A 115343-nucleotide genomic window follows, 5' to 3' on the forward strand; every position below is an offset into this window, starting at 1 on the left:
ACCATGACGAGGGAACACGGCTCCTCATCTTTTGCCGCCCTTCGATACGCTCGAACAAGTTCTCGCTACTCAGTATGACAAAAGGAGTTGGAGTTTTAAAAGATATCCGTAACATGTCATGGTGAGTAGTCCCAAAGGGCGTATCGAACCATGACACCTCATTTGAATTATCGCCCTTCGATACGATTTTGCCAAAGCGCAAAATCACTCAGGACGACAAACGCTCCTGTCATGGTGAGTGTTCCCAAAGGGCGTATCGAACCATGACGCTTTGTTAAAAACCATGAATCAATACTACACCTACATTCTCAAATGTTCTGACGGTTCCTATTACACAGGTATTACAAACAATATTGACCGAAGGCTGCAAGAGCATGAAGAAGGGTTAAATGAAACTTGTTACACCTATAAAAGAAGACCGGTAAAATTAGTTAGCTGCGAGATGTTTATTGATGTAAATCAAGCTATTGCAAGAGAAAAGCAAATCAAGAAATGGTCAAGAGCAAAGAAGGAAGCATTGATAAACAGCGAATGGAATGATTTGATAAAGTTAAGTAAAAAGAAGTTTGAATAGAAAATTTATCATGCTTCGATACAATCTCACTTTGTTCGGTTACTCAGCATGACAAATTTCCCCTAAAACCATGTCTCTAAAAATCCTCTACCTTTTCACCTCTCCCTCTCTAAAAGGCTCTTCTGTACAGACCAAAGTGCTGAACCAAATAAAATATCTGAACAAAGCAGGTGCAGAATGTAGAGGAGCATTTTTTAGCACAGAGGTAATGGAAATAACTCCACTTAACGAACAGGTGGATTTGATACCTGTGGAGAAATGTGAATGGAAATATTTTAGAAAGATAGGTCAGCGCAGAAATGTAGATAAGCGATTAGAAGAATTTATTAGCAGCAGATTTTCAGAAACAGATGTCTTTTACATTCGATACGCAGGGGCAAGCAAAAAATTATATCAAATAAGCAGGCAATACGGTAGCAAAATAGTTTCTGAACATCAGTCAAAAGAGATTGATGAAATAAGAAGCTTTGAAAATCAACATCCTTTCGGAGTGCGCCCATCCAAATTGTTAAGTCGTTATCTCTATTATTGGAAACCAATATATGATGAAAGAAAATGGGGAATATTATTTGCAAAGAAAATAAAAGCAATAGTTACCGTAACTAATGAAATTGCCCTATATCAACAAACGAAAGGTTCTAAAAATGTCTTAGTATGTTCCAACGGAATAGGCGTAAATGACTATAAGCTACGCAAAATAGCTCTGTTTTCAGAACCGTTGAAGATTTTGTTTCTAAAGGGAACTTCCTCTATATCGGAATGGAATGGTTTTGAGAGATTAATATCCTCAATAGACAGAAACCCCTCAAACAAGATAAAACTTATTGTTTGCGGACATTTAATTGAGGGAGAGATACCCGAAAGAGACTATATTGAGCACAAAGGGTATCTAAACAAGGGACAACTGGATGCATTGTTTAATGAGGTTCATATTGGTGTTTCAACACTTGCACTTTACAATAAGGACTTGCAGGAAGCAGCAGTACTAAAAACAAGGGAATACATTGCAAGAGGGCTTCCCTTTATCTACGCTTATACTGACCCTGACCTAAACGAAGAAACAAACTCTTTTGCCTTGCAGTTTCCCAATGACGATAGCCTTATTGATATGCAGCAAGTAGTGGATTTTGCCAAAAAAGTTCTCTCCGACCCCGAACATCCGCAAAAGATGAGAAAATATGCAGAGAAGTATTTGGATTATGAGGTGAAGATGAAGCGATTGTTGGAAGGGATAAAGAGAATGGCAAAGTAAAGAAAGAATATAGCCTTAATCTCAATCTGATTTATGTAGCTTTGTGCCTCTGCAATAAATATGTCAAAAAAAATACCCATTCAAAAACCCTTGTCGGACGATGAATTAAAAATCATCTTAAAGCGGGTGGTGTGGGATTATAACATATCCCCCGATGACCTGTTGGCTATCTTTAAAGGAGAAATGGAAGGCAGAGGGATTGACACAGCACAGCTTCAGGCTAAATTGCTCAACGGCTATCAGTGGCATAATCTCATAAAGTGGTTTGGATATGAAACTGTGCGAACTTTTTTAAGAGATGAAGTTATCAAAGCGATATTTCCTGCATCGTACAGGCAAAAACTTTTAAATGCAAAGACAATACTACGAACATAATCTTTATCCTTTGCAGGATAAAATGCTTGCTCTGGTTGCAGATTGCAATACCCCGTTTTACCTGACGGGCGGAACTGCATTGAGCAGGTTTTATCTGCACCACCGCTATTCCGATGATTTGGATTTTTTTGTAAACTGCGATGAAAAATTCACAGAATATGTAAATAACATTGTTGAAAGGGCAAAGAAAATATTTGCGACACGAATATCCATTTCTGATACGGACTTTGCACGGATTTATATTTCCGAAGGCAAAACAGAATTAAAAGTTGAATTTATAAACGATGTTAGTTTTCATTTTGGAGATTTCGTGTACCATGGAAAATATAAAACAGATAACCCTTGAATATTCTGTCCAACAAACTGACAGCGTTATCGCGTAACGCACCAAAGGATTTTTCAAATATACTTTTTTTGTCCTTTCATTATCCCTTTAACTGGATTGAGTTATTTGATGCAGCAAAAGAGAAAGATACATGGATTAATGAAGTTTCAGCGGCAGATATACTAAATCAGTTTGACGCAGTTCGGCTTGAAAGTGTTAATTGGATTGAAGAATTTAATACAAAGCTATATAAAAACAGTTTCAAAACTATTGCAAAAGACATTCTTATGGGCGCAGACAACAGCCTCTGTGGAACAGAAAGATGAGAAAGCATGCGGAGGAATATCTGGATTGTGGGGTGAAGATGAAGCAATTGTTAGCAGAGGTAGAAAGCTTTAGAATTCAATGAGTAGTTTCTTTTACTTTGTTGACGAAGTCCGTACTCCCTTTGTCATAAACGACATTCGTAGGGTTGCGGAGAAATACGAAACAGTATATTTGTTCTCCATTGACAGATTACAGGGCAAAGAAGCCTTGCCTGAAAACGTGGTGGTTTTTGAAAATTTTATTGACTGGACACAGTTTAAGCCTTTCAGAATACTGTTCAGTAATTTCTTTTCAATTCTCACTATTTACCTAAGTGAATGTATTGCACTACAGAGATTTCTGCCATTCAAAAAATCCGTTGCGGTTTTGGCTTCCAACATATTTAAGGCAGAGCAAATAGTTCAGATACTTAGCAAACACCCCCCAACTTTCAACTTTCAACTTTCAACTTTTTACAGTTTCTGGTTCTACGACTGCATCTACCTTGCTTGGCTAAAGAAAAAAGGGAAAATCAAAACTGCCATAACAAGAGCACATGGTGGGGATTTGTATGAAGAAAGGAGTTCATTAAGTGGCAACATACTTTTTAGACATTTTCAAATGGGGTATCTTGATGGAGTTTATTCTGTATCTGGTGCCGGAACATTCTATTTGCAGAAAAAATATTCGCGTTATAAAAGAAAAATTAAGACTATTTTCTTAGGAAGTTCTTTTCATGAAAGTCTTTCACGAGCAAAGATGGAGGGAGAATTTGTGATGGTTACTTGCGCAAGAATACGCAATATTAAACGTATTCATAAAGTTGCTGAAATGTTACAGCATATAGATTTTCCTTTGATATGGTATCATATTGGAGACGAGAATTTAGAAGCGAAAAATGACACCACCATTCCTAAATATATCAAAGCTAAAGAAGAACTTAAAACGAAGGGGAATATTACCTATATCCCTTTGGGGCAAATGGAAAATGAGAGAATTTTTGAGTTTTATTCCGTAACTCCTATAAACTTGTTTGTTAGTTTGTCTCAAAATGAAGGACTTCCCATCAGCATGATGGAAGCTGCAAGCTTTGGAATTCCGGTTCTTTCTACGGATGTGGGAGGATGTAAAGAAATAGTGAATGAACAAACAGGCATACTTATTCCTTTGGAAACAGAAATGAAAGAGGTTGCAAGAATTATTACCAATTTTAAAGATTCAGCAAAGAATACAGAGGAATACAGAAAGGGAGTGAGAAAATTCTGGGAAGAGAATTTTGATGCGGAGAAGAATTATGAAAAGTTGTTTGAAGAGTTGGAATTTTAAAAGTTTTCCGTAACATGTCATGGTGAGTAGTCCCAAAGGGCGTATCGAACCATGACACCTAATTTGAATTGTCGCCCTTCGATACAATTTTGCCAAAGCGCAAAATCACTCAGGACGACAAACGCTCCTGTCATAGTGAGTGTTCTGCCATAAGCGGAACGTATCGAACCATGACGAGGGAACACGGCTCCTCATCTTTTGCCGCCCTTCGATACGCTCGAACAAGTTCTCGCTACTCAGTATGACAAAAGGAGTTGGAGTTTTAAAAGATATCCGTAACATGTCATGGTGAGTGTTCCGAAGGGCGTATCGAACCATGACACCTTGTTTGAATTATCGCCCTTCGATACAATTTTGCCAAAGCGCAAAATCACTCAGGACGACAAACGCTCCTGTCATAGTGAGTGTTCTGCCATAAGCGGAACATATCGAACCATGACGCGGGAACACGCCCTTCACCTTTTGTCGCCCTTCGATACGCTCGAACAAGTTCTCGCTACTCTGGGTGACAAAAGGAGTTGGAATTTTAAAAGTTTTCCGCAACGTGTCATGGAGAGTAGTCCCAAAGGGCGTATCGAACCATGACACCTCATTTGAATTATCGCCCTTCGATACAATTTTGCCAAAGCGCAAAATCACTCAGGACGACAAACGCTCCTGTCATGGTGAGTAGTCCCAAAGGGCGTATCGAACCATGACACCTTGTTTGAATTGTCGCCCTTCGATACAATTTTGCCAAAGCGCAAAATCACTCAGGACGACAAACGCTCCTGTCATGGTGAGTGTCATAAATTTATTTATGACTTATCGAACCATGACATTAGATAATTGACTGTATTTTAATTTAAAGTTTGAAAGAGACTATTCATTTTTTTGTTTGCCGTAATGGTTTTGGACATCAAAAAAGAGTGATGTCAATAGTTGAGAAGATTAGCACTTTTAATAAAGAAATTAAAAGTATAATTCATTGTAATCGAAGGAATTTTGAGAGAACTAAAAATTGGGATACTACTCAACATTTACTTAATAAAGAAAATGTTGCATTTGAGTTTGAGTTGATGGATGAATCTCCTGAGTATCTAGTAGGTTTGGACGAACAAAAGATTAAAATTTGGTTGGAGAAAGTGAGAAAGGTGAAAGATTTAATTAAAGGTTTGATTGTGTTGGATAATGACGTATTGCTATTGAACATTTTTGAAAATGCAATGATTATGGGGTCTTTTTTTTGGTCTAATGTGATAGATGATTCTGACAAATATTCATTCAGAACTATTGAAAAACAATTGTTGTCAAAATATAATCCGATAGTCATGGGAGTAGAATCAATTGCAATGGAGGAAACAAAGAAAAGTCCAAGATTTATGGGGTTGCCTTGGTTTGGCGATGTTAGCCAGGAAAGGCAGAATCCAATAAAGAGTAGAGAATTAATTTTGATTACAGTTGGTGGAACTGAACAAGATATTTCCAAGTATTATGAATTAGCAATGAAACTAAAAAGTAAAGGAGAGAGAGTGGTAGTGGATAATGGGATTTATAAGTACTCAAAAGGAGAAATGAGTAAATTCTCTTATTTACATGAAGATTTTATTAAAATAAAAGCAGTGTTTTGCCGCCCGGGCATAGGTATATTAGATGATTGTGTAAAATACGGAATCCCTGTGTTTACTTTGTTTGATGGAAACAATAAGGAGTTGGTTCACAATGCTAAAACAGTAGAAGGATTAGGGTGGGGTAAAGCAATTAAAAATACCTTACTTGTGGATGATATAATAAAAAAGTTTGAGAGTTCAGACTTAGAGATAATGCAGAGTCTTATTCTTAAAGAAAAATCAGGAGGAGCAGAGATTGTAGCTCAGTATATATTAAAGAAGCTTAAAGAGAAAAATGAATAATAGACATAAAATATCAACATTGTTTTGCAATAAGGATGCAACACTGTTTCAGATGTATGAGATATTTGAACAAGCGAGTAAAGACGGATTGCCTGCCGGAATTGCATTGGTTGTGTCCGAAGATAATGTATTAGTAGGAACAGTTACAGAAGGAGATATAAGAAGAGGGTTGCTAAAGTATAATGATATGAAGACTCCTATTAAACATATCATGCAAAACGACCCTATCTGTTTTCGCGATTATCTTTCTATTTCTGAAATCTTAGAAAAAATTCCTGCTGAATTAGAGAAGAGAAATCGCCAAAGCAAACGTTACTTAGGAAAAATTGTATTGGTAGATGAAGAGAAAAGACCCACTCGTGTACTAGATTATCATCAACTTTGGGAACAGAAAGTTGCCAGCCATCGCCATTTAGTGGTTGTAGGATTAGGTTATGTAGGGTTGACAATGGCATTAGTTATGGCAGATGCGGGATTTATGGTTACGGGAGTTGAGTTAGATAAAGATAAAGTTAAGCAGTTAAATAGTGGCAGTTCCTATATACATGAGCTTGGATTAGAAGATTTGCTCAAGGAAAATATTGGCAAAAATTTCAGACCTGTTTCAGAATTGCCTGAAAATGGAGATGTTTTTATTATTTCAGTAGGAACCCCCGTTATAGAATCTGAAGGTAAAGGAAAAACTTTAGAAATGCGCTATCTAGAAGATGCATGTGAGAAGATAGGGCAAAAACTGAGAACGGGTAATTTGGTGATATTACGCTCCACCGTTCCAATTGGCACTTGTAGGAATTTTGTTCTACCCAAATTAGAGGAAATAAGCGGTCTCAAATGTGGAATTGATTTTCACTTGGCTTTTGCACCCGAGCGCACAGCTGAAGGCAAGGCTCTAAAAGAATTGCGAAGTCTTCCGCAAATAATTGGGGGCTACAATTTGGATTCACAAGAAGCGACTGCCGCTATCTTCAGAGATTTAACCCCTTCTCTAGTGAGAGTGGATTCATTAGAAGTTGCAGAAATGGCAAAATTGATTAATAACTCTTTTAGGGATTATGTTTTTGCTTATTCAAATCAAATGGCAAAAATTGCTCATAAGTTCAATATCAATGTGGTGGATGTTATTAATGCCGCTAATAAAGATTATACAAGGAATCCTGTTCCCCTCCCAAGCCCTGGAGTTGGTGGACCTTGTTTAACAAAAGATCCTTTTATTTTTGCATCAGTTGCTCAAAAGTTTGATTTTGATGAATCTTTATTTGTCAATGGACGTCTAATCAATGAGTCTATGCACGAACATGTGGCAAATCAGGTTTTAAAAGAATTGAATTTAATAGGAAAAAATCCCGAAAATTCAGTTGTGTTTATTTGTGGATTGGCATTTAAGGGAAATCCAGAAACAGGGGATATTAGAAGTTCTTCTTCTATTGAAATAGCCGAAATGTTAAAAGGGAAAGTAAAGGAAATAAGAGGGTTTGACCCGGTGGCATTGGTTTCCGAAATAGAGTCCTATGGTATTATTTCAAGGACATTCGAGGAGGGATTAGAAGGGGCGGATGTCGTTATGTTTTTAAACAATCATAAGGCTTTTGAAAGTATTAATACTTTTGAAATGACAAGAAAGTTAAATGAAAATCCAATTGTGTATGACGGGTGGAATATCATTAGAAAAGCAGAAGTGTTGTCAACCCGACCTGCAACGTATATAGGGTTGAGTTATAGAGAAAGCAGTATCAGAAAATGAAAATATTGGGAGTTATACCAGCAAGAGGAGGGTCAAAAGGCGTTCCTCTGAAAAACATCAAATTATTGGATGGCAAGCCTTTGATTGAATATACAATAATGGCAGCCTTGCAATCGAATTTAGACAGAGTAATTGTAAGTACAGACAGTAAGGAAATAGCTGAAGTAGCAAAAAATGCAGGAGCAGAAGTGCCATTTCTAAGACCAGATAGTCTTGCTTCTGATTCTGCTTCGTCTATGCCTGTTGCAATCCACGCTTTGAATGAAATAGAGAAAATAACAGGGGATGTTTTTGATGCCCTAATGTTATTACAACCAACTACACCATTTAGAACAAAAACAGATATTAATGATGCTATTGAATTATTAAAGAAGAATAATACAGATAGTGTAATAAGTGTTGTTGATGTAGAAGGAACTCATCCTGCAAGGATGAAGTATTTGAAAAATGGTTTATTGATAGACCCTCCATTTTGCGAACAAAAGGAAAACCAAAATAGACAGGAATTAGAACCTATGTATATCAGAAATGGAGCAATTTATTTGACAAAAAAAGATGTATTGCTAAGTGGGACATACAAAGGCAATTCTTGTTCCGCATTGATAATGCCTCGTAATAGGTCTGTAAACATCGATACCGCTTTTGATTTTGAATATGCAGAATTGTTGAAAGTTAGTAATAAAATATGAAGCAAATTTTACATCTTGAAGCATATAATTATCCGAGTTCTGCTCTCCAAAAATTGCAAGTTTTGGGTAATTTAGTAAGTGTAAATATTTCCAGCCAAACGGAACTTGATACATTGCTTTCTGAAAAATCTTTTGATTATATTTTTACGACTATAGGCTATTATCTGGGCAAAGAGAACTTACAATCTCAGTTGGCATTAAAAGCAATAATAACACCCACTACTGGACTTAATCATCTGGATCTGGATTATCTAAATTACAGAAATATAAAGATAATCAGTTTGAAGGGAGAAGTAGATATTCTCCGCAGTGTGCAAAGCACGGCAGAGCACACATGGGCATTGTTGTTGAGTTTAATAAGAAATATATCTAAAGCGACTCTGAGTGTTAAGCAAGGAAGCTGGGACAGGGCTGTACTGTTATGTGATGAGTTAAATACAAAGACTTTAGGAATAATAGGTTTTGGACGTTTGGAGAATATCATTAGCGAGTATGCTAAAGCATTTTCTATGAAAACAATGATAACTGATATTTCTGAAGAGTCTCTAAATAATGCAATTGCCAAGGGAGTTGAAGTCGTAGATTTGTCTGCTTTATTAGCAAAATCAGATTATATCTTGCTTATGGCTTCTTATAGTAAGGAGAATGAAAATTTAATCAATGAGGAGTCTTTTTCTATCATGAAACAAACTGCATATTTTATAAATACTTCCCGAGGTGAGATGGTGGATGAAGAAGCGTTATTGAAAGCATTAAAAACAAAGAAGATAAAAGGTGCGGCATTGGATGTGTTAAGAGATGATTCATCGTGGAAATTACATGTTCCTAAAAATCATCCTTTAATTGAATATGCGAGTCTTGAAGATAACCTCCTGATAACTCCGCACATTGGAGGGTATGGGAAAGTATCCATAGAAAAAACAAGAGAATTTATAACCCGAAAATTTATTGAAAAAATAGAAAAATGAAACCTATACTTATAGCAGAATGTTGTCAAAATCATAATGGCGACAAAGAGATTTTAAAAGAGCAGATTCATACAGCTGCGGAAAATGGAGCGGACTATGTGAAAATTCAGGCAATACGGTCTAAGGAATTAACACATCGCTTGCGATTTGACGAGGGAGAGGTTGATGCCGATGGGGCTGTTAAAGTAATAAAGCGACCTTATAAACCTGAGTTGGAACGATTGCAGAAATTGGATTTAAGTCTTGATGATGAAGCTTGGTTTGTAGAAGAATGTTGGAGAGCAGGTATTGCCCCAATGACAACAGCTTTTACTAGAACTGGAGCACGAGAAATAAAAGACTTAGGGTATGAAGCCATAAAGATTGCTTCTTATGATTGTGCTTCTTATCCATTGTTAAATGAAGTAAAACAATATTGGAAAAAGGTGTTTGTTTCAACAGGAGCGACTTATGATAGTGAAATTGAAAAAGCAGCAGAAGTATTAAAAGGAGTAGATTTACATTTGTTACATTGTATAACTATTTATCCTACTCCAATGGAAGAGCTTAATCTTAGGAGAATGAATTTCCTAAGAAGATTCTCAGTGTCAGTTGGATATTCGGATCATTCGCATGTTGAGACAACAGGTCTTTGGGCAAGTAAAATAGCATTAGCTTTGGGAGCTAACAGTATAGAAAGACATTATACCGTATTAGAGAAAGATGAAACTCGTGATGGTCCGGTTTCCATAAAGCCCCATCAGTTAAAAGAATTAAGAGAATTTGCCGATAAATCCCGAATCGAACAAATGGAAATAATCAGAAGAGAATATCCTGATTGGGAGAAAACGTTAGGTAGTATAAGTCGTGATTTGTCGCACGCTGAGAAGCTAAATAGAGATTACTATAGAGGGCGTTTTGCTTCTTTAGTTGAAGGAAGACATATTTATAATTGGGAAGACGAATTATTTTAGAAGTGCTTTTTGCTACACGCTTATTAACGAAATTAGAATATGAGAAACTCATAAAAAGAAAAGTAACAACCTTTCTTTTTAATGAAATAGATTTTCCAATAGAGAGAGAGACGTCCGTATCATCATTTAATTGCACCACACAAAGAGTTCCAAGCACATGGTATTCTTGGGAGCAAAACGACAAACTGCTACAATCTTTCAAAGAGAAGTTTCCGCAGTTCTTTCAATGGAGACAATACGACTTAATCTTAGCTTTTCAAAAAGCAATGTATTGGGCAAATTTTAGAACCGGATACTTACACTATACAAAGCAACAGTTTTATGATAAAGAGGAAGTTCTGTACATAGAGCCACTGCACCCTTATAACAGACTAAAAGTTTTTGTTAAATACATAAAACAAGTCTGTGCTAAAGGAGAGAAACAATCTTCCAACCCAAACAAAGGCAAATTTATAGGGTGTCATGGTATCTTTATCAAACATGCATTTCAGCTTACTTTGTATCAGCATATAGTTGAGAAAGTGAAAGATGATAAGAGGTTTGTAATGTATGCTTTAGATGCTTCTATTAAAGAAAGATTGATGAGCATGGGAGTTGAAGAATCAAATTGTGTATTGTTATCAGGCGGAAGCAAAATATCGCAATTGCCGATAATTTCTCTTTTTGCATTAAAAGACAAAGACTGGTATGTATTAAATCAAATAATCATCCATTGGAGAGAAGTGCAAAAATGGGTGAGCATAGCCGAGCAGATAGCCGAAACAGGGATTAAAACTTTTTTAATGAATGAGGGGGAGAACGGTATTATGGGGGCGGTATTGGGCGAGGTTATGAGCAAACACGGAGTTACATCTTTTAATACAATGAATGGTACCAAGTCAGGCGAGGTGCAAGATGCTCATATTAATTTTGATAAATGGTTTGTATGGGATGAGAAGATGAAGAGACTACTTGTTGAAAGAAATAAACTACCTGCTAACAAGCTTATTGTATCTGGACATTTAATGGAAGATACTGTGGCTACCCATTCTTATCAAGATAGCTTAGGCTTGGACAAAGAATATCTGAAAGATAAGAAGGTTATATCTGTTTTTTCGGTCAGAGGAAAGAGAGAGGAGAAAATAGATACATTTAGGATGCTCTACGAGGTGGCAAAACAAGACCCTGCTATTTTTCTTCTTGTTCGTCCACATCCTTCCGAAATATCAGATGACAGTTTTTTGCCACCTAAGCACCTTGAAAATGTAAAGTGGGTATCTTATAATCAAGAAAATTCAAAGGCTACTTTATATGATCAATTGAGTATAAGTGATGTGAGTATTTGTTTTGGTTCTACCGTAGCATTAGAAAGCAAATGGTTTGGTGTTCCTTGTATTACGGTTGAAAAAAGAGACGAGAGTTTGATTTATGCGGTGGATGGGGAAGAGATTGTGCATCTGAAAGATACGAATTATTTAGAAGATACTATAACTAAGATTTTGAATGTCAAATTGCAAGACAGACCACATCATATAGCATCCGTAGCGAAAACGATTGTAGAGTGGGTAAGTGAAGGAATTTAAAGAAGAGTGACTAAAAAAGTTCTCATAATCTGTTTTACTTTTCCTCCTTATCCTGGTATTGGTGGCAGGCGTTGGGCTAAGTTTGCAAAGTATCTTGCAGAATCGGGGGTAGATGTCAGCGTTATTGCGGCAAAGAAGAAACAAGGGAGTGTTTCCTCATGGGCTTCAGATATTGAATCTTATAGAGAGAAAATAGAGTATATAAAAACGAATTATCCTCTTGTATTAACTCGAGTTCCCAAAACATTCATAGAGAAGGTTTGCTACAAGTTAGCATTGCTATATGTCAAGTTATTTACCAAGGGGAATTATTATGACCATTCTGTGTTTTGGCGTAAAAACCTACTAAAAGCAACTGAGGGAAAAATAAAACAAGGCTATAATAATATTATTGTTTCTTGTGCTCCTTTTGCTACGGCTTATTATGTGGCAGAACTGAAGGAGAAATATCCGAATATTAATTTGATAGTTGATTTTAGAGATCCCTGGACTAATAATAAAACTTCGTTTGGATTTACTACGATTAGTTCAAAAAGACTAGAAGTTGAAAAAGTAAGAGAAAGAGTCGTGGCAAATAAATCAGATTATATTTTGACAGTTTCTGATGCGATGACTGATTATTATAAATCTTTTGGTACTGAGAAAAAATGTTTAACGGTAAAGAATGGTTTTGACTATTCAGATTTTGAGTCTTTAGAAGGATGTAAAAGTCAGAATGAGAAATTAAGATTTGTTTTTGCAGGTACGTTTTATCATAAATCGCTTCATGTGTTTGAAAATTTTTGTGAATCATTGAGAGAGATTAGAGAAGAAAATGAAGATGTGTTTAATAAGTTGGAGTTTCATTTCTTTGGAGATATGCCAATGCAATTTAAAGAGATTGCAGGCGAGATTGTGTCTATTGTTTTTCATAATCGGGTTTCTCTTGAAAGTGCTTATATGGAGATTGCAAAAGGTAACTTAGCTATGCTCTTCTTAACAGATGATTTGAACCATTCATTTAGCACCAAATTCTACGAATACATTGCACTACAAAAACTAATTGCAGTCTTTTCCTCAAGAGGTGAAACGGCTTGCTATGTTGAAGAGAATAGATTGGGTTATGCTTGTGATTTAGGAAATATCAAAAACTCTCTCCTCAAAATTCACTCAGATTGGAAAAAAGGAGCATTGGTGTTTAACCAAGAGTACAACCTCTCACAACATGATGTTAAAAATATTTGCCAAGACCAGATTATTCCTTTGTTGAAGTAACTACGCACCCGGCAAACCTTTTCGCTGTTTATAGCTTTGTGTGCTCTCTTTTTCTTCGATGACTTCAATCATGTTTTGCTTATTTAGAATTATTCTAAATTTGTGCCTTTAAATAAAAACACTATGCAACACTTATTAGAAAAATACGAATACATCAGCCGTTTGCTACAGTTGGAGAAAGAAAATATTGACCGTAGAGAATTTCATAAAAAAGTAGCTCCTCTGTTATTGGAAATGGGAGCAAATAAGGAATTCTTAAAAGATGTGATTAAGAGAAACTTCTTGGATGAAGGATATCTTAACATGGAGTGGACGGGTTATAATATTCCGTTCTTCTATGTGTATGAGACAGAGCACTTTGTTCTGAAACTTCATTTGTTTCCACCGGATAAGGAGAAGAGAAATAATATTGCGGCTCATTGTATTCACCACCACAATAACTACATCATTACCACCAATGCGTTTTTTGGTTCTGGGTATGAGAGCTTCTTATTTGAAAAAAATCCACAAGTAGATTCTAAAACGCTGGATGTAGATTTGAAAATCACCAAGCATTTTCATCAAAGAGATTGGAATCCAAGTATGGTGGATAGTTGGGAGCCTCATGTGGTATTTATCCCCCAAGAGCTTTCCTCTACACTTATTATTTGGTCTCCGGACAAACGCAGGGCTACGGATAACCTCAGACAGAACCCGCTGTTTAAGTTAATTAAAAAACCCTTGAGGTGGTTTATTCATAAAACCGGAATGACTCAAACTTTTGGTATTGCAGAAGAAAAAACCTATCAATTTTATCCTAATCCTAATGGCAAAGGATTCAAAGGAATAGAGGAGAATGAATATTTTGCACCTACAAAATCAGAAAAGGGAGAGGCGGTGAATGATTATTCCGCTCAAATGATTTTTGCATTTATCCAAAGAGCAGGCTTGTTTGATGCAGAGTTTTTTGCAGAAAATAAGAACAGAATACCTGCCTATTATCACAAGTTTATAGACATGGTAGCTGTAGGAGAACCAATACAGGATGTGTATCATCGCACGGTGATCAATGTGCCTCAAAAAACATATTATAGAGAAGATGTGTTGAAGGCATCTTTGTAACTTTTATTTCACGCAAAGAACGCGGAGGTTTCACGCAAAGGACGCGGAGGTTTCACGCAAAGAATGCGGAGATTTCACGCAAAGAACGCGGAGGTTTCACGCAAAGAACGTGGAGGTTTCACGCAAAGAACGTGGAGATTTCACGCAAAGAACGCGGAGGTTTCACGCAAAGAATGCGGAGATTTCACGCAAAGAACGCGGAGATTTCACGCAAAGAACGCGGAGGTTTTACGCAAAGAATGCGGAGGTTTCACGCAAAGAACGCGGAGATACAAAAAAATGACTGAGAACGAAATTTCAAATAAGATTATTGGGATTGCAATTGATTTGCATAAATCCACAGGAGCGGGTCTGCTGGAATCTGCTTATGAAAATGCTTTGGCTTATGACCTTAGGGAGTCGGGGTTAATTGTTTCGCAACAGGTTGCACTGCCTTTTGTTTACAAAGAAGTTCAATTAGAAGTTGGATATAGAATAGATTTGTTGGTAGAAAACAAAGTCTTGGTTGAAATCAAATCAGTAGAAACCTTAGCACCGGTTCATTTTTCGCAAACTTTGACTTATCTTAAATTGTCGGGAATCAAACTCGGGTTGCTCATTAATTTCAATTCAAAATATCTGAAAGACGGAATTCACCGACTGGTAAACAATCTGTAATGTGTTTCTTTTTTACTTGCAGAAAACAGCAAGTTAAAAACTTTCCACGCTCTTTGCGAGAACATCTTTTACAATAACATACCTTAGCGCCCTTAGCGTGTCCCCCAAATTACTTTTGCGTTCTTAGGGAGAAACTTATTGCTCACAGTGAGAAAATTTATTACAAATAGCAGCCTTAGCGCCCTTAGCCTGTCCCCTAATTACTTTTGCGTTCTTAGTGAGAAAACCGTTGTCACATGAAAATCCTCTTCTATTCTCCCCACCCGACACACGACATTGTATCCGAAGTAGGATATGCCACACACCAACGCGAAACTATTATAGCGTTACAGGGTTTAGGTGTAGAAGTCATACCCGTGATATTGGGTGGAGTCACCTTGAGTGAAATGCCTTTTAAAGACGGCAAAGCATTGGAGCCAAAAGGAATCAAGGGAGTAATTAAAAAAATCATCCCACGATTTGTTTGGTTAAGCCTTAAAAACTTTGATTTGTTTGCTAAACATGACTTTAAAGCAAGAATGCGTTTAGAACAAGCCGTGATAGAACATAGCCCGGATTTGCTGTACGAAAGGTCTGAATACTTGCAGGATAGCGGGACGAAAGTTGCTCAAAAGTATGGCATCAAACATTTTATAGAAGTCAATGCTCCCTTTGTTGAAGAAATGCGTGCTATGGAGGGATGGCATGTTTGGCAGTGGTTGGCACATTTCAAAGAAAAGAAAAAATACCGTGCTGCCGATAGGGTGTTTGTAGTATCAACTGTATTAAAAGATTTTTTGGTAAAAAGGTATAAAGTCAATCCTGCCAAGATTTTGGTTTCGCCTAATCGAATAAATGAAAAATCATTTTTGCTTAAAGCTCAAAGCCCTACAAAGATTCAAGTTTCTTTTCGCGATGCAGCACCCTTGGTGGGTTTTGTAGGTTCTATCCTTCCGCATCACCATTTGGATATAATGATAGATGTTTTTGCAAAACTGAATAAAGAAAATGTAGATGTCAATTTGTTGATAGTGGGTGGAGGAAGTTTGCTTGACGAATTGAAAAGACAAGCGGAAGAAAAAGGATTGAGAGATAGAATACATTTCACAGATAGAGTGCCACATCAAGACATTCCGGCTTTGATTCAAACGATGGATATTTGTGTTATGCCTGCTTCAAATTGGTATGGTTCTCCGGTTAAGATTTTTGAATATGGAATCATGGGTAAGGCGGTTGTGGCACCTGACAATGGTCCTGTAAGCGATGTAATGGTGGACAATGAGGACGGGCTTTTGGTGCAAAATAATGTAGATGAAATAGCTACAGCAATTACAAAGTTGGTGAAAGACATAGACTTGCGTCATCGGTTGGGCGAGCATTTTCGGCAGAAGATAATACAGGGATTTACATGGAGACACGCAGCGGAAATGATTCTAAAAGAGGCAAACAAATAATTCGGTTTGCCTCTTTTTTTTGTAGCGAGTAAGTCGAATTATGCTAACAGGTGTTAGTTTATTTTTCATACTTTTGCCAACTCAAAGGGATTGAGGTTGGTTCAACACAATCTCTAAACAATGAGCAAGCATGAGAGCACTTTCAGCATATAAAAAATACGCTTACTATTTTTACAAATACGGGAGTTTAAACAAGTTAAACAATTATCTATTGAATCAACGTGAGTACAAATCTCATGTAATCAACATGAGAAGCTTGCCTTATAAGATAACAGTAGATCCCGGCAATGTATGTAATCTAAGATGTCCCGGATGCCATACCGGCATTTTACACAAAGAAAGAATAAAGCCTCAGTTTTTAACCTTAGAGAATTATAAAATTATTCTCAAAAACTTTGAGCAACATGCATTAAGCATCGCGCTTTACAATTGGGGTGAGCCGTTTATGAACAAAGAGATGTTTTCTATTATCGATTATACACGCTCAAAAAAAATTGGTAGTACGATTCACTCAAATTTCAACGTATTTGATAAAACAATGGCGGAAGAGTCGGTAAAATCAGGTTTGACCCATATCTACCTGTCTATAGATGGAAGCACCCAAGAGGCATATAGTCAATATAGGGTAAAGGGAAATATAGACAATGTGATTGACAATATTAAAATCATGGTGGAAACGCGCAAAAGGTTGAAAAGTCATTTCCCTATTCTGACATGGAAATTTCTTGTTTTTGAACATAACAAACACGAAGTTGAAGATGCCCGGAGGATGGCAAAGTCGCTGGGTTTGGATTCATTTGAGGTGTTTAATGCCGTACCTAAACTAACAGACATCTATGACCTTGCCGAACAAAATCGGAATGACCTGAATTTTATTCCCGGTCAATATGATTGTCGGAGCCTTTGGTCAAGTATTTATGTAAATCCTAATGGTGCTGTTTTGCCTTGTTCTTTAGCTTTTAGACCGGAGGAGAGTTTTGGCAATTTGTTGGAGAATTCGTTAGAAGAGGTATGGAATAATAAGAATTACACATCTGCCAGAAAGATGTTTGTTGACCCTACTTATGAAGATGTCCCATTGCCGTGCAAGGGTTGCACCTATTCTATCGGGAAAAGTTGCCATAAGATTATCAATAACAAGTTGCCGATTAAGTCTCAAGTCTGATTTGTAGAAAAATATTAATTGAACAACTTATTGATAAGGACCGCCCGGAATGGGCGGTTTTTTTTGTCTTTCATTTTGAGGTATTGATACTATTCATATTCCATTTGATTGTATAAAATTACTTTTGCACCTGCAATGAGTGAAACTGAGGAAGGTAAGAGGATTTCAAAAAAAATTGCACAAACCACAGCTTACGGAATTATTTTCAGTGTGAGTTTTTCTCATCTGTTGAATGATGCCATTCAATCTTTAATTCCTTCCATTTATCCCTTGTTGAAAGATTCCTTTCAACTCAGTTTTGCCCAAATCGGGCTTATTACCTTCACCTTTCAGTTTACAGCGAGTATGTTGCAACCCTTAGTTGGAGCCTATACAGACAAACATCCTCAGCCTTATTCACTTGCATTGGGTATGTGTGTCTCATTATTGGGATTGATTTTGATTTCTTATGCGAATAGTTTTGGACTGATATTATTATCTGTTGCGCTTATTGGTACAGGTTCATCCATTTTCCATCCGGAATCATCCAAGATAGCATATATGGCATCCGGAGGCAGGCGGGGTATGGCACAGTCGATTTTTCAGGTTGGCGGAAATACCGGCTCCGCAATCGGCCCCTTGCTTGCAGCGTTAATTGTTGTTGAATATGGCAGAAGTCATGCAATATATTTTGGTATTCTTGCATTGATTGCAATTTTTGTTTTGCTGCATGTCGGCAAATGGGCTGCTCAGCAATATGAAGACAGGATACGTGTCAACAAAAGAGTGGATGCGGGAGAACACCACCCTCATTTGACAAAACGCAAGGTATATCAGAGCATTGCTATTCTTCTGGTTCTTATTTTTTCAAAGTATATTTATTCAGCAAGTATCAGCAGTTATTATACTTTCTTTTTAATTGAAAAATTCCATGTGAGTATTCAACAATCACAGCTATTTCTCTTTGCCTATTTGCTTGCATCAGCTGTTGGAACATATCTCGGAGGTCCTTTGGGAGATAGGTATGGACGCAAGTATGTGATTTGGTTTTCTATCCTCGGAGCAGCACCATTTGCATTGTTGTTGCCCTATGTAAATCTGTTTTGGACATGTACCCTGAGTGTAGTCATAGGCTTGGTGCTGTCATCTGCATTTCCGGCTATTATTGTATATGCACAAGAACTGTTGCCCGGTAAAATCGGCATGGTATCAGGCTTGTTTTATGGATTTGCATTTGGGGTAGGAGGGATTGCGTCTGCACTTCTGGGCTTGCTGGCGGATTACAAAGACATCTACTTTGTATATTATCTCTGTTCCTTTATGCTGTTAATGGGTCTGGTAACTTGGTGGTTGCCGGATTTGAAGAAGAAATAAAAAAGCCCCAAGATTGGAGCTTTTTTGATTGTTAGTAGCGGGGACAGGACTCGAACCTGCGACCTTTGGGTTATGAGCCCAACGAGCTACCACTGCTCCACCCCGCGATTTGAGGGCACAAAGATATTGATTTTTCGCTTACTTACAAAACTTTCTTGTGTTTTGATATTAATTGTAATTTCGCTTCCTGCTAATGAATCAAAACACTATGAAAAAGATTTTTACCAATACAGGACTTTACTTAATCCCTGTGTTTTATTTTACTGCATGCAATACGCCTATGAATACAAAAGAGAATACCGATAACAATAGTTTATTGGGTTATGACAAGAATCTGATGGATACTACCGTAAGTCCTTGCGAGGATTTTTATCAATATGCTGCCGGAGGATGGATGGCAGCCAATCCTTTGCCTGCTACCGAAAGCAGATGGGGTACTTTCAATGTGTTGGATAAACAAAACAATGAAAAAATCAGAAAATTGCTCGAAGAATCCGGTAAAACAGAAGCTGCCAAAGGAAGTCCTGAACAATTGACAAGAGATTTTTTTCAATCTGCAATGGACACTGCAACCCGAGAAAAGTTAGGTGTTGCTCCTCTACAACAGTATATTGCGGCTATTGATGCGCTTACTTCTAAAGATGAAATAGCAACATTACTAGGCACATTTAACCAAAGCGGCTTACTTGGGCTTTTTAGTTTTTATGTTTACACAGATGCAAAGAATAGTGAATACAATGCAGTTTATGTAGGTCAAGGTGGCTTGGGATTACCGGACAGAGATTATTATCTAAATGAGGATGCAAATTCAAAGGAGATTAGAAATGCTTACATTGCCTATATAGCCAAGATATTAGGGTTGATTGGGGAAAAGGAAGGAACGAAAGCTGCTCAACAGGTAATGGCATTAGAAACACAGTTAGCGATGATTTCGATGTCTAAAACTGAGATGAGAGACCCTGAAAAAACATATAATAAGAAATCATATTCAGCATTTACTCAGGAGTATGCTTATTTCTCATGGGAGAAGTATTTTGCAAATGTTGGGGCGAAGGGTATCAATGAGTTGATTGTTTCTCAACCTGATTTTTTCAAACAATTAAAAAATGTTTTTGCAAAATTTTCACTTAATGACTGGAAAACTTACCTTAAATGGCAGTTAGCCAATGGATTATCCGGTTATCTCAATGCAGAAATGGTTCAAGCCGGTTTTGACTTTTATCAAACCACTTTGAGAGGAACCAAAGAAATGAAGCCACTTTGGGAAAGAGCGGTCAATATGGTAAATTCAAACTTGGGTGAACCTTTAGGACAAATGTTTGTAAAACAATATTTTAGTCCTGAGTCTAAAAAGCGAGTGAGTGAAATGGTGGAAGAACTCAGAACTGCGTTCGGTCAAAGAATCCAAAAATTGGACTGGATGAGTGCTGAAACAAAGGTAAAGGCAATGGATAAGTTGAAAGCGTTTAGTTATAAGATTGGCTATCCTGACAAGTGGAAAGATTATAGCATGGTTGAAATTTCAAAGACAAGCTTGGTTGAAAATCTTATCCATATCAACCAGCGCGAGAATGAAATAATGCTTGCAAAGATTGGTCAACCAATAGACAAAACTGAATGGGGAATGTCACCTCAGACGGTGAATGCTTATTATAACCCCACTCGCAATGAGATTGTCTTCCCTGCCGGTATTCTTCAGCCGCCTTTCTATAACCCCAATGCAGACGATGCACTGAACTATGGCGGTATCGGAGCCGTAATAGGTCATGAATTTTCACATGGATTTGATGACAAAGGCAGTAAATATGACGGTAACGGTAATTTATCGAATTGGTGGACTGAAAATGACAATGAATTGTTTAGACAGCGCACTCAAATGATTGTAAATCAGTTTAACAGTTTTGAGGTTTTGGATAGTGTTTTCATTAACGGGGAATTAACCCAGGGAGAAAACATTGCTGATTTTGCCGGCTTGACGATTGCCTATTATGCACTTAAAAACCATATAGATAAAGTAGGTAAACAAATTGCTTCTCCTGATGGATTTACATGGCAACAACGCTTCTTTATGGGTTGGGCATTGGTTTGGGCTCAAAATATTTCAGAAAAAGAGTTGAGACAGCGCATTATTACAGATCCCCATTCACCCGGTAAATACAGAGTGTTAGGACCTTTGAGCAATATGCCTGAATTTCAAGAAGCATTTGGATGTACAAAAGGAAGTAAAATGCAAGCGGATGAGACTAAAAGGGTGATTATTTGGTAGATTTGCACCATATACAATTCTTATGCTGGAAATCATTCCAAAAGAAAAGATTCTGAAAAGTGTCCGCAAGGGGTTGGTTGTACCATCCGAAAAACCTTTTGCAGATTTAGACTTAGATATACCTATCTATAATAAGTCCTTGGTCAAAAAGGAGGAATCTATCATTAAAGTCTTTTTGCAAAATGAGAATGCTTTTTTTCAGTCTTGTAGCAACAAATATGAGTTCATGAGCACACTCCACAAGTTGATTGATGCCAGAGGATGGAAAGACCCGGTATGTCAAGAAACTTTGTTGAGTGAATTGCTTAACACCAATGGTATCAATACTCATGTAAATAGCCCCACGAAAAAAAGCCCTTTTATCACAACCTGTGCAAAGGCATTGAGCAAACCCTCTGTTTTGATTTTTGATTACAGGTTTCAGTTTATTAAGAAAATCATGGCTGCACCTATTCTCATTATTGTAATGACAGAACAACAACTCAGCGTTTATTCCGAAGATAAAAGTTTTTTGCAATTAAATGCTGTGGAAAATTATACAAGATGTGCGATTCATCCGCGGGTATTGCAGGATAAGGAAGTGTATTTTTTCTTTATCAATGATAGTCTTTAAACCATGTTGTCTGCGGTAATACTTACTTTTAATGAAGAAAAACGAATTGCGGATTGTATTCGTTCAGTAAAAGATGTTGCGGATGAAGTTTGGGTTATTGACAGCCGGAGCACAGACAATACAGTTACTATTGCAGAAAATGAGGGTGCTAAAGTATGTAGTATTGAATGGAAAGGTTGGGTGCATGCACGGAATTCAGCGGTTGAATTGGTTTCCTTTGATTTTATTCTTTTTGTAGATGCAGACGAAAGACTTTCAAATGAGCTTGTCAATAGCATCAAGTTAGAGAAATCATTGCACTTTCCCCACCAAGTATATTTACTCAATCGACTCAATCATATCGGGACTCAGGCTATTGTCCATGGTGCATGGTTTCCTGACTATAAATTAAGAATGTATCATAAATCACGTGTTTCATGGCGTGGTGGTAAAGTACATGAATGGGCGGATGCGGGGACAGTAAAGCCATTTTTATTAAATGGATATCTATTGCATTATGGTTATCAATCTATAGAAGAAGTTAAGCTGAAAACAAAGAAATATGCTTCGTTAGCTTCACAATCGTTGCATCACAAACCGAAATTTATATTAACACTTAAAATGTTGTTTTCTCCTCCGGTAAGATTTGTCAGAGATTATATTATAAAGTCAGGATTTAGAGATGGGAGAGTGGGGTTTAATATAGCATTAGAGTCGGGGAGAGAAGTGTTTTTGAAATATTCAAAAGCGCTTTTTGTTAAAACTGCTTAATTTGAGAAAAGACGAGCGTAACTTGATATAGCCGGAGAAACTATAAATTCAGTTCTCAATTCTGCAACATTTTTGCAAAGCAAGTTTACTACTTTATCTTCCTGAAATAGAGTAAATTCAGAAGCCCTGTTAAAAGGAATGGTGATAATTTCATTCCCTCTCAAAATATAAATGAGGTTTCTATTGTTTAAGTGTATTTGGGTTTCATTTTCTACTTTGGTTACAAAACGACTCAGAACATCAAGAGAACAACCACCGGGAATGGTATCATTATTAATTACCAAAATAAGGAATTGATTGTTTAAAAAAAACACATCAGTTTGCAACGGTGTCCCATGATAATTCCATGTATGTAAGAAATCTTGAAAATTTTCAATGACAACGTTTTGTGTTTCTTTATCAATTACAGTAGCTGATGGATAGATTTGGACTTTAGCACTGTCGGGTAGGGTAGTGGTAAACATACACGCAAAATTAAATATTAGAACGAATCAGATTGGCAACTTCTTCAAATTCTTCTTTGGTGAACTGAGGTCTTGGATTTGAAAAATTCATATCAGAAACTGCATTCATTGGAATGAGATGAATGTGAACATGGGGTACCTCCAAACCCACAATTGAGAGTCCTACTTTCTTACAGGGAATAACTTTCTTTACTGCTAAGGCAATTTTTTTAGCAAAAGCATGTAAGCTGTTCATTTGTGATTCTGAAAGGTCAAAGTAATAATCAATTGGCTCTTTTGGAATAACTAACACATGTCCTTTCGTAACAGGCATAATATCAAGAAACGCCAGATGCTTATCATCTTCTGCAATTTTATAGCATGGAATTTCACCTTTAATAATCTTTGAAAAAATTGTTTCAGTGTGTGCCATTGTTATCTTGAGATATCAATTATTTCAAATTTAACTATTCCGGCCGGTACTGTAATTTCTGCAATATCCCCTTTGGATTTTCCAATGAGTCCGGCTCCTATCGCTGACTTTGAAGAGATTTTACCTTCTTTCAGATTTGCTTCAGACTCCGAAACAATCGTATAAACCATTTCTTTGTTTATCTTTAGATTTTTCACAGTTACCTTACTTAGTAAAGAGACCTTAGAATTGTCAAATTTGGATTCATCAATAATTCTGCTGTATGCAATCAGGTTTTCTAATTTGGCAATTTTAGCTTCTAAGAGTCCTTGTGCATCTTTTGCTGCATCATATTCTGCGTTTTCAGACAAATCACCTTTGTCGCGTGCTTCTGCAATTTGTTTACTAATATTGGGTCGTTCTACTTTCTTGAGTTGCTCCAATTCTTTTCGAAGGTTATCCATACCTTCCTTTGTTACATAATTTAATTCTGTTGCCATGTATTTTGTTTTTTTGCTACTTGTTAAAAAAAAACGTTGCACTTGCTCAGGCAAGTGCAACATTGAAATCGTAGTTGTATATTAGTTCTTATTTACTACCTTTTGAATCAATATTAATTCTTAACCCAAAAGAATGAATGCCATTGAATGGGTTAGTGGAACGATATGAATAATCAATTGCAATTGTTGATTTGTTTTCTGTATTTCCTTTTGCTGCCAAAGGTATTTCAACACTGGCACCGGCACTAAACCCTGTCAATGCATCATTTCTAGTATCATAATTAAAACCACCTTGTTGGAAGTTATACCCTGTTCTAACCATGAAGATTTCTTTGTAAGCATATTCTAATCCAATTGATGTTAAATTGGGAGAGAAGTTATTATAATTATAATTAGCTCCAATTGTCAAGCGATTGAAATATACATCTTCATCACGGTCTAACTTAATATCATAACTACCGCCAATGTGAATTAATGCAGGAAATTGTACTGCATCAGCACGAGAGAACATTGAACTCTCATATCCTGCACCTTGAATCGTTGATTTTCTTGTAAGTCCATCACCGGAAGGAGTCATGCTGGGACCGATATTTCTAAGTGAAATTCCAAATTTAATGTCGTCCTTTTTCAACTTGCTGTTCGGATTAGATGAAGTTGCATATTGAACACCGGCATCAAAACATACACCCACCATTTTCACGTCAGGAATCTGTTCTTGAATGAGTCTGGTTACAATACCGCCAGAAATAGCATCAGTAAATTTCTTTCCATAGCCAAATCCTAAATTCATGAAAGAAGGCCTGTAAGTACCCAGTCCTCCGTCAGGTTGTTGCACGGTTGTAATTTGAATATTGCCTATTTCATAAGACATTAAACTTATACCAATAACATCAGAACCACTTTTACCAATGTTTTGGGTGAAAGCTACATTGTTGATATTGATACCGGTTCCTAATAGCCAAGCAGTACGAGCAAATACAAGCTCTGTTTGTCTTGTCTTGGCAAGACCTGCCGGATTGAAATAGAATGATTCAGCTCCTCTTACTCCACTCACATTTGCATTTCCCCATCCGGAGCTTCTTGCCCATCCATTGATAGTCAATTGAGGCGCACCGGCAGTTCCAAACCTTGCAGGGTCAGATGCATTGCTTGAAGAGATTATGAATAATCCTGTACTCAATACGAGGATATTTCTAATCCTATTCTTTATTTCTAATTTTATCATTGCAAAAATCTTTTAGCTTAATAATTATAAATTAATATGAATCCAAATCCACCGTACGCATTACACCATACCATTTGAGTATTTTTTCTCCTAAATCCTTACCATCAACGTGTATAATATACAGCCCTGTAGTAATAGGTACATTTTGATTGTTCTTCAAATCCCAATCAAACCAAGTGATATCATCATCCTTTTTCACTCTTCTTACCAATGTGCCGCTTAAAGTATAAATAGAAATTGTACATGTTTTTGGAAGGTTTGTAATTTTCACTCTACTATCAATCGGACTTGTTTCATATTCTGAATAAGCATAGTATGGGTTTGGTACTATGTTAATTAAATCCATTGAGTTAATTTTAGCACCAACCTGAGTTTCAGGAGCGATATCTTTTGTATTAAATGTATAGATAGGAGGTACATTGTTTAAGTTCGTAGTGTATGGTTTCCTCATACGAATTTTGATGGTTACCTCAGAAGGTGGAACTCCATTCTTGAATTCAAATCCAGGAGCAACCATGGTAGGCACAACCCACATTATTTGTGATAATACACCTCTCTTGTTTGCTTCAATCGGAATTGTACCTTCGGTAGGGACCTCCATAATATTTTTATAGAAATTACCTTCGTCATAAATAGGTCCTTTGAAACTTCTATTAGCTTTACCTGAGTAGCTTCCCATTATATATACATAGTGTTTACCTCCAAATACCGGATCGAGACCATTATTAGCCTGATCAAAGAAATTGGCTGTAGGATTCCAAATCATGTCATTACCATTTTGGCCAACCAAATAAGAGTCTTCACCAAATGCTAAATTAAGTCTTTCACCTGTTTCAACATTGATTGCATAGCCGGGGAAATAGCTTGTACCTCTTTCTCCGGGAATTGGTTTTAAATCTTTGTCTAAGGATGTGCCCCATCGGAGGTTAAATTTAGACATTTTACCAGCATTCAAATCTTTGTTTTCACCTAATTCAAACACTACACATTTGGTCCATTTAGACTTATCAGGAGTGATAACAAAGTTAATACTTGCAAGCTCTGCCATCGGATTATCCGCAGGTTGACTGGCGTTCCATGCCATACCAAAAGTTCCATCAACTCTTGAGCATAATGCATAAGGAGCAATTCTACCATCCCATATTTTTTCATAAATTTCATTAGGGTCCATGAGCTCGCCTTGTGCTCTATTTGCATCGGTCATGCCGTTTGCCGGTACTGATGTAACCCCACCTGAACGAATCCAATTAAACTGAGGATTGCCATTTACATCAGGAACTGCAGTTAACCATTGTTTACTCAAATCAGAGTATTCAACCTCATAGCTTAAAAATCCGTTAGTAGGGTCTTCTTTCGGACTGTAACCTGGAGATTTAACTTGTTCTACTGTGATAGAAAGTCCCCAATCAGCTAAAGTAGGTCTGTTTACCAATGGTTTTCTTTCTGCATTAGTACCCTCGGCTGTTTCAAAAGGAAGGGCTAAGGTTGTATCTGAATATACAGTATCTCCGGTAGTTTTGTTTACTAAGAACCAGTAGCTGCTACTGTCTATGTTGTCTTTGTACCTTGCGTCTTGGAGTGAAGGAGCAGCAGCATTCGCATTTCCTTTTAAAGGTGTTGAAGGATCTTCGACAAAAACAAGTTCAAATTCTGCATTAGGTACTTTAAATGGATCTACTACCTTAATTTTAACTGGACCAGCGCCATTTAAGTATGTAACTTCTTGAACAGAATTGTAAGCGAGAATCCTGTCAATGGTTTCTTTTGTAAATTCTAACCTGTTTCCCCCATTTCCTCTACCTTCAATTCTAGTGATTTTTGGACCGGTTCCGTATTTAGATTTTAATATTGTTCCCTCATTTTTAGGCTCTGATTTATGAGGTACCCCTGTAACTCTTTTTATAGTTCTGCCTGCTAAGAATTGTAGCGGTTCATTTTTAAGACTGTCATTAGATGGATATGCATAGGCATATATCATATAATAATATTTTTTAAAGTTGACCAGAGTCTTATTAGATGTAGTTGCAAAAGCATCTTCTGTAAGACTAAAGGTACTTACTAAGCCTTCATCTTTTCCATCCACTTTTAATACAGGTATATCTTGTTGAACTACCGGGTCATATTCCATATTAATCATTTGTCCGATACCATCTTTAATGTCACATTGGAATACAAGTCTGGCTTTGTCAATATTATTGATATCACCTGTACTTACTGTCCCATCTTTTAATTGATAAACCAAATACCCTTGGAAATTGTATTGGATTGAATCTGCATTTTCATTGAGTACAATTTCGCTATAGTTACGTGTTTTATATGTATTTAAGAATTTGAAAACTAATTCATTTTCAAATTCTTGTATTTCTATGTCCGGTGCATCAGGACCTTGAGTTAATAAGAAATTATTATTAAATAATCTTTGAGCTCCATCAGATGCTCTTTTCAATAAACCAAGTGAACCGGTAGCGCCTCCACTGGTTGTTCTAGCCCAAACCACACCAACAGTTACATAATTTACGGCTCCGGGATAAAGAGTAAAAGGACCTGATGATTGTAAATATCTTCTATCACCGGGTGAGTTTCCTGTAGAATGTTCACTCCATATTTGAGAAGGGAAATTTGGATCTGTTTCACCTGGGAACATGTAAGTTGTAGTTTGTGAACCGGAAGTTCCATTTCCACCAAAGGTCATTGCATTTCCGTTTTTCCACTTAGCCATCAAATAGTTGTAGTAGTGGATTGATTGTTGAGGATTACCATTTACCGGATCCCAGTCATTGTTATAATATACAAAAGCATATAGTCCTAATTGATTTCCGGCTGAATCTCTGGGTCCTTCAAAAAAGTCAGTACCGACAGAAGGAGGATTTAATCCATAACCTAATACCCCTTCATCAAAATCATCGCCATTATAGCAGTATCCAAGATCTCGAGGAACATCACAACCAACGTAGTCGTCAAACGCAAATCCCAAATCAGCATCAACCCATTGTCCAAAATACGTATTATCCAAAGGCTCATTACCTCTGTTTACAATTTCTGAACGATAGAATGTCATATTATTTATTTCATCATTGGTAGCAAATGCAAAAGCAGTTGTTCTGATTTCAATTCCAATTGGCATACCACCGGTTTCTGTATGAACATTGCCTCTATCATTATAGACAAACCAAAGCATCATATCGGGTTGGTCTTGAGGTCTGTTTGAGGCTACAGGTCTCAATGGATCGAGTACAGGGTATTCTCCGTTAAATGGTTCATATATTCCGGGTGCTCCGAACCCTGGCTTTTCAAAATATGGAGCCAAATAGTCAGGTTCACCGGGATTGTAACGCTGAGGTCTATTTGAACCGGAGGGCCATTCCAATAAATTAGGGCTGATATCAGTCCAACCTGATTCTTCAGCTTGAATGAGTTCATCGCGTGTAACTTTCCACACTTTATCATAAGCAAGACACTGATCTGCTTCTGTTGAAGCCAAAGCTGTATCAAGAGGTCCGGGCCAAAAGTCAGAACCATTTTGACGATAAGTCATTGCTGCCATCCTAAGATTTCCATCGCCTCTACCGATACCACCTATCCAGAGTGCACCTGCAAAAAGAGAGTGTCTTCTAATGGAGTTTGCATCTGTAACCTTTGGAATTTCATATTTAGGAAATGACAAGTCCCACCACATATCACCTCCGTTAAGAATTTTGGTTCTTACGTTATTTATATCAAGGTCGGCACTCTGACTTGATGCTTTACAATCATTTGCAAAACGTCTAAAGTTGTTACTGGGTAAATCGCTGGGATTAGTCTGCTTGCGTTGAGGATTTTTAGAAAATCCCTGAATCTCTCTCGCTGATATATCTTGTACACATAGTGCAGTAACGAGAGTTAAACAGAATATAATTTTGTTCATTGCTTTCATGTCTTTTTCTTTTTCTTAATTAAAAATTAAATCTAACACCTAATCTTGAGAAGCGAGGAGCAAGGAAATTGCCCGGGCTAGTTGTCAAAATTCTATATAAATCGTAATAAGATTGAGCATTTAATTGCTCAGAAACAGCTTGTTGTCCACGAGGGGAGTTCAAAAATCCGTCATCTGTTGGGGAGCCTGTATATGGATACACACCAGAGATCCTTTCAAAATTAAACACATTGGTTACCCAAAGGAAAGCAGTTGCGGTAACAGGCTTTCTGTCTTTTCCATCACGTGTCTTTCCTCTGTTTATAATAAAGTCCTTTTGGATATTAATATCTGCATTAAACTGCCATGGTAAACGAGAACCAAAAGGTGTACCTTTAAGATTGGCTCTATCTGCAGAACCAATTTGTGTAGGGACATTTGTTTGAGAGTAAGGTAGTCCTGAGTTAGCTGAAATGATAAAGTTAGCATTTACATCACGGAACACTTTCTCTCCCCAATTACCCCATGTTGGTCCTTGATATTTGTAGCTTCCTTGATTTCTTCCAAAGTTATAGTTAAATACTAAACGGATTTGATGACGAATGTCTAAATCACCTAATGGGAACAGTGTTCTAAGATTTGGTTGACCGGATGCTATCAATGCACTGGCAGCATTAGGGTTAGAACCGGTTCCATCTGCAAATTGAAGGTTGTAGTTTGCTCTAAAAGATAAATGATCTCCATCTATTTGGTATTCTGTAGAGAAACCTTTTACAGTACTAAAGTCAATATTTTGGTAACTGATATAGTTTACAGGGTAAGCTTGGTTATATTGGAATAACTGAATATCATTCTTAATTTCTGCATAATATGAACCTAACTCAAGAGATGAATTTTCACCTAACATCTGCTTAAATCCAATTTGATATTCTGTTTTAATACGAGGCTTCAAATTAGGGTTAGCCAAAGCTCCTGAGTTACGAGAATCTAAGAAGTAGTAGTTGTCAATTGTAGAAAATGCATAACCGGCAATTGGTTTTTGAGCCAAAACGTCAAAACTAGCATAGAAGTTTGCATCTTCCCTTATTGGGAATGAGAATAAAATACGGGGTAATACATTGATTTTTGGAGCAAAATCTCTGAATGAATTTCCGGTTAATTTTTGATTTGATGGGTCAACTAAATACGGTGCAATTCTTCCTGAATTAGTTTGGTTTGCAATAATCTCAGGATTGTTGACTTCGTTACCGGCAGCATCATACCATTGATCTCCATCTCTGTAGCCTAAGATACGGGTTGGATTTTTTACGTCATTGACATACACTTTGTAATCTTGTCCCATATTGGAAGGGTGATTGATTTGTATCCCATTTATTTCACTTACTTCACCTAATGTTTTAATTGGATATAATGAATAAGGGTCTTTGAGTACAAGCTGATTTGCGTCATAACGTTCTAATCTTAATCCAAGTCTGAAGATGATGTCTTTGTAAGCAAATTTATCTTGTATCCAAGCTGCTTGGTAGGTTGGTTGAAAAGCACCAATAAGTCTTCTTTGGGGATCGTTGGTAAATGCCTCAACGCTTGGCTTTCCTCTTATTATTCTTCCTAAGTGGTCATATCCGTAGTAACTAACATAACTGCTACCGTTATTAAGCAGTTCGTTTGCGCTAAACATAGTTACATCAAAGTCGTCCGGTGTAAATGAGTTAATTTCAATAAAGCTTCTGTCTGTATAAAAATTACCATTTACATCTCTAATTCCTTCCTTGATTATTTTGTTACGGAAATTCTTGTCAAAATTGGTTTGTTGATCGGTGTTAATGAATCTTTGATATTTAACTGTATCTGTAAAAACGCCATTAGCATCATAGGTTAAATAAGGATTGGCTTTGTCCAGTTCTTTCAAGTGTGTATTCATTAATTGAGGCATTAATGTCCATAGACCAGAAGCCCCGATACCATATCCTCTGTTTACAGTTTTTTCATACATAAACCCGAATTGCAAATCATGTGGAGGTTTATATGATCCGGTTTGTTTGTTACTTTTTACTTGGGTTTCAAACATTGCAAATGCAGTATATCTTTCTGCTTGTCCTTTACTCCAGTTTGCAGTAATAAAACCTGGTGTTGACCAAATTGAATAAAGGTTAGGAGGGTTGTAACCGTTCAGTAGCCCTTGTAATTGTAGAACTTGAAATTCATTCTGAATTGTGATACCACGTTCTCCATAATAGTTATAGAGATTTGTTGTATAATTGGCTCTGAGAGGATTCATGTTTTTGCCCCTGTCTCCGGGTATAAATTTATCTGCTCTGGTAAATTTATAGGCAGTATCTAAGAATCCTATTTGCTCATAATAATTGCTTAAATAAACGGTGTCTCCATTTTGGTCAACATACATTTTTGGTGCATCGCCACTTCTATATGCATAATTAGCAGTTTGGTAACGTTCAAACTTGCCAATATATCCGTAGTCAAAAATCCTATCTCCATGAACAGGGTCATAAGTTCTGCTTAATGTATTTTGATAATCAACCCTAATAGTGTAATAAGTGTTGTTAAAAGTAGTTTTACCAGCTCTTGCTCTTGAGGTGTCGGAAGGAATTCTGTGTGTATATCTCAAATATGAACGAATAGTAACATTGTTGCTAATAGCGTTCAACTTATAGTTCATTATATTATTACTCACAGCCGGACCTCCGGAATATTGTAAACTTGTGAAAAAGCTTAAGTCAATGTTTTTGTTTGGGTTAAAATCTATTTTGCCTTGGAAGTTAGCATCTGTGCTTGCACTATTGGGTCGCACTCTCACATTTTCCATATCAGCCATAGTAAGATAATTTCCCGCATGTACAAAAGCACCGTCAGCATTTGTAATTAAAGGATTTTGTTCAAGCTCTGATAGTTTTGTGTCATTGACTTTATAAACGCCAATATAAGAAGGGCTCGGGTCTCTTGTATAAGTCAAATTACCCGCTACCATATAACCTAAAACAACACGTTCTTTTGAGCCTTGACCTTTATTGCGAATATATAAAGGACCTTGTGCAAAGCCTTCCATCTGAGTCCAGTCAAATCGGTTAGCGCGTTTAAAACGATTGTCATTGTCGAATTTATTTCCTGTTAATTTGAAAAATTCAGTAGGGGTAGAACTTGTTAATTCAAATGAACCTTTATGAAATCTGGAAGCACCTTTAGTTGTAATAGAAATTGCACCTCCGGTAAAATCTCCGAACTGTGCAGGAATACCGTTTTGATAAATTGTGATTTGGCTTTGAGAAGCTTGTGTTTGACCAAATGCACCGATTGCACGTACACCGTCAATAAAGTATGCTGTTGCGTCCACCCTGGACCCCCTGAAACTAACGCCACTTCGGGTTACGTTCACACCGGCTGTAAGTCCTGCAATATTTGCAACACTTCTTGTTGGAAGACGTTTAATGTCTTTATCCGTGAATGTTTTCTTTTGGTCGTCTGCTTCAATGAGTTTTCTGCCTTTTAATCCAGAAACGCCAATCGTATTCAACACTTTGCCCCCGTCTCCGGAGCCTCCGCCTTTTGACATCTTAATATCCCTAAAAATATAGGAGTCAGATGTAATTGTAACTTGGGTTACCGCAGTGTCATACCCAATATAAGTAACAATTACAGTATAATCACCCGGATTCAGTGTAGTAAAAGTAAAGTTGCCATCAAAATCTGAGTAGGTACCATCAATAAAGATACCATTTTGTTCTAATCGAACTGTTGCATAGTCAAGTATTTTGCCTGTTAATGCATCTTTAACAGTACCGCGTAACTGACCGTAATTTGTCTGTGCTTGAACATATCCTGCCATTACAATGAATAGTAATAGCATCGAGGTTCGTAAGTTGGTATAAATCAGTCTCATAAGTGTATTTTTTCAGTTGTATTAACTAGTATTTTATTTCCAATTTAGGTTCGTTTTTGGGTGGTGCAATTTCAGTAAATATTTAATAACAGACAACCCATTATCTGTTTTTTATTTTTTAATTGCATCAAGGCTAATTTCTTGTTCTATTTTTTCAATGAGCGTTTCTGAAATTTTTCTATAGGATTCTCTTGTCCATCCTGCAATATGAGGTGTTATGATTACATTTTGCATGGAAAGTAATCGAGTATAGGTGTTGCTTTCTATGATACTCCATTTCTTAAGTCTTTCATTTTCTATTACATCTGCACCAAAAAATGATATTTGCCCTAATTCCAATGCTTGCAGAACATCTTTGGACACAACTACTTTGCCTCTTGAAGCGTTAATTAATCCAATTGGTTTTTTAAATTGGCTTATAAATGCTTGGTTTACCATGCCTTTTGTCTCTTTGGTAAGAGGCACATGTAACGATAGATAATCCGCTTCTGCAAAAATCTGCTCTAATGTAGATTCAATAGCAAAGGGAGATTTAATTTGCTTGTATTTATCATAAGCAAGTACCTTCATGTCAAATCCTGATAGTCGCTTTGCAAGTATTTCTCCAATATTGCCAAAGCCTATAATCCCCATAACTTTTTCACTTATTTCTATACCTCGGTTTGCTTCTCTGTCCCAATGCAATTTTTTAATGCTGTTACAAGCATGAGCAATATTGTTAGTTAGGTTCAGCAATAAACCAATGGTGTGTTCAGCCACTGCATTTCTATTGCCTTCGGGTGCATTTATGATTAGAATTTTTCTCTTTATTGTTTGTTCTTCATCAATGCTGTCAATACCGGAGCCGCCTTTTGCAATCCATTTCAGTTGTTTAGCCTTTTCAAAGAACGTAACATCACACTCTATTTTGCTTCTTACAATCAGTCCTGTGTAGTTTTCTATAATATCCAGAATCCTTTCCTTGGTTATTTCGGGATTGTAATGAAAGTTGAAATTTAACCTTGACAAGCCCGCTAATAATGCCGGATGAAAGTCATCAACTATCAGAACTTCATCTCGCTTCTTCTCGTTTCTCATCACAAAGGTATAATAGGTGCCTGCAATATTAAGGCTTAAATTTAAGAATGGCAGTAATTGTTATAGGAGTGGTGCAAATCAACTTTTTTGACGTTTCCATAGATTATGTTCGGACAATTTTATTTTTTTGCCGAAGAAACGATTGGCTGCTTGCTCAAATGCAGTTGTGTAATCAGATACATAAAACTGGTGAGCTACAATTTTTTTGTTACTATTTGCAAGATTTTGTTTCTCAATTATTTCTAATACTCTCATTGCAACCACATAAGCACTATTGATAATTTTAGTTTTACTCCCTATCAAAGTTTTGATTTCTTTTTCAATTAGCGGATAATGGGTACAAGCAAGCACAAGAGATTGCATACCGCGAAGCCGAGAGTTCTCTAAATATGCATTGATGACAGCTTTGCTGATATTATTATTATAAAACCCTTCTTCAATCATGGGTGCCAGTAATGGTGTTGCCAGACTTTGAATGGTTTTGGAGGGTGCGATTGATTTGATATATTTTGGGAACACACCGGATTTAATGGTTCGTTTGGTGCCTATCAGTCCGATTTTTGAATTTTTGTCGTTTGCCAGATAATGTACAACAGGTTCAATGACATTGATAACCGGTAAATCTTTAGGAATCCATTTTGTATAAGCATTGCCAATACTTGCTGAAGCAGAATTGCAAGCAATGACAATGAGTTTACATTTTTTCTCTACTAAGAATTGAATAATCTCTTTGCCATAGTTTCTAATGGCTTTGGCAGATTTGTCTCCATAAGGCAAATGGGCGGTGTCGCCAAAATATATGATACTTTCATTGGGGAGTAGCTCAGATATAGCATTGGCGACTGTTAAGCCGCCAATACCTGAATCAAATATGCCAATTGGATTTGTTGACAAGATTGCTGATTAATTGCCCAATGGATTTTTTGGAATAACTGGTGTGGTTTCATTGTCCCCACCTTCTTTTCTTTTTTTCTCAGACTCTTCTTTTGAAATTAATTTGAGTTTAGTGCGCACTAAATTCTCAATATCTTCCGCTTCGCGTTTGTAATGGAGAACAGAAGCATCTAAAATCATGGTATATCCTTTTTCTTTTGCAATTGCTTCGATTGCTTCATCAACTTTTTTTCTCAAAGGTGCCAAGAGTTCTTCTTGTTTGTTGGCTAATTTCTCTTCGTTTTCTCTTTGTTGGTATTGATAAATCTGTTGGAGTTGCTCAAGCGCATATTGCTCTAATTCAATCAGCCTTTTGTTTTGCTCACCGGATTCAATCTTTTTGCTTAACTCTGTTTGCTTTTTTAAATAGTCATCTTCAATTTTCTTTAAATCTTCTTGTAACCCAAGGTAATAAGACATTAAGCTGTCGTTCATTGTTTTGTACTCAGGCAAATCCAAGACTACACTACTATAGTTTAGATAGCCGATTTTTACACTTTGTGCATTCACACCAAGCAATGCGGTTGCCATAAAAACAAATAGTATGGTCCCGTTTAAAATACTTCTTCTCATATATTTTTTAATCATTTTTTACTTTGTAATTCCCAATTCTTCCAATACGTTGTCGCTTAAATCATATTTTGGGTCTGTTATCAAGACTACCATGTTTCCTGCAATGTCAAAAACGAAATCATAAGCTCCATCTTTTGCCACAGATTGAATGGCTTTGAAAACTTTGTCTTGAATGGGTTTGATTAGTTCTTGGCGTTTTCTGAAAAGTTCACCTTCTTGTCCGAATTTTTCTGTTTCAAATTTTTTAATTTCGGTTTCCATGTTCACAATTTCTTGCTCTCTTTCTTTCTTTTGGTCTTTTGTTAGTAATGGTTCTTCCGCTTTATATTCTCTGAATTTGCGATCTAATTCTGCATATTTTTTATCAATCTCGGCTTGCCAATCGGCTGAATATTCATCTAAATGTTTTTGTGCTGAGCGATATTCAGGCATTTTGCCTAAAATGTATTCGGTATCTACATAACCGAACTTTTGCTTTTGTGAAAATGCAGTTGTTGACAATAAAAATGCAAATACGACTAAGAGCAGGTGTTTCATAATTTATTTTGTTTTAAGTGAATAAACCAAATTGCATACCAATTTTTGAGCGGGCAAATTTATTCTTTTTTTATATTGTGCCAAGATAGCATTACAAATACCCTTGCAGTTTATATACCAATGTTCCTAACCATTCTTTGATGAGTAGTTCCCATTTTTGGAAGTTTCTGGCATTAGGGATAATAACCGTGTCTATATTGTAATTTCGTATGGGTTCAAATAAGAAATGTGTAGGGAAGGGTTCTGGCTCAAAACCTGCTTTACGAAACACTTTCATTGCTCGACCCATGTGAAATGCAGAAGTTACGAGTAAAATCTTGGGGTTGTTGATGCCAATGAGTTCTTTTGTGTATTGAGCATTTTCAAAGGTGTTCTTAGACTTTGTTTCTATAAATAATCCCTGTGTCCTAAATTGTCCTTCTTTCAGATATTCTTCTACAAGTTTTGATTCTTTTACATTGGGTTTTGTAAGACTGCCGCTGCCTCCGGATATGACAAGTGTACTAATCTGACCGGATTGAAATAATTTAAGAATTTGCAAAAAACGATCAGAGGATTCTGCAAATGATGTACGATTTAAGTCTTCATCTTTAAAACAAAAGCCACCGAGCAACACGGCTGTATCAGGATATTTTGTGTGTTCTTTAGCAATATTGCGCCATTTTTTTTCGGTTAATACGCCCACTTCGTTTACAATCACACCGTTCCCCAAAACGAATACCAATATGATTGCGGAAAAAATCAACCGTTTGCGCTTAATAAGGTTCTTGGTCGCAAGGCTCCACAGTAGTAAGACAAGTATCCAGAAGAAAGGATTGAGTAAAAAATTCAGAATTTTACTAAAGACGAAAAACATGTCAGAAAGGTTTAACGATGCAAAAATAAAGAAAAGACGTGGCTAATCTTTTGACGTAAATACATCATTGATTATATCCAATTCAAACCCTTTGTCCATGAGTGTTTGGATTATCTTTTGTTTCTTTTGCCAGTCTTTTACTCCCACACCTTTATGTCTTATTGAAAGTTTCTCAACCCAATCTTTTAGTGTCTTTTCATATAAATCAGGGTCAATTTCTTTCAGACTGATTTTGATATTTCTGTCGCTAATTTTTTTTTTTTTAGTTCTCTGATAATTTTAAGTCTGCCCCATTTCTTTTGTCGGAATTTCCCTCCGCAATATGCACGCGCAAAGCGTTCTTCATTCAAAAAATTACTTTGGATGAGTTTAGTAATTATTTCCTCAACATCGTCTGCTCCAAGACCGAAAGTGTATAATTTTGACCGAACTTCTTCATGACACCTTTCTTGGTAGGCGCAATATTTTTCAATTTTCTTAAGTGCAGATGCAGGAGTGAGTTTTTTCATTTAATAGAGGCAAAGGTAGTATTTGCTCAATATGGTTTCAGGATTTATGAGCGCATTTTATGAGTATGCAATCATGTTTGAAAGACTCTTTTTTAATAAAATATTGTGGTAACAGAATTTATTTTGAACTATAATATTGTTTCAAATATTTGATAATCAGTAATATGAATGCTGTTTATGATAATTGTCATATAACAATATGATAAGCATCATTGCACACATCAATAATTCAACTCACTTTTGAAGGTGATTTCATTACATATAAAATGAACGTTATGCACCTTAATTTTAAACATATTCTTTTCGCTGTTTCATCGGCATTGTTTTTTTCTTTTCCTTGTACAAATGCACAATCAAATCAACCGGTGTCCAATACGCTAAAAATATCCTATCAAATGCGCCCAAGACTTGAATTTCGTGATGGTGCTTTTACTCCAATAGCAAAAAACATAAGACCGGCAGCGTTAGTTACACAACGTGATAGGTTGAAAATTGATTATTCTTATCAAGATATCTTAAGTGTTAGAATTGCGCCACAAGTTGTAAGTATTTGGGGGCAAGCGAACATGGTACAAGGTGCTGAAATGAATGGAAATCAAATTTCGATGTTTGAATCATGGGCTAACTTAAAACTTGCAGAGAATTGGAATATACAATTTGGTCGGCAGGTGATTTCGCTTGATGATGAGCGTTTTTTTGGTGAGTTGGATTGGGCGCAAGGAGGAAGAGCGCATGATGCTTTTGGAATCTTCTATAAAAATGACAAGTTAGAAGCAAAGGGTTATTTTGCATTTAACCAAAATTACAAAGCATTGTATGGTAATAATCTGAGCAATCCGGTAGGCAATTTTTACAACACAACAGATGCTTTTCCTTACAAGACTATGCAAACTTTATGGGCGGTTCTCCCAATCAATGAAACAATAAAAATTACTGCTTTAGCTACTAATTTAGGTTTTCAGAATGTAATCATTGGGTTGCCTGCTTCCAAAACTAAATTTATGCAGACTTTTGGTTTGAATTTTTTTGAAAAAGGCAAAACCCTCAGTTTTACTGCATCTGCATATTTTCAAACAGGAGATAAGTTAAGCGCGTATTTAGGTTCTGTAAGTGCAGATTATTTGTTAAACAATCATTGGAAGTTAGGCTTAGGAAGTGATTATTTAAGCGGAAATGATGTTGGATATACCAATGCCGAGAATCATGCATTCAACCCTTTGTTTAATACAGGACATAAGTTCTATGGTTTTATTGATTATTTCTATGCCGGCAATCCTCATGGTGGAGCCGGTTTGTCAGATAACTATGCTAGATTAAACTATAAATCAGACAAAGGTTTCTCATTTGATTTGGCGCTACATCAGTTTTTTACCCCAAATAAGGTAAGAGTGCTTCTTGAAGAATATGAAGCAAATTTGGGACAGGAATTAGATATCACTTTATCATACAAAATCAATGATTTTGTTAATCTGATAGGTGGATATTCATTGCTTCTCAACACCAACACCTTGAATGTGCTCAAATCTGCTCCCAATGCAAGAGGATATCAACAATGGGGATGGATGTCGCTCAATATTAACCCAACACTTTTTAAAACAAATTTTAACTCAAATAAATAAATAGTATGAACAAGAAACAATTTATGATTGGTGCAGTAGTCTCAATGACTTTTGCACTATGGAGCTGTAGCCCGAATACAGGCAACACTTCGCAAAACAAAAACAAAGCTATTGACATGGAAGCAACCGGAGATTTTGAAGTTGCTGAAATCACAGCTGCTCCTAATGTACCTGCTCCTGTTGGTAAAAGAGGTCCTAAAAAGTTGATTATTAACCTTGAAACAACAGAAATAGAATCCATCATTGCAGATACCTTTAGCTATACTTTCTGGACTTTTAATAATATTGTACCCGGAAGTTTTATCAGAGTGAGAGAAGGAGATGAAATTCAATTGAATTTGAAAAATGCTGAAAACAGTATTCTTCCGCACAATATTGACTTACACGCAGTCAATGGTCCCGGTGGAGGAGCTGAAGCAACATTTGCATCTCCGGGTCAAGAAGCCAGTTTCACATTTAAAGCCCTTAATCCGGGACTTTATGTGTATCATTGTGCCGCACCTCCTGTTCCACAACACATTGGAAATGGTATGTATGGTTTGATTTTAGTTGAGCCGGAAGGCGGTCTTGAGCCTGTTGACAAAGAATTCTACATTATGCAAGGAGAGTTTTATGCTAAGACTTCTTCAAGAAGCAGTAAGTTGTTAGAATTTGATAATGATAAGGGCAATGATGAGAATCCAACTTATGTCTTATTCAACGGTAAAAAAGGCTCTATGTTAGGTCCAAATATGTTAGAAGCTAAGGTGGGAGACAAGATCCGTCTTTTTATTGGAAATGGTGGTCCAAACTTGGTTTCTTCTTTCCACGTCATCGGTGAAATTTTTGATAATGTTTATACCGAAGGTGGCAGTACTGTAACTCATAACGTGCAAACAACTTTGATTCCTGCTGGTGGAGCAACTATCGTTGAATTTACTGTTGAGGTTCCCGGTGAATACAATATCGTTGACCACTCTCTTTCTAGAACTTTCAACAAAGGTGCTCTAGGTAAAATCAAAGTTACCGGTGAACAAAATCCTAAGGTTTTCAAAAAGAACTAAACTGAAAATAATTTAATGTATAAGTATCTCGGTGTTATCTTCCTTGCTTTCGTTCTGATTTCATGTAATAAAAATGAAACACAGGTAACTGTGGCGAATGAAAGCAAGGAACCGGATACTATCAAACCTGTTGAAGTAGATGTGAAAATGGTCTATATTCTCGGTGGGGAATATTTGCCTTTTTATGGAGATGACAGTGTGTTAGTTGATGTCAAGCCCTTTTACCTTGATGAAAGACCTGTAACTAACAAAGAATTTTTGGCTTTTGTAACCGCCAACCCGCAATGGCGAAAGTCTGCTGTCAAACGTGTGTATGCGGATAGTAATTATTTGAAATATTGGGTTTCTGATTTGGAATTGCCACCCGGTGCAAACCCTGATGCGCCCGTTTGTAATGTCTCTTGGTTTGCTGCAAAATGGTTTGCAGAGAGTGTTGGCAAAAGGCTGCCTACCCTTGATGAATGGGAATTTGTTGCAATGGCAGATGCAGATACTCCCAACGCAAGACGAAAACCTTCTTACTCTGATTATATTGTTGACTTATATTTAGTCAAAGATAAACATCTGAACCCTGTCAAACAGAGTGCACCAAATTATTGGGGTGTTTACAATATGTTTGATTTGATATGGGAATGGACCGATGATTTTAACTCTATTTTAGTTACCGGAGATTCACGAACCGGTCAATATGATGATAAAGGGTTGTTTTGTGCAGGTGCAGCCACAAACTCAACCGATGTAATGAATTATGCTGCCTTTATGCGCTTTGGCTTGAGAACTTCACTCAAAGCTCGCTATACTGTTGCCAATCTTGGTTTTAGATGTGCCAAAGATGCCCCTATTGAAAATCCGAATAAATGATGAAATATCTTAGCTTTTTAGTTGTAATCTTATCTTTGTTTGCTTGTTCTGAAAAGAAGAACAATACCGGAGAAATTCCCTCAGACTCAATATTTAACTTATCATCACAATGGCAAAATCAGCATGGTGAAAATCTCATGCTTAAAGATTTGCAACGCAAAACACTGGTTGTGGTAATGATTTATACGCAGTGCAAAGCTGCTTGCCCAATTTTGGTTGCCAAAATGAAACAAATTGAATCTAAAATCAATCCAAAACTGATTGAAGATGTATCTTTAGTATTGGTTTCAATCGATCCGGAGTTTGATACACCTGAACAATTGAACAAGTTTGCCAAGAAAAACAATATGGAAGCGAAACAATGGGTTTTCCTTCGTTCAAATGAACTTGCAACACAAGAATTTGCAAATGTTTTGTCAATGAAATACAAGAAAATTGATCCTATTGATTTCTCTCACTCCAACATTATCACTGTATTTGACCCAAGAGGCAAAATGGTTAGCCAAGAAGAGGGTACGGAAATTAATGTAGAGAAAATCGCTACCACAGTCAATGAGACTGCTATGAAAGGGTGAGTTGCGCCTGTGTTTCTTATAATACTACACTCTTATAATTTTCAGCATTTAAAAAAGAAAGATAATTGGGCAGCAGTGCTCTCAAATTCTTTTCCGCTTTTAATGAATCATGAAAAACAACAATATGTCCTGGAATGGTCTTTTTGGTTAGTATCTTTAATGCTTTGGCAACATTCAGATTGGGATAAAAATCTCCTGTCAACAAAGACCACATGATAATTTCATATTCTTTATGTAATAATTGCGTTTGTGATTTGGTAATTCTGCCATAAGGAGGTCTAAACAAATTGCTGTTTACTAACGCACGGCATTTGGCAATATTAGTAATATACTCATCACATTCTGTTTTCCATCCTTTTAGATGATTGTAGGTGTGGTTGCCTACTCTATGCCCTTCGTTGAGGATTTGAGCATAAATTTCAGGGTATTTGTTTACGTTGTCCCCTACACAAAAAAAGGTAGCTTTAAAGTTGTATTTGCGCAGTTGTTCCAATACCCATGGTGTAATGGAAAGGTGAGGACCATCATCAAAAGTGAGGAAGACTTCTTGTCCTGAAACTGTTCTCCGCCATGTGTAACTGAGAAAAATTTTGTCTATGGCTTTAGGAACAATTTGAGGATAGAGCATGGAAGAGTATTTTTTGAGTTACTTTTTTTAATGATTCTTCACAATGTTATTCACCCATTTTAGAATGGCGAGCATCAAAAAAGTGGCGAGCATCAGCAGGATGAAATTAGTCAAGAAAAAATTTGCCTTGTGTTCATAATCATACCACATGCTGGCAAGCACCCCTGAGAGTTTGTTTCCAATAGCGGTTGATAAGAAAAATCCACCCATCATTAATGCTGTAATTCTTGGAGGGCTGAGTTTAGAGACTAATGAAAGTCCCATTGGGCTTAAACAAAGCTCGCCCACAGTAATCACTCCATAGCAAGCGACCAACCAGAGTGGAGAAACCTTGATTGCGCCATTGCTTCCAATATATGCAGCTGCTACCATAACCAAACAAGATAAGGCAGAAATAAACAGCCCTAACGCAATCTTGCTGGGCGTGCTGGGTTCTTTTTTGCGTCTCCCCAATGCCATAAAAATACCTACTACAATAGGGGTGAGTATGATAATCCAGAATGGATTCACTGATTGAAATAATTCTGTATTAATGAGAAAAACACTCTGTCCTTCTTCGGGAAGGGCTGTCGGGTTGGCATTTCTAAAATAAATATCCCTGCCCATTTCTTTCATTGTATTACCGTTTTCATCCCTCACCACAGTGAATTGTTCATCATAGGCAGGTACTTCTTTTACTGTGTACTGCACTTCTTCTGCCAAGTATAAATAATTCAGAGGCTTTTCTAAACTCTCAGAAATAGTTCTGTTTGTATAAAACTTAGCCCAACGGGTTAGCGCAGTGCCATTTTGCTTAAATACTGCCCAAAACATGATACTTACAGCAAATATTGCCAGCAATGCGCCAATGGGTTTCTTTTCTGTTGAATTTGATTTGAAATATAAAGAAATATAGAATACTATCAAAGGAATACACGCAAAGATAAAAGCATCAGTGCTGTCGCTACCTAAGATGTTGCCGGGAACAAACCAGCCAATAAACCCTGCTAATATTGCCGGAACAAACACCAAGAGCAAAACCTTGCCAAAACTTGTGTCGCCTTCTTGTTTTGGCTTAATGATGTTTGCGTGTTTATAATGTTTTAAACCAAAAGAGAAGACAATTAACCCGACAAACATACCAATGCCGGCAGTCATAAATGCAGCACCCCAATCAAACTTGTTGCGCATGAAAGCTGCAATAATGTTGCATATAAAAGCACCTATGTTGATACCCATGTAAAATATGTTGTAACCTATGTCCTTATATGGCTTGTACTTTTCTTCAGAGTATAGATTGCCTAGTAGTGTCGAGATATTGGGTTTAAACATTCCATTGCCTAAGATAATCAGTGCAAGGGCGGTATAAAAAGATGTCATTCCGGGTAGTGCAAGAGCAATATAGCCCACACCCATCAAAGTGCCTCCAATATAAACGGATTTAACATAACCCAAAATCCTGTCTGCAATAAAACCACCCAAAAAAGGAGTGATATAAGTCAGTGCTATAAATGTTCCAAAAATGTCATCCGCATTTCTGTCGCCAAATGCCAAGCCTCCCTTATCTACATCAATCATGTAAAGTACGAAGATGCCCAGCATAAGGTAATAGCCGAACCGTTCCCACATTTCTGTGAAAAATAAATAGGGAAGTGCCGCAGGGTGTTTTTTATTTGCCATAAGTATTTGCTTTTTACGTTCCGTGTTTTTTTATGAAGTTGAGTGTTATTCTTTCTTAAATCGGAGCATTGACCACTCTCCTTCATTCTTTTTGTCGATGTAAGTAAGAGGACAGGTTTCAATGAGTTCTGAGATATCAGTTTGTAAAAAGCCGCTTAATAACAGCACTCCATCTTTGTTGATATAATGCGCATATTGCTGCACATCATCTAATAATACACCGAGGTTGATGTTGGCAATAAACACATCAAAACGCTGATTCAGTTTTTCTAATATCCTTACATCACCTTTGTAAACACTGATTTTTTCTTTGCAATGATTTAATTCAAAATTCTCTTGAGCATTTTCGACTGACCAATCGTCTATGTCAACTGCAACAATTGACTTTGCACCTTGCTGTGCAGCATATATCGCCAAAATTCCGGTGCCGGTTCCCATATCAATGACAGTTTTTTCTTTGATATCTGTTTCCATCAGACTTTCTAAAATCATCTTAGTAGTTTGATGATGTCCGGTGCCAAATGACATTTTGGGGTCTATGATGATTTCGTTTGGAAATTTGTTGTCTTTGGGGTGAAAACTGCCTCGAACATAGAGTTGGTCTTTGATGGCGATTGGTTGAAAATAATTTTGCTCCCAAACCTCATTCCAATTACGATCTTCAATGATTTCGGTTGTGTGTTCCGGTTGGATTATCTTTTTTGAAGCCAACTCTTCAATAGTTTGTGTGAGCAAATCCAAGTCAAAATCCTCAACCGGAATATATGCTAACAGCCTGTCGTTTTCTTCTACAAATCCGGTGTAATGTATTTTGGTAAAAAAAGCAGAAGCAATTTCAGCATTTTCCTGATAGGGTTCTGCTAAAAATAAGGTAACTTGGGTATGGTCGTTTTTAGACATATCCTGAGGTGCAAGGATAATGGAAAAAAATTGAAAGTTACAGGTCTTTTACAGTAACTCTTTTGCGAACAAAAATATCCTTGAATCTCAAAAAGAAAGCGATGGCGAGATAGAATATTACTGGAGAAAAGAATGAAACAAAACTCAGGTAAATAAAAAACATTCGAACCAATGAGATTGGTAAACTGAATTTCTCTGCAATCTCAGTGCAGACGCCAAATATGCGGGGTTCAAAAAAGCTCTTAAGCCACTTCATGGCGGCAAAGATAATTGTTCATTTGTGCACATTCGTAAATTTTTACTTTCAAAACCATCATAAGCTTAAAAATGTGGAATGAACAATCAAAAATTATTTCATATTCGCACCCCCTAAAAAATTCAATCAGTAACAACAATTTATGCCATAGCAACAGAAATGAAAGAAACCTATTTGATTACAATAGCAGATAGCTCGCATCACAGGTATGCAGAGCAGATTTGTATAGAGTACGAAGAATCTGCCAAACAAAGAGGTACCGGAATAGCCCAGAGGACACCGGAATATTTACAACAAAAGATGGATGAAGGAAAAGCCGTGATAGCCCTTACTCTGAGCGGAGAGTGGGCTGGGTTTTGCTATATCGAAACATGGGGACATGGAAATTTGTAACAAATTCCGGCTTGATTGTTTCCCCAAAATTTAGAAAAGAAGGCTTAGCAAAGGAAATAAAAAATAAGGTATTTTCTTTGTCTCGTGAAAAATTCCCGGATGCACAACTTTTTGGTCTTACAACCGGACTGGCTGTAATGAAAATTAATGCTGAATTAGGATAAGCCCGTTACATACTCAGAGTTGACAGACGATGATGCTTTCTGGGCAGGCTGTAAAAGCTGTGTAAATTATCCAATCTTGATGAGCAAAAATAGAAAAAACTGTCTTTGTACTGCGATGCTTTATAATCCGGCAGAACATCATGATGAACAAAAATCAACTCCTGATGATGTGAAACAAAAAAGCAACACTTCTGTGTATGAAAATGTCAAAGGGATAGTGAAATCATTTTTAAAACGCAATCAAAAAGAAACAATTCTATAAATGACCAATAATCCAATGAAAGTGGTATTGGCATTTAGCGGTGGATTAGACACGAGTTTTTGTGCAGTTTATCTGTCAAGAGACAAAGGGTTTGATGTACATGCTTTAATGGTCAATACCGGAGGTTTCAGCGAGACTGAGATTTCAAGAATCCAACAACATGCACAAGCCCTTGGCGTGTCTTCTTTTAAGTCAATAGACGCAAAAGAACAGTATTATCAATCTGTAATAAAATACATGGTGTTTGGGAATGTGCTGCGCAACAATACTTACCCTTTATCTGTAAGTGCAGAACGAACTGTGCAAGCGATTGCAATTGCTCAATATGCCAAAGAAATTGGTGCTGATTATGTTGCGCATGGAAGTACCGGTGCCGGAAATGACCAAGTGAGGTTTGATATGGTGTTTCAAATATTGATTCCACATGTCAAAGTGATAACTCCTATTAGAGATTTGAAACTTTCAAGAGAAGAAGAGATTCAATATTTGCAAAAATTTGGTATTCAAATGAATTTTGAGAAAGTGGCTTACAGTATCAACAAAGGAATATGGGGAACATTTGTTGGCGGCAAAGAGACGTTAACTTCACGCATGCCCTTGCCCGAGAGTGCATTTCCTTCTCCCTTACTGGCTCAAACTCCTATGGATATTCGTCTGAAGTTTGTTAAAGGCGAATTACTTGGAGTTGATAACATTGATTATTCTTATTCGGTAGATGCTATTCAAGCTCTTCAAAAAGTTGCAGAACCCTTTGCTATAGGAAGAGATATTCACGTAGGAGATACAATTATTGGAATAAAAGGTAGGGTGGGATTTGAAGCAGCCGTACCTCTTTTGATTATTAAAGCACATCATCTATTAGAGAAACATACTCTTACCAATTTGACTCCAATAAACCTACTCTATTACTTAACTCTCATCATGATACAGTAAAACCAAATTCATCTTATACCATCAACCCGTTCGAGCCTATTGAAATTGCCGGCAGATTGTATGGTTTGGGTTCAAATGATGCTGGCGGGGCATTGGTGTCGTTGATAGGCGCCTTTTTACATTTTTATCATAATCCAAATCTTCCCTTTAATATAGTATTTGCGGCAAGCGCAGAAGAAGAAATTTCCGGTAGTGGAGGCATAGAGTTATTAAACAATAGTATAGGAGCGATTGATTGTGCGATTGTGGGTGAACCTACTTCGCTCAAAACTGCAATAGCCGAGAGAGGTCTAATGGTTGTTGATGCCTTCGCACGAGGTAAAGCAGGTCACGCTGCACGAAATGAGGGTGTTAATGCAATTTATATTGCGCTCCGTGATATTGAATGGATAAGACAATTTAAGTTTGATAAAGAGTCAGACTGGTTAGGACCCGTATCGGTAAACGTAACTATTATCAATGCAGGCGTTGCTCATAATCAAGTACCCGAGCAATGTACCTTTACTTTAGATATTCGATTGAATGAGCATTATAGTCACGAACAAGTGTTGAGTCTATTACAACAAGGAATGCAGTCAGAGTTGAGCCTTCGCTCAGCACGCTTACGCCCTTCATTTATTGAAATCTCGCACCCCTTGGTTTTGGTGTCAAAGGAGTTAGGGTTGGACTTGTATGGCTCTCCTACCACATCTGATCAAGCACTCATGACGTGGAGTTCGATTAAACTGGGTCCGGGAGATTCGACATGTTCACATTCAGCGGATGAATATATTTATATACATGAAATAGAAGAAGGCTTTGCTTTATATTGCAAGTTAATTGATAAACTTGCTTCTTATTATTAATAGAGTGATAAAATGAAAATTTGGCAAAAAAACAATTTTGAGTACAATGATATTTCTCTCAAAACAGAAGGATTTACTGTGGGAAATGATCGTAAATGGGATATGCGACTTGCGGAGTTTGATGTTGTCGCCTCGTTGGCACATGCATTGATGTTGCATGAAGTTGGAATTATCACACAACAAGAATGTATTGATATACAAAAGGGGCTTAGTCAGTTGTCCGAAAAAATACATTCGGGGCAATTTCGGATTGAAGAACATATTGAGGATGTGCACTCGCAAATAGAAAAAGAGTTGATTGAGAGTATTGGTGAAGCCGGAAAAAAGTTCATACCGGACGTTCTCGTAATGACCAAGTATTGGTTGCACTCAAACTATACTTCAAAAGTGAAATAAGAGAAATTGCGAATCTGTCCTTTGTCCTTTTTGAAAGACTGCAAGAGTTGAGCGAGTTGCATAAAAATGACTTATTGCCCGGCTATACACACTTTCAGTTAGCAATGCCATCTTCATTCGGTCTTTGGTTTGGTGCCTATGCCGAAGCATTGGTAGATGATTTAGAGTTGTTAGCAACAGCATATTCTGTTTCAGATAAAAACCCACTCGGTTCAGGTGCAGGATACGGGTCTGCTTTCCCTATTAATAGAAAGATTACAACAAAGCAATTACAGATGCGGACACTAAATTTTAATTCGCTCTATGCTCAATTAACACGTGGAAAGACTGAGAAATTATTACTTAATGCTATTGCCGGCATTGCTGCGACTGTGTCAAAATTTTCTTATGATGTGTGTGTTTATTTGAATCAGCAATTTGCATATATTTCTTTCCCGGAATCGCTTACTACCGGTTCTAGTATTATGCCACACAAGAAAATCCCTGATGTTTTTGAACTTTTAAGAGCAAAATGTAATCGGATACAAGCCACACCTAATGAAATGACCCTTTTGATTAATAACCTTCCATCAGGTTACCATCGAGATATGCAACTGACAAAGGACATTGTTTTCCCCGCAATCGATTCAATGAAGGAATGTTTGCAAATGTTTTTGTTTAGTCTGCAAAATATTCAAGTGCACCAAAACATTCTTGATGATGACAAGTTTAATGACCTTTTCACGGTTGATACTATAAATCAATATGTTCAATCAGGCATGAGTTTTAGAGAGGCATATAGAAAAGTGGGAACAGAGGTGAATGAAGGAAGTTTTAAACCCATTAAGAACATTCACCATACCCATGAAGGGAGTATCGGCAATCTTTGTAATGATGAAATTAAAGAGCAGATGCTGCTGGTAATGCAAAGATTTGTAAATGCTTAGTGGCAAAGGATATAGCTTGTATTTCAAGAATACTTGCCTACTCTCGTTTTTTGTCCAACAGATGCAAGAACTTGATAATTAATCAAAAAACAAAGTTTTAAACGGAATCTAAATTTATAACTTTGCAATTCATAAAGAAAATTGTGTTTTGACGCTTACTACCGAAAACATTCTACTTGTTGGTTCTATACTGCTTTTCTTAAGTATTGTATTTGGTAAAACATCTTATCGGTTTGGCGTGCCAACCTTATTGTTATTTGTTGGTGTAGGAATGTTAGCCGGTTCAGAAGGGATTGGCGGTATTTCTTTTGACAACCCCAGAACTACACAATTTATAGGTATTGTTGCATTGAACTTTATTTTGTTTTCCGGAGGTCTTGATACGAATTGGAAAACCATACGCCCTGTCTTGGGTCAAGGGATTATGTTGTCCACCTTGGGTGTATTGTTGACAGCGATTACGCTCGGAGCATTTATCTACTATGTCATTCCAGGATTTAATTTATATGAAAGTATGTTGCTGGGGGCGATTGTTTCCTCAACGGATGCAGCAGCTGTCTTTTCTATACTAAGGTCAAAGAGTTTATTGCTTAAAACTAATCTCAAGCCAACTTTGGAGTTAGAGAGCGGAAGCAATGACCCGATGGCTTATGTGTTGACAATTGTTTTTTTGTCATTGGTGCAAGAACCTGATAAGATCGTTTGGGAGGTTGTGTTGATTTTCTTTCAACAAATGATTATTGGAGGTGTCGCAGGATTTGTTTTTGGTAAGTTGAGTGAAGTAACTATTAACCGTATAAAATTGGATTTTGAGGGAATGTACCCGGTGTTACTTATTGCCCTTATGTTCTTCACTTTCTCTGCTACTGATTTTATTGGAGGAAATGGATTTCTTGCTATTTATATCTGTGGAGTATTGTTGGGAAATAAGGAATTGACAAATAAAAAGACCATTGTGAGTGTGTTTGATGGATTAGCATGGCTCATGCAAATTGTGTTGTTTCTTACGCTTGGGTTGCTTGTATTCCCTTCGCAAGTATATCAAGTAACAGGAGTGGGACTTCTTATCTCTATATTCCTCATATTTGTTGCACGTCCGGTCAGTGTGCTCATTAGTTTAATTCCTTTCAAAATGAAGAGAAGACGAAGGATGTATATCTCTTGGGTAGGGTTAAAGGGGGCTGTTCCAATTGTGTTTGCTACATATCCATTGTTGGCAGGAATTGAAAACGCCAATATGATATTCAATATCGTATTCTTCATCTCAATTACTTCTATTATCATTCAAGGTACAAGTTTGCCGATTGTCGCACGATGGTTAGATGTTGCATTACCGGAAGATTTTACGCCTGATATCAAAGAGGTAGAGGAAAAAATGGCGATTGCGCCTCATTCTACCTTACAAGAGATTGATGTGCAACCAAATTACTATGCGGTAGGGAAAAAGATTGGAGAACTCAAAATGCCTGAATCTACATTTATTGTTGTAATCAAAAGAGCAGGGGAGTATATCAGACCTGGAGGGTCAACTGTGATTGAATCAAAGGATAGGTTGATGATATACACAAATGAAATGTCAGATTACAAAAGAATCAAGCAGTGTATTAAAAGACCGGTTGATGTGCCTTTAGATAATGCTGTATAAGCCACCGGCTATGCTTATGAGCCGTGTAAGACATGTAGTTTCCCCGTGCATTTAAAAACTAATTTGTTGTCTGTATTGACAGGGTCTCCATCAACGTGTGCAACTCCTGCGTGTTCTCTTTCGATGATGAGTTCTTTGCCGGAAAGTAAATAGAAATACTTGCTCTTTTTAATCTTCCCTATTAATAGTCTTATTAGAATACAAGGGGCTGCTATTAACGAGAATCTTTTAATCATAACCAAGTCTAATATTTCGTCAGTGGGGTCTGCATGTGGCGCAATTTTTACATCATTGCCCCATTGGGTGGCATTTGCAACACTGATTAGAAAGGCTTTGCCTTGCCAAGTAATGTTTCCATTGCTGATTTTATATGTTTTAGATTGGTATGGTAATTCTTTTAAAACAGCCTTGAAATATCCCCAAAATCCGCGTTTGTTTGTGTGAGCAAATATTTGGCTAATATGGGCATCAAATCCTGTTCCTGCTACATTAATAAAATGTATGTCATTCATCATTCCGGTGCTTACAGTTGTGGTAAAATTGCAATTGGCAAGCGAACGGATTGCTTGGATAATCTGCATGGGTATATGAAAGTGTCGCGCAAAACCATTTCCTGAGCCCAGCGGAAACAGATAGAATTTTTTATTTGTGTTGATTAATTGCTTAGACACAGTATTTGCAGAGCCATCGCCACCTGCTGCAACCACTATGTCTGCATCTGAGACGGCAGCTTCTTTGCTTAATCTTGTCATATCTTCTGCTGATTTTGAAGCATATAGTACATATTCAAACTTGGTTTTGTCTAAATATTGTTCAACGAGCTTTGGTAAGTCAATACCCCGCTTTGCACCAGAAATAGGGTTATAAATAATGATTACTTTCTGTTTCACTTGTTATCCGTAAAAACAAATTGAATAATGTTTGCACCCATTTTCAGTGCTTGTTGGCGTATTTCCTCAGGGTCATTATATACGCTCTGGTCTTCCCAACCATTTCCTAAATCACATTCGTATGTATAGAGACATACCAATCTTCCTTCATAAATCAATCCAAACGCTTGCGGTGGTTTACCATCATGTTCATGCACTTTAGGAAGTCCTTTTGGGAAGTTGTATTTTTGATGAAAAATAGGATGTGAAAAAGGAAGTTCAATCATTTCGAGTTCTGGAAATACCTTTTTCATTTGTGGTCTAACAAAAGGGTCTAATCCATAATTGTCATCAATATGCAAAAAACCTCCTGAAGTTAGATACTTTCTCAGATTTTCGGCTTCTTCGGCATTAAAAACAAAATTGCCATGTCCGGTCATAAATATATAGGGATAATTAAATATATCCGAGGACATAACATCTACAATTACATCTTCCTCATTTAGGTTCGTGCCAAGGTTTTTGTTGCAGAATTTGGCAAGGTTGGGAAGAGCGGTTCTATCGGCATACCAGTCGCCACCACCTCGATATTTAAGTTTTGCTAATCGAATAGAAGGCTGTAATGTGAAGTTGCTATGCAAAATCAACGAAAGGATAGCAATAGTGAATATGACAATCTTTTTTTGAAACATAAGCCTCAGTGCAAAAATAGAAATTGAATTGTCATTATTGAAATATTATCAAAGCAGTTTCAAATCATAAAGATTGAGAACTGCATACAAGTTAAATACTGCTGCTTATTTTGCTCGTTTACTAAAAATAAACTTATATAACACAGGCAATGTAACAATCAGTATAATACTAAGTATAATGAACTCCAGATTACTTTTTACCCAAGGATTATCACCAAGAATATAGCCAAGAAGAGTAAGGCTCCCTACCCACAATGCAGCTCCCAGAATATTGTAAAATGTAAATCGCTTCATTTCCATTTTGACCGTTCCGGCAATAATGGGTGCAAAGGTTCTGATAATGGGTAAGAAACGAGCGATTGCAATTGTAAAACCACCTTTCTTTTCATAAAACTCTTTGGAAGTTTGGATATGTCTTTTCTTTAATAGGATTGTATCACGGTTGCCATCAAATAAATGGCTAAACTTATATCCAAACCAATAACCAAAATAATTACCCAAGACAGTAGAGGTCATAAAAAGTAACATCCAAAAAGGGAGGTTGAGCAATGCACTTTCGAATGGGTAATGGGCATTGTCAACGGATGCTATTACCATTCCTGATATAAATAATAAAGGATCTCCGGGCAAAACAAACCCGAAAACCACGCCTGTTTCAATAAATAAAATTAATAGAACTAAATACAGACCCCCGTTTTTCATAATCCAATCCGGGTCTAGGAGAAGTTGGATTGATTCAATTATATAATCCATTCTTAATGCACTCTCTCAATCTTGGTGTTTCGAGGGCACAAAAGTATTTTTTGTTCAAACAGTTGAGTATGCAATCAGATATGATTAAACAAATACAAGTTAAACAATTTAGAGAGTATTGAATTGTTGGGTAATATTTGAATGTGAAAGGATGTTAACTTATTTCTCTAAGTCTTTGTATTCGCCAAAGTCTTCCAATTTTAGCCATTTGCCCTTTTTGATAGGCTTGTAAGCACCATAAGTACCATCAGGAATGAGAAACTCATCAGAACCAGCAACGAAGTTGGCTGCGGGGACTAAGTGGTCATAAACTATCATCTTTTCTTTGGTGTCGTAGCGGAGTGTCATGGTAGTTTGATCTGAAAATGTAAACAATACACGGTAGTCCGGATCGGGATCCCCATTGTAACGCATAAATATCGGCAGCCCAAAGTATAATTCTTCATTAGTTATTGTCAATACATCGATGGTCTTACGATTGACTTTTGTGTCCATTCCGTGAAATGTCAAAATTAAATACCTGACTTTCCTTTTGTATTTGAACTCATATATTTGATAAATCAATCCTCCTGTCCAATTTAATGGGGAAAATTCATTGTTTTCAAGTTCTTTTTTATCTCTGCCTTGCTTTTCGCTCAACCAGTAGTTCACTACTTCTTTCTTGGTTTTGTATTGAATCACCCCATAGCTTTTGTAATTACCGTCATTATCGGCTACAAGCCAGGTTATTGCGCGAATTTTATTGTTAGGACTGCGTTTAAACATGACGGTGTTAATAGAGTCTGCATCTACATCAAACGACCCTTCTGTATTAATAAACTCTTGGAGGGTTAAGGTGAAAGAGTCATTATACACGAATCGCTTTTCTTGGTTAAAAGAATTACGAAGTGTGTCAGAGTAAAGTTTCATTTGACGAAGCAAGGGGTTGAAAACCGCTGTGTCATATTGACCGGCAAAGACTACGTTAGAAACAAAGAGAAAAAATAAAATTAAAAAAGGTTTTATGGACATCTTACATGTTAACGTTGATTGATGTATGAATATTCAAAAACAATTCCAAAAAACCTATTTTTAAGAATCAAAATGCAATTAGAGTTTTTCAATCACCATTGCGCTGGCACCGCCACCTCCGTTGCAGATACCGGCTGCTCCATATTTTGCATTATGTTGACCAAGCACATTAATGAGTGTAACCAGAATTCTTGCACCTGAATCACCAAGCGGATGTCCGAGCGATACGGCTCCACCGTGTACGTTTACTTTTTCAGGGTCAAGATTTAGAATTTTTGTATTCACTAAGCCCACAACGGAAAATGCCTCATTGAGTTCATAGTACGAAATGTCTGATTGTTGTAAACCTGCATTCTTAATGGCTTTCGGAAGTGCCTTTGCGGGTGCAGTTGTGAACCATTCAGGTTCTTGTTCTGCATCAGCAAAGCCTACAATTTTTGCTATTGGCTTTAATCCCAATGCTTGCATTTTTTCGCCACTCATCAAAACCAAAGCAGCAGCTCCGTCATTGATAGTAGAGGCATTGGCAGCAGTTACAGTTCCATCTTTTTGGAAAACAGGATTCAAAGCAGGTATTTTATCAAATTTTACATTTGAATACTCTTCATCTTTATCAACCACTGTAATATTTCCTTTTCTATCCTTTATCTCAACAGGAATAATTTCATCTTTAAATCTATTCTCCTCCCAGGCTTTTGCAGAGCGTTTGTATGAAGTGATAGCAAAATTGTCTTGATCTTCTCTTGAAAAATGATATTCTCTAGCACAAAGTTCAGCAGCATTACCCATATGGTAATTGTGATATACATCGGTTAATCCATCAAACACAAGTCCATCAATGAGTTTCATGTCGCCAAGTTTGGTTCCTGTTCTGCCGCCTTTGAGGTAGTGTGGAGCTTGAGACATGTTTTCCATTCCACCGGCTACAACACAGTCTTCTTGTCCAAGCATGATTGATTGCGCTGCTAATGAAACAGATTTCATTCCTGAAGCACATACTTTGTTAACTGTTGTGCATTGTACAGTTGGAGAAAGTCCTGCAAATATTGCTGCTTGTCTTGCAGGCGCTTGACCTAATCCGGCTTGCAATACGCATCCCATATATACTTCTTTTACCTCTTTTGGATCGAGATTAATTTTTGACAATGCACCTTTGATAGCAGTTGCCCCTAATTGAGTTGCAGATACCCCGGACAATGCTCCGTTGAAACTGCCTATGGGTGTTCTAACTGCCGATACTATAAATACTTCTTTCATTTCCTTAGAATTTTGATGCGAAATTAAGTCTTTCTACATTTGTTTGCCAATATTGATTTGAGAAAGCTACGCTATTATCGTTGATAATATTTATTCCGGTTTTCAGTAGTTGGTTGCCTCTTAATTACCATACTGTTTGCCTTATAATTTACTCACTTTATTGATTGTGATTTCACCTTTAATATTTTCTATCTCAATCAGATATAGCCCGTTACCCAGGGTTGAAATATCCATAGAAGATGTATGTGCATTTGCTGTTTGTATTAATAAGATACTGCCATTGATACTTCTGATAGTAATGGTTTTCAATTGATGTTTACTTTGAATTTGGAGTAATGTATTGACAGGATTGGGGAATATGTTGATTTCGGCAGAATGTATATTCTTAACAGCGTTGTATTCAAAATGTATGCAATCCGATGTGTCTGAAACAGCCGGACAGTCATTGGAGGTAATGATTACTGCGTAATTACCCGTTGATGGAGGAGAAAAACTTCTAAAAGATTGGAATGGTATTTCAACATTGTTTTTATCACAATCAATCCATTGGTATGAAACATTTCCGGAATCTGCAGATGTAATAGTATTGCCGTGTTGCGTTACGTTTTTGTCAATAGAATTTTTATTGATGAAGGTTAAATTTGTCAATATAATGCTATCGCATCCTGCAGGGTGATGTATGGTATCTATATATGAGCCATTGGCAAAATATGCATGGTTGCCGATTGTAAAGCTGTCTCCTTTGCAAATTGAAACATCTTGTGTGATGTTGTCATATTCAACTTCTATGGTAACACTTGATTTTACAGTTGTATTACAAATATCGGTTGCAGATAGAGTGTATGTTGTTGTTTGATTTGGATTGAAATTTGGATTGAGAATATTGGGGTCGCTTACTCCCGTAGCAGGAGACCATTGAGTAAGAACCTGATATGTTGCTTTTGGTTGCAATTGAATTTGTTCTCCGCAATGGATGAAAGTGTCACTAAGTGCTTCTAATCTTACATGTTCATCAATGACTTTCATGATGAAAATATCGTAACTTCCTTTAGTAACAATAGTGCTATCGCCAAACGTTCCAACATTGGCATAAGAACCGGTTGCATAACAATTTCCGTATTTGTCCGTGCTAATTGCGCGTGCAGCATCTAAGTTATTACCTCCTGCACGATGTGCCCAAATAAATTTACCCGAACTGTCAATTTTTGCAATAAAGATATCAGGGTCACTGTTACCTCCTATTAATAAAATTGAATCAAAATATACTGAATCAATAACAGAGCCAGTAACGAAACTGTTGCCATAAGAGTCAGTTGTAATATCGTAAGCAAGGTCTGCCTTTTTTCCGCCTGCTTGTTGCGCCCATATAAAGTTGCCAGATGCATCTAACTTAGCTATAAACAAGTCAGAATAAGGCGTGGTAGTGTGTAATGTTGTTGATCCAAAGACTGGAGTCCCATTAAATTGTCCTGATACATAACAATTATTTTCCTTATCTATTGTGATTCCTTGACCAAAACTAGAGCTTGTGCCGGTATTGGTACTTACCCATACAAAATTTCCACCGCTGTCGAGTTTAGCAACAAAAGCACTAGATCCTGTTTGATTAAGAGGAATGTTGCCAAATGTAACATTGAGAGATGTTCTTCCGGTAATATAAAAGTTGCCTTGATTGTCAGTAACAATATTATTACATTCATCTAAATATGAATTACCTACTTGTTGAATCCATACAAAGTTTCCGTTAGAGTCATATTTTACAACAAAAAAATCATCATTGCCTTTGCTGGTGAGGGTTGTATCATGGAAGTCAATAGTAAGTTTAAATGTTCCGGTAACATAACTGTTCCCATCTTCATCAACTGCAATCTTCCTGCCTTCATCTGAATCAATACTTCCTGCTTGTTTTGCCCAAAGGAAATTGCCGTTGTGATCTAATTTAGCTATGAAAAAATCTTTATTTCCATTTCCTAAAAGTTTGATACTGCCGAATGTTGCAGAGTCTCTAAAGTAACCGGTAATATATGTATTGCCATTTTTGTCCAAAGCAATCCCGTTGGCTTCATCCACATTCGGTCCACCGGCATTGATCGCCCAAATAAAATTGCGATTGCTGTCTAATTTTGCTACCCAAATATCCATCTGACCTTTATTAATTAAGGTGTCATTGCCAAATACCAACATGGTGCTTGCAAATCCACCTGCGAGGTAATGGTTGCTGTTATTATCCGTTACAATATCATAAGCAATTTCGTTGCTGTTGCTGCCATAGGTTGTTGTTTGTCCAAGTTTGGAGCATAATGGTTGTGAATAGGTGTGGAACATCATGCATAGTAAGCCAAAGAATATGATCAGTTTTTTCATTGAGTTTTGCTTTTTATGGTCGCAAATGTATATACCGGCAAAAAATTATAAAATAAGTTTGTTGATTTTCTTTCAGTTGTGATTAGCAGTTTTGTGATTTATTGGATGTTTTTTACTTTAAACCGATTGTTTTAGTCGCTATGCAACTTCGTTAATGTCATTTTATTTTTGCACTTTTGCCCAACGTAATAAAAAAATACAATGAGAATACGCATTACACAACTTGCCGCATTTGGTTTGCTTTTTTGTTTGAATCTTGGTTTAGTAAATCAAACCCAAGCTCAATTTTTTAAGAAGAAGAAGAAACCTGCTCCAACCGCAGAAGCACCCGCCCCCACACGTCCGGGTTATGAAGACTTTGATAAAAAAGTGAAAGGGATGAAGAAAATAGAAGGTTTGTTTACTTTTTTTAGAGATACAACAACCGGTGCAATGTTTATGGTTATTGATAAAAATCAAATAGGCGAGAAGTTTATTTATTTCAGCTATTCCGAAAATGGTCTTGCAAGTGCCGGTTTGATTCGTGGAATGTATAGAGAAACAAAGGTGTTTCAGATAGATAAATACTACAATCAAATTGAATTTAACACACGTAATAACACATTTTACTTTGACACTCTATCTGCATTAAGTCATGCACGTGAAGCGAATGTAGTACCGGGCATGATGGCAAGTGAAAAAATTATTGCAACAACCAAAGACTATAGTAAGTATTTAATCTCAGCCGACAATATTTTCTTGAAGGAAACACTTCAACAAATCAAATCCACTCCCAACCCGTTAGGTTTTGCATTAGGTTCATTAAGCCCAACTAAAACACGGTATGTAAATGTCAAAAGTTACCCTGAAAACAGTGATGTCATTGTGAAGTATGTATATGATGACCCATTTCCACGTTTCGGAGGTGGGGCAGGAAGCACAGAGAGACGTTATAGTGAAGTGGTAATTCAGCATAGTTTTATTCAATTACCCAAGAATAATTTCAAACCCAGAAGAGATGATCAAAGGGTCGGATATTTTACCACACAAACCAATGATATGACAACTGCGGAAGCGGTTAATTATCGTGATTATATTCACCGTTGGAATCTGGAGAAAAAAGACCCAACTGCTGCATTATCAGAGCCGGTAAAGCCAATAGTATGGTGGATTGAAAATACAACCCCTATGGAATATAGGGAAATCATTAAGAAAGCTATATTACAATGGAATATTGCGTTTGAAGCTGCTGGTTTTAAGAATGCCATAGAAGTATATATGCAACCGGATACAGCTTCTTGGGATGCCGGTGATATTCGCTACAACGTAATGCGTTGGGCAAGTTCGCCAAGTCCTGCTTTTGGTGGATACGGTCCTAGTTTTGTCAATCCTTTGACAGGTGAAATTCTGGGAGCTGATATCATGTTTGAATATGTTTTTATGACAAACAGATTAAGCACTGATCGCTTATTTAAACTTTCTGCCATGCCAACAAATAATCCGGCAGAATATTTAGAAATCCTTATGGATTCATTACATCGTTTTGATCATGAACATCAGCACTCAAGCGCACAATGTAATTTGAGTAACGGGTTACAAGAACAAACGCTTTTTGGAATTACAGCACTCAAAGCAATGGGGGGAACTGCTGCACAAATTGAAAGGTTTGCTGAAGAGGCTTTGTATTATTTAGTACTGCACGAAGTGGGTCATACTCTGGGTTTGACACACAATATGAGAGCATCTCAATTGCTTTCGCCTGATGAGTTACAAGACAATAAGATTACCCAAGTGAAAGGTACAGCTGCCTCAGTAATGGATTATCCTTCAATGAACTTTGCTAATATTAAAGATAGAGAGGTGCAACAATATAATACGATGCCGGGTCCTTATGATATTTGGGCTATCACTTATGGATATTCTCAAGGATTAGATGACCAAGAAGCTGAAGAAAAAAGATTAGAACAAATCTTAGCACGTTCGATAGAAAAAGAACTTGCTTATGGTAATGATGCAGACGATATGCGCTCACCGGGCAAAGGAATTGACCCGCGTGTGAATATTTTTGATCAAAGCAACGATGCGATGCTGTATGCCGAAAACAGAATGAAATTGGTCAACAAAGTGTTTGAAAATCTTAAGCAGAAATATGTGAAAGACGGCAAAAGCTATCATGAATTACGAAATGCCTATATGCTATTAACCGGAGAGTATGCACGTCAAGGAGATGTCATCTCCAGATACATTGGCGGTGTTTATGTAGAGAGATTTATGGCAGGTCAAAAACCCTCTTCAAAACCCCTGACTCCGGTTGCTTTACAGGATCAAAAGCGTGCAATGAAATTATTGACTGACTATTTTTTTGCTCCTAACGCAATCTTCATTCCCGATAGTTTATTGCCTTATTTACAGCCTCAAAGACGAGGTTTTGGATTTTTTGCAAACACAGAAGACCCAAAGCTGTTAGACAGAACCTTGGTAATGCAGGAGCTGCCACTCCAACATTTATTGGCATTTACGACACTTAAAAGAATTTCGGATTCTAAATTATATGGCAATGAATACACTCTCAATGATTTGTTTAATGATTTGAATAATGCAATTTTTAAAGCGGATATCAATGGTAATGTTAATCCACAGAGACAGAACTTGCAGATTTATTATATCAATCTCCTTGATAGGAATCTAAATTCAATATATAAGATGTATTATGATAACCTTGCAATTGCGCGTATGACAATTGCACTGCAAGATATCAAAAAGATGGCTCAAGCAGGTATGAATTCAGGTAATGAAGAAAGTAAAAACCATAAGAAATACTTAGTATATAGGATTGACCAAATTCTTGAAATTAAGAGATAAAATGCTGAAACAAGTATTCAATTTTTGCCTTTTAATGGTGGTGATGATGTCGAGCGTAGCACAAGAAATTTCATATAAGGTTATCATTGAGAATCCACAAACTCATTATGCTACAGTTCAAATTGAGGTGAATCAGTGCAATAGCACCCAAACTCATATTAAAATGCCGGTCTGGACTCCGGGGTCTTATATGGTGAGAGAATTTGCCAGAAATGTTGAGAGTTTTGCAGCCTATGATGCAAACGGTGATGCATTAGAGTGGCATAAAGACAGAAAAAACTCATGGTTAGTCAAAAATGGAAATGTGTCTAACTTCGTTGTGCGATATAACGTGTACGCAAATGAAGTAACTGTAAGAACGTCATTTGTAAACAGCGAAACAGCCTTTTTGCTTGGAACAAGTTTATTAATGTCTGTGGAAGGGTTTGAACGCACAAAAGGCTATATAGAAATTGTTAAGCCTGCTCATTGGCTAAATATTGCAACCGGTCTGAAGGAGTTGAAAGGTAAGTCAGCTAAGTTTTCCTTTACCGATTATGATGAATTAGTGGATTGCCCAATACAAGTAGGGAATTTTGATACATTGAGTTTTCGTGTCAATAATATTCCGCATTATGTTGCGCTTGTAGGCGAGAATAATGCAAATAAAGATGTATTGAGAGCAGACATGCAGAAAATCTGTCAGGCTGCCTTTGATGTGGTTGGCAGAGTGGACATGGAAAAATATTGGTTCTTTGTGCAACATGTCGAAAATGCCGGAGGCGGGTTGGAGCATCGCAATTCAGTTTCTTTAGGAATGTCGGCTAATAATTACAGCGATGCAGTTAAATATAAAGGATTCTTAGGCCTTGTTGCACATGAGTATTTTCATGTATGGAATGTAAAACGAATACGACCTATAGAGTTAGGTCCATTTGATTATGACAATGAGAATTATACCAAGATGTTGTGGATGTCAGAAGGATTTACAAGTTATTATGACAAATTCATTCCTTACAAATCCGGTTTTTTGACACAAGAAGAATTCTTGGGTAGAGTTGCCGGTATGATATCTTATACAGAAAATACACCGGGAGCAAGGTATCAATCCTTGGCTGAATCTTCTTTTGATGCATGGATAAAGGCATACAGACCTGATGAAAATAGCGTGAATTCTTCCATTTCATATTATACAAAAGGTTCGCTGGCAGGTGCTCTATTAGATTTGTATATCATTCGTGCAACCAATGGAAAGAAGTGTCTGGATGATTTATTTCAATATCTGTATAATGAGTATTATCTGTTAAAAAGGCGCGGTTTTACTGAAGCTGAATTTAGGAATGCTGCCGAAATGTTAGCAGGTGTTAAATTGAATGATTATTTCAATGAAATAGTGTATGGAACTTCAACACCTGATTATCTGAGTTTGTTCAATGCATTTGGAATTGAATTTTCAGCGATACCAAGTACTGATCCCTATCTTGGGTTGAACGTTTCACGCAAAGGAGACCGAAATATTGTGAACAGTGTATTGCGTAATTCAAATGCTGCTATTGTGGGAATCAATGCAGGAGATGTGATTGTGAGTATCAATGGAATAGAGTCAATAGATAATTTTCAGGATTTTCTCAATCAATTCAACACAGGGGACACATTGTCTGTAAAGGTTAAAAGAGGAGATAAGGAGTTGGTATTTGAAACGAAATTAGACACAAACCCAAATCAAGTATTTACTTTGCAAATGAGACAAAATCTTGATGCTCAACAACAAATTTTGCTTGATAAATGGTTTAAGAGATAATTGAGGGGCAGCATGATGAATAGCATAACAAAGGAATTGGACGACAAGGAAGTAATAACAAGGATTCTTCAAGGTGAAAAGGTGCTTTATGAAATATTAGTCAGAAGATATAATCCAGATTTGTTTAAGGTTGGCAGGACGTATGGCTACAATCATGATGACACAGAAGATTTAATGCAAGATACCTATATAGATGCATTTAGAAACCTTTCAGGATTTGAATTTAAATCGAGTTTTAAGACTTGGCTTGTACGCTTAATGCTAAATAATTGTTATAAAAGAAAAGAAAAATACAGCTTTAAGAATGAGCTTGCCAAAGCGGAAATGAATGAAAATGCACAACCTGTCTTTGAGCGAGCGAATCAGGATGTTTTGTTGCAAATAAAGAGAAAGGAGCTACATCATGAATTAGCGAAAGCGTTGCACAATATTCCTGAAGATTACCGGATTGTTTTTTCAATGAGAGAGATGAACCAATTCAGTGTAGAAGAAACTGCACACCTATTGGGAATCAGCGAGTCTAATGTGAAAGTTAGACTTAACAGGGCAAAGTCAATGCTCCAAAATCAATTGCTTAAATCGCATGATTTTAAGGAACTGTATGGGTTTCATGCAATTCATTGCGATCCGTTTACAGCTAAGTTGATGGAAAAGACAATGAAATTATAGAGGACTATATGGCTAAATCAAAGAAAATAAAACGTGAAAATGACGGAATCGTGTATTCCACTGAACCCAATTTTATTTTTCAAGATTTGTTTGAGAACTTGAACTTGGATGAAGACATTAAACCCAATCAGCAAAAATTGAATATTCGCATAGAGAACAAAGGACGTGGCGGGAAAACAGCTACGCTGGTATCCGGTTTTCAGGGTAATGAGAAGGAGTTAAGAGAGTTAGAGAAAAAACTAAAATCACATTGCGGCACAGGAGGGAGTGTGGTGGATGGTGAAATTCTCATTCAAGGGGATCAGAGAAAGAAGGTGATGGAGTTCTTGCAACAGTTAGGATATAAGACCAATAAGGCTATTTAACATAGACTATTGTTCTCTAATGAGTGTTATTACCCCGGATTCTTTATAGTCTTTGTTGTCAATAGGGTCTGAAAAATATAACAAGAAATAATAAGTGCCATCAGGGCAGGGTTGGTTGATGTCATTGTAAACTCCTCCATTCCATGGCTTGTCAATCACAGGGTTATAATCATAGAGTACTTGCCCCCATCTGTTATAGATAATACAACGCATGTTCTCATAAACATCAATATTGATTTGAAAGACATCATTGAGTCCGTCTTTTCCGGGGGTAAAGACATTGGGTATTTCAAGTTTGCGTACCAAACAATCATCAAATGTAATGTCAATGGAGTCAGATGCTTGACAACCATGCTCATCTGTAACTGTAAGTGTAACCAGTTCGTCTTGTGAACAAAGATAATTCTTGGCATGAGAACCGTTGTGCCATTCAAAATCGTAGTTGGAATTTGTTTTAGGTACGACCAAGTAGTCCGGTTGTTTACAAATTATTGTGTCATTGCCAAGCTCTACAGTAGGGGGATCGTAGAGTGTAATGAATTTTGATACAGTATCTTCCGGGCAATCATTGTTTGCTTTAGTTCCAATGAGTTTTACTTCAAATTTGCCTGAGCGATTAAACTTGTGTGTAGCATTAGCTCCGGTGGCATTACCATCAGAAAAATCCCATTTTAGATTTGAATAACCTTTCTGTATAGCAGCAAAATCAAATTGTTGATTTGTATTGCAATAAGTGAAATCACTTGGATTTAGTGTGAAATTTAACTCTGTATTCTCATAAGCAGAGCCTATTGCCAAAGTATAACTTTCTGTAACTCCATATCCATACATATATGCCATAAACCCATCTGATGATTCCAATAAATGATATTGGGATAACACGGGAACTGTTACGGTCTGTTTGCCATTACAAGTAGGAGTAATCGTATTGCCGCTGACAGTGTTGATAGCAGTTCCATCCAAAAAGACATTGGAAGGGTTTGTGCAAACAATATTTAAGAATGCAAAGGAAATATTGGTAGTAAGAGGGACACGAAAAAATGTAGATTTTATTTCTTGTCCTACCGGCACCAATCTTAACATGGATGGATCAGATAAATTTAATGGATGTCCATTACAACCACTTGTTTTGATAAGCTGTACAACAGAAATGGGTTTGTCGGATTGAATACAGCGAACATTGTTGTTGTTATAGTTTTGGGTAATATTTTGACCGGCATTGAGTGTAAATGTTGGCGTGCCGTCTATACTAATATTTGTATTATTTTCATTGGCAACAAAACTCAAAACATATCCTGAATTCATTCCATTGAGAGAGGCGCTGTAAAATTCTGTTCCCCAAGTTGTTGTTGGCAGTTCTTGTTCCCAAAGGTGGTCGCATCCTGCACATCCTGAGTTGTAATTTACTTGGGAACATTTGGAGCCTGAAAAAACAACAATTTTTTTGCAACCATTATCAACGCGAATCTTAGTTCCTGCCATGCTCACGCTGTCCTTGCTTTGCACCTGATAGGTTTGTCCGCGTTGCAGCATCATCGAAAAAGGTACGCCTGCTGTTTTGCCTAAACCGGTGGTATATGCAGGAGTAATTTCAACAGAAGTATTGTTCTCTGTAGCAATGATCATGAATTCAGAAGGGAAGGTGGTTGAACCTCTAAAAGTATTGATAATGTATTGTCCCCCGCGCGGCAGATATTCTAAAGGAATTACACTGATTGCATCGGTACTGAATGGGGCATTGTTCATCGCAATAACACTGATTGGCGTGTCTGCGGTGATATAGATACCCTTATTTTGTGCGCTCTCCGATCCTGTTACATAGACAAGTGTGGTTGGCACAGAAACAATGGTGTCTCTTCCTGCTTGTAATGCAAATATGATATTCCCAAATACAGGAACTTCAATATTAATGTTTGCAGGATGTCGAGATGCAATATTCAAGTTTAAGGCTAATGGTGTAGAGTTGTTTTCCATGAAGCCCACCCAGAAAGTCTGCCCAAGATTGGAGGTTTGGTTTTGAGCAAATCCTAAATGATTTATCATTGATAAAGTCAATAAGATGCAGATGTATTTTGCTCGTTCAAACACGTTACAAAGATAATTTTTTGTAATGGATAGTGATTTTTGTATGATTGAGTTTTTATTGTTAATCTCACAAGCGCACAAAGCCATTGTGCTTTTTTTCAAAACCGACTTCCGTACTTTCACCATGACCGGAATAGAGAATAAAATGATTGGGGAGGGTGTAAATCTTTTGTCTGATACTATTCTCAAGAGTTTGATAATCACCGCCCGGCAAGTCGGTTCTTCCTATGCTTTGATAAAAAATAACATCACCAACCAACGCCCAATGATGGCTATGACTCACAAAGGTTAAACTGCCTGGCGAATGTCCCGGTGTAAAGCGAATCTCTAAAATATGTTCACCAATTTTTATTGAATCGGATTCACTCAGGAGAATATCAATGTGGTTATATGGTGTATAAGGAATTTGATATAGCATTGCAGCAGATTGAGACCACTCAAGCACAGATTTTTCTAGTTGATGTGCTTGTAAATTCAAGTTGTACTTGTTGCTAATATGGTGATTGCCAAGCACATGGTCAATATGGCAATGCGTATTTATGAGTTGGGTAAGTTTGAGATTGTTTTGGAGTATAAAATCATCAACTATCTTTTCTTCATGATGATTGGAACATCCGGGGTCAAAAATGGCACAGTCCATTGAGACATCATCCCATACTAAATAGGTGTTTTCTGCAAATAGATTAAAAGTAAACGATTGTATTCTTAGCATGAAGCAGGCTTAAACTGCAAAGCTTTCGCCACAACCACAACTACGCGTTGCATTAGGGTTAATAAAGTTGAATCCTTTGCCATTCAAGCCATCGCTAAAGTCTAATTCAGTGCCGGCAAGGTATAAAAAGCTCTTTAAGTCGCACACAATTTTTAATCCTTTAGACTCAAATACTTGATCGCCTTGTTTTGATTCGTTATCAAAGTCGAGGTTGTAGGTTAAGCCGGAGCATCCTCCACCTTTCACCGAAACTCTAACAAAGTAGTCAGCACCCAATGCGCCCTCATGCATGAGTTCTTGAACCTTGCTTGCAGCTCTATCTGTAATGGTTATATTGCCGGTGTCAGTCATAACAAATTTGAATTTGATTAGTGAATACGTTTTTTGCCTTCAACGGGATCTAAACCGTGTTTAATTCTATAATCGTTCACAGCCCCTTTAATTGCATCTTCTGCAAGTACTGAACAGTGTATTTTAACTGGTGGTAGCGACAATTCTTCTACAATGTCCATATTGTCAATGGTCAATGCCTCATCTACTGTTTTGCCTTTTAGCCATTCTGTAGCCAAAGATGAAGAAGCAATTGCAGAGCCACAGCCAAACGTCTTGAATTTAGCATCTTGAATAATGCCTGTTTCTTCGTCAACCTGTATTTGTAATCTCATAACATCACCACATTCAGGGGCTCCTACTAAGCCGGTTCCAACTGATTTTGAGTTTTTATCTAAGGTTCCTACGTTTCTAGGGTTTGAGTAGTGATCTATTACTTTATCTGAATAAGCCATGATTTGTTCTATTTAATATCGAGTGCAAAGTTACTAAAAAAAGATAGAATGATTCTAAATAAATTTACCTGCCGGACTTTCTCTAGATTTTATTTACAGTTTCATCTGCTTTCTTCCTTGCGTCTTGCATGATTTTGTCAGTTCTTGATTTAGCAGCCTCTTCTATGCCATTTGCCTTTTTATTGGCTTCATTTTCAATTTTATCAGCTTTTTCGTTTGCTTCTTTTCGGATTTTATCTGCGGCTTTTTCAGCAGCAACTTTTTGAATCGGATTGCTTGCCTTTTTGACTAAGTCATTGGCTTGACTATCTGCTTCATCTCTGATTTTTTGTGCAGCTTTCTTTGCTTCACTACGAACTACATCAGCTTGTTTTTTAGCTTCAGCATTTATCTTGTCGCATTGCTCTTGTGCATTTGCAATGATTTTGTCTGCTTCAGCTTGTGCTTTTCTTCGTGCTTCTTCTTTGGCATCATCTACTTTGTTCTGTATGTCTTTTTTAACATTGTCAACTTTGTCTTCAACTGTTTTCTTTACCTGATCCTTTGCTTGGTTTACTAAACTTTTTCCAAGTCCTTCAACAGTTTCTCGTAGGTCTAATTTTACAATTGGTTTAGTAAAGTTGCCGGTGATACTCAATGCGATGTTCATGATTTCTTCTGCTTCTAAATTGAGTCCTTTCTTCTTTGCTTGATTGAGGAGGCTTTCGAAAGCGGAATTACCAACACCTAAGTCTTTACGAGGGATTGAAATAAATCCGACATAATTTAATCCTTGATCAAATGTAGAATAGCCGCCAAGTTTGAGTTTAGTATTTTGCCAAAGCGGAACCATGATAGAATCAACCAAGAATTTTCCATTATCAATTTTGAAATTCAGTTTTTGATCTTTCAATTCCAGCGTGCGAAATTTGTCTAATTTCAATTGGTCAGCCAAGATATTCATTACCTTGAGATTTGATAAACTTGCATTTGATAAACCGATTGTGCCACTGCCGCTTAGCGAAGGGTAAACAAGGTTCATTCCTTCATCTAGGTTCGATTTCATGTCTAATGACATAGAAAACAATCCGGTCATTTTTTCTGCAAACGGAGCATATTGCTTAATCATATCAAAATATGAAAATGCCTGAGGAATATTGAAATTAGTCATGCTAAGGGCAATATCTGTAAAAGGCATTTTGGGATTTTTGCCGTCAAATGTACCATTCATTACCATCGTGCCACCTATCAACTGCATACCTGCATCTTTGAAGAAAATTTTGCTGTCGCGTACTGTCAAGTCTCCTTTGAGATTTTCAATATCCATTTTGTCATATTTGAGCTTCTTGATGAGTACATTCATGTTGAAGTCAATGTTATCAGGGATTTCAATTGACCCTATTGATGAAGTGTCTTCAGTTGTTGTACTTGCTGATTCATCACTTGTCATAAACTGGTTGGCGTTGAAATTGTTGGATATGAAATTCAAGTTTCCTTGAATAGTTCCATCAGACAACGCATAAGCGAAGAAATTGCTTAGTTGTCCATTTGCATTAAAATCAGTTGTTCCAATTTGTCCTTGACATTCAGGCATTTTGACCGTCTTGGGCGTAAAGTTTAAAGAAAATTTATCCATCTTGACACCGTCCGGGAAATCATTGCTTTTATAAAACATATTGGTTATAGCCAAAGAGCCTTGAGCGTCAATATCTTCATAGCTTCCACTTTCAATTTTGGATATAAGACCTTTAAACGCCATGTCAGCAGTGAGTAATCCTGATATTTGCATGTCTTCAAGTGGAACAATCCGGGTAATGCCGGCTAAGTCAATTTTCCCTTTCATTGCACCTTTGACATGCGGATTTGCCATGTCCTTCATGTACAGAGTTAAATCGAAAGGATTTTTTTCCATTGTTAAACTTAGTTTAGATAAATCCAAAATAAAGTCAGGATCTAATCCGGTTCTATTTTCGACATTCATCTTCACCTGAACATTTTCTAAGGCAGCAGGCAAGTCAGGGTATTTTAAATAGCCGTTGTCAATGGCTAAGTTTATGCCATATCCGGGCATTAACTCATCGGTCATTTTACCTTTAAAAAAACCATTGAATTCAAGTTTTCCGCTTGTTTTAACAGAAGCAAAATCTTTGGCATAAATTGCAGGAATGAGTGAGATAAAGTTTTTAAAATCATTGCGCAACGCTCCGAATGTTAGGTCAAAGTCAATGTCGTTATCATTTATTTGCATCCAGCCATCCAATTTTGTTTCAAGATCATTGAGGCTGATACTATTTTGAACAAATTCAAATTTGAATTTGTTCATATCCATATTCAAATCTGCTAAAATGTTAGAATGAACTTTATTTAGAAATGGAACGCCTTCATAAGTCATGGTAAGTTCTTGTACTTCTGACTTCGTTTTGAGCAAGAAGTTGTCAAGTGTAAAATCTCCTTCCAAATGGTGGTTAAAATTGTTGAGTAAAAGCGAAAAATCTAACTCTTGGTCTTGATAAAAGATTTTACCTTCGCTAATATCAAGAGACTTTATCTCCATAGCAAAATCGGATTCAGTTTCCTGCTCATCTTCCATTTCTGTTGAATCTGTTGGTATGATGTCCCAATTTGCCTTTCCCTCTTTGTTTGTGATAAGGTTAATAACAGGATTTTTTATATCAATGGTTTTTAAGTTGATTTTATCTCCTCCAACTACTGATTTAATATCAATTGTAGTATTTAGTTTTTTAGCATAAAACAATGTATCCCCCTCAAATTCATTTACACCAATAACAGCAATGTCTTGAATCCCTAATGAGAAATTAGGGAAGCTTCTTAAAAGAGATAATGAGATGTCTTCATTGAAATCAACTTTTGCTAACACATTTTCATTGGTTATTTCTTTGAGCTTGCGAATTATTTTGCCTTTAAAGAGGAAAGGTGCGAGAGCTAAAAAGAGTACAAATACAAGAATAATTATTCCTGTTATTTTTAAAATTTTCTTAATCATAAATAAGTAAGATTTTCTGTTGCAAAACTAATAAGAAGAAAGAAGATTTTTTGGAGCTTGTTTAGTCAAAATACAAATATTCGACCGTATTGGTATTTTGACCAGTCATAACAAGTTTATGATTATTTAGTTTAACCAAGACGGCAAAGACACAAAAGCACAATGCAACTTAATTTCAATAGCTGCAGCAAACCGAGAAGTTGAGAATAAGATAACTCGAAATGTTTTGAGTCGAGTTTTCCGGAAATGAAGACTATCAGGAATGCTTATTTGCGTTTCCTTTCATGCTCTTTCAGATATATTTTTCTTAATCTTATTGCTTTAGGCGTAATTTCTACTAACTCGTCTTCTTTAATATATTCCAATGCTTCTTCCAGTGAGAAAATTCTTTTAGGGATTTTACTAGAAGCATCATCTTTGCCTGCTGCACGGAAGTTCGTAAGTTGTTTAGCTTTGACAATATTTACAACAATATCATCCTGTCTGGTGTTTTCACCTACAATCTGACCTTCATAAATTTCCTCACCAGGGTCAACAAAGAAAGTGCCTCTGTCTAATAATTTATCAATAGAATATGAGGTTGCCGATCCGGTTTCCATGCTAATGAGAGAGCCGTTTAGCCTGCCGGGAATATTGCCTTTCCAAGGTTGATATTCGGCAAATCGGTGCGCCATGATAGCTTCGCCTTGCGAGGCAGTTAACATTTGACTTCTCAAGCCAATTAAACCTCTTGACGGGATGCTAAATTCCAAATGCTGCATATCTCCGCGCGGTTCCATAATCAGGAGTTCACCCTTGCGCTGTGTAGCAAGTTCTACAATTTTTCCTGAAAGCTCTTCCGGAACATCTACCACTAGGCTTTCTATCGGTTCATTCTGAACACCATCTATCTCTTTTGTGATTACTTTTGGCTGTCCTACTTGAAGTTCATAACCTTCTCTTCGCATTGTTTCAATGAGAATGGAAAGGTGAAGAATTCCACGTCCAAACACCAATAAGCTATCAGGACTTTCAGTATCAACCACTTTGAGTGCTAGATTTTTTTCAATTTCTTTCATCAATCTTTCTCTCAAGTGCCTGCTTGTTACAAATTTGCCGTCTTTGCCAAAAAATGGAGAATTGTTGATAGTAAACAACATACTCATAGTTGGTTCGTCAATCTTAATGTTGGGCAATGCTTCAGGATTATTGGCATCGGCAACTGTATCTCCAATTTGGAAATCTTCTAATCCCACAATTGCACAGATGTCACCCGCTTCAACTTTTGATACTTTTTTCTTGCCAAGTCCTTCAAAGGTATAGACTTCTTTCACTCTGCTCCTTTTTATGTTTCCCTCATTATTGATGAGCACAATAGATTGGTTTTCTATAATTGAGCCTCTTTTTATTTTGCCTACAGCAATTCTGCCTAGGTAGTTTGAATAGTCTAAAGAAGTAATTTGCATTTGCAAAAGACCTTCCTCTGTTTTGGGTTCCGGAACTTGTTCAAGTATTGTATCTAACAGATAACTAATGTCTTTTGTTGGAGTTTTCCAATCCGGTCCATACCAACCTTGTTTTGCAGAACCATATACTGTTTTGTAATCCAATTGCCATTCGGTGGCTTTCAAATTAAACATCAAGTCAAAGACAGCATCATTTACTTCATCGGGGCGGCAGTTTGGTTTGTCCACCTTGTTTACAATGACTACAGGTTTTAGCCCTAATTCTAACGCTTTATTGAGCACAAAACGGGTTTGTGGCATAGGACCTTCAAATGCATCTACGAGCAACAATACTCCATCAGCCATTTTGAGTACTCGTTCCACTTCACCTCCAAAATCTGCGTGTCCTGGTGTGTCAATAATGTTGATTTTAATACCCTTGTATTCGATGGATACATTTTTAGAGAATATAGTAATACCGCGTTCTCTCTCAAGGTCGTTATTGTCAAGGATTAAATCTCCTTTTTCTTCTTCTTGTCTAAAGGTGAGCGATTGGTGTAAAATTTTATCAACCAGTGTTGTCTTCCCATGGTCAACGTGTGCAATAATTGCAATATTTCTGAGGGCTTTCATAAAAGGGGTGCAAATGTAGTGATGTTTAACGGTTTTAAGAATAATATCTCAAAGTTACTATGGAAATTTTAGGATTTGAGCGCGTTTCAGGATAATTATGAAGGATTATATTGCTGCATAATCTTTCAGGTATTCATATCCTTTGTTGAGTTTTCCGTTTAAACAAATGGTTGCTCTGTCAAGAATTAGACTGTGCTCAGGATTAAGAATCTCAGGGATTAATCGTTGAACAAACGTTTTGCCAAAGAATGTGGAGGCATCTTTTGGTAGTTCGGTTGGTAAGTTGGTTACAGTCATCATGTCAATGGTGTCTGTTGAATAAGGGTTTGTTTCTTGCAATGTTTTTCTGCTGACTCCAAAAGCCGGATTAAAGATGTCTGTTGCTCTATATGTGATTGGTACTGAGCCATTCACATCACAAGATACATCAGCAATTACTGAAATTTTAAATGCCGAGTTTTGAATGTCTGTAGTTTCAAAAAGGCGTGGCATTCTTGAATTCCAAAAGATGCCGTTTATCAGTAAATCACACTGATTTGCATATTGAAGAAAAGAAGACTCGTAAAGTTCGGGTTCGGTGTGAAATTGTTTTCGGTCGTATTTTTTGTCTGATTTCCTTCTAAAAAGTTGTTTGCTTCCTAAATGAGTAAACCAAATCCCTTTTTTCTTATGTTTCAAAAAATCTTCCGGACTGATTTCTTCTAAGCCAATATCTGTTAAAAACTTATATGCACCACCGCCCACACGACCTGTGCCGGTTAGTACTATTTTAATATCTCCTTTGATTTTAGACTTTGCTTCTTCCACAATTCCTTTATATGAATTGATTTGGTAAGCAGGCGTTAGAGAAAATGTATTGTATTTGCGTCCCCAAGTTAACAATCCATTATATGCACCAACTTTGCCTGCAAAATTTCCAAAGCCTATAATCCGTTTGCCATTTGATTCGGTCAATGTTTCAAAATCAATCATCCTGATTTTTTTAGAAATGAGCGCTCTCATCAACTTCTGATTATAAGGCTGCTTTTTTATGGTATGAGAAAAGAAAAAATAGGTTTTATTAGGAATGAGCTTATCCGGAGGCACTTCTTTTACACCTAACAGCATATCACAGTCTGACATATCAGTGGTAATTTCGATTCCATGTTTTCTGTACTCGTTATCTGTAAAAGTTCTATCACTTGACGACTCCACACTGATTTTAATTTGAGGATGGTCAAGCATTAACTGTTCGCATTGATGCGGTGTTAAAACCGTTCTCTTATCTGCAGGTTGTTTCCATTCCTTTATAATTCCTATTTTTAGCATTTTTATTAAAAATTTTCCAGTATTTCAATGCGCTTAGAGATGGGCGGATGCGTGGCAAACAGACCGGATAATCCTGAAGTGAATTTGCTGTTATTGTCATTGTTAGCTATAAATAGTTGTTTCATTTCTCCATTTGCAAAATCCATTTTGTTGTTTCCAGATATTTTTCTGAGAGCTGAAGCAAGTGCCAATGGGTTTTTTGTCATATCAGCAGCACCGGCATCTGCCATGTACTCTCTTTTTCGTGAAAGTCCTAATTTGAAGAGAATAGAAAAGAAGTATGCTAACAATACTAACACAATTGCAATAAGAATAGCTGCTCCTCCGCCTTTGCCATCATTCTTACCACGTTTTCTGCTTCCAAAAATTAAATTGCGTGAAATGATTCTCGCCATTACAGCCAGAATGCCTACAAACACTATAGAGATGACGAGTAACCGTACATCTCTATTTCTAATATGCGTAAGTTCATGCGCAATCACTCCTTCGAGTTCTTTGTCGTCCAATGTGTCTATAATGCCTTTAGTGAGCGTAACCGTAAAGTTTTTTTCATTGATTCCGCTTGCAAAAGCATTCAGCACGGGCGTGTCAATAATTTGTAATTTAGGCATTGTCATGCCTACGCTCATGCATAAATTCTCAGTAAGATTATAAACACGTGGGTTTTCACTTCTGCTTAAACTTCTGGCATGTGTTCCTGCATTTATCATTGCGGTATTGCCGAAGTATGCAATAATGAACCACAATCCTATTCCAACCAATACATAAGGAAGAATAATTAAAAACTCTCTATTGGTCTGGTCAAATGCAGCGAGTTTGTCATATTCCCATACTTTTAATACACTCGCAAATAAAGTACCCCAAATTGGAATGAGTATCAGAATAGGGAAAGCAATCAGATATAATACCGACAAGCGGTTGTTACGTGCAATTTGGGTGTGAATGCCAATATAATCAGTCATTTATATTAAAGCATTATTAAAAACTAATCTCCGGAGCTTTGTCCATTGCAGCTCTGTTCTCTTCGCCAACCTCAAACATAGGTTGTGAAGTGAACCCAAACATGTTGGCAACTAGATTATTGGGGAATACTTGTATAGCTGTGTTGAGTTCGCGTGTAGCAGAGTTGAAAAATCTTCTCACAGCCGCCAATTTGTTTTCAATGTCTGAAATTTCCATTTGGAGATTCATAAAGTTTTGGTTTGCTTTAAGGTCGGGGTAAGCTTCAACTTGAACACTTAGTCCACTCATGGCTTGAGAGAGTTCGTTTTCTGCAGCGATTTTGTCATTAATACTTCCTGCTTTCATTGCGCGTGAACGTGCTTCAGTAACTTTGGTGAGTACTCCTTCTTCATGTTTCATATATCCCTTTACTGTATTCAGAAGTTGTGGAATTAAATCGTGCCGTTGCTTTAATTGTACATCAATGTCTGCAAATGCATTCTCTCTGCGCAATTTGAGTTTGACTAAACGGTTGTAAATACTGATTAGGAAGACAATCACTAATCCAATAATAATTAAAATGATATACATGATGTGTGTTTGTTTGATTACTGCGAATATATGTTAAAGGATTGAGTTATATCAGTATGAGACAAATAAGAAATATGAAAAACAAAAAAGCCGCTTTTGGCGGCTCCTTTGTTGTGATTTTGCAGATGAAATAAAGTTTAGTGACTCACAACTATCTTTTGGGTTACGGTTGTACCATCAGAATTGATGGTAACAGTATAAACACTATTGGGTAAGTCGCTGGTATTCAGTAAATAGGAGCTGTTTCCGCTATTAAAATTAAACACATCTTGTTTAATCACTTGACCTTGAATATTGCGTATGGAAATTTCTGCATTATCTGCTTTGTTAAACATAATATTTACCATATCGTCAGCTGGGTTAGGGAAGATGCTTAATGCTTGTTGCATCTCAGTTTGATTTGCAGAAGTGCGCATATTTACACGAACAAATTGAGATTGAAGTACTTCTTTTGTTTTGTCATCTTGAAGGAATACAACAATGCCAAGGTTCCAGAAGTTTTCAATAGAATGCTCGTTTGCCCAGTTTATAATATTGTTAGATTGAGCATTAACAGGGAGTCGGTAATTACCATGGAATTGATAATTGCCATGTTCAGAGTGTGTTGTGTTTTTTGAAAGTGCAGGAAGCACTTTTCCTGTTGGACCATAAGCAAATTTCTTCAACACATTATGAAACTCGGTTTCTCCATTGGTCTTAATGTTTTTGTAAGTAATCGTCTCTACTATAGCAACATGTAATTTAATTCCGGCAGGAAGATCTATATATGGAGTAACCTTCACATCAAAGTTGAAATTATCTTTCCATACCATATATGCATTAGCTTCAATGTTCACAAATGCAGGTACGTCCATGTAATTTTGGATCATTGATGGTGTTGATATACCTGGGTTGAACCTAGGGTTGCCATCAATCATTGTAGCAGGAATTGAGTTTACACCACCATAATATCCTCCTCGAGTACCATTTTCTAAAGTATAATATGGATCCCCGGTTGATGGAAAGGAATACTGGTATTTTAAGTAAACATATCTGTCTTCAGGCATTGGGTCTGTGATAGAGAGAATTTTTTTATTGCCCGCATTGCATGGTCCGCAGGTTGAAGATGTAAAACTTTCTATTAGAATTCTGCGATTTATAAACGTGTCTAATACTTGAATTGTTATAGAAGCCATGTCATCATCAGCAATTGGGTCTGTATTGCCATTAGGATTTTTTACTTGAAAATCAATAGTGTATGTGCCGGGAGATGAAGGAGTCCATTTTGTAGGGTGAGATAATTCGTAATATGAGTTGGGAGCAACGTTGGGAACGGTTGCAGTGCTTGTTACCCAACTGCCACCATTAATTCTGTATGATGCTTCTACATTGGTTAATGCAGCAGAACCGTGATTTTGAATTGTAGATTTTATTGTAAAAGGTGCAGAAGAAGACATGTTAAATGGGTTGAAAATTACTTCTTTCACTCTTGTTGAACTTGTTGGTTGAGTTCCCGATGTAAATTTGTAATAGCTGTTATCTTCATCTGTAAAGAGGTTCTGTGTAGTTTGATTGGCTCCTAAATTAGGTGAACCGGCAATTGAATATGCACTTGAACTATTAACTTGAATACCTGCACTCAGTTGTACATTGTTAGAACATAAGGAAGTTCCATTAACACATAGGGTTTTCATATCAACAATGTAAATATTATTTGTTGTTTCTTCCAAAACAACAGCCCAATATGTCCAACCGTTGCTTATATGTGCTTCACCATAAAAGTTAAACCAAATCCAATGTTGTCTGTTTGGGGATGTTCCGTATGTTCTACTCAAAATTGCACTTTTGTATGTAGTTGAGCCACTTGATGAAGACATTGGTTTAATCCCAAGTATGCAAACAGAATTGTCAGCAATGTCAGGACTTGGTAATGTAGCATTGGCAAAGGAGGTAGGTTTAGTAGTTGGCGTACTATCGCTAAATGTTACAGCTCCGAAATTTCCTGCAAAGTATTTGGTTACAGCATTACCATTAAATTCGAAGGCAAATGGAATGGTTTGCGCGCTCGAATAACTAGTAGTTGCGTTTGCATCACCATTCCAAATAGTTGTCCAACCTGAACCATGTGCAGGGAATGGGTTTTCGCCATCTTGGTTGAGACCTTTTGGATTTTGTCCATCCTTATAAAAGGTGTAATAGTATTGAGCATTTGTGAAACCTATACTTAAGAAAAATGCTATACCAAATGATAATAAAAGTTTTTTCATGTTGATTTTGATTTTAGTTGATAATGAGTTTGCTCACAGATACGCTGTGTCCGTCATTGATCTCAATGAAATATATACCTTGAGATAAAGTTTGAGTTTCTATTTCTCTATTTTGTGATGAGATATAGGTATTAAGCAGTGCTTTGCCTTCAATATTTTTAACTGTTATATTTCCTGATTGCTTTCCTTGTACTCTTATTTTTGTGCCGGCAGATACAGGATTTGGGTAAATAATTAAGTCAGTAACTCCCCTAACAGTTGTAATGCTATTATAGGCATCCCATGCTTCTGCATATACCACAATTGTCACTTTTTGATTTCTGTTATTAACATTGAAAATATCGATAATCATTTCTGCAATTCCTATCCCTTTACCAGGGTAAAAGTGTGGATAGAATATACCGCTATCACCTAAGACCATAAGAAAATCTGCACTGTCAACATCTGAGGGGTAGCATAAGTTAATATCGCAAACGGCACTTTCCCATTCGTTAGAAGGTAAATTGTTGATTGTTCTTACCCATCTAAAAGAATCAGACAAGGCACTCACATTTTTGAAAACAAAACCATGTTCTAAGTCTGAGAAGTCATTGTCGTTTGCTTTGTTCGGACCTGATATCCAAACAGTATCCGCAGAGCTATAAACTGCTTGTGCGTTGATTGATAATGCAGCGCAAGTGAATATTATAATGCTTAAAAGAAGTTTTTTCATGTTGTTTATTTAAACTTAAAAGCCACTGTTGAAGTGGCTTTTAAAGTGTGTAAAAGATAAAATTATTTTATTTTTGTGTATTCGCCATTTACAAAGGTTACTTGATTGTCTCCTGTTTTGCGCCAAAAAACAACCACCGCTTTTAGATTTTCTTTTTTCCAGTTTGCATCTAAAGTGCCTGTATATGTTTTTGAAATTTTAGTTCCTTTGGTGACAGAAGAGGCAACTACGTCTCCTACTACTTCCGTAGTCAGGCTAAGTCTAAGAACATCATCATGCATGTTTTTGTCTTCGGTTCTACCGTCTTGATATTGATTTGCTTGAAGTCTGCTCTCTGTGATATAAACAGCAAAGCGGTATTCATCTGAAAAATCTTTATAAAATTGAGCATTAATCGTTACAGTGATATTGTCTCCATCTAATTTTACAACAGGTTTTGCATATACATCGGGATCGGTTTTAGATAATATTTCATTGACTTTGGTAGTAGTAGAAGATTGCATACTTGCACCACCGGAAAATGAAGCAATTTGTCCGTTTCCGTCAGCGATAAATAATGTAGGTACTCCTTTTACGCTAAATACGCCAGCAAGTTGGGTTGAATGTGCGTTGTTGAATGGATCAGTAGCACCACCAGCGCCATTTACTTGACATGAAACAACATGTACTCTTTCATTTATTTTTTTAGCAGCTTGAATAGTTGGTTTGCCATAAGCACCGCATGGTCCACACCATGTTCCGCCAAAATAGAACATCATAACATTTTGGACAGGTTTGGTGGTTGTTGTTTTGCCACTGTTATCTCCACCGTCATCTTTTTTGTCTTTTTTACATCCGGCAAACCCGATTAAGAGCGCAGGAATCATAAGTAATAGTACCTTTTTCATAATGTGAATTTATATTTAATCCGCACAAATATATAATGAAATTTGAAACCTCAAGCGTTTTTTTGAATAATTGTTTTTAGGCTGATATCCATGCTTTTAACTGAATGGGTGAGCGCACCTATCGAAATAAAGTCTATGCCTGTACCCAGATATTCAGTAATGTTTTGCTCGTTGATTCCACCGGATGCTTCAGTTTCAAATCGGTTGTTTATAATCAAAACTGCTTCTTGAATTTCTTTTGGTGTGAAGTTGTCAAGCATTATGCGGTTTACATTGCCTATAGCGCAAACTTCCTTGACTTCTTCTATGTTTCGGGTTTCTATTTCTATTTTCAGGTTCAGGTTGTGCTCTTGCAAATATTCTAAGGTTTTTGTAATTGCAGGGGTAATTCCACCGCAAAAGTCAATATGGTTGTCTTTGAGCATAATCATGTCAAATAAACCCATTCTGTGATTATCTGCACCGCCAATTTTGACTGCATACTTCTCAAGCAATCGCATGCCAGGAGTGGTTTTGCGAGTGTCTAATATACGAACATTGTATGGTGCTGCTAATGAAGCATATTTATGTGCTGTTGTTGCAATGCCACTCAGTCTTTGAATAAAGTTGAGTACTAATCTTTCTCCGGAAAGTATGTCTGTAGCAGAGCCTTGAATATGCAATAATTGGGTTCCGTATTCTACTGGTGAGCCTTCCGGGACGAGTAATTCTACATTAATTTGAGGGTTTATCTTATTGAAAATTTCAATTGCTATAGGGAGTCCGGCAATGATACCCGGTTCTTTTGCAATCATTTGTGCACTGCCGGTTGTGTGGGGAGGAATTGCAGCTAATGATGAATGAGCAGCCTTCCCTATATCTTCATTTAAACCAAGTTCAATGAGTTGCTGTACTTGGTCTTGTTTCCAAAAATTATCAAGGGTCATAATTGCTTTACTATCTCTATTTCTTGAATCTGAAAATCAGAACCTATTTGTTTAAGAAAGATAGTAATTCGAAACTCTTCTTTTTCTGTTTTGTATGAAAAGACAATAAATTTTGAACCGGTATTGGAAGTGCCGTTATGAATAATTTGATTGCTCTGCGCTTTGTATTGGCTAAAAAATTTCTGCATTACTTGTTTTGCTTGGGCTTTGCTATAAACGCCATCTCCGGTAGGTGTTGTAATTTCAATGCTTGAACCGAAACTTTCACTCAATTTTTGTGCATCACCGGTATTAAAGGCTTCTGTAATATTTTCAATAGCTCCATTCATTTCCATTGGAAGTGGTTCGTCAGGAGTGTACAGAGCAAATAAACTCAATAGGAAGGTAATAAACATTGTCATTGTAAATTATTGTTTATGCAAAGTAAAATCAAAAACTTTGCCATATCAATACATTCTCAAAAATAAAATAAACTTTAAGGATAACTAACTTGTATATCAAGCCCTTTCAAGTATTTTTGCCTATTCATATTCAATGCGTACAACAAAGGTTAAGGTAGTTTTTTTTGATTTAGATAGGACATTGTGGGATTTTGAAAAGAATGCTAATGAGACTTTAGTGGAATTATTTGATGAGTTTAATTTTAGTAATTACACTAACCACACTTCACAAGATTTCGTTGATTCTTTTCGCAAACATACACACAGTCTTTGGCAAGAATATGAACAAGGAATCATTGATAAACAGACACTGCGTGAAAGGCGTTTCCAATTAGCAATGGAAGATATCGCTGTTCCTTTACATAACCGCCCTGTTCTGATGTGGAATCATTTTCTTGAAAGATGTCCCTACAGAACAAACTTGTTGCCTGGTACTCATGAAGTACTGAACTCGTTGTCTCAACACTATCCATTGTATATAATTACAAATGGATTTACAGAGATTCAGCGAACTAAATTAGAGAATACAGGCTTGTTAGGATTCTTTAATGATGTAATTATTTCAGAAGAAGTCGGGTGCAAAAAACCCGAAAAAGCAATTTTTGAGTTGGCTCTGAAACGAGCAGGGATTGTGAATTCCCAAGACGCATTAATGATTGGCGATAGTCTTGAACATGATGTGTTAGGGGCTATGAATGCCGGCTTGCAAGCTGTTTGGATGAATAGCCAATTATTGAATAAGCATCCGGATTTTGCAGAAATTAAAACAATTTCGTCATTACATGAGTTGAAGCATATTTTGCTTTAATTAGCTATTTTTTGCAATATCTCTGATGGGATAATATCTGAATGGGAAGCATTGAATGTACATTGACCATTCTTGATTATCAAAATTTGAGGTGATTGATGCTGCACCGCAAAGACAGTTGCAATGTTGTTTGAAATATCCCTAAACTTTAGCAAGTCCAGATAATAGAAATCTATTTTTGAATTTGCAAATTCAGTATCTGATTCCACTTTTTTAAGAGCAGTACGACTGACCGGACAGCGAGTGCTGTGTTTGAATATCAGAGAGAATCCTAGTTTTGTTTGTATCGCTTCGACTTGTTCGAGTGTTTCGAGTACAATCTTATTCATGAGTAGCGTTTGGGTGTTGCAAACTTGTTTCATTTACTTTGGGACAATGATCTTTTCTTGAGGCACATGAAGAAAGTATTAATATTGCAATTGCTACAGATAATGAAAGGGAGAAAAAGTTTTTCATTTGTTCAAATTTTACGCCTGCAAAGTAAATGTATTTTTCAATAGCATTAACAAAAGAAACGTTAGAGGAGTATAGGGCATTGCTTTCTAATAACAAACTCAGTGAGTTAGATTTTGTTTTTAGACACAAAAATATGCCTGTCGAAGTCCGTTCATTTCTTGCTGCACAGATTAAATTGAGAAAAAAGGCTGAAAAGAAACATCCCAATTTCTTTAAGAGTTGTTGTTTTTATCTTGAACAAGCCCTCGAACAAAGTACAGCTTATTGGGTTGCTAGGCATAAAGCTGCTTTGTTTCAACAAAATAGTACTTTGTTGGTTTGTGATTTAACCGGTGGTATGGGGGCAGAGTCTGTTGCTTTTGCAGATAATGGAAACCAAGTAGTTTATATTGAACCTCACAAGGAATTATTTGATATTTCTAACTATAACTTTGAGCGACTCGGATTATCTGCTCAGATAGAGTTAATGAATACAAATGCCGAAGATTTTTTATTGCAAAATGTCTCAGCCTTTGATTTAACTCTGTTAGACCCGGACAGGAGGGCACAAGGTGTACGAGATTTTACACTTGAAAACTCTTCTCCTAATCCTTTGTTGTTAGAAGAAGAAATTTTGAAAAAATCAAGAAAATTGTTAGTTAAACATTCACCTTTAATTGATATTCAGTATTTGCGAGAACAATTCAACTTTTTACAAACAGTGTTTGTTTTTTCATTTCGAAATGAAGTAAAAGAAGTAACAACTTTGCATACACGTGGAGATGTCAATGATACAAAAGTTGTATGTATTTGTATTAATAGTAAAGGTGTAAAGTCAGTTGTAGCATTTAATGAGAATGCAGATAAGCATATAACTCATGTGAACTCTGGCTGTAAGGAGTATTTTTTTGAACCGGATAAAGCAATTATTAAATCAGGGTATGCATCTTTATATGCATCAAGACTTGGTTTGGAATCGATTTCACCGGGGATTCCATATTTCACTTCAGAAAATGTACCGCATAATTTTATAGGGAGAATATTTGAAGTGAAAGAGGTTGTTAAATATAACAATCAGTCAATCAAAGAGATTTTAAATAAATACAAAATTGTTAAAGCTTCAATTGGAGCACGCGGTTTTTCACTCAAAGCCGATGAGATAGAGAAAAAATTTCAATTAAAACCGGATGATACCCATCACTTGTTTTTCTATATAAACAAAGATGGCGAGAAGGAAGTGGTTTTGTGTGAAACTTATTTGCCGAAAGCTTCGATATAATTTTCAATAGCCTTTACAATGCTCGGAGCTTCAGGAGTAGGAGCCGGTATTTGACAATTTAGACCTGCTTCTTCAATGGCTTGCAATGTAGTTTGCCCAAAAGCAGCAAGCCTTGTGTTATTTTGTTTGAACTGAGGGAAATTATCATAAAGGGATTTGATATCTGCCGGGCTAAAGAACACTATAATGTCATAAAAAACATTTTCCAAATCGGATAAGTCAGCTGAAACTGTATAATACATTATTGCTTCTGTAAACTGTAACCCTTGTTTAGTCAGAAAGTCCGGAATCATTGGTTTTCTGATATCAGAACAAGCAAATAAAAAATTCTCTTTCTTATGTGTGTTTAAGAGTTTAAGAAAAAAGTTATCTCCCTTCTTTTTTGGGAAAAACACTTTCCTTTTTCTCATTAATATATAGTGCTGAATATAATTAGCAATTGCTTCGTTTGTACAGAAATATTTGAATTCAATTGGTAGTGTAACGCGCATTTCATCGCATATTCTAAAGAAGTGGTCAACGCCATTTTTGGAAGTAAGAATGACAGCGGTATGATCTAAAATCGAAATGCTCCTTTTTCTTAATTCTCTGGCTGGTACCGGGTCAATTTGAATAAACGGACGAAAGTCAACCTTGAGTTTGTATTTTGCAATTAAATCATCGTAGATAGTTTTTGAGCCTTCAGGCTTAGGTTGTGAAACAAGGATTGTCTTAACTTTTAAAGGGTTCTCATTCATATTTCTATATAGCCACTAATCCATTTAATACCTATTAATAATAGGGGAATTTCCAGGGTGCAAAGATAAATAATTAAATAGATTAATTGTCTTTGTTCAAAACGTAGGCATAAAAATACTCCTCTAAGTGTTCTTGTTGAATATAATGTAATGATAATCAATATGGTAGTTGCGAAGTGTTCGTAAAGATTTACTTTTAGAAAAGAGAGTGAAAAAATAATAATAGGAAATCCGATGAGTGATAGGTTATATAAAGTGTTAAGAGATATAATATTAAATGCACCCATGATATCAGCAAAATCCAATGAATGTGCTATTACGGTTTGAATAAATCTTAATCCAAAAAATACGCATACAAACAATAGGAAGCCTATAAATGCTATGAAATAATTGTATGCAATATAAGGGGAAATGAGTGTGATGAGAGGGGTAGCAATAAGACTGGATATAAAAACTGAGCTAATCAAAAATGGTAGAGTTTTGTTTGTGTCAAACCATGACGTGTCATTTGAGAGTAATTCAGATAGCCCTGAAACTCCATAAAAAGCCCTGAGCTGGAGTTTGAATTTGAATGGAATGAACCTTGAATAAAAAATAAGTAGGACAACGAAGATAAAAAACAGAAGATAGTAGTAGTTGAAATTTGTTACCTGAGTGCGGAGATGCTGATCGTTTGTTATGCTTGCTTCTTGCTGTCTGCTGTTATGAAAATAATAGGGATTGATGATACGTGCAGAGTCAACCGTGTTCCAATTTCTAATGGAATCTTTATTTAATTTTTCTTGTTTCTTATACTCTACACGTGGAGTTGCATTCTGACTTGAGTCTTTTTGCGTGCTGTCAGCCATGTTACTGTTTATGTGTGCTAATGAGTCTGATTGAGCAATTGAGAGCAAGTTGTTGATTATGAATAATATTACAAAAGCTAAAAATCTCATTACTGTGTATTAGAAAAGTCCGATTAAACCAAAGTGAAATTTACCTGATTGAAATTTAATTGGATTCTGATTCTCTCGACCCAACGCATAGGCAAGTGTAAGAACCCCAACACCTGTTTCTAAATTTGCTCCAAATCCGAACCCAAATGGGAAGTCATGTTTAGTGTTCGTTCTTGTCATACTCTTGTCTTCATAATATGCTCCATTCCAAAATGCAAAGATGTTGGCATTTTGGCTCAACAAATATCGATATTCTAATGTAACCATAGTGTAATTGGACGCAAATAGAGATTGTTCATTAAAACCGCGCAAAGAATAAACTCCACCAAAACGAATAAGTTCGTTGAAAAAGATTGTCGGTGAATATATTCCTTCGCTTTGTGCAGATGTTTTGATAGTGCTTGTTTTGCCAATTTGTGTGTACTTTTCAATCAATAGGCGATATCTGTATTGTAACATATTCATACGTATTGAGTCATATATATTAAAGAACTCGCCTCCCGAGTTTTTGAGTGCTAATGCGTTAATTCTGGAATCTTTGCGTATTGATTTTGTTCCAATTAATGCACTGCTTTCAATTCTGTAACCTTTACGTGGATTAAAGATATAATCAAGTCGGTTGAAAATTACTTCAACTCCATAGTTTCTTACTGTAATGGGCTGAATATCGGGAATCTTTTTTGTGGCTTTTATTTGATTGGTGTCAACGGAAATCAGAGAGGTTCCTTGGTTTTCAAAGAAAAATTTCAATTTGTCTTTGCCATTCATCGCATAACTAATTCCCAATCTTCCTTGCATCTGTGAAAATAAGGTGTCATATTTTAATCCGCTTCCCCCAATTTCTAACCCTATGTTACTGCCAAATATATAAGGTATTTCTGTTATGAGTTTGAATTCCTGAGAGCGTTCATTAAAGAATCTAATGTTCGCATCCAATGATTGCCCACCTTTGAACATATTACCCAATTTAATGCGAAGTTCACCTGTAATAAGCAATTTATTAGTCGAACTACTGCCTGTGGATGGAGGGGCGAAACCTATAATACCATCTACAAAATCATTGTTTTTATGCTCGAGATATAACATTGGTTTTGCTCTGTTTCCAATAAAAACAATGGTGCTGGGTTGTGTCAGTTTTATAAAGGGCAGCGTACGCAATAGTTTGTCAATTTCCTTCACTAAACTTTCATTATAGGGGTTGTTCGGCTTTATTTGAGTTAATGCTGCAAGGTATCTTGGGCTGACTTTAGCATTGCCTTGTACTTCTATGGAGTCAAAGAGTATTTGTTGCCCTTTGTTAACTAATACTCTTGCGAAAATATCTTGTTCTACAATGTCAATTATTTGCAGTCTGGTGGACACAAAAGGATGTCCGCGGTTTTCCCAGTAGCGTGTTATTTGAGAGAAAATTGACTGAATGTCAGATGACGAAAAAGGAATATTTTGAATTGAATCGGATAGGTTTAACAGGCGTAGTGTTTCCTTATCAAAACTTAATGTAGCATTACTGATTTTATTGCCAATATGAAAGAAAATAATCCATTTGGGAATTTGTTTACTAATTCTGTCCACACCTGCTTCCAGAAATCCCTGCATGTTTAGGCTGTCTTTTATCCTTGAGATAATAAAGGGGGCTTCAGTTTCAGTTGTACTGATGTCTTGGAGAAAGTTGCTTGGATTATCAGTTTGAAATGAGAGGGTGATTGAGTTCGTGTCTTGTGAAAATAGCTTGCTATCACCACAGAGATGTAAAATTAAAATCGAATATAAAACAACATATCGTAGCAATTTGCGAGTATTTCTTTCTTTGCCTTAAACAAAGTTAAAAGTGATTTTCTGTTCAATTTCGGGTGATAGACTTAGCGCAACAGGGCAAGTCTTGGCACTTCGCATTAATGCTTCTTTACTGTTTGCATTGCCATTGCGTAAAAGGATGTCGAATTCAATTTCTATACCTACAACCCTGCGTGGAGGCTCAGTTGACATTTTCTTTAAAACCCGAGCTTTGCTTCCATCAATGAATATACCGCTTGTTTTTGCATAGATTCCCATGATTGTAAACATGCAAGCAGCCAATGAAGTTGCAAGTAAATCAGTGGGTGAAAATGCTTCACCTTTTCCTTGGTTATCAGTTGGGGCATCTGTGATGAAGGTTTGAGAGGATTTTACATGTGTAAGTTCACATCTTAACTCCCCATTATATGTTACGATTGATGTACTCATTATTAATATTGTTTACCTTTGCTGTTGGAAACTTCAAAATTACAGATAAACAATCAACCAGCCCTTGAGCCTAAAAAAAATCTTTGGTTTTATAGTGTTTAGTTTGTTGACCTATAATGTCAGCTTGGGACAAGAGTACATTATTACTTCAAGTCTCCATTTGAATAATAGAGGCAGTGGTTTGGGTTTTGGTGTAAGAGAGAAGAACAAGAAAAAAGTCAATTCGGTTTATGAGTTTCACGTCATGAATTTGAAATCGTTTAAAGAACTTACCATTTCAAATGTCGGAATGGCAAATTCAAGCCAAGAACCGGGAACTTTTAAATATGGTAAGATTAATCAAGTACTTCAGTTTAGATTCGGATATGGCAAAGAAGTCTCTTTAGCTAAAAGACCTGATAAAAATGCAATTGGTATCATTTGGAACTCAACAGCCGGATTGAATTTGGCTTTTCAGATTCCTGTATTTATTGATTATAATACACCGGGTCAAAATGAAAATGGTTTTATAACAGTTCGATATGACCCTGAAGTGCACGAACGGCCTAATATTATTCAATCACATTCTTATTACAACGGATTATCAGGCTCTAAGTTTATTCCATCTTTGTTTTTGAAACAAGGACTCATTATGGAATTTGGTAACTACGCAAATTCTCCAAGTAGATTGGAATCAGGATTAATTTTGGATGCTTTCCCGATTCAGCCTCAGATAATGTATAACCAAAAACTGCCTCACTTTTTTCTTTCTTTTTATGTTAGCTTTGCACTCCTAAATTTTGAGATATGAACGAATTGGTAGAGGAAAAGAAACAGGACAGAATAATCAAGCCTGATTGGCTTAAAATCAAAATACCATCCGGAGAAAACTATTCAAAAATAAAGGCAATTACTCGAGATAATAACCTGCATACAATTTGTGAATCAGGTAAATGCCCAAATATTGCAGAGTGTTGGGGACGCGGTACGGCTACTTTTATGATTCTCGGAAATGTTTGCACTCGCTCTTGTTCATTTTGTGCTGTGCAAACAGGTCGCCCGACTCACTATGATATGGACGAGCCATTCAGGGTGGCTGATGCAATCCACAAAATGGGAGTCAAGCATGCTGTAATAACGTCTGTGAATCGCGATGAACTCAAAGATAAAGGTGCAACCGTTTGGGCTGACACTATTCGTGAAGTAAAAAAACTTAATCCTAATACCACTATTGAAACACTCATACCCGATTTCAAAGCTCTGTGGGATTTGCTGTATATGGTAATTGACGAAAAGCCGCATGTTGTTTCACATAATATGGAAACCGTAAAAAGACTTTATAGAATTGTTCGCCCTCAAGCCAAGTATGAAAGAAGTTTGGAACAAATTCAAAGAACAAAAGAAAGAGGAGCCAGAACTAAATCAGGAATTATGCTCGGATTAGGCGAAACACCTGATGAAGTATATGAAGCAATGGACGATTTGGTTGCACACGGATGCGAAGTCCTTACCTTAGGCCAATATTTACAACCTACAAAGATGCATTTGGAAGTGAAAGAATATGTAACCCCTGACAAATTCGCACATTATAAAGAAGAAGGACTTAGAAGAGGGTTTGAAATTGTTGAGAGTGGTGCACGAGTGAGGTCTTCATATCATGCAGAAAAACATATATGAGTTCCTCTATTAAGGAATCTTCTCATTTAAACTCTTTTTTATTATAGACCGTGTTCTTTTAGCAGGCATTACAATGATGTGCTGATATTTGTTGTAGTGCGTTTGTAATTGATAGTGTAGTGAAGAGGGTAGAGCTTCCTAATATTTCGTTTAAGAAAACCATATACAGTCTTATTCGTAAATTTAAACATTGGATTATTCAGTTTATATTCAGGCTTAGTCCTATATAATTCTAAAAATTTGTTTTATCGATTAAATGTTATCAAACATATACAATCTGTTATATTAGTCTATTCGATTAATGCAGTAGTATATTGACAAAGTATATTTCTTAAAGGGGTTAAGTAATTGTTCTACATTTGGCTTTTAAAAAATTAAATAATTATATCATAGTCATGGCAAAACATTACATCATTAACAAGTTACATTCGATTTTTATTGAGGGTCTCTCAGTAATTCTCTTATTTGTAACAGGCGACATAGTAGCGCAAAACAATGCGGCTACTATTCCAACAAAAAATTATGTTCAGGAGGAGATAGCAGGGTATTCCGTAAAAATGACATCCCCATTACAACATGATGAAAAGGAACTCATTTCTGAACGAACCCAAACTACAAAAGCTATTTCTACCGGCAATGGAAGTGTGAAACTCTTGTCCTATGCAGGTCCAATTCACTATCAAAAGGGCAGCAAATGGGAGGAAATTGATTTAACAATTCTGCCCAATCGCTCAGGAGATTATCTTGATTATCCGTATGCAAATTTTGGAAATAGCTTCCATTCATTTTATTCAAGCAACCCAACTCGCCAGCCTGTCATTACTAAGTTGGAAGATGGACAAATAATATCTGAAACAGTTTCGAGTTTGTATTCATTTAATGCTGAGGGAAATCAAGGAAAAAGTACACTCAAAATATCAGATAAAACACCTGATATACATATACAAGGAGATAAAATTATCTACTCAGAGGTTTTTCCTCTTATAGATTTAGTCTATTCTCAAAGAAATGTTGGACGAAATTTTGAGGTTATTATTAAAGACAAACAGTTTTTAGACCAATTCCCATTATCTGACAATCGAATAGTAATTGAGGAAGCGGTACAAATACCTGAAAATTGGGTCGTAAAAAAAGAGCAGAATGAAATAAATTTCTACTCTAATAATGTGTTGATTGCGACTATCCCTCAACCTGTAATGCGTCAAGAACTTTTAGGAAAAGTTGAATACAAATCTGAAGCGGAGTTTATGTTGGTGGGTGATATTTCATTTACTAAGAAGGGTACTCAAGTAATCATTACTACGACCTTTTCTTTAGAATGGCTTAGAGACGAAGCAAGAATATACCCAATAGCTTTAGACCCTATGTGGAAGATTGCAACTACAAATGCAACCTATTGGACAGGATATCAAACTAGTTCTTCTGCCAAAACAAATGGTATGCTCTATATGAACAATGCGTCATATTCAAGTTGGGCTAAATTTTCTATTCCCTCATTGTCTGTTGGAAGTAATGTTGTAATGGTGAAGTACTATGGTGCTGCTTACGGAGGAACTCAAACAAGCGATAAGTTTGTATCTATTCGCTCAATGGACGCAATTGACCCTGTAGCCGCTTCAGCCGTAGATATTTGGAAAGCCATTTCAATAGGTACATCCTTTACAACAACTTATCGTTGGAATAACCCTGTTTCAAATGCAGCCAGCGTAAGTATTGATTGTTACACAGGGTCTGGAGCGCTTGGAACTGATGCCAATACATATATCCAGAGCAGAGCCGGAAGCTATGCTTCTTTTGGCTTTTGGGAAATTTCGGGTAATACATCTTATCAGTATCAAGGAGCAAATAATAGTGTTGCACCTCCATATATTGAAGTTACATATTGTTCGGGTGGGGATTGTTCCGGTACACCTAATGTCGGTACCCTTGTAGCACCTGACTTTGCTTGCAGTGGACAGAATTTTAATCTTACACTTACCGGTGCGTCAAAGAATTGTGGTATAGATATGCAGTGGCAGAGAGCTACTAGTGCATCCGGACCTTGGAGCACAATTGATTATGAATTTAAAGATGTATTGACTTTGACACAAACCCAAAAAACATGGTATCGTGTTGTAATGAGGTGTAGTTTTTCAGGCTTGCAAAACACTTCTAATGTTGTAGAGGTTGCAACTGAGAAAAGAGCGTTTGGTGCAGATAGTTATACAATTAATCAAGGTGCTGCACCAACAAGGAAAAATTTCCAAAGTTTCACTTCGATGGCTGATTCTCTTCAATGCCACGGTATCACATCAGCCATTACCGTCAATGTTGTTTCAGGTTCCGGTCCATATAATGAACAATTAATATTAAAACCTATTACTGGATCTAGTTCCTCAAAACGATTGACTGTAAATGGCAATAATGAAGTATTGCAATTTGCTTCAAGTAATAGTAGTAATAACTATGTGTTTGAGTTTGATCAAGATGCCAGTTTTTATTCGTTTAAGAATTTAACCTTACGAAATAACGGAACATCATTTGCCCGTATTATTAACTTTCCAAAGAATAATGAAAGCGTTACATTTACAAATGTAACTTTCCAAGGCTATGCAAGCGCAACAACCTCTGCAAATCATTATTTAGTACAATTACAAACAAATGTGATTAGTAACTATTTGACTTTTGACAGCTGTACCTTCTTATATGGGTCTGCAGGTATGTATATGTATTCTAGTAGCTCAAATGGAGTGGGAATGTCTGCGCAAAATTTAAGGGTAACAGATTGTAGGTTTATTGATCAATATTATTATGGGATATTTGTTCAATATTATGCAGGGCTTCAATTGTTTAGAAACATCATTACTTCAACAAAGACATATTCCGGCTATATGGGCATGCGCTTATATTGGATAATGTGCCCACAGCTTGATAATAGGACTTATATTGATGGTAATAAGATATATTATAATCAAGGGGGCTATGGAATGTATCTTCAATATTTGGGTGTGAATACTTCATATCCAACTGATGATTATTTCTTTAGAATATCAAATAATGTCATAAACATAGGTCCCGGTCCGAGTTCTTCAATTCTAACTAGAGGTATATATATTGCGAATCAATCAAATTCTGAGTTTTGGCATAATACAGTTCACGTGTCATCAGCCGATCAAACAAACTCTGCTGCCTTTTGGTTCCAAAGTGCTTATACCACATCTGTAACACAAGGTAAAGTTGATGTAGCTAATAATCTATTTACCAGTGAAGGAAATGCTCCGGCATTTTATCTGTCTAACTCAAATATTACACCAACTAATGTTACAATAGATAAGAATAATTTGTATTCTAAGGGTGTAAACTTGGGCAATTATCTTGGTTCTTTTTCTTCAAATATTGTAAATTGGAGAAGCGCAACCGGTTATGATGTTAATTCTGAAAATTTAGACCCAATGTACCAAGACGAAGCGCGTCCGAATTCTAATATGCACATTACAAATAGTACTTTACACAACAAAGCAGGTTATATGTTCAAGATTCCTAATGATGCAGAAGGAAGAGTTAGAAATGCGACAGGGACAGACCATGGAGGATTAATGTCGATAGCTGATGTATCCATATCAACCGCTTCAAGTGTGTTTTCATTACCCTCATGTGGCAGGGATTATCCTATTGATCTGACCGTGTTGAATTCGGGTAATTTTGCTTTTTCCGGAAAACTCTATTTTAAGATTGAAATTAACGGTGGAGCTAGGGTATATTTGGATTCAATCCCCTTTAATTTGAGTCCTGGTGAATCTAAGTCAGTTCTTATGAACAACGCTGTTAATTTAGCAGGAGGTAGAGTTAATACAATAAAGATAAGTATATTAAATACAGATGAAAACATGGCTAATAATGTCTTTGCATTTTCGTCTCCCTATTTAGAGAAGAGTCCAAGTGGTAGTGCTATAACCGCTGTTTCAATTGGTTCAGCAAAAGGACCAGCTCCTTCTGACCCATTTTGGAAATCAATCGCAAACGAAACATTGAAGTTTTCAGTTACACCCCCAGCAGGATTTACAAATTCAGACTATTCTACAGGCTATATGGTCAATACAAATGCGTATGAAAAAGTTGGAGGAGTGCCTCTCCCTGCTTCGGCAACAACATATTCTCATAATCCAACATCTGGAGGTGAGTGGACACTAAATGTACCTGATAAAACATTCGATGGAAAAGCACTTATTTATGAATTGCAATTTGTTAATGTTATTTCAGGGTGTGATTCGACAATTACGATTGAAATACTCGTTGTTGATGATGGTATGCCTGATTTTACCACTATATCAATTACCTGCGAAAAACTAAATACAGAATTTAAAAATCTATCCACGGTTTCATCAGGTTATCTGTCATACAAATGGGATTTTGGAGATGGCAGTGTAAGTGCAAAGCCCAATCCTGAACACGTATATACAAATGCAGGAGCATACACCGTTACGCTTACTACAAGAACAGTACCCTATGGTTTTGAAAATTCAATTACAAAGATCATATTAATTCACGAAACTCCCGATGTAAACTTCAGTCATATTGATAAATGCTATGGACAAACGATTTCTTTAACGAATACCTCAACAAATATTATCGGTCTTCCAACTTATGAATGGGATTTGGGTGATGGCAATTCAAGTATTTCTAAAGATGTTTTAGTTGCATACAATCAACCCGGTGAATATACAGTCTCACTTACTGTAACTACAGATAATGGATGTTATGGACATGTTGCAAAGTCCGTTACTTCTTATGCGAATCCTGTTCCTAATTTTGAATTCCCTGCATTAAAGTGTATGGGTAATATTGTTCCCTTTAAGAACACTACAACTATAGCATTCTCAAATTGGACAAGTAAGTGGCAGTTCGGTGTTGGCGAAGGTGCTTCTAATGACATGCATCCATTGTATGAATTTACCAAAATTGGAATTGCAAAAGTGAAATTGGTAACAACTTCTGAATTTGGTTGTTCGGATTCAATTATTAAGAATGTACAAATTGAGCATACGCCAATAATTAATATTACGAATAATGATGCTTGTGTAGGGTATCCTACTATCTTCAACAGTAATGTAGATGTGCCCTCAAATTTGACTGCTACATATAAATGGAATATTGACTTAGTTAATTATTTGGATGAAACACCGGCTGTGATATTTAAGTATGCTGATTATGAGGTTGTAAAAGTTGATGTAGCTTTCTCAAATGGATGTCAAGCTTCTGCTACAAAGCGTGTACAATCAGCGCATCGACCCAAAGCCGATTTTAATGTTAATAGTGCCGTTTGTTCAGGTCAAATGATTGATTTGTATAACACTACATTAGTTAAGTTTGGGGCACCTAAATATACATGGAATTTAGGAGACGGTTCAGTGTTTGTTGATGAACATGCGCCAAAGTATATATATAGTAATAATCAATCCAAAGACTATACAATTACACTGATTGCTACCTCTCCGCTAGGCACATGTCCTGATACGTTCTCTAAGACGGTCTCTGTTGGCGTTACACCTGTATGCGACTTTACTGTGTCAGATATTTATATGCCCGGGCATAGAGGGTATGAATTCAAGTCTGTCTCTCAATCAGGTGTGCAATACGATTGGGATTTTGGAGATGGCATGAAGTCTAATGCCCCAAATAGTAACCACCAATTCTCTCGTGATGGAGTTTATAGTGTCAAACTTAAAATATCAACTCCCGAAGGTTGTAGTTGTGAAAAAATAATTTCACATCATGTTGTTAATCTTGGGTTGTCGGATGTATTTGCAAAGTCAGGACTGGTTATATTTCCTATTCCATCAACCGGTGTTATAAATTTGGTAAATAAAGGAAATGTCAATATTGAATCAATTAAGGTGGTCAATACAATTGGTTCTGTGGTGTATTTTAGTAGTGTAAATATAGCAGACAATAGTTTCTCTATTGATTTAACAAAAAATGCTGCGGGAGTTTATTTAGTTCAGGTTAAAACTATAGAGGGTGTGATACTCACTCAGAAGATTGTGATAGAGAAATAAATATTTCTAATTTTCAAGTCTAGCAGCCGTTATACAACAGTGTAACGGCTGTTTTTTTATAGACCCCAAAATGAAAGTCATCAGTTTGAGAGACTAAATAGCTGTCTTCAACATTGAAAAAGTGATTTAACAAGTTAAAGTTCTCCTCACTTTCTTCAATAAAATGTTGACTGATTCCTTTTAAGAGTGGAACTAAGATATTGCCTCCGTATCCGTTCAACTCAAGCATTTGAAAGTGTGCGTTCAGTAGGGGTAATATTTTTGAAGATTCAACAGCTTCAGATGGATCAGCAATCAACATCCGTAGCAATCCAGGTGCTGTTTGTCTTTTTTTGATTTTCCCGCTTAAATAAGTACGTTTGTTTTGAGGAATTGTGTTGAGTATGGAGTTCACAACATCAAGTTGTTTGTGATTCCATTGAATCCTGTCCGGACCGGTGTATTCATGAATGATGATGATCCCTTTATTGCTTAACATGGTTTTAATTTTCGCAATCACTTGTTCTAAGTTCTTTAAGTGATGTAAAGAGGAATGAAACAAAATAATATCAAATGTTTGCTGCGACTCAAACTGCTCAAAACTGCTATGGATAAACTGTATGCGTTCATCATTGGTTCGTGATTGAGCATATTGAATATTTTGAAAAGCAAGGTCGATTGCTGTTATTGACGTAAAAACGTTGCTTTTGAGGAAGTCAAGTTCTTGACTTCCAGTGCCACAACCTATTGAAAGCATGTTGAGATTTGTGCAGTTATGTAAATACTTTTCTATTACATAATTTATGTATGATTGATTATCGTTACCTGTTATCATCTTGTTCCATCTTTTGCGAACTAATGGGATATTCCACCAATTTGTTGGAGGTAGTGCCCCTGCGTTCCAATGGGATTGCACTCTTTTAAATGCTCGCAATGAGAATTTGCCTAAAAAGAAGGAAAGCTTTGAGGAATGAATTTTCTCTCTTAACTCAATAAAGTCGGAATAAGATATAATGCTCAAGACCTCACAAAAATAAAAAAGGCTGTTGGATACTACCAACAGCCTTTCCCATATTTATTTTAATTAGATTATTTTTTTGCGTAACGCTTGTTGAATTTATCAACTCTACCTGCAGTGTCAATAAATGTATGTTTTCCGGTAAAGAATGGGTGAGATTTATCTGAAATCTCAATCTTAAACAATGGGTATTCATTTCCATCTTTCCATTTGATGGTTTCTTTTGTGTTTACACAAGATTTAGTAAGAAACTCATAGTCTGAGGACATGTCCTTAAATACCACATGTCTATAATTGCTTGGGTGAATATCTTTTTTCATTTTCGTTCGCTGAAAAGGGAGTGCAAAAATAACAGTATTTTCTAAATATGCAAAGTCAATTTGAAAAATTAAACTGTAGATTGATTATGTTTGCACCTAAGCTTTGAGTATGGAAAAGAGAGATTACATTTTAAATGATGCACAAATCAGACAAAGGGTTAAAAGAATTGCTTATGAAATTCTTGAAAACAATCTGAATGAAAAGGTCGTATTGATTGGAGGTGTAGGTCAAAGAGGAGGGTTGTTGGCAGAACTGATTGCCAAGGAAGTTGATAGTTTAAAAGAGATTAAAACCAAACTTTTTTCTATTGTTACACTCATTGGGAAGGTAAAATTAAGTGTTGATACCAAGGAGCTAAAGGACCAAACAATCATCATTGTCGATGATGTATTAAATACCGGTAAGACCTTGATGGATATATTAGTGGTTGTTGCATCCAATGAACCAAAGCGTGTTGAAACTTGTTTCTTGGCTCAACGCAGCCATAGAAAATTTCCTGTTAAGGGTGATTATGTAGGAATTTCAATGGCCACTACTTTTCAGGAGCATATTTATTTTGACGCAAGCAATCCTAATAAGCTCAGTGTCTATTTAGAATAATAAACTGCAAAATTTTTTGAGTCAGTAAAGCTATTGCTTACGCTGTATTGCCTTTCTTGCTGCAGCAATAATATCATTTGCAGTCAGACCATACTTGACCAGCAACTCTTCAGGAGTGCCACTTTCGCCAAATGAATCATTAACCGCAACATATTCCATAGGCGTAGGTTTGTGTATTGCTAATACTTGTGCAATACTGTCTCCAAGTCCCCCAATTTTATTATGTTCTTCTGCACTCACCACGCAACCTGTTTTATTTACTGAATGAAGAATTGCATCTGTATCAATAGGCTTAATTGTATGGATGTTGATTAAATCAACAGAAATACCTTCTTGAGTGAGTACTTCTGCAGCCTTAACAGCTTCCCAGACGAGATGCCCGGTCGCAAAAATGCTGACATCACTTCCGTCCTGAATTTTCCATGCTTTTCCAATCTCAAATTTTTGATCTACAGGATAAAATACGGGCCATTTTGGTCTGCCAAATCGTAGGTAAACAGGACCGCGGTGTTCTAAAATGGCAAGCGTTGCAGCTTTCGTTTGATTGTAATCGCAGGGGTTGATAACAGTCATGCCGGGCAACATTTTCATCAATCCAATATCTTCCAATATCTGATGAGTTGCGCCATCTTCTCCAAGTGTTAATCCTGCATGAGAAGCACATATTTTTACATTTTTATTAGAATAAGCTATGGATTGTCTGATTTGGTCATATACCCTACCGGTAGAAAAGTTTGCAAAGGTACCCGTAAACGGAATTTTTCCTCCTGAGGCTAATCCTGCTGCCAATCCCATCATGTTTGCTTCTGCAATTCCTGTTTGGAAAAATCGTTCAGGAAATTCTTTCTGAAATGCATCCATTTTTAGTGAGCCGGTTAGGTCTGCACAAAGTGCTACTACATCTTTATTTTTTCTACCTGCTTCTAACAACCCTGCTCCAAAGCCTGAACGGGTGTCCTTCAAATCTTTTATTTCTGTGCTAATGTTCATATTGGTTTAAAATGTAAAATCTGTTACTTTTCCGGAAAGTACTGTAAATTCTTTTTGGAAAGTGTATATGGTTTTTGTTTCACTCCGCAATCTTCCGATAACAAAATAGTTGCCCGGCTGCATCACAATGACTTGATTACTTCTTCTTTCATCAATGTCTGCAACCCAAATAGTCTTGCCGCCTTCCATTCTGTATATAGCTGCTACATAATCTTTAGTTTTTGTAAGATTCAGTTTGCCGGGTTGAGGAATCTTGATTTCGGTTACTTTGTCTTGTGATATCTTAATGTTTACAAAGATTGGAGGAGTGGATAGTATTTCAATATCGTATTCACCATTTAAATACTTTTTTGAAGTATTAAAGTCTTGTGCAAAGACAGTTTTCATATCCCCTTTAATTCTTACAATTGCTTGTAGTCTATCGTAACGTGTAACACCATCTACAACTAATTTTAAAGTCCCCTGACCTGCATCCAATGCTATGATATTGTGTTTGCCTGGGATGAGCGAAATATTTTCTTTATAAACGTTTGGCATTGTGTGCACTCTGATATTATATCTGCGCATAGGATCTAAGAAAAGTGTATCAGGAACGCCATATACATTCATTGTGTGATAGTAGTTGTATAGTTCAACACCTGTTGTCGCATCATAGATTGTCATGTTTACATTGGTTTCTAACGGCTTTTTATTTCCATCTACTAAGCTAATCTGGCAACTGGTTGCATTTAATGCTTGCGAAATAACTACGCCAATAACGGTTTCGAACTCACTCATTGAATTAGCATCGTAATAATTTCCGGCACAAGAGAAAAATTTTCTAAAAACTTCCGGATCTGAGCCAACTCCAATGATAAACGGTTTTAGAAATATACCTTTATTTTGAAGCTCTTGACTGACTTCACAGGGGTTGCCGTCACATTCTTCTAATCCGTCTGTTATGAGAATAATAAGGTTTCTCACTGATTTATCACCTTGTGGGAAGTCGTTTACTGACTGTCCAAGTGAACGAGCAATAGGTGTATAGCCTCGCGGTCTAAGAGTGGAAACTTTTTTCTTAATTAATTCATGATTATATGGAGCAAAAGGTATCTCCAATTTGGTGTCATTGCAATCATTGAATTTTAAGTCTGTTTGGTGCCCATAAACGCGTAATGCAAGTTCAACATTGGGAAAAGAAGCTAAGCTGTCCACCATTTTGTATAACATTTCTTTGGCTGCGGTCATGCGATCTGTGCTGCCAAATTGTGCATTCATACTTCCGGAAGCATCAAATATGATGAGAATACGTGACTTAATGTTAGGTGTTTTGGTTTGAACCTGTCCGGATAGTTTGAAACCGGTTAACAGAATCAGACTGAAAAAGGCAATGGAAACTTTCTTGAGAATGAGTTGCATAGTTTTAATTTTAATAATCACCAAGAGTCTCGGGTAGTTGTGCCAAGGCATCTGCAAGTTGTTGGTCATTAGGCGGAATACCGTGCCATTTATGTGACCCCATCATAAAGTCCACACCGGCACCCATTTCAGTTTTCATAATAACCGCAATTGGCTTGTCCATACCTGTTTTTTCTTTAGCTTCTTTCATCTTTTGCAAGATTTGTTCCATATTGTTACCATTCATCTCCATTACCAACCAGCCAAAAGATTCAAACTTGTTGCGAAGATTGTCAAAGCCCATAATATCAACGGTTGAACCATCAATCTGTTGTTTGTTAAAATCAATTGTTGCGATAAGGTTGTCAACTTGGTTATGTGCTGCATACATGATAGCTTCCCAATTTTGACCTTCTTGTAATTCTCCATCTCCCAGATTTACATAAACAATACTTGGGTCAGCATCCAATTTTTTTTGCAATGCTACTCCGGTAGCAAAACTCAATCCTTGACCCAGTGATCCGGTTGCAACCCTAATTCCGGGAAGATGTTCCATTGTAGTCGGGTGCCCTTGAAGTCTGGAGTTTAATTTGCGGAATGTAGCAAGTTCCTCAATAGGGAAATATCCGTTTCGAGCCAACACACTGTATAAAGCCGGACTAATATGACCATTACTCAAAATGAAAATATCTTCACCATGCCCTTCAATTGTAAAATGATTGGGATTGTGGTTCATAATATGAAAATAAAGTGCAGTAAAATAATCTGCACAACCCAATGAGCCTCCGGGGTGCCCGGATTGGACTGCATGAACCATGCGTACTATGTCTCGTCTTACTTGTGAAGCAATATTTTTGAGCTTGTTGACGTCTGTTACGGCTGCTGAATACATAGGGCAAATATGGCTTATAACTTTTGTTTTTAGAAATTTATTCATGTGAGTTTTCCTCATGCTTTCCTCATTTGTTCTTTGGCTTGTTTATTGCATTTATGTGATTGCAAGAGAATTATGCTCATTTACTTTTAGCATCTCTTTTGTATTAAACCTTTGTAAATTAATATTGTTATGAAAAATCAAATGATGCCGGTTGTAAACTACTTAAAAGCTAGTGTGCTTTTAATGCTTTTGTTGTCTTGTTCTTTAGGGGTAACCTTTGGTCAGGAAAAAAGAGTGGAGTCCGATGTGAAATCTGTCAAGGTGTATTTTAAAGGTGCAGAAGTATTTAGGGTTGCAAAAACCATGCTCCCCAAGGGTTCTACATTGCTTATCTTTGAAAATGTTGCCGATGAAATAGACGCTTCGAGTATCCAATTTGCTGCTTCCAAAGGCGTTGATGTATTATCTGTTTCGCATCAGGTTGATGGAGCAAAATCTTTGACCGAGAATGGTGCCATTAAAAGAATGAAAGATTCAATTGATTTGTTAAATGATTTTGTGAAAGCAATCGAGATACAAAACAGCGTGATGACCAATGAAGAGAGTATTCTCAAATTAAATTATAACACAGGAGGCACTCAGAATGGTGTGAATAGTGTTGAACTCCAAAAGATTTTAGAGATAAATCGTAAGAGATTGACAGAAATTCAAACTGCAAAGTATGATAATGCAAAGAAAATAACAGAAGCAAAGAAACGTATTGACCAGCTTAATGTCAATATTGACAAAGAGAGAGCAGGCTTGCCAACAGGAAGAGGTGAAATTCGTGTTTTAGTGAATTCTGCTATGCCCTTAGCTGCAAATTTCGAATTCAAATATTTTACAAATGTTGCCGGTTGGGTTCCAACTTATGATATCAAAACCGAAGGTCCGTTATCAAATGTGAAGTTGATTTATAAAGCTGAAGTGGCTCAAAACACCGGAGAAATTTGGGATAATGTTAAGCTGACGCTGAGTTCTGCAAACCCGAAGATAGGAATTGATTTGCCAATTTTGAATAATGAATATATTGGATTTGAACCTAAGCCAAGAAAAGTGAGTAGTGTTTATTCTTCTGACAGGAGACTCTATATGAAAAATAGTATTACAGCCGGAGCCCCAACAATGGCTTTTGAAATGCAAGATATGGGCGGAGGGATGAATAAACCTGTGCAAGGCACTTTAGACGCTACTTTTAATGCAAATGAGGTTGTTTTTGAGTTTGAAATCCCTATGCCTTATTCAATTCCCAATGATGGACAAGGTAAAATTGTGAGTTTAAAAGAGTATGAAATGAAAATGAGATATGAATATTTTGCCATCCCTAAAGTGGATGCATCTGTTTATCTTACAGGTTTGACAAACGATTGGAAACAATTGAATATATTGCCCGGATTTGCCAATATGTTCTATGGCGATAATTTCACGGGTAAAACTTTTCTCAACCCTACTGCAAAGGATGATTCGCTTAGATTTTCATTTGGAAGAGATAAAAGAATCTTAATTGAACGTAAATTGCTCAATGATTTTAGCAAGCACAATTTCTTTGGAACAAGCAAAAAACAAACTTATACTTATGAGTTTACTCTAAATAACACTCAAAACGTTGATGTTGCAATTAGATTTATTGACCAAATTCCAATCTCTAAAGAAGAACAAATTCAAGTTGAAACCGAAGATCTTTCTGGAGGAAATATAAACCCCAATTCCGGATTTGTTGAATGGAAACTCACGCTGAAAGCAAATGAAAATAGGAAGCTGAAGTTTGTTTACAATATTGTTGCACCTAAATCAAGAGAAGTGTTTAGAAACTAAAAATTAGATGGATTGTGATAAGACCCATGCCGATTCATTGGCATGGGTCTTCTTATTAAAATAACCTTGTGCGGTTTTGGTTCCAAATCTTAATCAAAATAAAACCGGTTAATGCGCCTCCTAAGTGGGCAAAGTGAGCCACATTATCCCAATTAAAACTACTCAATCCTAAAAACAAATCTAAAAGAATGATACCCGGAATCATGTATTTCGCTTTAATAGGATAGGGGATAAAAATAAACATGAGTTCTGAATTAGGGAAAAACATGCCATAAGCAACCAAAAGACCATAAATGGCACCGCTTGCCCCAACCATTGGTGTTGCAAGCCACTGAATTAAGTTTTGACATACTGAAGGAGCAACAATTCCGGATAAAACAGTTTCTTGAAGCATTTTGTCCGGTATTACCATGCCGGCACATTCGCTTACTTGGTATGCCCAATAAGATTGCTCTAAAAATGCAGAACCTAAGCCAGACAAGAGGTACAACAATAAAAATCTTTTGGTACCAATAAATCGCTCAATCATTGACCCAAACATCAACAGCCCGAACATGTTAAAGAGTATATGCGAGAATGAACCGTGCATAAACATGTGGGTGAAGATCTGAAAAGGCTTGAAGAGGATAGACCCAAAGTACTTCATTCCTAATGCATAGGTTAGGTTGTAATGAAATACATCTTGAGATACCCAAGAACCAAGAAAAAATATAAGGTTGATTAAGAAAATATTCTTAACCGCTGGAGGCATGTTTCTAAATAAATAAAGCAATCCCATTTTCAGTGTTGTGTTATATTTTAAATTGTTTGTTCAATTCTTCTCTTGGTAAATTCACATAAACAATCCTTCCAAAAGGGCAATAGCGAGGAAAATCGCAAACAAATAATTCGGAAGCAAGCAAACTTTGTTCATGTGGATTAAGAATTTTGTTTGCAAAAATAGCTGCATTTTTTGCCATACTTCTGGCAACATTCTCTTTTTCGGTGAGTTTGTATTTTGTTCTGTTTTCTTTCACGTTTTCAAGCAGTCCTTCAATGAATTGCTGTTCATTTCCTTTGGGTAAGTCTGCAGGGAGTCCGTTTATGATAAAAGTGTTTTTGCCAAATTCCCCGATGTCAAACCCAATGCCTCTAATTTCGTCAAGCACTCCGGATAGTATTTCTGCATCGCTTGTGCTAAATTCTAAGGTTTTTGGAAAAAGTAATTGTTGTGTAACGGCATTGTGCTTCTCTATACTCTTGAGGTAGCGTTCATACCAAATTCTCTCGCGTGCCAATAATATATTAATCAAATACAATTCTCCCAATGCTTTCACAACGAGTGTGTCTTCAAATTGGAAAACAGCATCTACCACTGTCTCGGTTATGTGTGATTTGAACAAGTCCGGAGTTTGAGGTTGAATAGGAGATGGCTCGTTTTCGGGAGTCAAAGGCTGAAAAATATTCTCCCATCCTGTTACCCGCTTTTTCTGCGAATATTGTTCTGTTTGAAATGGATTGTAGCGAGGATTTATCTTTGGTTCCGGTGAATATGAAATTGGAGGAATGCTTGGAGAAGCAAAAGTTGTCTTGAGTTCAGGTATTAACATTGATGAGCCTAACGCCTTCTTGACTGCCGCATTTACTATGGAATATAAAACACGTTCGTCTTCAAACTTAATTTCAGTTTTTGAAGGTGAAACGTTTACATCAATACGGGCGGGGTCAATTTGAAGAAAAACTACATACAACGGTTGTGTGTCAACGGGAATAAGATTTTCATAAGCAGAACGTATGGCATGGTGTAAATATGCACTTTTAATAAAGCGATTGTTTACATAAAGGTACTGCTCACCTCTGATTTTTTTTGCAATTTCAGGTTTGCCAACATAGCCTGTAACCGTTACCAAATCTGTATGTTCATTCAAGTTTAAAAGGTCGCTGTGTTTCATTTTGCCTAAGGTGCTCACGATCCTACTTCTGCTGTCAGAAGCGGGCATGTCAAGTACCTCTTTTTCATTGTTAAAAAACTTGAAAGCAATTTCGGGATAAGAAAGTGCCGCACGGGAAAACTCTTCTATTATATGACGAGTTTCAACTGATGTGGATTTAAGGAAATTGCGTCTTGCAGGGATATTAAAGAACAAGTTCTTGACTGCAATGTTGGTTCCATTCGGGCTTGCAGTAAATTCATGCTTTTTGATATGCCCTCCTTCTATAACCAAATGTGTCCCTGTTTCAACATCTTTCAGTTTGGTATACATTTCAACCCTTGCAACAGAAGCGATAGAAGCCAAAGCCTCTCCTCTGAATCCAAATGTTTTGATACAATATAGGTCATCGGCTTTTCTTATTTTGGATGTAGCATGTCGTTCCCAACACATCCTTGCATCTGTGTGGCTCATTCCCGAACCGTTATCTATGACTTGAATGAGTGTCGCTCCTCCGTCTTTGATTAGCAGGGTTATGAAATCGGCTCCTGCATCAACTGCATTTTCAAGCAATTCTTTGACAACAGAGGACGGACGTTGAACTACCTCTCCGGCAGCGATTTGATTAGCAACGGTCTCCGGTAGCAGGTTGATTTTATCACTCATGGTTTCTTGTTGTGTTGGGTTCAAATTTGTCAAACAAGTCTTTGATAAAATCTGATTGAAGCATTTGCCAGGTGAGATATCCTAAAATGAGCAAAATGACTAACAGTCTGATGTTTTGATTTCGAAGTCGAATTTGGCGCTCGCTTCTGACAGTTTTTTTTGATGTAAAGGCTCCTCGAATGGAAGAGCCGGGTTTCTGTTTGCCGCCTGCTCCGTCTTCACCCATTGATTCTTTAATGGCTCTCACCCGATTGCGGAATTCTTCTTTCTTTTCATCGTAAAATCGTGGGATGTAATGAAAGGAAACTTTTTTGTGTTTTGTATTCAACCCGAACATGTGTTGCAAAGTTATACATAATAAAAAGGGTTTACACGGACTTAGGGTAATTTGTGAGTAAAATACCGTTTGGTGGCTAATATTAAAATTTTTATCAAATCAACATTTTTACTGACTTTTGCATTCGATTTGATGCATCTAAGTCATTATGAAAAAAAATCTTTTATCTAAGGGAATACTCACGCTATTGTTTTTGATAAGCGTATATCAATCTTCTGTCTCAGGAAGGAATTTGCAAACCTTGTGTAATCACTACCCCGGTGTTATTGATAAATATACTTATCCTCAAGTTCATCAAGAAGAACCTGAAAAGCTCAATGTTGTAAAAGCAGGCAAGGAGATTGCAGAATTGATAGAAAAGAAAATTCAACAAGCAAGCAGTGAAATAATAAAAGATAAAGACAAGACCGAAACAGCAAAACTCTATGTGCAAGATAGGATTGATGTGCGTGGCGATAATATGGAACATGAGTTTTTTTCTGATATTAATACAAAAAAGAAGAAGAAATATACTCAAGTTGAAATGTTTGTCTTTATATCTCTCGATGAAGATAAGTTCTCAACTGAAAGCATGGCTGATACTTTGTATGAAAAACTCATTCAAGGTAATGAAATCGCATTGGATGAATATCAATCTATGGGGTTGGCTGTTAAGGTGAAAAGAAAGAAAGGAAAGATTGAAACTTATATTATTCTGATTTTAGAAAAAGAAAATTAAGTGTAAATTATTTTTTTTAAAATAAGTGTTGATGTGCTTACGTTAAAAAAATATTAAAAAATTGCACGTATGAGAGCCATCTTCATCATTCTGTTTCTCTGTTTTACATCTCTTAATGCTTTTTCTCAGAATTCAATTTCAAGAACTGCTGACCTTCCCGTTGTTTTAAAAAAGATAGAGAAAGATAAGGTGCAAAAGTTGGAGAGGATGATTGCATTAGAATTTCACAAATTATTAAATCAATACAGAAAGGCTAATAAGTTGGATACCCTTGCATGGAGCGATATATTATGGTTGACCGCACGGAATCACAATTTTTATATGATTGCAAAGAATGATTTGACACATGATGAAGAAGCGGGTGAGCAATTTTTTACCGGTGTTGATCCGGGCGCAAGGCTGAAATACACTCAAGGAAATAAAGGTGGACTTTCGTGGTCAGGAGAGAACTGTTTGTACCGCACTGCTCAATTACCTTCAGACTTGACGAATGATGCCAAGTTGTTGGAATATGCAAAAGACTTGGCACGCAAAGGACTTGAACAGTGGCAAAGTTCTCCTCCACATAATAGAAATATGTTAGGAACGGATCATAAGATGCATGGCGCTGCCTTTAATTTTGATGAATCTTTATTGTTTGCCACGGATTTGTTTGGATATGGCACTTTTGTACCAACCGAAACACAGACTACCCCGAAAGTAGAAGGTAATGCACAGCATGTTAAACCAACTAAACAAGAAATTATACCTCAAGAAGATAAGGAAATAGTACAACCATTTAGCCCTTCCGGTGCAACCAAAGAAGTCAAAAGAGGGATTGTGGAAAAACTCCAAAAGGAAGCTGCCAAGGCTAAGGAAGTACAGGCTTTTAGTAAAGCTGCTCAGCATCATCTGAACTATTTATACAAGAATGAAGAACTTACAAGTGGGGAAGATAAACGGAAACAGGCATATTATGCAGCGACTCCGGGTAAAAGAGTTGCTAAAGCCACGTATGGAAGTTGGGCTTTTTTGAAACCTAAATTTCGTTATGTTCGAGAAGGGGTTGCCTTGGTTGAAATTGAAGAATCCGAATATGATGCTGAACAAGTTGTCAATGATTTGTGGAAGCAATTGATAATTCATATCGAAGGAGATTTGTCCGATTATGCTTTTTATGGTATTTCAGTGAAAGTAAAGCGAACTAAACAAGGAGTTAAAATCTATGCAGTTTTGGTTCTAAACCCTTAGTTTCGCAGCATATTTGCATGGCCAGAAAACTTAAAACCGTAGAATTAAACCGATTGAGCGTTGAAGAGTTTAAAGACGCTGCTAAAATTCCTTGTGTCTTAGTGTTGGACAATATCCGAAGTGCCTATAATGTGGGTTCGATTTTTAGAACCGCAGATGGGTTTCTACTCGAAAAAATCGTCTTGTGTGGAATTACACCGCAACCCCCTCATAAAGAAATTTATAAAACTGCAATTGGTGCTGAACAAAGCGTGGAATGGCGCTACACAAAGGATATTGCTTATACATTGGAAGAGTTAAAAGCACAGGGATATTTTGTTGCTGCTTTAGAACAGACCTCTGACAGTGTGTTGTTGCCCCAATGGCAATGGAAGCAAGGTACAAAATTTGCCCTTGTGTTAGGCAATGAAGTGGATGGAATTTCGGATACTGCCATGCCTTTGTGTGATGCTTTTATTGAAATACCTCAGTATGGTACTAAACATTCGTTTAATGTTGCAGTAGCAGCCGGAATATTTATCTGGGACATGATTAAAGCTATTACTAATGAAAAATAAACTGTTCTTATTACTGGTCTCCTTGACTTTTGTTTCCTCGCTCAACGCACAAGTCTATACCGAAAATGACGTGCGTGCAGAAATGAAACGGATTGATATGTTTGATGGTCAAGACAATAATAAACTCACACTCAGTACGCATATTCAAAGCAATCGAGCAGAAAAAATATTTTTTACCATTCCAAATGCTATTTTAGATTATTTGCAAACTGATTCTAAGGGAATTACATATTCTCGAAGAATTCTAAAAGGGCTGTATGATGTGCTGTCTAAGGTGAATGAAAATGACTACTATCATTTGACTTATTACGAAAAACTGATGATGATGGCTGATGACTTAGTTACAGAGGCTAAAGATGAAGTGGTTTTTAATAATCTGAAAGCGGAGGCTAAATTGGCAATTCACTTAGCTGAGTTTATCAAAAACCGCTCATTTGCACGTGATTTCTGGCTTTATGCCATCAAATTTTATCCTACAGAGGCATTGACTGAATTTATCTCAATTTACAACGAGCCTTATGCAATGGAAGTACTTGAATCTATTGCGCTTGATGCCCCAACTGTGCTAAAAGAGTATTTTGGTTCAAATCATCTGAATTATCGCGTGTTGAAAGAGACTAAAAACCAGAATGTTGTCAAGATTCTTGACATTTATAAACAGTACGGCTCATCTTCTAAAGCATATATTTTGATAAATGAAATTATTGCCGGCAGGTTGACTATTGCGCAAGCCAATGAAATTGGAAAGGACGAACAAAAATTATTTCAAAAACTGTTAGAAATCAGGAAACAATCTGATATTTATGGTAATTACAGCGTTGAAAGAGAATTGAAGGCTATTTGTATGGAAACTGTTGTGGAGATTAATCTTAGACATGAAGACTCCGATGACTACCGTTTTGCCCCTATCAACAGTAGCTCTGCTGCCGATATCTATGCTTGCTTGGTTTATACTCCTGAGGAGATTTTTACCTCTTCTTTTCTCGGAATGTATGACCGTATGATGAATAAACGGGAACAAAAATCAGGATATCTCTTTCTTAAATCTATGAATTTTAACAAATTCAGGGTGTTCTTGAGAGAATGTGCTAATTATAATAAAATTGATGATTTCTTGGCTACCATGACCAATGACGAAAAACAAACACTCTTTGTATCGCTTTGTAGTGATTTGGATAAAATGGGTGGAGATTTAGGAGCAGCAGTAGATGTGGCTGATTTCTACGGTGCGCTTGACAGAAATGATTTGAAAGCACAAATCAAAACCATAGTAGAAAGAATTATGATTGACAGGGCTTCGGTGGCAGATTTGAATGGAATGAAGTTGTACGGACTTCTCTATAAACTCATGGGTGGAACTCCGGAAACATACATCTGGCAGTTTGAATTTGATATGCCCAACATGGATAGGGTTACGCAAGATGAACTTTTTACCAATGGTAAACATATACAAGAACATTTCTTCTTTGATGATGAAGACGGAGAAACTGCATTCAATAACTTTATTGCAGGATTTGGACCTGAGTGGAAAAGGACTGATAAAGGTAATTATTTGTTAATTACTACCGGTACAACAAAGAAAATTGAGATTTATGTTATCAAACCAAAACATGAAATTGATGCCCGTGAAGAGTTGCGTAGATATTTTGATAGTCAAAGACGTTTCCCTGATTTAATTGTGCATAGAGGACATTCTTATTATATTGAAAATACCATTGCAGCGCTCACCAACCAAACTAAAATTGCAATATTGGGGTCTTGCGGAGGTTATCAAAATATTGCCCAAGCTATGGAAAATGCAATGGATGTTCAAATTGTTTCAACAAAACAAGTGGGTACTCTTTTGGTGAATAATGCATTGATTTTTGAAACCATTGAAACAATAAAAAAAGGAAAGGATATTGTTTGGAATGACCTATGGAAGCGAGTGCGTGCCAAGGTTGGAGGAAATCCGCGTTTTAACGACTATATTCCACCAAATCAAAACTTGGGAGCAAGATTTATCAAGGCTTATAACAATACAATCACCAAAGAGTATTAAAACTGCTCTAAGTCGCTGAATTTCTTTTTACCTCTTAAAAAATAATCTAATACTATGCTGCGAGGATACAAACCTTTGACAGTCTTGAGTTGGTAATGATTGTGATTTTGTTTTGTCCAATGTCTGAGACTTGTGATAAACCGAAAATGTGCTTTGGCAACTGCAAAAAAATGTGATACTTTTCCTGTAAATAGAAATTTGTATGCAGCAACATGGTCTAATACAAGTCGCATAAAGAGTGTGAAATACAGGCTCTTGCGCGGTAAGTTTTTTGCCATCATTGCCAAACCGTTATGAAAGTTAAGGTAAGTTTTTCGAGGATGTCCCATCGCTAATGTTGCGCCACCAACATGGTAGATTTGTGATTCTGCACAAACCATGATTTTGTACCCTTTGTTTTTGAGTCGCCAACATAAGTCAATTTCTTCCATGTGTGCAAAAAACTCATTGTCTAAACCTCCTACTTCTTTAAATAATGCCGCGTTGATAAACAATCCGGCTCCACTTGCCCAAAAAACTTCTTGTGTTTGTTGGTAGTGTTCTTTGATTTGTTCTACTGTGTCAAAAATTCGCCCTCTGCAAAAAGGATATGCGTATTTGTCAATGAATCCGCCTGCTGCTCCGGCATATTCATAATGACGCTTTTTTTTCCAATCAAGAATGACGGGTTGAATGGCAGCGATTTGTTTGTCGCTTTCAGCAAGTATTACTAAGGGTTTGAGCCAGTTGCTTTCTACTTCTATATCAGAATTAAGCAGTACAAAATATTCTGCTTCTACAAGCGATAAGGCTTTATTGTAGCCCCCTGTAAATCCGAAATTCTTGTGAAATTGGAGTAGTGTTATCTGTGGGTACTGTGTTTTAATAAACTCAACACTGTCGTCTTTGGATGCATTATCAGCCACCACTATCTCAAGGTTTGAATAGTCCGTTGCTAATACTGATGGTAAGAATTTTTCTAACCAATTACGTGTACTGTAGTTCAGTATGACAACGGCTACTTTGGGGTTGTTCACCATTAGTTTAGGTTGAATTGATAATCTATTTTATGCTTTTTGAATGGAATGAATAGAAAGCCGGCTCCTAAAGGTGTAACCAAAAATATGCAACAATGTGTGTTTGGATTTTTCCAAGCTTTTTTGAATTCAGCAATTTTTTCAGTAGCAATTACGCCCTTTTCAGAAAATTCTTCGAGTGTTGAAGCATAGATACTCCATGAAGTGCTCAAATCGTTTCTGTCAATAATAAGTTCGCCTATGTCTAAGAGTAGTTGTGTAGCAATAAAAATTGGAAACTCTGAGTACCCCTCGTTGCGAATGTCCTTTGAAACCTCAATGATAGAGTCCTTATACAAAGGTAAATCCTTGTTTAAAGTTTCTAAGTACAATTTCACTTCATCTGTGTGTGACATACTAAGGTGCAAATTTAGACTAAAATTCAGATCTAACTACATCTGTAGTTAAGGAACAAGTGCTTACTTTTGCCCAATGATTCAAAGAAAACAGACCCTCTACTTATTAATTGCAAGTCTATTTGCTTTCGTTTATCTTTTTACTAACCCTGCCATATCAGAAGTGGTTGGCAGAATGAAAGGCAGTGATAAAATTGAAACGCTCAAAATTAGCTACCGAACTACTGAGTTTGTCAGTGCTGACAATACCGTTCAAGTGGTTAACAGCAGCAACAGCTATTTGATTTTTACTCTTTCTATCATTGGTGTATTTGGATTAGCTGCAATTTTTCTGTTCAATAAACGTAAACTTCAATTGCGATTTGCATCCTATCTGTTTATGTTTGATTTGTTGTTGTTTTTTATGATTTATTATCATACCAATCTGGGTGTAAAAGTGTTTGAAAATTCAGAAATACATTGGCAAATAGCAGCCTTTATGCCGCTGATACTGCCTGTATTACATTTTTTAGCCCTGCGAGGCATAGTCCATGACATTAAATTACTGAAATCTGTTGATCGACTTAGGTAATCCCTACAGTGTCTTGTCCTAATATAGGGTTGCACCTAAACATGCAAAAATTAACAAAAGTGTAAAGCCATTTCAGGACTAAAAAATATCCGTAAACTAACCTCGGTTTTTAGCTTTAACCTGTAAATTTTTTTTAGGACGAGTCGAAGCCTTCAAAACTACCATTCACTACTAAATTCCTTTTTGACTGCCCATACACGCTAAGAGTCAATAGCAGCATGAAAAATGCTGCTATTGACTTTGTTGTGCATTGTATGTAAATTCTTTTTAACATGATGTCAAAGTGAATCACACAAGTAAAGAATAATCAGATAAACTTGCATGTTAATCATGCAAATTGCAGCCTTTATTAATTCTATAATCCCGACAGTCGGTTTAGTGGAGGTAGGTTTAAACTTTGCATAGCAAGTTTTTCATATTGACTTCTGCTTCGATAATTTGATGCAGGCTGTCAATTGCAACCCTTCTTTGGTTCATCGTGCTGCGTTCGCGTATTGTTACCGCATTGTCTTGAAGAGAATCATGGTCAATGGTGATACAAAATGGAGTGCCAATGGCGTCTTGTCTGCGATAGCGTTTGCCAATAGAATCCTTTTCTTCAATAAAACACGCAAAGTCTAAATGCAATTGCTTGTATATTTTTTCTGCTAGTTCGGGCAGACCGTCTTTGTTTACCAAAGGCATGATTGCTGCTTTGATAGGTGCAAGAGCAGGGGGAAGATTTAATACAATGCGGGATTCACCGTTTTCTAATGCTTCTTCTTTGTAATTTTCACAAATAGTCATTAAGAAGAGTCTGTCTAACCCTACTGAAGTTTCTACTACATAAGGGGTGTAGCTTTCATTCAATTCCGAATCGTGGTATTTTATTTTCTTACCTGAATATTCCTGATGTTTTGACAGGTCAAAGTCTGTGCGAGAGTGAATTCCTTCTAATTCTCTAAACCCAAAGGGATATTCATATTCAATATCAACGGCTGCATTAGCATAATGCGCGAGTTTGTCATGGTCGTGAAATCTGTAATGCGCTTGTTTGCCACCTAAGGCTAAATGCCATTTCATGCGCCATTCTTTCCAGTGTTGAAACCATTCTAATTCGGTTCCGGGACGAACAAAAAATTGCATTTCCATTTGCTCAAACTCTTTCATACGCATGATAAACTGGCGCGCAACTATTTCATTTCTGAATGCTTTGCCGGTTTGAGCAATTCCAAAAGGTATCTTCATGCGTGCAGTCTTTTGTACATTGAGAAAATTTACAAAAATACCTTGCGCAGTTTCCGGTCTTAAATATAAAGTGTCTTCGCCACCGTCTGTTGCAGACATTTGTGTGGAATACATAAGATTGAATTGACGAATGTCTGTCCAGTTACAAGTGCCTGAAATCGGGCATACAATATTGAGTTCTTCTATCAATGCTTTAATGCTTGCAAGATTGTTGTTTTCAAGCCCTTCTTTGAGCACTGTGCTTGCATGTGTTATCTTATCCTGATATTCTAATACCCGGTTGTTAGTTTGTCTATACATTGATTCGTCAAACGTATCGCCAAAGCGTTGGGCAGCTTTTTCTACTTCTTTGTTAATCTTTGCTTCTTGTTTCTCAATATACTCTTCAATCAGTTGGTCAGCACGGTATCTCTTTTTAGAATCTTTATTATCTAACATGGGGTCGCTAAAACCGTCCACGTGTCCGCTGGCTTTCCATACTCTTGGGTGCATAAAAATGGCTGCATCAATCCCTACAATGTTTTTGTGTAGTCGTGTCATACTCTGCCACCAAAATTCACGTATGTTCTTTTTGAGTTCTACTCCTCTGGGACCATAGTCATAAACAGCGCTAAGTCCGTCATAAATTTCGCTTGAGGGAAATACAAATCCGTATTCTTTGCAATGTGCAATAACTTGTTTGAAAAAATCTTCATTTGAAACCGCCATAAAACTCTTCTGAAAATGAGCCGACAAATGTAGTTTTTTTCAGTGCAAGAAATCTTTTTTAAAATATTTTGGATTTGTGTTTTATTAAGTGCAAATTTGCAGTCCTTTTTTGAACAGCATAAAGAAATGGCAAATATTAAGTCAGCAATAAAAAGAATCAGATCTAACGAAGCTAAGAGAGACCTCAATAAGTATCAGCACAAAACTGCTCGTACTTTCATGAAAAGACTTTACAAAACAGAAAGCAAACCTGAAGCATTAGAATTAATGCCTAAAGTTTTTGGTATGTTAGATAAGTTAGCGAAGCGAAATATTATTCATAAAAACAAAGCGGCAAACCTTAAGAGTGGATTAAGCAAGCACGTTAACAGCTTGTCTTAGTTATAAGTTAATATTTTAATGTTTTAATTGTGATTAAATCCTGTCTAAGTTCAGACGGGATTTTTTTTTGCCTTTTGTTTATGGATTGCTTGGTTGATATTGAGAAAATGTTAATCATTTCCATAAACGAAAGTCTAACTTGCGCCCACATTTTAAAAACGAAACTGTGGCAAAAGAAACCAAAGAGACCCCTTTAATGAAACAGTACTGGCAAGTCAAAGCCAAGTATCCGGGAGCTATTATCCTATTTAGGGTTGGGGATTTTTACGAAACTTTTGCAGAAGATGCAGTCAAAACTGCCCATACTTTAGGATTAGTCTTAACCAAGCGTGGCAACGGCTCTGCCTCAGAGGTAGAGCTTGCCGGTTTTCCGCATCATTCATTGGATACCTACTTACCTAAATTGGTAAGAGCCGGTTATCGTGTTGCTGTGTGCGATCAATTAGAGGACCCAAAAATGGCAAAGGGCTTGGTTAAACGTGGTGTTACCGAATTGGTGAGTCCGGGTGTTGCATATAGTGATAAAGTCTTAGATGCGAAAAAAAGTAACTATCTTGCTTCTGTCTTTAAATCTAACAAACAGATTGGTGTTGCCTTTCTGGATATTTCAACCGGAGACTTCTTTGTTACAGCCGGTTCTTTAGAGAGTATTGATAAATTGTTGGGAGGATTTGCCCCTGCAGAAATTATCATCGCTAAGAGTCAACAATATGATTTTCCGCCTGCTTGGCAAGACAGCTATATTATACAAACATTAGATGCCTGGGTGTTTCAATTGGATTATGCCGAAGATAAATTGAAAGACCATTTTAAAACAGTTTCACTCAAGGGATTTAGAATTGATGATGAAGCAGAAATGATTACGGCTGCCGGTGCTGCTTTACATTATGCAGCTGAGGCATGTTTTGACCGTTTGCAGCATATCAATTCACTGCAAAGAATCGAAACAGATGACTATGTTTGGTTAGATTCTTTTACTATACGTAACCTCGAAATTTTACAACCTATTTTTCCAGGAGGTAAAGCATTGGTTGATGTCATAGACAGAACCAATTCGCCAATGGGAGCGCGCACATTAAGGAATTGGATTGTATTGCCGCTGAAAGAGTTGAAACCCATCAATGAAAGATTGGATGTGGTTGATTTTTTTGTGCAGAATACGAGTATTAGACAGCAGATTATTGACTTGATAAAGCAATTGGGTGATATTGAAAGAATTGTGTCCCGTGTTTCTTTACTTAGAGTGAGTCCTCGAGAGCTATTACAATTGGCTTCCGGTTTGAAAATTTCAGAAGAAATCAACCGTCTTTTGAAAGATACCAGACAACAAATCTTGATTGAGTTATCCGATAGAATCAACCCTTGCAGCAGTATTGCCGATAAAATTATTACACAAATCAGTGATGACGCACCGGCTGTGGTGGCAAAGGGAGGGGTGTTTAAGAGTGGTTGTGATAGCCAACTTGATGAATTGCGGGACATTTCACAAAATGGCAAAACCAAGATTGCCGAGATTCATGCACGTGAAGTGGAATTGACCAATATTCCTTCGCTCAAGATAGGGTTTAATAATGTTTTTGGATATTATCTTGAAATTACCAAAACGCATGTGTCAAAAGTGCCTGATACTTGGATTAGAAAACAGACGCTGACAAATGCAGAAAGGTATGTTACTCCGGAACTAAAAGAACTTGAAGAGAAAATCTTGAATGCGGAGTCGCTGATTCTGCAAAGAGAGACACAGCTATATGAAGAGTTTTTACAACATATTATCAGCTTTGTAGAGCCGATTAGAGTAACAGCTTTTAATCTGGGCACTTTGGATTGCCTGAGTTCGTTTGCAGCTTTGGCGGTAAATAATCGCTATTGTAAACCGGAAATAACAAACGGGTTTGATTTGGAATTGAAAGCAGCTCGACACCCTGTGATTGAGAAGCAGTTGCCCCCCGGTGAGAGTTATATTGACAATGATATTCTTTTTGATGAAGAGCAACGCATCATCATCCTGACCGGACCAAACATGTCGGGTAAATCAGCGTTACTCAGACAGACAGCGCTCGCAGTGCTGATGGCTCAGATAGGTTGTTTCGTTGCGGCTGATGCTGCTACCATTGGTTTGGTTGATAAGATTTATACTCGTGTGGGTGCGTCCGACAATATCAGTTTGGGTGAATCTACTTTTATGGTAGAAATGCTTGAAACCGCTAGTATTCTCAATAATATCAGTAAAAACAGTTTGATTTTATTGGATGAAATAGGACGCGGAACTTCCACTTTTGACGGGGTGTCGCTTGCTTGGGCAATTGCAGAATTTATTGCCACTCACCCACAAAGCCCCAAGACTTTGTTTGCAACACATTACCACGAACTGAATGAACTTGAGAATAAATTACAGGGGGTTAAGAATTTCCATATTTCGATTAAGGAAGTGAGCGATAAGATTTTGTTCTTGCGCAAACTTTTGCAGGGCGGGAGTGAAAGTAGTTTTGGTATTCATGTAGCAAAAATGGCAGGTGTGCCTAAGGCTGTTACTGACCGAGCCGCTTTGATTTTAGAGGAGTTAGAAAAAGATCGTGCTGCTATTTCGGGTAAGGAGACACTTAAAAAAATAAAAACCCAACAAGTGCAAATGACTATGTTTGGAATCAATGATCCTCGCCTTGAAGAAATGC

97 protein-coding genes, 1 tRNA gene and 5 pseudogenes (1 of these 103 running past the window's edge) are annotated in these 115343 nt (G+C 36.7%); 49 read left to right on the plus strand and 54 right to left on the minus strand.

The annotated features are described in order from the left end of the window. Positions 1-283: 283 nt before the first annotated feature. The 18 genes from M0R38_04370 to M0R38_04455 all read left to right on the plus strand — a co-directional run bounded on the left by M0R38_04370 (position 284) and on the right by M0R38_04455 (position 18926). Positions 284-574, plus strand: a complete 291-nt coding sequence (locus M0R38_04370) for a GIY-YIG nuclease family protein (protein MCK9480983.1) — start codon at positions 284-286, stop codon at positions 572-574. Between the two features lie 70 nt (positions 575-644). Continuing rightward, the gene (locus tag M0R38_04375; protein MCK9480984.1) at positions 645-1826 is read left to right on the plus strand and encodes a hypothetical protein; all 1182 of its coding nucleotides are present in this window, start codon (positions 645-647) and stop codon (positions 1824-1826) included. 60 nt (positions 1827-1886) lie between these two features. Next, positions 1887-2201 carry a hypothetical protein gene (locus tag M0R38_04380; GenBank protein ID MCK9480985.1) on the plus strand — a complete coding sequence of 105 codons (315 nt, stop codon included), beginning with the start codon at positions 1887-1889 and terminating at the stop codon, positions 2199-2201. After that, the gene (locus M0R38_04385; protein MCK9480986.1) at positions 2176-2547 is read left to right on the plus strand and encodes a nucleotidyl transferase AbiEii/AbiGii toxin family protein; all 372 of its coding nucleotides are present in this window, start codon (positions 2176-2178) and stop codon (positions 2545-2547) included. Before M0R38_04380 ends, M0R38_04385 begins: the two co-directional genes overlap by 26 nt. Further along, positions 2544-2852: a hypothetical protein gene (locus M0R38_04390; protein MCK9480987.1), complete on the plus strand. Its 309-nt coding sequence runs from the start codon at positions 2544-2546 to the stop codon at positions 2850-2852. The genes M0R38_04385 and M0R38_04390 overlap by 4 nt, the downstream gene beginning before the upstream one ends. Before the next feature lie 79 nt (positions 2853-2931). Then, entirely contained in the window at positions 2932-4158 is a 1227-nt protein-coding gene (locus M0R38_04395; protein MCK9480988.1) for a glycosyltransferase, read from the plus strand. Positions 4159-5009: 851 nt separating this feature from the next. Beyond that, positions 5010-6050: a hypothetical protein gene (locus tag M0R38_04400; protein MCK9480989.1), complete on the plus strand. Its 1041-nt coding sequence runs from the start codon at positions 5010-5012 to the stop codon at positions 6048-6050. Beyond that, positions 6043-7791, plus strand: a complete 1749-nt coding sequence (locus M0R38_04405) for a nucleotide sugar dehydrogenase (protein MCK9480990.1) — start codon at positions 6043-6045, stop codon at positions 7789-7791. The genes M0R38_04400 and M0R38_04405 overlap by 8 nt, the downstream gene beginning before the upstream one ends. Next, positions 7788-8480, plus strand: coding sequence for an acylneuraminate cytidylyltransferase family protein (locus M0R38_04410; GenBank protein MCK9480991.1), 693 nt, complete (start codon positions 7788-7790; stop codon positions 8478-8480). Before M0R38_04405 ends, M0R38_04410 begins: the two co-directional genes overlap by 4 nt. After that, positions 8477-9448, plus strand: a complete 972-nt coding sequence (locus tag M0R38_04415; protein ID MCK9480992.1) for a D-isomer specific 2-hydroxyacid dehydrogenase family protein — start codon at positions 8477-8479, stop codon at positions 9446-9448. Before M0R38_04410 ends, M0R38_04415 begins: the two co-directional genes overlap by 4 nt. Further along, positions 9445-10401 (plus strand): N-acetylneuraminate synthase family protein, encoded by a 957-nt coding sequence (locus M0R38_04420; protein MCK9480993.1) that lies wholly within the window; start codon positions 9445-9447, stop codon positions 10399-10401. The genes M0R38_04415 and M0R38_04420 overlap by 4 nt, the downstream gene beginning before the upstream one ends. Beyond that, positions 10380-11963 carry a hypothetical protein gene (locus tag M0R38_04425; GenBank protein MCK9480994.1) on the plus strand — a complete coding sequence of 528 codons (1584 nt, stop codon included), beginning with the start codon at positions 10380-10382 and terminating at the stop codon, positions 11961-11963. The genes M0R38_04420 and M0R38_04425 overlap by 22 nt, the downstream gene beginning before the upstream one ends. A 6-nt stretch (positions 11964-11969) precedes the next feature. Further along, positions 11970-13217: a hypothetical protein gene (locus M0R38_04430; GenBank protein ID MCK9480995.1), complete on the plus strand. Its 1248-nt coding sequence runs from the start codon at positions 11970-11972 to the stop codon at positions 13215-13217. A 123-nt stretch (positions 13218-13340) separates the two neighbouring features. Continuing rightward, positions 13341-14318 (plus strand): hypothetical protein, encoded by a 978-nt coding sequence (locus M0R38_04435; GenBank protein MCK9480996.1) that lies wholly within the window; start codon positions 13341-13343, stop codon positions 14316-14318. A 279-nt stretch (positions 14319-14597) separates the two neighbouring features. Next, positions 14598-14975: a GxxExxY protein gene (locus tag M0R38_04440; protein ID MCK9480997.1), complete on the plus strand. Its 378-nt coding sequence runs from the start codon at positions 14598-14600 to the stop codon at positions 14973-14975. Positions 14976-15211: 236 nt separating this feature from the next. After that, positions 15212-16408, plus strand: coding sequence for a glycosyltransferase family 4 protein (locus tag M0R38_04445; protein ID MCK9480998.1), 1197 nt, complete (start codon positions 15212-15214; stop codon positions 16406-16408). 130 nt (positions 16409-16538) lie between these two features. Further along, the gene (locus M0R38_04450; GenBank protein ID MCK9480999.1) at positions 16539-17573 is read left to right on the plus strand and encodes a radical SAM protein; all 1035 of its coding nucleotides are present in this window, start codon (positions 16539-16541) and stop codon (positions 17571-17573) included. A 135-nt stretch (positions 17574-17708) separates the two neighbouring features. Next, a complete protein-coding gene (locus tag M0R38_04455; protein ID MCK9481000.1) occupies positions 17709-18926 on the plus strand; it encodes an MFS transporter in 1218 nt (405 codons plus the stop codon). 35 nt (positions 18927-18961) lie between these two features. On the opposite strand, the gene M0R38_04460 is transcribed toward M0R38_04455, so the two are convergent. Beyond that, a tRNA-Met gene (locus tag M0R38_04460) sits at positions 18962-19033 on the minus strand. A gap of 101 nt (positions 19034-19134) precedes the next feature. Between M0R38_04460 and M0R38_04465 the strand changes: the two genes are divergently transcribed. From M0R38_04465 to M0R38_04475, 3 genes are read left to right on the plus strand one after another with little or no spacing between them, the layout of a single operon-like run. After that, complete coding sequence (locus M0R38_04465) at positions 19135-21192, plus strand: M13 family metallopeptidase (GenBank protein MCK9481001.1); 2058 nt, start codon at positions 19135-19137, stop codon at positions 21190-21192. A 22-nt stretch (positions 21193-21214) separates the two neighbouring features. Further along, a complete protein-coding gene (locus M0R38_04470) occupies positions 21215-21805 on the plus strand; it encodes a hypothetical protein (protein ID MCK9481002.1) in 591 nt (196 codons plus the stop codon). 3 nt (positions 21806-21808) lie between these two features. Then, positions 21809-22555 (plus strand): glycosyltransferase family 2 protein, encoded by a 747-nt coding sequence (locus tag M0R38_04475; GenBank protein MCK9481003.1) that lies wholly within the window; start codon positions 21809-21811, stop codon positions 22553-22555. Here M0R38_04475 and M0R38_04480 read toward each other — a convergent pair. The 13 genes from M0R38_04480 to M0R38_04540 form a co-directional block, all read right to left on the minus strand. Further along, complete coding sequence (locus M0R38_04480; GenBank protein MCK9481004.1) at positions 22552-23019, minus strand: hypothetical protein; 468 nt, start codon at positions 23017-23019, stop codon at positions 22552-22554. The genes M0R38_04475 and M0R38_04480 overlap by 4 nt on opposite strands. Before the next feature lie 10 nt (positions 23020-23029). Further along, positions 23030-23431, minus strand: coding sequence for an HIT family protein (locus M0R38_04485; GenBank protein ID MCK9481005.1), 402 nt, complete (start codon positions 23429-23431; stop codon positions 23030-23032). A gap of 2 nt (positions 23432-23433) precedes the next feature. Next, the gene (greA, locus tag M0R38_04490) at positions 23434-23910 is read right to left on the minus strand and encodes a transcription elongation factor GreA (protein MCK9481006.1); all 477 of its coding nucleotides are present in this window, start codon (positions 23908-23910) and stop codon (positions 23434-23436) included. A gap of 88 nt (positions 23911-23998) precedes the next feature. Further along, on the minus strand, positions 23999-25135 hold the full coding sequence (locus M0R38_04495) for a PorV/PorQ family protein (GenBank protein MCK9481007.1): 1137 nt from the start codon (positions 25133-25135) through the stop codon (positions 23999-24001). Positions 25136-25166: 31 nt separating this feature from the next. Then, positions 25167-29039 carry a hypothetical protein gene (locus M0R38_04500; GenBank protein MCK9481008.1) on the minus strand — a complete coding sequence of 1291 codons (3873 nt, stop codon included), beginning with the start codon at positions 29037-29039 and terminating at the stop codon, positions 25167-25169. A 28-nt stretch (positions 29040-29067) separates the two neighbouring features. Beyond that, positions 29068-32922, minus strand: coding sequence for a carboxypeptidase-like regulatory domain-containing protein (locus tag M0R38_04505; protein ID MCK9481009.1), 3855 nt, complete (start codon positions 32920-32922; stop codon positions 29068-29070). Between the two features lie 111 nt (positions 32923-33033). Next, positions 33034-33999, minus strand: a complete 966-nt coding sequence (locus M0R38_04510) for an NAD(P)-binding domain-containing protein (protein ID MCK9481010.1) — start codon at positions 33997-33999, stop codon at positions 33034-33036. A 78-nt stretch (positions 34000-34077) separates the two neighbouring features. Beyond that, entirely contained in the window at positions 34078-34893 is an 816-nt protein-coding gene (gene murI / locus M0R38_04515; protein ID MCK9481011.1) for a glutamate racemase, read from the minus strand. A gap of 9 nt (positions 34894-34902) precedes the next feature. Then, the gene (locus M0R38_04520) at positions 34903-35520 is read right to left on the minus strand and encodes an OmpH family outer membrane protein (GenBank protein ID MCK9481012.1); all 618 of its coding nucleotides are present in this window, start codon (positions 35518-35520) and stop codon (positions 34903-34905) included. 3 nt (positions 35521-35523) lie between these two features. Beyond that, positions 35524-36042, minus strand: coding sequence for an OmpH family outer membrane protein (locus M0R38_04525; GenBank protein ID MCK9481013.1), 519 nt, complete (start codon positions 36040-36042; stop codon positions 35524-35526). Positions 36043-36133: 91 nt separating this feature from the next. Beyond that, entirely contained in the window at positions 36134-36898 is a 765-nt protein-coding gene (locus M0R38_04530; GenBank protein ID MCK9481014.1) for a YdcF family protein, read from the minus strand. Between the two features lie 42 nt (positions 36899-36940). Beyond that, positions 36941-37114, minus strand: a complete 174-nt coding sequence (locus M0R38_04535) for a RecX family transcriptional regulator (GenBank protein ID MCK9481015.1) — start codon at positions 37112-37114, stop codon at positions 36941-36943. 5 nt (positions 37115-37119) lie between these two features. Beyond that, complete coding sequence (locus M0R38_04540; GenBank protein MCK9481016.1) at positions 37120-37407, minus strand: RecX family transcriptional regulator; 288 nt, start codon at positions 37405-37407, stop codon at positions 37120-37122. Between the two features lie 212 nt (positions 37408-37619). On the opposite strand from M0R38_04540, the gene M0R38_04545 reads away from it, so the two are divergent. The 4 genes and pseudogenes from M0R38_04545 (at position 37620) to M0R38_04560 (ending at position 41505) form a co-directional block, all read left to right on the plus strand. After that, on the plus strand, positions 37620-39026 hold the full coding sequence (locus tag M0R38_04545) for an alginate export family protein (protein MCK9481017.1): 1407 nt from the start codon (positions 37620-37622) through the stop codon (positions 39024-39026). A gap of 44 nt (positions 39027-39070) precedes the next feature. Beyond that, positions 39071-40057: pseudogene (gene nirK, locus M0R38_04550) on the plus strand (copper-containing nitrite reductase). 27 nt (positions 40058-40084) lie between these two features. Next, a complete protein-coding gene (locus tag M0R38_04555) occupies positions 40085-40930 on the plus strand; it encodes a formylglycine-generating enzyme family protein (protein ID MCK9481018.1) in 846 nt (281 codons plus the stop codon). Beyond that, positions 40927-41505, plus strand: a complete 579-nt coding sequence (locus M0R38_04560; protein MCK9481019.1) for an SCO family protein — start codon at positions 40927-40929, stop codon at positions 41503-41505. Before M0R38_04555 ends, M0R38_04560 begins: the two co-directional genes overlap by 4 nt. A gap of 16 nt (positions 41506-41521) precedes the next feature. Here the strand turns inward: M0R38_04560 and M0R38_04565 are convergent, their stop codons facing one another. The 4 genes from M0R38_04565 to M0R38_04580 are packed head-to-tail and all read right to left on the minus strand — an operon-like array spanning position 41522 to position 44948. Then, positions 41522-42133, minus strand: coding sequence for a polysaccharide deacetylase family protein (locus M0R38_04565; protein ID MCK9481020.1), 612 nt, complete (start codon positions 42131-42133; stop codon positions 41522-41524). A 27-nt stretch (positions 42134-42160) separates the two neighbouring features. After that, the gene (locus M0R38_04570) at positions 42161-43792 is read right to left on the minus strand and encodes a peptide MFS transporter (protein MCK9481021.1); all 1632 of its coding nucleotides are present in this window, start codon (positions 43790-43792) and stop codon (positions 42161-42163) included. A gap of 45 nt (positions 43793-43837) precedes the next feature. Then, the gene (gene prmA / locus M0R38_04575) at positions 43838-44692 is read right to left on the minus strand and encodes a 50S ribosomal protein L11 methyltransferase (GenBank protein ID MCK9481022.1); all 855 of its coding nucleotides are present in this window, start codon (positions 44690-44692) and stop codon (positions 43838-43840) included. A 37-nt stretch (positions 44693-44729) separates the two neighbouring features. Continuing rightward, positions 44730-44948, minus strand: coding sequence for a PspC domain-containing protein (locus M0R38_04580; protein ID MCK9481023.1), 219 nt, complete (start codon positions 44946-44948; stop codon positions 44730-44732). A 159-nt stretch (positions 44949-45107) separates the two neighbouring features. On the opposite strand from M0R38_04580, the pseudogene M0R38_04585 reads away from it, so the two are divergent. The 5 genes and pseudogenes from M0R38_04585 (at position 45108) to M0R38_04605 (ending at position 50512) form a co-directional block, all read left to right on the plus strand. Continuing rightward, positions 45108-45767, plus strand: a pseudogene (locus M0R38_04585) (GNAT family N-acetyltransferase). Positions 45768-45782: 15 nt separating this feature from the next. Continuing rightward, positions 45783-46646: pseudogene (locus M0R38_04590) on the plus strand (argininosuccinate synthase). A 74-nt stretch (positions 46647-46720) separates the two neighbouring features. Next, on the plus strand, positions 46721-47545 hold the full coding sequence (locus M0R38_04595) for a M20/M25/M40 family metallo-hydrolase (protein ID MCK9481024.1): 825 nt from the start codon (positions 46721-46723) through the stop codon (positions 47543-47545). A gap of 12 nt (positions 47546-47557) precedes the next feature. Next, positions 47558-48867 (plus strand): annotated as a pseudogene (gene argH, locus M0R38_04600) (argininosuccinate lyase). Between the two features lie 148 nt (positions 48868-49015). After that, positions 49016-50512, plus strand: coding sequence for a potassium/proton antiporter (locus M0R38_04605; GenBank protein MCK9481025.1), 1497 nt, complete (start codon positions 49016-49018; stop codon positions 50510-50512). 14 nt (positions 50513-50526) lie between these two features. On the opposite strand, the gene M0R38_04610 is transcribed toward M0R38_04605, so the two are convergent. The 6 genes from M0R38_04610 to M0R38_04635 all read right to left on the minus strand — a co-directional run bounded on the left by M0R38_04610 (position 50527) and on the right by M0R38_04635 (position 57458). Next, the gene (locus M0R38_04610; GenBank protein ID MCK9481026.1) at positions 50527-51402 is read right to left on the minus strand and encodes a YegS/Rv2252/BmrU family lipid kinase; all 876 of its coding nucleotides are present in this window, start codon (positions 51400-51402) and stop codon (positions 50527-50529) included. Continuing rightward, positions 51399-52073: a DUF4159 domain-containing protein gene (locus M0R38_04615; protein MCK9481027.1), complete on the minus strand. Its 675-nt coding sequence runs from the start codon at positions 52071-52073 to the stop codon at positions 51399-51401. Before M0R38_04615 ends, M0R38_04610 begins: the two co-directional genes overlap by 4 nt. Positions 52074-52178: 105 nt before the next feature. Then, entirely contained in the window at positions 52179-52826 is a 648-nt protein-coding gene (locus M0R38_04620; protein ID MCK9481028.1) for a VTT domain-containing protein, read from the minus strand. A 159-nt stretch (positions 52827-52985) separates the two neighbouring features. Then, complete coding sequence (locus M0R38_04625; protein MCK9481029.1) at positions 52986-53837, minus strand: hypothetical protein; 852 nt, start codon at positions 53835-53837, stop codon at positions 52986-52988. A 78-nt stretch (positions 53838-53915) separates the two neighbouring features. After that, on the minus strand, positions 53916-55094 hold the full coding sequence (locus M0R38_04630; protein ID MCK9481030.1) for an acetyl-CoA C-acyltransferase: 1179 nt from the start codon (positions 55092-55094) through the stop codon (positions 53916-53918). 141 nt (positions 55095-55235) lie between these two features. Beyond that, a complete protein-coding gene (locus tag M0R38_04635; protein ID MCK9481031.1) occupies positions 55236-57458 on the minus strand; it encodes an SBBP repeat-containing protein in 2223 nt (740 codons plus the stop codon). Positions 57459-57659: 201 nt separating this feature from the next. Here M0R38_04635 and M0R38_04640 point away from each other — a divergent pair, with 201 nt between their 5' ends. The 4 genes from M0R38_04640 to M0R38_04655 are packed head-to-tail and all read left to right on the plus strand — an operon-like array spanning position 57660 to position 63113. Further along, positions 57660-60299, plus strand: coding sequence for a zinc-dependent metalloprotease (locus M0R38_04640; GenBank protein MCK9481032.1), 2640 nt, complete (start codon positions 57660-57662; stop codon positions 60297-60299). A gap of 1 nt (position 60300) precedes the next feature. Beyond that, a complete protein-coding gene (locus M0R38_04645) occupies positions 60301-62079 on the plus strand; it encodes a PDZ domain-containing protein (GenBank protein ID MCK9481033.1) in 1779 nt (592 codons plus the stop codon). Positions 62080-62091: 12 nt separating this feature from the next. Next, complete coding sequence (locus M0R38_04650) at positions 62092-62748, plus strand: sigma-70 family RNA polymerase sigma factor (protein ID MCK9481034.1); 657 nt, start codon at positions 62092-62094, stop codon at positions 62746-62748. Between the two features lie 8 nt (positions 62749-62756). After that, the gene (locus M0R38_04655) at positions 62757-63113 is read left to right on the plus strand and encodes a translation initiation factor (protein MCK9481035.1); all 357 of its coding nucleotides are present in this window, start codon (positions 62757-62759) and stop codon (positions 63111-63113) included. A gap of 6 nt (positions 63114-63119) precedes the next feature. On the opposite strand, the gene M0R38_04660 is transcribed toward M0R38_04655, so the two are convergent. The 14 genes from M0R38_04660 to M0R38_04725 all read right to left on the minus strand — a co-directional run bounded on the left by M0R38_04660 (position 63120) and on the right by M0R38_04725 (position 79748). Continuing rightward, positions 63120-65156 (minus strand): gliding motility-associated C-terminal domain-containing protein, encoded by a 2037-nt coding sequence (locus M0R38_04660; GenBank protein ID MCK9481036.1) that lies wholly within the window; start codon positions 65154-65156, stop codon positions 63120-63122. Between the two features lie 109 nt (positions 65157-65265). Then, entirely contained in the window at positions 65266-65910 is a 645-nt protein-coding gene (locus M0R38_04665; protein ID MCK9481037.1) for an MBL fold metallo-hydrolase, read from the minus strand. A 9-nt stretch (positions 65911-65919) separates the two neighbouring features. Further along, positions 65920-66261 (minus strand): iron-sulfur cluster assembly accessory protein, encoded by a 342-nt coding sequence (locus tag M0R38_04670; protein MCK9481038.1) that lies wholly within the window; start codon positions 66259-66261, stop codon positions 65920-65922. Between the two features lie 17 nt (positions 66262-66278). Beyond that, complete coding sequence (gene iscU / locus M0R38_04675; protein ID MCK9481039.1) at positions 66279-66695, minus strand: Fe-S cluster assembly scaffold IscU; 417 nt, start codon at positions 66693-66695, stop codon at positions 66279-66281. An 82-nt stretch (positions 66696-66777) separates the two neighbouring features. Further along, entirely contained in the window at positions 66778-69678 is a 2901-nt protein-coding gene (locus M0R38_04680; protein MCK9481040.1) for a hypothetical protein, read from the minus strand. Between the two features lie 266 nt (positions 69679-69944). After that, positions 69945-71735: a translational GTPase TypA gene (typA, locus tag M0R38_04685; GenBank protein ID MCK9481041.1), complete on the minus strand. Its 1791-nt coding sequence runs from the start codon at positions 71733-71735 to the stop codon at positions 69945-69947. Positions 71736-71840: 105 nt separating this feature from the next. Next, positions 71841-73043 carry an NAD(P)-dependent oxidoreductase gene (locus M0R38_04690; protein MCK9481042.1) on the minus strand — a complete coding sequence of 401 codons (1203 nt, stop codon included), beginning with the start codon at positions 73041-73043 and terminating at the stop codon, positions 71841-71843. Positions 73044-73048: 5 nt separating this feature from the next. Beyond that, positions 73049-74005 (minus strand): M48 family metallopeptidase, encoded by a 957-nt coding sequence (locus M0R38_04695; GenBank protein MCK9481043.1) that lies wholly within the window; start codon positions 74003-74005, stop codon positions 73049-73051. A 16-nt stretch (positions 74006-74021) separates the two neighbouring features. Continuing rightward, complete coding sequence (locus M0R38_04700) at positions 74022-74576, minus strand: LemA family protein (GenBank protein ID MCK9481044.1); 555 nt, start codon at positions 74574-74576, stop codon at positions 74022-74024. Positions 74577-74713: 137 nt separating this feature from the next. Continuing rightward, a complete protein-coding gene (locus M0R38_04705; GenBank protein ID MCK9481045.1) occupies positions 74714-76822 on the minus strand; it encodes a T9SS type A sorting domain-containing protein in 2109 nt (702 codons plus the stop codon). A gap of 13 nt (positions 76823-76835) precedes the next feature. Next, positions 76836-77534, minus strand: a complete 699-nt coding sequence (locus tag M0R38_04710; GenBank protein ID MCK9481046.1) for a T9SS type A sorting domain-containing protein — start codon at positions 77532-77534, stop codon at positions 76836-76838. 62 nt (positions 77535-77596) lie between these two features. Continuing rightward, entirely contained in the window at positions 77597-78421 is an 825-nt protein-coding gene (locus M0R38_04715; GenBank protein MCK9481047.1) for an Omp28-related outer membrane protein, read from the minus strand. 50 nt (positions 78422-78471) lie between these two features. Continuing rightward, positions 78472-79347, minus strand: a complete 876-nt coding sequence (gene nadC / locus M0R38_04720; GenBank protein MCK9481048.1) for a carboxylating nicotinate-nucleotide diphosphorylase — start codon at positions 79345-79347, stop codon at positions 78472-78474. Next, positions 79344-79748, minus strand: a complete 405-nt coding sequence (locus M0R38_04725) for a DUF4783 domain-containing protein (protein MCK9481049.1) — start codon at positions 79746-79748, stop codon at positions 79344-79346. Before M0R38_04725 ends, nadC begins: the two co-directional genes overlap by 4 nt. A 133-nt stretch (positions 79749-79881) precedes the next feature. On the opposite strand from M0R38_04725, the gene M0R38_04730 reads away from it, so the two are divergent. Next, the gene (locus M0R38_04730) at positions 79882-80595 is read left to right on the plus strand and encodes a YjjG family noncanonical pyrimidine nucleotidase (GenBank protein ID MCK9481050.1); all 714 of its coding nucleotides are present in this window, start codon (positions 79882-79884) and stop codon (positions 80593-80595) included. Here the strand turns inward: M0R38_04730 and ytxJ are convergent. Next, complete coding sequence (gene ytxJ / locus M0R38_04735) at positions 80592-80924, minus strand: bacillithiol system redox-active protein YtxJ (protein MCK9481051.1); 333 nt, start codon at positions 80922-80924, stop codon at positions 80592-80594. The genes M0R38_04730 and ytxJ overlap by 4 nt on opposite strands. Before the next feature lie 155 nt (positions 80925-81079). On the opposite strand from ytxJ, the gene M0R38_04740 reads away from it, so the two are divergent. Continuing rightward, complete coding sequence (locus M0R38_04740; protein ID MCK9481052.1) at positions 81080-82309, plus strand: hypothetical protein; 1230 nt, start codon at positions 81080-81082, stop codon at positions 82307-82309. On the opposite strand, the gene M0R38_04745 is transcribed toward M0R38_04740, so the two are convergent. From M0R38_04745 to M0R38_04760, 4 genes are read right to left on the minus strand one after another with little or no spacing between them, the layout of a single operon-like run. Further along, a complete protein-coding gene (locus M0R38_04745) occupies positions 82285-83046 on the minus strand; it encodes a uroporphyrinogen-III synthase (GenBank protein MCK9481053.1) in 762 nt (253 codons plus the stop codon). The genes M0R38_04740 and M0R38_04745 overlap by 25 nt on opposite strands. Beyond that, a complete protein-coding gene (locus M0R38_04750) occupies positions 83043-83984 on the minus strand; it encodes a DUF4271 domain-containing protein (GenBank protein MCK9481054.1) in 942 nt (313 codons plus the stop codon). Before M0R38_04750 ends, M0R38_04745 begins: the two co-directional genes overlap by 4 nt. Before the next feature lie 9 nt (positions 83985-83993). Next, complete coding sequence (locus M0R38_04755; GenBank protein MCK9481055.1) at positions 83994-85772, minus strand: hypothetical protein; 1779 nt, start codon at positions 85770-85772, stop codon at positions 83994-83996. Between the two features lie 24 nt (positions 85773-85796). Next, positions 85797-86207, minus strand: coding sequence for an OsmC family protein (locus M0R38_04760; GenBank protein ID MCK9481056.1), 411 nt, complete (start codon positions 86205-86207; stop codon positions 85797-85799). A 64-nt stretch (positions 86208-86271) separates the two neighbouring features. Between M0R38_04760 and M0R38_04765 the strand changes: the two genes are divergently transcribed. From M0R38_04765 to M0R38_04780, 4 genes and pseudogenes are all read left to right on the plus strand, one after another. After that, positions 86272-86997 (plus strand): hypothetical protein, encoded by a 726-nt coding sequence (locus tag M0R38_04765; protein MCK9481057.1) that lies wholly within the window; start codon positions 86272-86274, stop codon positions 86995-86997. Next, the gene (gene lipA, locus M0R38_04770) at positions 86994-87863 is read left to right on the plus strand and encodes a lipoyl synthase (GenBank protein ID MCK9481058.1); all 870 of its coding nucleotides are present in this window, start codon (positions 86994-86996) and stop codon (positions 87861-87863) included. The genes M0R38_04765 and lipA overlap by 4 nt, the downstream gene beginning before the upstream one ends. A 4286-nt stretch (positions 87864-92149) precedes the next feature. Continuing rightward, positions 92150-92332 (plus strand): annotated as a pseudogene (locus tag M0R38_04775) (PKD domain-containing protein). 138 nt (positions 92333-92470) lie between these two features. After that, entirely contained in the window at positions 92471-93898 is a 1428-nt protein-coding gene (locus M0R38_04780) for a PKD domain-containing protein (protein MCK9481059.1), read from the plus strand. 19 nt (positions 93899-93917) lie between these two features. Here M0R38_04780 and M0R38_04785 read toward each other — a convergent pair whose 3' ends face one another. Both M0R38_04785 and M0R38_04790 read right to left on the minus strand, forming a co-directional pair. Further along, the gene (locus tag M0R38_04785; GenBank protein MCK9481060.1) at positions 93918-94898 is read right to left on the minus strand and encodes a class I SAM-dependent methyltransferase; all 981 of its coding nucleotides are present in this window, start codon (positions 94896-94898) and stop codon (positions 93918-93920) included. Positions 94899-94966: 68 nt separating this feature from the next. Continuing rightward, positions 94967-95215: a type B 50S ribosomal protein L31 gene (locus M0R38_04790; GenBank protein ID MCK9481061.1), complete on the minus strand. Its 249-nt coding sequence runs from the start codon at positions 95213-95215 to the stop codon at positions 94967-94969. A gap of 109 nt (positions 95216-95324) precedes the next feature. Between M0R38_04790 and M0R38_04795 the strand changes: the two genes are divergently transcribed. Next, positions 95325-95816 (plus strand): phosphoribosyltransferase, encoded by a 492-nt coding sequence (locus tag M0R38_04795; GenBank protein MCK9481062.1) that lies wholly within the window; start codon positions 95325-95327, stop codon positions 95814-95816. A gap of 30 nt (positions 95817-95846) precedes the next feature. On the opposite strand, the gene M0R38_04800 is transcribed toward M0R38_04795, so the two are convergent. The 3 genes from M0R38_04800 to M0R38_04810 are packed head-to-tail and all read right to left on the minus strand — an operon-like array spanning position 95847 to position 99075. Continuing rightward, positions 95847-96806 (minus strand): transketolase family protein, encoded by a 960-nt coding sequence (locus M0R38_04800; GenBank protein ID MCK9481063.1) that lies wholly within the window; start codon positions 96804-96806, stop codon positions 95847-95849. Positions 96807-96812: 6 nt separating this feature from the next. Next, positions 96813-98204: a VWA domain-containing protein gene (locus M0R38_04805; GenBank protein ID MCK9481064.1), complete on the minus strand. Its 1392-nt coding sequence runs from the start codon at positions 98202-98204 to the stop codon at positions 96813-96815. 10 nt (positions 98205-98214) lie between these two features. Next, positions 98215-99075, minus strand: a complete 861-nt coding sequence (locus M0R38_04810; protein ID MCK9481065.1) for a transketolase — start codon at positions 99073-99075, stop codon at positions 98215-98217. A gap of 174 nt (positions 99076-99249) precedes the next feature. Between M0R38_04810 and M0R38_04815 the strand changes: the two genes are divergently transcribed. Then, a complete protein-coding gene (locus tag M0R38_04815) occupies positions 99250-100914 on the plus strand; it encodes a DUF4139 domain-containing protein (GenBank protein ID MCK9481066.1) in 1665 nt (554 codons plus the stop codon). A gap of 55 nt (positions 100915-100969) precedes the next feature. On the opposite strand, the gene M0R38_04820 is transcribed toward M0R38_04815, so the two are convergent. From M0R38_04820 to M0R38_04830, 3 genes are read right to left on the minus strand one after another with little or no spacing between them, the layout of a single operon-like run. Next, positions 100970-101692, minus strand: coding sequence for a rhomboid family intramembrane serine protease (locus tag M0R38_04820; protein MCK9481067.1), 723 nt, complete (start codon positions 101690-101692; stop codon positions 100970-100972). 13 nt (positions 101693-101705) lie between these two features. Next, positions 101706-103490, minus strand: a complete 1785-nt coding sequence (gene mutL, locus M0R38_04825; protein MCK9481068.1) for a DNA mismatch repair endonuclease MutL — start codon at positions 103488-103490, stop codon at positions 101706-101708. Beyond that, positions 103483-103827: a hypothetical protein gene (locus tag M0R38_04830; protein ID MCK9481069.1), complete on the minus strand. Its 345-nt coding sequence runs from the start codon at positions 103825-103827 to the stop codon at positions 103483-103485. The genes mutL and M0R38_04830 overlap by 8 nt, the downstream gene beginning before the upstream one ends. A gap of 148 nt (positions 103828-103975) precedes the next feature. On the opposite strand from M0R38_04830, the gene M0R38_04835 reads away from it, so the two are divergent. The 4 genes from M0R38_04835 (at position 103976) to M0R38_04850 (ending at position 108373) form a co-directional block, all read left to right on the plus strand. Continuing rightward, positions 103976-104545: a hypothetical protein gene (locus tag M0R38_04835; protein ID MCK9481070.1), complete on the plus strand. Its 570-nt coding sequence runs from the start codon at positions 103976-103978 to the stop codon at positions 104543-104545. A 69-nt stretch (positions 104546-104614) separates the two neighbouring features. After that, positions 104615-105775, plus strand: coding sequence for a CAP domain-containing protein (locus M0R38_04840; GenBank protein MCK9481071.1), 1161 nt, complete (start codon positions 104615-104617; stop codon positions 105773-105775). Between the two features lie 17 nt (positions 105776-105792). Beyond that, positions 105793-106332 carry an RNA methyltransferase gene (locus M0R38_04845; GenBank protein MCK9481072.1) on the plus strand — a complete coding sequence of 180 codons (540 nt, stop codon included), beginning with the start codon at positions 105793-105795 and terminating at the stop codon, positions 106330-106332. Next, positions 106322-108373: a hypothetical protein gene (locus M0R38_04850; protein ID MCK9481073.1), complete on the plus strand. Its 2052-nt coding sequence runs from the start codon at positions 106322-106324 to the stop codon at positions 108371-108373. Before M0R38_04845 ends, M0R38_04850 begins: the two co-directional genes overlap by 11 nt. Here M0R38_04850 and M0R38_04855 read toward each other — a convergent pair. Together M0R38_04855 and M0R38_04860 are read right to left on the minus strand one after the other, a co-directional pair. Then, positions 108370-109392, minus strand: a complete 1023-nt coding sequence (locus M0R38_04855) for a glycosyltransferase family 2 protein (GenBank protein MCK9481074.1) — start codon at positions 109390-109392, stop codon at positions 108370-108372. The genes M0R38_04850 and M0R38_04855 overlap by 4 nt on opposite strands. Then, positions 109392-109784 carry a hypothetical protein gene (locus tag M0R38_04860; protein MCK9481075.1) on the minus strand — a complete coding sequence of 131 codons (393 nt, stop codon included), beginning with the start codon at positions 109782-109784 and terminating at the stop codon, positions 109392-109394. Before M0R38_04860 ends, M0R38_04855 begins: the two co-directional genes overlap by 1 nt. Before the next feature lie 76 nt (positions 109785-109860). Here M0R38_04860 and M0R38_04865 point away from each other — a divergent pair, with 76 nt between their 5' ends. Further along, the gene (locus M0R38_04865; GenBank protein MCK9481076.1) at positions 109861-110355 is read left to right on the plus strand and encodes a DUF4293 domain-containing protein; all 495 of its coding nucleotides are present in this window, start codon (positions 109861-109863) and stop codon (positions 110353-110355) included. Positions 110356-110745: 390 nt separating this feature from the next. Here the strand turns inward: M0R38_04865 and M0R38_04870 are convergent, their stop codons facing one another. After that, complete coding sequence (locus tag M0R38_04870; GenBank protein MCK9481077.1) at positions 110746-112290, minus strand: glycine--tRNA ligase; 1545 nt, start codon at positions 112288-112290, stop codon at positions 110746-110748. A 126-nt stretch (positions 112291-112416) separates the two neighbouring features. Here M0R38_04870 and rpsT point away from each other — a divergent pair, with 126 nt between their 5' ends. Both rpsT and mutS read left to right on the plus strand, forming a co-directional pair. Continuing rightward, the gene (gene rpsT, locus M0R38_04875) at positions 112417-112671 is read left to right on the plus strand and encodes a 30S ribosomal protein S20 (GenBank protein MCK9481078.1); all 255 of its coding nucleotides are present in this window, start codon (positions 112417-112419) and stop codon (positions 112669-112671) included. A gap of 196 nt (positions 112672-112867) precedes the next feature. Next, positions 112868-115343: the 5' portion of a DNA mismatch repair protein MutS gene (mutS, locus tag M0R38_04880; GenBank protein MCK9481079.1), read on the plus strand. 98 nt of this gene lie beyond the right edge of the window; 2476 of the gene's 2574 nt are visible here — the first part of the coding sequence; its start codon is at positions 112868-112870; its stop codon lies beyond the right edge, outside the window.

It is taken from the genome of Bacteroidia bacterium (assembly GCA_023228875.1).
Taxonomy (GTDB): Bacteria; Bacteroidota; Bacteroidia; order NS11-12g; family UBA955; genus JALOAG01.

What these genes read in the sequence shown, in the direction of transcription:
- M0R38_04710 (MCK9481046.1), bottom strand. Translation starts at nt 77,534, where the DNA reads ATGAAAAAACTTCTTTTAAGCATTATAATATTCACTTGCGCTGCATTA.
- M0R38_04700 (MCK9481044.1), bottom strand. Translation starts at nt 74,576, where the DNA reads ATGTATATCATTTTAATTATTATTGGATTAGTGATTGTCTTCCTAATC.
- M0R38_04835 (MCK9481070.1), top strand. Translation starts at nt 103,976, where the DNA reads ATGAAAAAAAATCTTTTATCTAAGGGAATACTCACGCTATTGTTTTTG.
- M0R38_04485 (MCK9481005.1), bottom strand. Translation starts at nt 23,431, where the DNA reads ATGGCACACACTGAAACAATTTTTTCAAAGATTATTAAAGGTGAAATT.
- M0R38_04420 (MCK9480993.1), top strand. Translation starts at nt 9,445, where the DNA reads ATGAAACCTATACTTATAGCAGAATGTTGTCAAAATCATAATGGCGAC.
- M0R38_04655 (MCK9481035.1), top strand. Translation starts at nt 62,757, where the DNA reads ATGGCTAAATCAAAGAAAATAAAACGTGAAAATGACGGAATCGTGTAT.
- M0R38_04580 (MCK9481023.1), bottom strand. Translation starts at nt 44,948, where the DNA reads ATGAAGTGGCTTAAGAGCTTTTTTGAACCCCGCATATTTGGCGTCTGC.
- M0R38_04530 (MCK9481014.1), bottom strand. Translation starts at nt 36,898, where the DNA reads ATGTTTTTCGTCTTTAGTAAAATTCTGAATTTTTTACTCAATCCTTTC.
- M0R38_04385 (MCK9480986.1), top strand. Translation starts at nt 2,176, where the DNA reads ATGCAAAGACAATACTACGAACATAATCTTTATCCTTTGCAGGATAAA.
- M0R38_04695 (MCK9481043.1), bottom strand. Translation starts at nt 74,005, where the DNA reads ATGACTGATTATATTGGCATTCACACCCAAATTGCACGTAACAACCGC.
- M0R38_04790 (MCK9481061.1), bottom strand. Translation starts at nt 95,215, where the DNA reads ATGAAAAAAGATATTCACCCAAGCAATTATAGACATGTGGTATTTAAG.
- nadC (MCK9481048.1), bottom strand. Translation starts at nt 79,347, where the DNA reads ATGACCCTTGATAATTTTTGGAAACAAGACCAAGTACAGCAACTCATT.
- M0R38_04555 (MCK9481018.1), top strand. Translation starts at nt 40,085, where the DNA reads ATGTATAAGTATCTCGGTGTTATCTTCCTTGCTTTCGTTCTGATTTCA.
- M0R38_04750 (MCK9481054.1), bottom strand. Translation starts at nt 83,984, where the DNA reads ATGAGATTTTTAGCTTTTGTAATATTATTCATAATCAACAACTTGCTC.
- M0R38_04815 (MCK9481066.1), top strand. Translation starts at nt 99,250, where the DNA reads ATGAAAAATCAAATGATGCCGGTTGTAAACTACTTAAAAGCTAGTGTG.
- M0R38_04465 (MCK9481001.1), top strand. Translation starts at nt 19,135, where the DNA reads ATGAAAAAGATTTTTACCAATACAGGACTTTACTTAATCCCTGTGTTT.
- M0R38_04795 (MCK9481062.1), top strand. Translation starts at nt 95,325, where the DNA reads ATGGAAAAGAGAGATTACATTTTAAATGATGCACAAATCAGACAAAGG.
- M0R38_04805 (MCK9481064.1), bottom strand. Translation starts at nt 98,204, where the DNA reads ATGCAACTCATTCTCAAGAAAGTTTCCATTGCCTTTTTCAGTCTGATT.
- M0R38_04445 (MCK9480998.1), top strand. Translation starts at nt 15,212, where the DNA reads ATGAAAATCCTCTTCTATTCTCCCCACCCGACACACGACATTGTATCC.
- M0R38_04525 (MCK9481013.1), bottom strand. Translation starts at nt 36,042, where the DNA reads ATGAAACACCTGCTCTTAGTCGTATTTGCATTTTTATTGTCAACAACT.
- M0R38_04865 (MCK9481076.1), top strand. Translation starts at nt 109,861, where the DNA reads ATGATTCAAAGAAAACAGACCCTCTACTTATTAATTGCAAGTCTATTT.
- M0R38_04480 (MCK9481004.1), bottom strand. Translation starts at nt 23,019, where the DNA reads ATGTTTACCACTACCCTACCCGACAGTGCTAAAGTCCAAATCTATCCA.
- M0R38_04645 (MCK9481033.1), top strand. Translation starts at nt 60,301, where the DNA reads ATGCTGAAACAAGTATTCAATTTTTGCCTTTTAATGGTGGTGATGATG.
- M0R38_04860 (MCK9481075.1), bottom strand. Translation starts at nt 109,784, where the DNA reads ATGTCACACACAGATGAAGTGAAATTGTACTTAGAAACTTTAAACAAG.
- mutL (MCK9481068.1), bottom strand. Translation starts at nt 103,490, where the DNA reads ATGAGTGATAAAATCAACCTGCTACCGGAGACCGTTGCTAATCAAATC.
- M0R38_04665 (MCK9481037.1), bottom strand. Translation starts at nt 65,910, where the DNA reads ATGCTAAGAATACAATCGTTTACTTTTAATCTATTTGCAGAAAACACC.
- iscU (MCK9481039.1), bottom strand. Translation starts at nt 66,695, where the DNA reads ATGGCTTATTCAGATAAAGTAATAGATCACTACTCAAACCCTAGAAAC.
- M0R38_04830 (MCK9481069.1), bottom strand. Translation starts at nt 103,827, where the DNA reads ATGTTCGGGTTGAATACAAAACACAAAAAAGTTTCCTTTCATTACATC.
- M0R38_04450 (MCK9480999.1), top strand. Translation starts at nt 16,539, where the DNA reads ATGAGAGCACTTTCAGCATATAAAAAATACGCTTACTATTTTTACAAA.
- M0R38_04405 (MCK9480990.1), top strand. Translation starts at nt 6,043, where the DNA reads ATGAATAATAGACATAAAATATCAACATTGTTTTGCAATAAGGATGCA.
- M0R38_04505 (MCK9481009.1), bottom strand. Translation starts at nt 32,922, where the DNA reads ATGAGACTGATTTATACCAACTTACGAACCTCGATGCTATTACTATTC.
- M0R38_04680 (MCK9481040.1), bottom strand. Translation starts at nt 69,678, where the DNA reads ATGATTAAGAAAATTTTAAAAATAACAGGAATAATTATTCTTGTATTT.
- M0R38_04690 (MCK9481042.1), bottom strand. Translation starts at nt 73,043, where the DNA reads ATGCTAAAAATAGGAATTATAAAGGAATGGAAACAACCTGCAGATAAG.
- M0R38_04520 (MCK9481012.1), bottom strand. Translation starts at nt 35,520, where the DNA reads ATGATTAAAAAATATATGAGAAGAAGTATTTTAAACGGGACCATACTA.
- M0R38_04640 (MCK9481032.1), top strand. Translation starts at nt 57,660, where the DNA reads ATGAGAATACGCATTACACAACTTGCCGCATTTGGTTTGCTTTTTTGT.
- M0R38_04410 (MCK9480991.1), top strand. Translation starts at nt 7,788, where the DNA reads ATGAAAATATTGGGAGTTATACCAGCAAGAGGAGGGTCAAAAGGCGTT.
- ytxJ (MCK9481051.1), bottom strand. Translation starts at nt 80,924, where the DNA reads ATGAATAAGATTGTACTCGAAACACTCGAACAAGTCGAAGCGATACAA.
- M0R38_04395 (MCK9480988.1), top strand. Translation starts at nt 2,932, where the DNA reads ATGAGTAGTTTCTTTTACTTTGTTGACGAAGTCCGTACTCCCTTTGTC.
- M0R38_04850 (MCK9481073.1), top strand. Translation starts at nt 106,322, where the DNA reads ATGAAAAATAAACTGTTCTTATTACTGGTCTCCTTGACTTTTGTTTCC.
- M0R38_04845 (MCK9481072.1), top strand. Translation starts at nt 105,793, where the DNA reads ATGGCCAGAAAACTTAAAACCGTAGAATTAAACCGATTGAGCGTTGAA.
- M0R38_04635 (MCK9481031.1), bottom strand. Translation starts at nt 57,458, where the DNA reads ATGAAAAAACTGATCATATTCTTTGGCTTACTATGCATGATGTTCCAC.
- M0R38_04495 (MCK9481007.1), bottom strand. Translation starts at nt 25,135, where the DNA reads ATGATAAAATTAGAAATAAAGAATAGGATTAGAAATATCCTCGTATTG.
- M0R38_04810 (MCK9481065.1), bottom strand. Translation starts at nt 99,075, where the DNA reads ATGTATTCAGCAGCCGTAACAGACGTCAACAAGCTCAAAAATATTGCT.
- M0R38_04470 (MCK9481002.1), top strand. Translation starts at nt 21,215, where the DNA reads ATGCTGGAAATCATTCCAAAAGAAAAGATTCTGAAAAGTGTCCGCAAG.
- M0R38_04625 (MCK9481029.1), bottom strand. Translation starts at nt 53,837, where the DNA reads ATGTCCATAAAACCTTTTTTAATTTTATTTTTTCTCTTTGTTTCTAAC.
- M0R38_04500 (MCK9481008.1), bottom strand. Translation starts at nt 29,039, where the DNA reads ATGAACAAAATTATATTCTGTTTAACTCTCGTTACTGCACTATGTGTA.
- M0R38_04435 (MCK9480996.1), top strand. Translation starts at nt 13,341, where the DNA reads ATGCAACACTTATTAGAAAAATACGAATACATCAGCCGTTTGCTACAG.
- M0R38_04660 (MCK9481036.1), bottom strand. Translation starts at nt 65,156, where the DNA reads ATGATAAATCATTTAGGATTTGCTCAAAACCAAACCTCCAATCTTGGG.
- M0R38_04760 (MCK9481056.1), bottom strand. Translation starts at nt 86,207, where the DNA reads ATGAGTACATCAATCGTAACATATAATGGGGAGTTAAGATGTGAACTT.
- M0R38_04510 (MCK9481010.1), bottom strand. Translation starts at nt 33,999, where the DNA reads ATGAGAAACGAGAAGAAGCGAGATGAAGTTCTGATAGTTGATGACTTT.
- M0R38_04840 (MCK9481071.1), top strand. Translation starts at nt 104,615, where the DNA reads ATGAGAGCCATCTTCATCATTCTGTTTCTCTGTTTTACATCTCTTAAT.
- M0R38_04475 (MCK9481003.1), top strand. Translation starts at nt 21,809, where the DNA reads ATGTTGTCTGCGGTAATACTTACTTTTAATGAAGAAAAACGAATTGCG.
- M0R38_04380 (MCK9480985.1), top strand. Translation starts at nt 1,887, where the DNA reads ATGTCAAAAAAAATACCCATTCAAAAACCCTTGTCGGACGATGAATTA.
- prmA (MCK9481022.1), bottom strand. Translation starts at nt 44,692, where the DNA reads ATGTCTAAAAACGACCATACCCAAGTTACCTTATTTTTAGCAGAACCC.
- M0R38_04375 (MCK9480984.1), top strand. Translation starts at nt 645, where the DNA reads ATGTCTCTAAAAATCCTCTACCTTTTCACCTCTCCCTCTCTAAAAGGC.
- M0R38_04455 (MCK9481000.1), top strand. Translation starts at nt 17,709, where the DNA reads ATGAGTGAAACTGAGGAAGGTAAGAGGATTTCAAAAAAAATTGCACAA.
- M0R38_04725 (MCK9481049.1), bottom strand. Translation starts at nt 79,748, where the DNA reads ATGACAATGTTTATTACCTTCCTATTGAGTTTATTTGCTCTGTACACT.
- M0R38_04730 (MCK9481050.1), top strand. Translation starts at nt 79,882, where the DNA reads ATGCGTACAACAAAGGTTAAGGTAGTTTTTTTTGATTTAGATAGGACA.
- M0R38_04415 (MCK9480992.1), top strand. Translation starts at nt 8,477, where the DNA reads ATGAAGCAAATTTTACATCTTGAAGCATATAATTATCCGAGTTCTGCT.
- M0R38_04800 (MCK9481063.1), bottom strand. Translation starts at nt 96,806, where the DNA reads ATGAACATTAGCACAGAAATAAAAGATTTGAAGGACACCCGTTCAGGC.
- M0R38_04715 (MCK9481047.1), bottom strand. Translation starts at nt 78,421, where the DNA reads ATGAAAAAGGTACTATTACTTATGATTCCTGCGCTCTTAATCGGGTTT.
- M0R38_04440 (MCK9480997.1), top strand. Translation starts at nt 14,598, where the DNA reads ATGACTGAGAACGAAATTTCAAATAAGATTATTGGGATTGCAATTGAT.
- greA (MCK9481006.1), bottom strand. Translation starts at nt 23,910, where the DNA reads ATGGCAACAGAATTAAATTATGTAACAAAGGAAGGTATGGATAACCTT.
- M0R38_04540 (MCK9481016.1), bottom strand. Translation starts at nt 37,407, where the DNA reads ATGAAAAAACTCACTCCTGCATCTGCACTTAAGAAAATTGAAAAATAT.
- M0R38_04370 (MCK9480983.1), top strand. Translation starts at nt 284, where the DNA reads ATGAATCAATACTACACCTACATTCTCAAATGTTCTGACGGTTCCTAT.
- M0R38_04820 (MCK9481067.1), bottom strand. Translation starts at nt 101,692, where the DNA reads ATGGGATTGCTTTATTTATTTAGAAACATGCCTCCAGCGGTTAAGAAT.
- M0R38_04565 (MCK9481020.1), bottom strand. Translation starts at nt 42,133, where the DNA reads ATGCTCTATCCTCAAATTGTTCCTAAAGCCATAGACAAAATTTTTCTC.
- typA (MCK9481041.1), bottom strand. Translation starts at nt 71,735, where the DNA reads ATGAAAGCCCTCAGAAATATTGCAATTATTGCACACGTTGACCATGGG.
- M0R38_04745 (MCK9481053.1), bottom strand. Translation starts at nt 83,046, where the DNA reads ATGAATGAGAACCCTTTAAAAGTTAAGACAATCCTTGTTTCACAACCT.
- lipA (MCK9481058.1), top strand. Translation starts at nt 86,994, where the DNA reads ATGAACGAATTGGTAGAGGAAAAGAAACAGGACAGAATAATCAAGCCT.
- M0R38_04560 (MCK9481019.1), top strand. Translation starts at nt 40,927, where the DNA reads ATGATGAAATATCTTAGCTTTTTAGTTGTAATCTTATCTTTGTTTGCT.
- M0R38_04670 (MCK9481038.1), bottom strand. Translation starts at nt 66,261, where the DNA reads ATGACTGACACCGGCAATATAACCATTACAGATAGAGCTGCAAGCAAG.
- M0R38_04650 (MCK9481034.1), top strand. Translation starts at nt 62,092, where the DNA reads ATGATGAATAGCATAACAAAGGAATTGGACGACAAGGAAGTAATAACA.
- M0R38_04615 (MCK9481027.1), bottom strand. Translation starts at nt 52,073, where the DNA reads ATGTTTCAAAAAAAGATTGTCATATTCACTATTGCTATCCTTTCGTTG.
- M0R38_04705 (MCK9481045.1), bottom strand. Translation starts at nt 76,822, where the DNA reads ATGAAAAAACTTTTATTATCATTTGGTATAGCATTTTTCTTAAGTATA.
- M0R38_04870 (MCK9481077.1), bottom strand. Translation starts at nt 112,290, where the DNA reads ATGGCGGTTTCAAATGAAGATTTTTTCAAACAAGTTATTGCACATTGC.
- rpsT (MCK9481078.1), top strand. Translation starts at nt 112,417, where the DNA reads ATGGCAAATATTAAGTCAGCAATAAAAAGAATCAGATCTAACGAAGCT.
- M0R38_04855 (MCK9481074.1), bottom strand. Translation starts at nt 109,392, where the DNA reads ATGGTGAACAACCCCAAAGTAGCCGTTGTCATACTGAACTACAGTACA.
- M0R38_04630 (MCK9481030.1), bottom strand. Translation starts at nt 55,094, where the DNA reads ATGAAAGAAGTATTTATAGTATCGGCAGTTAGAACACCCATAGGCAGT.
- M0R38_04740 (MCK9481052.1), top strand. Translation starts at nt 81,080, where the DNA reads ATGTATTTTTCAATAGCATTAACAAAAGAAACGTTAGAGGAGTATAGG.
- M0R38_04570 (MCK9481021.1), bottom strand. Translation starts at nt 43,792, where the DNA reads ATGGCAAATAAAAAACACCCTGCGGCACTTCCCTATTTATTTTTCACA.
- M0R38_04620 (MCK9481028.1), bottom strand. Translation starts at nt 52,826, where the DNA reads ATGGATTATATAATTGAATCAATCCAACTTCTCCTAGACCCGGATTGG.